The sequence below is a fragment of the Colwellia sp. C1TZA3 genome, assembly GCF_007954265.1.
Classification (GTDB): Bacteria; Pseudomonadota; Gammaproteobacteria; order Enterobacterales; family Alteromonadaceae; genus Cognaticolwellia.
The window spans coordinates 1-93,188 of record NZ_VOLS01000011.1 but is presented as its reverse complement, the minus strand read 5'-3'; the positions used below and the strand labels follow the sequence as shown (position 1 = coordinate 93,188).

The following is a 93,188-nucleotide window of genomic DNA, read 5'->3' as shown; positions in this document are numbered from 1 at the left end:
TTATTTTACTCTTGAGTATGATGGTTCAATTTTACCTCTATTGTGTGGGTAAGGCGGCAGAAACAGCAGGGTATCATCTGCAATTTCAAGCAAACTCTGTAAAAACGAAGCGGGTGTTATCTTATGGGTATTTAGCGTTAAGGGTACTGCAACATAAACGATATTATCTATCGGATAGAATGATACTAAGTGCCATGAAGACACTTATTCAAGATAGTTTATATTGAGTAACTTGTGGGGATTCCTCAGACTTTAGTCCGTCAACGGTTAAGCGGGCGATTAATGTCATGGGTTAACAAACATTTACTGTGAGTATTGTTTTTTTATCGGCATTTGTGACAAAAACGGTTAAATTTCATTTAACTTGATGGACTGAAGTCCAACCTAAATCGAGCCTACGGGTGATAATGTAGCGTTGGACACTTATTTTTTGTAGGTCGGACTTTAGTCCGTCAACGGTTAAGCGGGCGATTAATGTGATGAGCCAGCAAAAACCTGCCGCGATGTATTTTTTATCGCTCTGTAGGTATAAGAAAACGGTTCAATTTCATTTAACTTGATGGACTGAAGTCTAACCTACATCGATCCTACGGGTGATAGTGTAGCGTTGGACACTTATTTTTTGTAGGTCGGACTTTAGTCCGTCAACCGCTAAGCAGGCAATTAACCCGATGAGATAAAACTAAACCGATCACTAAACTTAAAACTGACAGCTATTTCTTCCCTTAAAGCTGACAGCTCAAAACTTAAAAACTTCCCCACCCCTAATTTTATTAACTTACTTTTTGGAGATTATATTTGCGCATTTTTTCCACCAAAGTCGTGCGGCGCATACCTAAAAGTTCAGCTGAACGAGCAACAACCCAATCATTTTTACCTAAGGCTTGGTTAATTAACGAAATTTCTAATTCAGCTAAATACTCTTTTAAGTTCAGACCGCTATTTGGCAAAACATCAACGGTATTGCCACTAACAGCGCTCAAATCTTCTGAGCTAATTTCAGTGCTAGCATCATCTTCGTCGTCATAATCAAAACCTGAAAACATTTCATTAATCACTTCACGTTCTTGCAATTCTTCAGGGTATTCAGGTTGAAAGTCAACCACATCTAAGTGGCGGTATTTTTGTGGTAACTGTCCAACATTAACCACTTGCTCACCATACATGATGATCATCCGTTCAATTAAATTAGAGAGTTCTCTAACATTACCCGCCCAAGTGTGCTCTTTTAGCGAATCAATCGCTTGTTCAGTAAAGCGTACTGACTGCCCTTGCTCGGCAGAAAAGCGCGAAATAAGCTCTTGCAATAACAGTGGAATATCTTCTTTTCGCTCTCTTAGCGCCGGTGTTTCAATAGGAAAAACATTTAAGCGGTAGTAAAGATCTTCACGAAAATGATTAGTTTTAATCATGTCTTCTAAATGCTGATGTGTCGCAGCAACAATTCGCACATTAGCTTTTAAACTTTTAGCGCCACCTACCCGTTCAAAAGTTCGCTCTTGTAACACACGTAATAATTTTACTTGCATTGGTTGTGGCATATCACCAATTTCATCAAGAAATAATGTCCCACCTTCCGCCATTTCAAAGCGACCTTTGCGGGTAGAAATAGCGCCAGTAAATGCCCCTTTCTCATGGCCAAACAACTCACTTTCTAATAATTCAGCGGGAATAGCACCACAATTAACCGGCACAAATGGCCCTTTACTTCGCTCTGACAAGTTATGAATATTACGAGCAACTACCTCTTTACCCGTGCCCGATTCACCTAAGATCAAGACACTAGCCGAGGTAGAGGCAACTTGTTCAATTAAAAATCGTACCTGTTGCATTGCACTACTGGTACCCACCAAAGAGCGAAATAAAGAGTTTGGACGATTAAAACCACGCTTTGACGGCAGGTTATTATGATATTGATGGCTATGATGCACTAACTCGGTTAATTGTGCATAGTTTAGCGGTGTCGCCAGTTCGCCAATGACATTGACATAACCACTCAGTTGTTTTTTATCAATAACATCATGATAAATAAATGGGTAAGTTGGCTGAGATTTAATAATATTTTGTAACTTTTCAGAAACGTCACCACATAAAATAATCGTCAGAACATTGGGGACTTCAGCTAAATATTGCTCAATTTCTTCTTCAGCAAAAACATGAAAATACTCACCAACAAAAGCTAAAACTGTTTCTATTTGATGGCGTCTTGTCGCGTTATTATCGACCACTAAAATATATTTTTGCCCTTGCATTTTTTGCCCTTGTATTTGTTGACTTTGCGTTTATTAACCTTGCGCTTGTGACCTTACGTAGGACCCTAACAAGTCATTTATTATTATAAGCTGTTGCTATTATTCACTTGCTGTAATGATTAATCAACAATAAATTGACGCTAAACTGTCATTTTATTGTCAGTTAAACCTTAGTATCGGCAAAGAAAATATTTATCGATAAAATTAAATTCAGCCCAGTAAATTTATTGGCCATTTAATGGCGTCAAAAAAACAGCAACTAAACACCGCTAGATAACTCAGTAAAATCTATCGTTAAATAGCTAGCTAACTACTTGTATTTATAATACATACTGATCATTATTAAAAATATAAAAAAACTGGCATGAAATAAGCTTATCAAAAAACAATAGGTAAATGTAAAATGTAAAATAAAATTTATAGGAATGATTCAATGTTAATTATTAACGGTACAGCTGAGCTCATGGAAAACAATGGCAGCTTTAATAAGGGTGACAGACACGAATTCAATATGTTCTCAGTGAATATGCCACTAGAGGACCAACTTGCCCAGATAGAAGAATACCTAGTTACCCGCGGTTGGGACAATATTGAAGTTGCCGATAACGGTATCGTTGAAGACCCTAGTGCTATCGAGCACGGCGTGTTACTCGCTGCTTACGAAAAAGCTAAAAGCGAAGGTTTTGCTGTCACCATTAATAACCAGCCTTTACTATAATTTATAACATTTAATTTTTAAATCAAGTATGTTTTAGTATAATAAAGTTATTGTATTAAAACTGGAGATATCTATGATTCACGCGTCATTAAAAAAATATCAACAAGTTAATAAAAGCACCGCGCAACAGGCTTCGCCTTATCAGCTGGTTGCTATGTTATTTCAGAAGTTACTCGATAACATTGCTACCGCCAAAGGCGCTATCGCACAAAAAAATTATGCTAAAAAAGGCACTGAATTATCAAATGCTATCGCCATTATAGGCGTATTAGAAGCCTCGCTTGATTTTAAACAAGGGGGCGAAATATCAAGTAATTTAGCGTCTATCTACGTTTATTGCTCAGAACAATTACTGGCAGCAAGTGTCAGTAATGATATTGATAAACTCAATGAAATTGCTCAGATATTAATCCCTATCAAGTCAGGCTGGGATAATATTCCACTTGATACTCAACAACAAGTAAGCTTCTAGTGACTTTAACCGCTGTTGAAACTCTAGCTGATATTATTGAGGCCTCTAAAACGCTACTTAAGCTTTTAGATGCCTCAGATATTAAGCATGAAAGTGAAAGTCAGAGCGAAATAAAAGGTGGAATAGAAAGTGGAATAGAGAGTGGAATAGAGAGTCTAGTAGAAGGTAAAAAAAAAGAGGTAGAGTCGATAACAAAGTCAAGCCTTCAGGATAATAGCAAGCAAATTAATACCACAAAGCTACTCAAATTAATGAGTCATAGAGAAGAAAAAATTTATCAGTTATTTGAGCATTTTAGCACTGAAGAATTACAATTACACCTTGTACAACTCCAAGCTATGGCGACACTCGACAGCCAACTGATCGAAAAAGTAAATAGCACTCAACAATCAGCCAAGTCTAAAATTTTAACCTTAAAGAAAAACAAAAAAGCGATAAACCTTTATCAAAAACTGTAAAGTTGCTCAGTAGATAACATTACTATTGCCATGCAATTTTCTTAAACTGATTAAATGGAGTTTAACCAGTTTAAGCATAATACTGTTCAACAACATAATACCCGCTGTAGAGCTTTTTTGATCACAGGCTTAATCACCCGTTTAACGCTTGACGGACTGAAGTCCGACCTACAAGTGAACTTAAAACTGCCAGCTCTTTTTAATGACTAACTGACCGCTTAAAGCTATTTATTGCTTAGTACTAAGCGCACTGAAATGTTATTTTGTTAGGTATTATTTTTCAGTGATAATTAATTGTTGTTTCTCACAACACCTGGCAGGTTATCAAGTTGCTGCTTTAAATAACTACTGGTTGCATTCAAGTTAGATACAATCAAATCCATGGCATTGTACTGTGCAAACAATCGTGCTTCTAGTGAATCAATTCGCCTAGTAAAATCGATGCGCTCGTCATCTATTTTTGTTAATTGGTTATTCTTGCTGTTAATTCGTCCCTCAATTAAACCACCTGACTCTGTATAAAAGTCAGTTAAGGTTTTGAGTGACGCAGCAAAACCTGGGGCATCATCGGAGCCAACAAAAAAGTTTTGTACTCCTGAAACATTTAGTGCTATTTGGGCATTCAGATCTTCGCTATCCAACTCTAATTTACCAAAGCGATCGGCACGAATGCCTAATTGGTTTAAGGTTAAATTGTCACTACCACTACTGGCAAATGAACTACTAAGCTCTTGGCGCAATTTGCCCATGACACCACGTAACAGTGAGTCACCGGCAAGTGGACCTACTCCGTTTTCACTTGAGGCACCCAGTTGCTTGCTAAGATCAACCAGTTCATTGTAGCTTTTAACAAAGCCCTCAATACCTGACTTAATATTACTATTATTTTCAGACACGCTAGCCTTGCTGATATCGTCGTCAGCATCATGTACTTTCTTTGCTGTAATAGTGATGCCGTCAATCGCATCAACAAATTCATTGCTACTATTGGTGACTACTAATGAGCCATCAATGGTTATTTTTGCGTCTGTTGCTGCACTAGTTTCCAAAAGGTTGGTTGCAAAGGTAGGTGAGTCTGCATCAGCGTCATATGCTAAACGAGACAAACCAGTATTGTCAGTATTGTCGCCGTCAGAGACATCGTTTACAGTGACCTTAATGGCATTAGCAAGACCAGTTTCTTGACTAGTAAAAACAAGATGTTGGCCATTATCATCAGTAATAATAGTGGCGGTAATTGAGTCGTTATTTAGGCTGTCGTTAACCGAGTCGCGAATGTCATTTAATGTCGCACTATTTGATACGCTAATATCAAAATTATTACTACCAGAGGCAAAAGACAATGTGCCTTCACCCACCGCTTCGCTACTGTCAATGCCAGCAGAAACTAGCTTGTGGGTGCTAGCGAGTTGGTCAACCTGAACAGAATAGCTACCCACTTCGGCGATTTTTGTACTGCTTAATGCCACAAAACTATCAGAACCACTGATATTTCTTTGTTGATACTTATCTGCACTGGCTAAATTTTCGATAGCATCAGCGACACTTTGTAAACCACCTTTTAGCGCACCAACAGCAGAAATATCAGTAGTAATTGCAGCCTGGCGACGATTTAAACGACTTTCAAACGGCGCCCGTTCAGCACCGACAATCGCATCAACAATTTCAGAAACCTGAAGACCTGAGCCTATGCCTGTAAATGCAATATCTACCATAATTTCACCAATTTTTGTTGCAGTAAGTGTTAGCTAAAAGTATACCTGAATAAATAATAGCCATTACAAGAGTAGATAATAAATAGTACATAATAACCACTAATATAAGTATCAATAAACCTTATATTTCGGTATCTATCAAAGTACCGGTCGCATTAGATAATTTAGCAATAATGCTCAACACTTCTTCCGACGGATATTGCTTAACTAAATCACCCGTGCTTTTATCAAGCACTTTAATAACATCGCGCCCCGAGTCTTTATCGACTAAAAATTCTAAACTACGATTCATGTCACCCATAAAGTTCTGCAATTGTTGCGCCACTTTATCTAGCTGATCAAGTGTCATCGCCGGTGTTTTACTTGCTTCATTACTATTAGTGCTACTTTGCTCTTCAGTGCGGGCTGTTTCAACTTCTGCTTTATTTAAAGTGACACGCTCAATTTTATCACTTACTAATTCAACATTCGTTGGGTTGCTTGCACTAACAGCGGTATTGACGGTATTAGTTACATTCATCTCTAACTCCTTTTTATCACCTAAACACATGACTGCACTGTCTATTATTAATGTTACTTTAAGGTGAAAACTTCATTAACCATAAAACGTAAAAAGGAAGGAGTAATAGCCCCTTCCTTCACTTATGCCACTAACATAAAATCTATGCTAGTTAAGTTGGAGACTTAACCTAACAAGCTTAATGCCGCTTGTGGTAATTGGTTAGCTTGTGACAAGATTGACGTACCTGCTTGTTGCAGAATTTGGTTTTTAGTCAAATTCGCTGTTTCTACCGCAAAGTCAGTATCTTGAATACGGCCACGTGACGCGGAGACATTTTCTTGGATATTAGATAAATTGCTGATAGTGTAATCAAAGCGGTTTTGCACCGCACCTAAGTCAGCACGGTCCCCATCAATTGAAGCCAGTGCCGCATCTATAACAGCTAAGGCGCTTTGTGCACCGTCCTGAGTTGACAAATCAACATCTGAAACTTTGCTTAATGCGGAGTTACCATTAGTAGCAAACTCTGCTGCGTTAGCAATAGTGAAGCTTGAACTTGATGTTAAACTTATTGTTGAGTCTTTAATTGCACCAGTACCATCACCAAGTTGACCATCTAATTCTGCTGTACTAGCAGCATCACCAACCAGCGAAATACCCGCTACGCCTGTTGCATTTATAGTCACTTCATTGGTAGTTGAATCAAACGTTGCATCATAGCCAGACTTTCCTAAATCTGACGCCAACTCGGTTAAACTGCCATTGTAAGTAGATAAATCAAAAGTATCAGTACCGACAGTCAACGTACCTGTATCAGCTGAAGTTAACCCGTCTATTTTTGCGGTTATATTAGTTTCCGCTTTAACACCGGTGTTTTGAGCATTAAGAACCTCAGCTAATTGTTGGGCATTATTACCTGACGTATCTACGTCACCAGAACTACCTTTGTTTCCCGATATATTAGTAGTAGTACCTGTTGAATTACTGAACGTTGTTCCAGCTATTGCTCCTGGGTCACCAAAAAGGGTGCCACCAGTAGTTAAAGAATCTTGACCAATAGCGTCTGATGATATATCACCAAGAGAAACCGAAATAGTTTCATTTGCGTTAGAACCTACTTGAAAACTTTTAGTACCAAAATCTCCATTAAGCAATTGCTGACCACCAAAAGAAGTAGTTTCAGCGATACGTGTCAATTCTTCTTGTAAAGATGATACTTCTTTCTGTATAGCTGAACGATCATCAGAAGAGTTTGAGCCGTTAGCTGATTGCAATGACAACTCACGCATACGTTGTAATATATCAGTTGAGGCTGACATCGCCCCTTCAGCCGTTTGTGCCATTGAAATACCGTCATTAGCATTACGTTGTGCAACAGCTAAACCATTAATTTGTGAAGTTAAGCGATTTGAGATTTGTAGACCTGCCGCATCATCTTTAGCGCTATTAATACGCATACCTGATGATAAACGTTCCATTGAGGTGGCTAAATCATTACTAGATTTAGTTAAGTTACGTTGTGCGTTTAATGAAGAAGTATTGGTGATTACTGATATAGCCATGATGGAACCCCTAAGTACAAAATAATATGTGGTTAATTTTAAACTTCGGAGCTTTTATTTTCTTCATTAAGCCCCGTGCTAATTACTTTAACGGCAGGTCTTAAAATAACTTTAATGTTTTTATACAAAAATATGACCGGTTAATAATTAAAAATATATTACTCACCCGATTTTGCAATGGTGATGTCGTGATCTTTTCTTAAGGTAACGTATAGGTCCCTAACATTGTTTATAAGTGAGCTGTAAATCACAACAAAGCAACAATATACCTTTTTTAAATGCAGACAAAAAAAAGCCATCACTAACAAGTGATGGCTTATCTATTAAACTTTATTGTTATGTTTTATTAACCACCAATTAAACTTATTGCTGCCTGGGGTATTTGATTAGCTTGCGCTAAAATTGAGGTACCTGCTTGTTGCAAGATTTGGTTCTTAGTCAAGTTAGCTGTTTCTATCGCAAAATCAGTATCTTGAATACGACCACGTGAAGCTGATACATTCTCTTGGATGTTAGATAAATTACTGATGGTATAATCAAAACGGTTTTGCACCGCACCTAAGTCAGCACGCCCCTCATCAATGGAAGCAAGTGCGGCATCTATAACAGCTAAGGCACTTTGTGAATCCGCCTGAGTTGACAAATCGACGTCTGAAACTTTAGTTAATGCGGAGTTACCCACAGTAGCAAACTCTGCTGTGTTAGCAACCGTGAAGCTTGAACTTGATGTTAAACTTATTGTTGAGTCTTTAATTGCACCAGTAGCATTACCAATTTGACCATCTAATTCTGCTGTGCTAGCAGCATCACCAACCAGCGAAATACCAGCTACGCCTGTTGCATTTATAGTCACTTCATTGGTAGTTGAATCAAACGTTGCATCATAGCCAGACTTTCCTAAATCTGACGCCAACTCGGTTAAACTCCCATTGTAAGTAGATAAATCAAAAGTATCAGTACCGACAGTCAACGTACCTGTATCAGCTGAAGTTAACCCGTCTATTTTTGCGGTTATATTAGTTTCCGCTTTAACACCGGTGTTTTGAGCATTAAGAACCTCAGCTAATTGTTGGGCATTATTACCTGACGTATCTACGTCACCAGAACTACCTTTGTTTCCCGATATATTAGTAGTAGTACCTGTTGAATTACTGAACGTTGTTCCAGCTATTGCTCCTGGGTCACCAAAAAGGGTGCCACCAGTAGTTAAAGAATCTTGACCAATAGCGTCTGATGATATATCACCAAGAGAAACCGAAATAGTTTCATTTGCATTAGAGCCTACTTGAAACTGTTTAGTACCAAAATCTCCATTAAGTAATTGCTGACCACCAAAAGAAGTAGTATCAGCGATACGTGTTAATTCCAACTGTAAAGCTGACACTTCTTTTTGCAGTGCCCCTCTGTCGTCTGCTGAGTTTGAGCCATTCGCAGATTGTAATGCCAATTCACGCATACGCTGTAAAATATCGGTTGAGGCTGACATTGCCCCTTCAGCCGTTTGCGCCATTGAAATACCGTCGTTGGCGTTTCGCTGTGCGACAGCTAAACCATTAATTTGTGTAGTTAGGCGATTTGAGATTTGTAAACCGGCCGCGTCATCTTTAGCACTATTAATACGCATACCTGATGATAAACGTTCCATTGAGGTGGCTAGGTCATTACTAGATTTAGTTAAGTTACGCTGAGCATTCAATGATGCCGTGTTGGTTACTACTGATAAGGCCATGATAGACTCCTAAAAATTAAATTATTTTTAACATTGCTAAGTGTTAGTTGGTTTACGTTATATATTCAAACTGCCAACACTGTATATTTCAGCCGGTTTTTATCATTACTAAAACTTATTAATGCTAAAACAACTTATGCAATGCCTTTGGGCTTCATTGGCCTTAATAGCCATGATTGTTGCGGTTAAGCTTTACAACCTGTAACCGCCAGTTTTTCTTTTATTTTTTGTATTTATGCTCACTACTTTAACTAAAGCAACATCTGTACCAAAATTGAGTAACCTAACCTAAACGCCAAGTTTTATATTCAATAATACTTAAAATCTTGCTTGGAATAGTGCGTAAAAGTGTTATCAAATATAATTGAACAAAGTTAAGCCCTGTACTTGAGTAAAGGTCTGCTGAGCGGCTTGTAGCGCTACTTTTGATTGTTCGAACGTAGAAATAGCCTTGGCAAAGTCTAAATCTTCAATTGATGATCTACCTGAGGTTAAATACAACTCGGTATCTAAATGGTTACTTTTTTGACGGTCAATTACTTGTAAGTTAATACCTGACTCGGCGCGGCTAGAGGTTAAATGATTAATCGAATCACCTAATTGCTGAAGAATTCGATTAAAGTCAACTTGTACTTGTGGGTCTTCCCCGCCACTAGCCTTGTTATTAATCCAGTCAATGGCAGATTTTATGCTGTCAAAAACACCCACATTTTCTTCTGGCGTTAGCGAGAAGTTATCACCCGGCAATGGGTTGCCGCTTAACTTAACCTCAATACCGTTAAAGGCAATGGTTTGCCCTGGAGCATAACCCGCGATATTTGTTACGTTACCGGCACCGTCAGTAATGGTTAAGTCAGTAGCCGTATTAAAGTTAACAGTAAAATCTGCTGGATTTGCGGCACTATTATAATTTCTAGCATCGGCGACAACAGCACTCTCAACCGCTATGCCTGAGCTATTGCTATTATAAGTAGCAGAGAAGTCACCAATAGCATTAGGCACTTTTTCAAAAACCTGTTCGCCACTTTGATTAGTGGCGATGCTCACATTTTTTGCTATTTGCAATTCTCTAACGCCATTATCGCCTATGTAGTTCACCGAATTATCGGCTTGTAAGGCAAACGGCGCATCATCAATTTGATAACCGGCAAAAACATAACTGCCCGATTGATCTTGGGTATTGGCAATAGCGAGTATTTGCTGCAAGCTTTGACTGGCCTGTTGACCGATAGCGGTAAGATCATCTGCTGAATAGGCACCGTTGTTAGCTTGTAGCATTAAATCTTTTAACTCATTCATCGTCCCTTCAGCATTCGCTAGCGTGGTATCGATTAAACTGTTGTGATTTTCTGCTTGGGTAATATTACGTTGGTACTTATCGATATTGGCTAGATCATTTTTATAACCGGCTAAGGTGCCGTAAGCTACGGCATCGTCTTTAGCGGTAATAACCCGCTTACCACTCGAAATATGATTCACTTGCTCGTTAACGCTAGACTGCTGATTAGACATTTTCAAGCCACTTTGAATATAAAATTGTGCTGTGGAAACGCGCATAATAACTCCTATCTAGTGGCCGCTAGTAATGTGTCGAAAATGGTATTTGCCACTGAAATTATCTGTGACGACGCTTGGTAGGCTTGTTGGTATTTCAATAAGTTCGCCGCTTCTTCATCAAGATTAACGCCTGACTTAGATTGATTGCGGTTGTAAGCTTGGGTATAAAGTGCCTGCGCGGTGTCAGCGACAAATTCAGCTGAACTGGCATTTGAGCCCACCTCAGCGGTGGCTGTGGCTAATGCTTGGTTAAATGTTTGTTTACCGCCATTCAAAATTTGTTGCTCTTGCGTTGCTGCCATTATGCTGGCATTACTGGCGTTACCTGAGCCAAAAACGTCTGAGACGGTAAATTTTTCACGCGCAAATGGCCCTTGCCCAACTGGTGAGCCCGCTATTTCAATTTGAAAAGCAGGGCTTGCTGGCGATGGTGGCATATCAATAACTTTTGATGCGCCCGCACTAAAGTTACCACTGGTTAATACTGGCGCCGGTGGCGGGTTTGCTGCGTCGTACACTCGATATTCAAAAGTGCCTACATTAAGTGGGTCTTCATACACATCAACGGTTAATTTTGTATTGCTGCCTTCGGTAAAAGCGCGGGCAGCTTCTGGGTCAGTCACATTAATGATACTCACCGCGCCATTACTGACGTTATTATCACTCGCCGCTACCGCAATGGCAGAGCTTGCGGCAATGCCTTTTGGATCGTTAAGCGTGACATGCATTAAGGCGGCGCTATTTTCGGTTGGGCGCAGAGTAAAACTATCATTGGCATTCGGTGTGCCTGAATTAACGGTAAATTCAAAACCAAAATCAGTTGAGTAAACCCCAGACCCTGGTGAAGATTCCGCTAAAGTCGTTTTGCTACCATTAAGCTCATTGGTCATAATATAATCTGAGCCGTCATGCTTAACGGTAAATTCATTAGTAGGCACCAATGAAACATCAGTGATTTTTATACCGGCTTGTACACTACCTGAGTTTTTTGATGAGGCTAACACGCGTGAGTTTTGTAATGTTGGTGTATTGATGTCGGTAAAAACATCTAAGCCTTGCTTGCCATTTAAATCTAGCCCTTGTGCTTGGGTTTGATTTAAGGTTTGTGACACTGACATGGCTAAGCGATTAAGTTCGCTGTGCGCTTTTGCGACATGCTCATCACGATATTCTATTTTGGCCGCTATAGCACCACCTAACTTAGTGCCGTCAAGTGCGACGGTGCCATTGCGGCTGTTTAATTGTAGTGTGGTTTGTAGTGGGTCGGGATCACCCGCTTGCACACTAACCGTTAAAGGCGTAGTACCGGCAACAAGCGTGGCGCCATTACCGATCATAACGGTCATTACGCCATTAGCATCTTCGATGGTATTAACTGAGGTATATTCACCCAGTTGACTAACAAGTTGGTCGCGTTTATCTAATAAATCATTGGGTTGGCCGGTTTGATTTAAATTTTTATTATCTAATATTTGTTCATTAACTTTGGCCAAATCAAGCGAAATTTGCGAAATTTTAGTCGCCATTTGCTCAATTTCACCATTAGTTGATTTTTTAAGCTGGTCTAAATTATCATTTAAGCTATTAAAATCTTTTGCTAATACATTGGCTTGGCTAAGGGCAATATTACGTAGACCAATATCACTTGGGTTGTCAGCAATACCATTAGCGGCTTGGTAAAATCGATCAATAGAGCCGCTAATTGCTTCGTTTGAAAATGACATGATTTCATTTAATTGGTTAAGGTCACCATTAATTGACTCAGCATTACCCAAGTTACTTTTATTGAGTAATTGTTCTTTATAGGAAAATTGATCGTAGAGCCGAGTAATGTCTTGTACATAAGTACCCGCGCCAATAAAATTATTACCATTAGAATATCCTGCCACTGCAGCTTGTTCAGCACGCTGGCGGGTATAACCTTCGGTATTGACGTTAGCAATGTTATGACCTGTAGTGCCCAACTGTTGCTGCGCGGACAGTAAACCACTCACTCCAGTTTGATACAGATTAACCGACATAACCTAAACTCCTACAGTAACTTTAATTTCAACAGTGAAATTACTGATGAACTTGTACCTATTGCAATAAATAATGGCTCACTGACCTAGCTCAATGGCTTAACTCAATGGCTATTACTTATCTAACAAGCTGGTTACTGTCCGAAGTGTTGCCATTATTTTTTTAGCGTAATTAGGATCGGTGGCATAACCAGCACTTTGTAGGTTATGCAAAAATTGCTCCACATTTGTTGAGTTTTCTAATGCACCTTGATAACGCTCACTTTTGGTTAATAAATTTAAGTAGTCGTCAACACTCTGACCAATAGATTCGTAAACCCTAAACGGTTCACGCTTTTTCACCATAGCGCCATCTTCAAACTCTAAGGTTTCTTTGTGGGTTTTCTCGCCAGGCCAACGGCTATCGGCTTTAATATTAAATAAATTATTTGAACTTTCACCGGCATCAGTTTTGATTATTTTTTGACCCCAACCAGTTTCTAATGCGGCTTGGGCGATCACCACCTCAAAAGGCACATTGATTTTATCTTGCACCCGTTTAGCATCAGCGGTTAAGGCGCTAACAAAGTCTTTTGGCTGTGCAAATGTCGGGCTTTGCATCATGCTTGCCGCTTGGGCGGCAATAGAGCCATTTGTTTGACGATCTTTGTTAGGATCCTGATGCGCTGACGAGTCCTTGACTGTGCTTATATTGCTGAGCAATCCAGGTTCACTGATGCGCAGACTGCCACGACTATCGAGGTTGCCATCACTGCGTAAAATGTTATGTGGAGTAAAATTTTCACTGTCTCCACCTAGCTGGCGCACAATAAGTTCAGAAAGACCTAAGGCACCATTATTAGACAATTCCAACGACATTTGTTGGTCATGCATATCACGATAAAATTTTGTCGATTCTGAATTAAACGGGCTATCAGACTCCAACACTGCTTGCGCCTTACGCATGCTTTTCATCAGCATTTGCATAAATATCGCTTCAAACTGTTTAGCTGCTTGTTCTAATGCATCTTTTTTACTGGCGGTATCACCCGATTTCGCGTCTTGGCGAATCGAGTTTAAACCGTTTACGTCTAAAAAGTTTTGGGCGTCTGCAATACGTGTTGTCATAAGCTTTATTTGCTCATTAAATAATGATCAAATCTCCGCGTAAGGCACCGGCTTGATCTAAAGCTTCTAATATCGCCATAACATCACCAGGGCCAGCGCCTACTTGGTTAATAGCGCGCACCAGTGCATCTAGCGTCACGCCGGGATCAAAAACAAACATCCGTGAGTCATCTTTATCTACATCGATAATCGATTGATTAGTTGCCACCGTTACTCCCTCGGCAAATGCGTTGGGCTGTGCAACGGCTTCAACTTCATTAATGGTAACCGTTATACCGCCATGAGTGATTGCTGCTGGTAATAGACGAACATCAGCACCAATAACAATGGTACCCGTGCGTGAATTAACAATAATTTTTGCCGCTGGTGTACCCGGTTCAAACTCTAAATTTTCTAGTACTGACAAAAAACTCACCCGATCGGCAGCATCTCTAGGTGCATTAACTTGTACCGACGCCGCGTCAATGGCGCGTGCTGAGCCAGAAATCAAGTTGTTAATGGTGTCAGAAAGGCGCTGTGCCGTGGTAAAATCAGCATTATGAAGATTAAAAGTAATATGGTCACCTGAGGCAAAGGGCGATAATACTTCGCGCTCAACCATGGCACCATTGGCAATACGACCTACGGTCGGTGTATTGGCAATCACTTTTGAGCCATCTAAGCCTTCAGCGCCTAAACCACTGACAATTAAGCTGCCTTGGGCAACCGCATAAGCATTGCCGTCTAGTCCCATTAAAATAGTTTGTATTAAGGTACCGCCACGTAAACTTTGTGCGCTACCCATAGACGACACGGTCACGTCAATGGTTTGCCCTGGTTTTGCAAAGGCGGGTAATTCAGCATGTACCGCCACTGCAGCAACATTCTTAATTTTTGGTTTTAAATTCGCTGGCATTTTAATGCCAAAATTACTGAGCATGGTTTTAAAACTTTGCTCAGTAAAAGGGCTTTGCTCACCCGTACCTGGCAAACCTACCACCAAACCATAACCGATTAATTGGTTGCTGCGCACACCAGCAACATCAGCCAAGTCTTTAATGCGTTGGGCATTTGCCTCTGGCAATAAAAGCATTAAGGTTAAACAAGCCAAGCTAACTAAATATTTTTTCATTCTATTATCCTACTAAAGAGGCCACCATGAACTATTGAAAAACTTCGACAACCAGCCTTGCTCTTGCACGTCAGCAAAGGTACCGGTACCGGCATATTCAATACGGGCGTTAGCCACTTTACTTGAAGTAACTGTGTTACCTGAACTAATGTCTTGTGAACGAACAATGCCCGTTAGGCGAATATATTCATCACCATTATTTAATGACATCCATTTTTCACCACGGATCATCAAATTACCGTTGGGTAAAACTCTCAAGACATGAACGGAAATATTACCCGCTAAACTATTACCCTGATTGGCTTTTGAATCACCTTTAAAATCTGAGCTTTGGTCATAACCAAATTGTAATGCCTTGTTGTTGAAATTTATCGCTGCCCCGCCAATGCCGGTAATAGGATTAAGCGTGGCACTATTGGCTTTTTTAAACTCTGTTTTGGCACTTTTTTGCGCTTGGGTACTTTCGCTTAAAATCACTGAAATAATATCGCCAACCCGATGCGCTTTAGAATCTGAATAGATATTATTAACATAATTAATGTTAAAAAGAGAGCCGGTTGGTACTAAGGGCTTATCATCCATTTCTGGTAAAATGGGCGCAAAGTCAGGATCGTTAGGCAATGTTTTTTCCTGTTTAGTACTGGCACAACCCGAAAACAATAGTGTGACCATGCTGACCGTAAACAGTGTGGTTAATAACGAAGCGCGTTTGCCTTTCATGATAGGTTCCTCAACGTTATAATTGCTGATTAATGTAGCTAAGCATTTCGTCAACCGCCGAAATTACTTTCGAGTTCATTTCATAAACTCGTTGGCTTTCAATCAGGTTAACTAGCTCTTCGGTGGTATTAACATTTGAGGTTTCTAACGCACCTTGCACTATCATGCCGTAACCTTCTAAACCCGGAACACCCTCTTGTGGCGCACCACTTACCGCTGTTTCAATATATAAGTTTTGCCCAATCGGTTGTAACCCCGTTGGGTTGACAAAGTTAACGGTATTAATTTGTCCAACCACTGCGGGTTCAGCTTGCCCTTGCAAGGTGACAGAGACTTCACCGTCTTGCGAAACAATAATACTCAAAGCATCTTCTGGTACGGTTATTTGCGGTTGCATTAAATAACCCGCGCCTGGGGTTACTATGCTGCCTTCATCGTTCATGGTAAATTGGCCATTACGCGAATAAGCAGAAGAGCCGTCGGGCATTAAGATTTCAAACATACCTTCACCTTGGATCATCATATCCAACGAATTATCGGTATTAAGCATGTCACCTTGGGTATGAATTTTTTGTGTGGCCACCACTTTGGTACCCGCACCTAACATTAACCCTGACGGCATTTCGGTGTCTTGTGCTGAACGCCCACCGGGCTGGTTAATATTTTGATAAAGTAGGTCTTCAAATACTGCTCGACTCTTTTTAAAACCAATGGTACTGGCGTTGGCCAGGTTGTTAGAAATAACCGCAATCTCTTTAGTTTGCGCGTCTAAGCCTGTTTTACTAATCCATAATGCTGGGTTCATACATCACCTCAAAAAATTTTATTTAAAACGCTTTTAATAATGAAGCGGCACTCGCATCAATTTCTTCTGCGGTTTTCATCATTTTTAACTGCATTTCAAATTGACGCTGCAGCGCGATCATATCGGTCATTTCACTAATAGGGTTTACGTTACTGGACTCTAATGCCCCACTCGCCACTTTTACACTGACATCGGCCGGTTCATTGTTGCCGTCTTGACGACGAAATAAGCCATCACTGCCTTTTTCTAGCAAGCGACTATCTGGGTTAACAAATTTAATTCTACCCACTTCTTCTTGAGCAGAGCTTGGCGCTCCTTCAGGCTGAACCATGATGGTGCCATCAGCCGTGATATTGATATTACTCACCGGCAAAGGTAAGAAAATAGGTCCACGGTCGCCAACCACTATGTCACCTCTTGAGGTTTCAAGTGCCCCGTTATCATTCAATTTCAATTGACCATTACGGGTATAGGCTTCACCACCCTCTTTAGTTTGTACCGTTAGCCAGCCTTGGCCTTGAATGGCAATATCAAGATCACGACCTGTGGTCAATAAAGCACCACTGTCAAAGTTTTGGCCTGCTCGTTCGGTCATTGAAAATACCCGAGAAGGCATGCCTTCACCAAAAGCTTGCATCGATCTAGCATTAGCTAAATCAGCTTTAAAGCCCGTAGTTTTGGCATTAGCGAGGTTGTTAGCATTCACTGATAAGGCTTGCATGTTTTGTTTCGCGCCACTCATGGCGATATACAGCATCTTATCCATAATGAACTTCACTCAATAATATTAATAATAGTGAAACTGTTGCAAATAAAGTGCCAGAAAATTATGAAGCGGTAATAAGGTGCAGACTAATGACATTAGCGTTTTAATCTATAGCTTTTAATTTTACTGTTGATAAGCCATTTTTAATGACATTAATTATAATTTTTTGTCGGTCAGACTTCAGTCCGTCAGCCCTGTAGCGAACAAAAAAGCTGATGTTCGAAGACCAGACAGACACATAAAATAATAGCGGTTTATCTTTAAACTAACTGCTGTATTTAAAACCTGATGGACTAAAGTCCAACTTACATAAAGCCTACAGGGAATAATGTAGCCTTGGGCGATTTTTTGTCGGTCGGACTTCAGTCCGTCAACCCTGCAGCGAAAAAAAAAGCTGATGTTTGAAGACCAGACAGACACATAAAATAATAGCGGTTTATCTTTAATCTAACTGCTGTAGTTAAAACCTGATGGACTAAAGTCCAACTTACATAAAGCCTACACAGAATCAACACCAAGCAACATAAAGCTACATAAAGCTACAAGGAATAGTGTAGCCTTGGGCGATTTTTTTGTCGGTCGGACTTCAGTCCGTCAGCCCTGTAGCGAACAAAAAAGCTGATGTTCGAAGACCAGACAGACACATAAAATAATAGCGGTTTATCTTTAAAATAACTGCTGTAGTTAAAACCTGATGGACTAAAGTCCAACTTACATAAAGCCTACACAGAATCAACACCAAGCTACATAAAGCTACATAAAGCTACAAGGAATAGTGTAGCCTTGGGCGATTTTTTGTAGGTCGGACTTCAGTCCGTCAGCCCTGCAGCGAACAAACAAGCTGATGTTCGAAGACCAGACAGGCACATAAAATAATAGCGGTTTATCTTTAATCTAACTGCTGTAGTTAAAACCTGATGAACTAAAGTCCAACTTACATAAAGCCTAAACAGAATCAACACCAAGCTACATAAAGCTACATAAAGCTACATAAAGCTACAAGGAATAGTGTAGCCTTGGGCGATTTTTTGTCGGTCGGACTTCAGTCCGTCAACCTTGCAGCGAACAAAAAAGCTGATGTTCGAAGACCAGACAGACACATAAAATAATAGCGGTTTATCTTTAAACTAACTGCTGTAGTTAAAACCTGATGGACTAAAGTCCAACTTACATAAAGCCTACACAGAATCAACACCAAGCTACATAAAGCTACAAGGAATAGTTTAGCCTTGGGCGATTTTTTGTAGGTCGGACTTCAGTCCGTCAACCCTGCAGTGAACAAACAAGCTGATGTTCGAAGACCAGACAGGCACATAAAATAATAGCGGTTTATCTTTAAACTAACTGCTGTAGTTAAAACCTGATGGACTAAAGTCCAACTTACATAAAGCCTAAACAGAATCAACACCAAGCTACATAAAGCTACATAAAGCTACAAGGAATAGTGTAGCCTTGGGCGATTTTTTGTCGGTCGGACTTCAGTCCGTCAACCCTGCAGCGAACAAACAAGCTGATGTTCGAAGACCAGACAGGCACATAAAATAATAGCGGTTTATCTTTAATCTAACTGCTGTAGTTAAAACCTGATGAACTAAAGTCCAACTTACATAAAGCCTAAACAGAATCAACACCAAGCTACATAAAGCTACAAGGAATAGTGTAGCCTTGGGCGATTTTTTGTCGGTCGGACTTCAGTCCGTCAACCTTGTAGCGAACAAAAAAGCTGATGTTCGAAGACCAGACAGACACATAAAATAATAGCGGTTTATCTTTAAAATAACTGCTGTAGTTAAAACCTGATGGACTAAAGTCCAACTTACATAAAGCCTACACAGAATCAACACCAAGCTACATAAAGCTACAAGGAATAATGTAGCCTTCGGCGATTTTTTTGTCGGTCGGACTTCAGTCCGTCAACCCTGCAGCGAACTTGGTATAACCTAGTGGAAAAAAAGGTCTGGGCATAAAAAAGCCAGATATTCATTTATGATTATCTGGCTTTTATAACTCATTGGTCGAAATAATTATCGCTTAACCATAATCAATTAATTTATTGGTTAATATTAATTATCCGCTATTGAGGTTAACGAATTTGTAAAATCGTTTGGTTTAACTGATTATCAACTTCAAGTGCTCGAGAGTTAGCTTGGAAGTTTCGTTGAGCCGAAATTAAGTCAATTAACTCAGAGGTTAAATTAACATTAGATTGCTCTAATGCTGAAGAGCTTATCGAACCAAAGGTACCTGCGCCCGCTTCACCCGCTAGCGCTTCTCCAGAGGTAATACTTTCTTTCCAGCCGGTACTGCCAAGTTGCTTTAAGCCCTGTTCGTTAGCAAAATTTACCATTGCAATACGTGATAACGGCTCTGAAGTACCATTACTGTATATTGCTTTTACCAAGCCATCACCGCCGATATCAATGCCGGTTAGTCGACCAACGGCTAGTCCATCTTGTTGTAAAGAGGTTACTTCAAAGTTGGAAGCAAACTGCGTTGGTGTATTTAAATTAGGACCTAAGGTATCTAAATTAAAATTAACACTAATCGCCTGAGTAGGATCTGCGCCATTTGAGAATACCGCGCCCAGTGCACGAGTATTCAGTCCACCCTCAGCTAAGCTTGGCACCAAGCCAGTAAGATCACCTGATGAATTAAATGTTAACCTCGCACCAACAACACCAGTCTCTGTGCCATCATAGGGTGCTGGTAATATGCGCTCGGATAACGGTCCAGACGCTGACCCGGCAATAGGGTTGTTCTGTGCAGCATCAGCCTCTAAATCAACCATTTCACCATCAACAGCGGTAAACATCATCCACTGATTGGGATTTGTAGTTGGGTTATCTTTGACAAAGTAATAAGTCATAATATGACTGTCACCAAATGAATCAAATATCGTTGTTGATGTTGAATGATTAAATGTTGATGGATCACTTGGGTCAAAATTTCCTGGCGCTGATAAAATATAAGGATCACCTGCCGGTAAATTCATTCGCACATCAACCTCTGAGGTTTTCTCTGGCGCACCTGAAGCGGTTGGAATACGAATAGGCTCAGCAGTACTTAAACTTACTGAAGACGATGTACCGTCGGCATTAACCGGAAAGCCTAATAAGTGTCCACCTTGCGAGTTAACAATAAAGTTCTCTTGGTTCAGTTTAAACTGACCCGCTCGGGTATATGAGGTTTCTAAACTACCAACATCGGGTACTGTGGCAAAAAATCCGTTACCCGTAATCGCCAAATCTAAAGCATTATTGGTAAATTTAATGCTACCTTGTGAAAATTGTTGCGCCGCGTCAGCCGTCAAAACACCGTCACCCACTTTAGTTTTACCCGCTGATAAAAGTGAAGCTGCATAAACGTCAACAAACTCTGCACGTGATTCTTTAAAGCCAGTGGTGTTAACATTGGCAATGTTGTTGGATGTAATATCTAAATCTTTCTGAGCTGCGTTTAATCCGCTCAATGCTATATTAAATGACATAATTTGACCTCATACAAAAAACTGTTTAATTAACCTTGAGAAACTTCTACTACGTCGGCAAGTTTCATGGTGCTACCACCGTTAAGGTTTAATAAAATACTTCCGCCGTTGCCAGCCAAAGTGACACTGTCTACTTTACGATAAGTCATCGCTTGTAATTCTGATGCATTACCATCGACTAAGCCGGCAACACGAAAACGATAAGCCCCTTCTGGTGCAGGTTCGCCATTGCTATCTTTGCCGTCCCAAGTAAAGGTGGATTCACCTGCGGCTACGTTACCCACTGGCACGGTTTGAATAACTTCCCCAGCAACATTTTCTACGTAGATATTGACATTACTTGCCGCTTGGTCAGTCACTAGCTTGCCTTTTACCGCTTGACCTTCTTCCATACCAAAGACGTTATCTTCAACTAAAACACTGCGACCAACCAGCGATGATGCTTGCAGGGCTTGACTAGACGACATTGAAGCAGCAAAACTGGAAAATTGATCGTTTAACTTTGTTACGCCATCAGTGGTAGAAAATGCGGTCATCTGAGATATCATCTCATTGTTTTCAACCGGTTTAGTTGGGTCCTGATTTGAAAGCTCTTGGGTGAGCAACGCGAAAAAATCTTCCTGCGTTAGCATACCGCGTGCGTCGTCAGTCTCAGGAGTTGAATTCTCTTGTTGCCAACGAATATTATCTAATGGGCTAGAGCCAGATACTGTTTCCATGATAAGTCCTATTTAACCTTAGCGTTGACCAAGCGTTAACGTTTTATTCAGCATGTTTTTTGCTGACTCCGCTAATTGCACATTGGTTTGGTATGAACGAGAAGCTGAAATCATGTTAGTCATTTCTTCAATAACGTTAACGTTCGGCTTGTAAATGTAACCCTCGCCATCGGCCATGGGATGGTCAGGGGCGTATTCAACATTCAGTGGCTTATTGCTTTCAACAACACCTAGCACTTGCACGCCTACCGACTCATTTTGTCCACCGGCAGCTTTTTGCATCTCAGCGGCAAAAACTGGATGGCGGGCACGATATGTTTTGTCGACACTACTGCTGACACTATCAGCATTAGCAATATTACTAGCAGTGGTATTTAAGCGTACCGATTGTGCGCTCATGCCTGAACCAGAAATAGAAAATACATTAAATAGGCTCATTATTATTGCCCTCCAGTGATTGCTTTTTTCAAGCCTTTAATTTTACTATTAAGAAATTGCAGACTTGCTTGATATTCCATAGAGTTTTCTAGATACAAGTTTCGTTCCACTTGTACATCTACGCTGTTACCGTCACCGGTATCGGCTTGATCAGGTATGCGAAAACCAACACCGTTATTAAGCTGCATACGGACATCAAAATGTTTGTCGTTGGTGCGAGTCATACCGGTTTGTTGTTTTGAGGCGGCTTGTGCTAATGCAGTTTTAAAATCCATACCTTTGGCTTTGTAGCCTGGTGTATCAGCATTGGCAATATTACTGGCAATAAGTTCAGCGCGTTGAGCGCGCAACTGTAAACCTTGCGGGTGAATGCCGAATGCTTTATCAAAACTAATAGCCATAAAAAAATACCTCCAGAAGAATGGAGGTATTTATTCAATATTTATGCCAAAGTGATAAAAAAGGTTATTTTTTTTGGTAAACAATACCAGGATTACAGCGGATCATATTAAAATTTTGGCTAATACCAGATAGGGATTCTGAGGCACCAAGAAATAAATAACCGTCTTTATTCAAGCTGCTGTATATTTGAGAAATTATTTTTGACTTTAGCTCAGGAGCGAAGTAAATCAAGACGTTACGACAGAAAATCAAATCAAAACGTCCCATTAAACTATAACTATTTAACAAGTTAAGTTGGCGAAAATTGACCATTTTTTTAATCACGTCTTTCACCTTTAGCATGCCATTACCACTACTTTCAAAGAACAGTCGTTGCCGCTCTAAAGATAAGCCCCGTGATAAAGCTAAACTGTCATAATGAGCATGCTTGCAATGATCTAACATGGTGTTAGAAATATCAGTGCCAATAATTTGAACACCGCCAGGAAATGCGCCCGGGTTGCTTTGTTGAAACTCATAAACCGCCATAGCAATTGAATACGGCTCTTGTCCTGATGAACTTGCTGCTGACCAAATTTTTAAGGGTGCTCGCTGGCCTTTAAATCTTGGCAGTAAATTTTTTTTCAATAATTCAAAAGGATAACCGTCTCGAAACCAGAGTGTTTCATTTGTGGTCATGGCATCAATTACTGCCGCGCGCAATTGTCGTTTAACCGGGTTGAGTGTTTGCGCGACCAGTTCAGACAAAGACGCAACCTCAAATTTTGCCATCAGGGGTACCAGGCGACTTTTCACCAGGTACTGCTTGCTTTCACCTAAGACAATGCCGCATTGTTGCTCTAGAAACATTCTAAATTGATAATAACTTTTATCATCAAGTTGTTTAGTTAACACTAGCTGTAGTCCACCTTATTGAAACACTGTAAACCAAGATTAAGCAATGTCATCATGCTTCAACCACTTTTTAACCGCCGTTGCTAACTCGTCAGGATGAAATTTAGGAATAAAATCTTCAGCCCCTACTTTCTCCACCATGGCATTATTAAAAACACCACTGAGTGACGTATGCAAAATAACCGGCATAGCTTTCATGCGATCATTTTGCTTAATTTCTGCCGTTAAGGTGTAACCGTCCATTACTGGCATTTCAATATCAGAAATCAACAAAGCGACTTTTTCAGTGATACTATCTTGACACCCTTCAGAAATTTCCTGTAATTGATCCAGAGCTTCTTGACCATTTTTTGCTAACAGCATGGTTAAACCCAAAGGTTCAAGAGCACGTTTAACTTGATTTCGTGCCACAGTTGAGTCATCAGCGATCATAATCACTCGTTCACCAATGCTCTCTCCAACGCTTGCATCAGCGACGCCTTCACTTAATTCTGTTGAAATGGGATTAATTTCATTAAGAATTTTTTCAACATCAAGAATCGATACGAGTTCATCGTCAATTTTGGTCACAGCCGTAAGGTAACTTAACTTTCCCGCACCTTCTGGCGGTGGCATAATGTCTTTCCAGCTCAAGGTTACAATGCGTTCTACACCGGCAACAAGAAAGCCCTGCACAGTTCGGTTGTACTCAGAAATAATGACAAAACTGCTTTCTGTTTGCACAATTGCCGGACCACCCGTGGCTTTACTCAGATCAATAACCGAAATGGTTTGGCCACGAATATGAGCCACACCTTTAACAAATTTATTTTGCTTAGGTAATACCGTCAACCTAGGACATGGCATAACTTCACGCACTTTAAATACGTTGATACCAAAACGCTGTTTACCAATGAGTTTAAATAACAACAACTCCAGTCGGTTCTGGCCCACTAATTGGGTACGCTGATTAACTGTGTCTAATATACTTGCCATGAAAACCTCTTTTCTATGCCGATGAAAATATAACAAAGGCACGATTCTTGATTGTTTTATTGTTTAAACCACGACCATTGCACCGACAACGTAAATATTTTGACGTTATTCGTGCTAAATTGTATTGCGTTAAACTTAATTAAGTTTGGACGTGTATTTTTATTTCCCTAGCAGTCAGATATAACTTATGAACAAATTAAAGATAGTAGTAACAATCACCCTTATTTATTTCGCCAGTATTAGCGCTAGTTCGGCCATGACATTCGATCGTGATTATCTCTATAACTTCATCAAATCCTATGTTGAAGATAATGTCAGTTTACCTGCTCGAGGAAAACTGAGGATTGAAGTTTCTGAGATAGATCCCCGAATTACCTTACAGCCTTGTTTATTGCCATTAGCGGCAAATATACCTGAAAAGCATATCGGTAGAAACGTAAATGTTAAAATTGTTTGTCCTGACAAAGAATCTTGGCAGTTGTATATCCCCGTAAAAATTCACACAATTGTACCGGTATTGGTCACGCAAATGCGAATAAACAAAGGCACTTTGCTCAGTAACACCAATATCGAGATTATCTTTAAAGATAACGCACAGATACGGGGCACAGTGCTTACCGATCCAAAAATTGTGATTGGTGCTCGCACAAAAAGAAACTTGTCCCAAGGTAGTGCTATTACCAATAAAAACACTTGTTTTGTCTGTAAAGGCGAACCGGTGAATATTATTGCTAAGTCAGAAGTTTTTGAAATTAAATCTTTTGGCATTGCCTTAAATGACGGTAGTTTAGGCGAAATAATATCGGTGCGAAATAGGAAGTCTGGTCGCGTAGTGCAAGGGCAAGTTAACGCTATTAACCAAGTAATAATTAATTTATAATAATTGCTTAAGTTTTCCGCTGTTTTGCCGATAAAAGCTTAGAAACCAATAACTGTTGTAAGTAGGATACAATAATGGCTATTAATATCAATAACTTGAATAACACCAATCAAGTAAAACAAAAACTTGAACAGCAAGTTCAGACCAAACAGCAAGTTAGCGAAAGCAGTAATGCCTCGCAACAAGCTAAATTGGCAACGCGTGATTCGGTATCAATTACCCCGCAAGCAAAACAAATGAATGAACTGCAAAAACAAGCCGCTGATTCGCCGGTAATCAATGAGAAAAAAATTGCTGAGTTAAAGAGTGCTATTGCCTCTGGCGATTATAAAATAAATCCAGAAAAACTAGCAGCAAGTATTGCCAATTTTGAGTTTGAACTTGGCTAACTTGCTAATAAAGTGGAGTGTGTAAGTGTCTGAAAAAATAACACCGCAACAATTGGTTTCTCAACAATTATCGCAATTGACGCAATTAGAGGCGTTATTAGACACTGAGAAAGATGTGCTGCAGCAGCAAAATCCTGATGCACTTATTCACCTCACCGCAGAAAAAAATGACTTGCTCTTGGCCATTCAAAAAATTGACAATGCCATTGGTCAAAGCTTTGAATTCAAACAAGAAAAATTAGCGGGTAAGTTCACCACGGCATTATCAGATATTGCAGCGAGCTTAGTACGCTGTAAAAAGCAGAACCAAATTAATGGCCTGATCATTCATCAATCACAATTATCTGTTGAACGTATGAAAACTTCGTTATTGGAAAACCATAATAAGTCATCCATGACCTATAATAGTAAAGGTAAAACCTCTGGCGGACTCAGTAGCTTGGGTATAAAAGCTTAGTTTTCTAGATGTACTTTTACTTTATAATCACTGCCCCTTTACATCCATGTGATCGCAGCGCAATGCAATAGTACTAGTAATATGAGATATGCTTTATTTCTTTGCGATTAGCCGTCGCGTTATAAATTTCATAAACATCTTTAAAGTCTAAACTCAGCTCAGTGGTATAACTGTCACCCACCGGATAACTTTTAACGACTTTCGCGCCACGGATAATACCTCGTACTGATGCCTGTAATTGTTGATTATTAAGCACTAAATTAGCCATGGTGGTGCTAGCATTAATATTTTGACCATAAACTTGTTCAGCTAACTCGGCATAAGCAGCCATTTTTGAAGCTTTCATTGCCATTAGCATACGCTGGGTTTTGTTTTGAGAATTCTGCAAACTAATCGGTGCTTGCCCAATAGCAGTTAATACAGGAAATGTTTCCGGTTTAACGTTTTGCCATTCCACCTGTTTATCAAACACCGAAGAACATGCGCTCAACATTAAAGCACTTAAAAAAAACCCGATACTATTACGTAAAGTATTCATATTCACCTTCGACATTTGTTTAATAACATTACTTTTATATCGCAATTGCACGCGCATCGTCAACTAGCTTGGTGCTGTCACGCAAGATCATACCATCTTTTATTTTAACATTTTTTTGGCGATTAAAGTCATCGCCAACAACCCAGGCGGGAATAAAAGACTGCGCCGTGGCAACCACCACACGAGATTGCATGCCAATCATACGCGCGTTGACTAACACCCCTTCATCTTGTTGCATCATGGTGCCTGTAACAACATAGTCAATTATCTGACGTTCCGGCAATTCTTTCCAATCGCGACTGAAAACATAATCACCGTCGGCCGTTACACGAATATGTCCAGTGGTTTTAAAGTCAATAACAACCAAGCCATGTCGTTGCATTTCATGGATAAAACTTTCTGACAGTTGATTACCTAGCCAGTTAGTTGATTCTAAATTTTTTAAATCTACAAATGACGCAACAGCAATTGGCGTTTTGGGATTAACAAACGTGCTGCTTTCCAACATTTGATACGCGAGGCCTTTAACTAGGTCATTTATCGCATGACGAGGTAACTTAAAACTGTCAATTTCTTGTTTATCGGCATAAGAGGATCGATAAAAGTCGTCCTTGGTTGTCAAAGAACACGACATCACTGCCGGTATTATGATTGCTATAAGCCAATTTTTCATTAAGCTCTCCTCAATTAATGCTAATGTCATAAAATTAATAAAAATACTAAAGCAGGATCCGCGCCAATATTTTATTTCAGCCAACTTGGCGTAATGCAGGTTAGGTTAAAACCATACCAGCAGATTAGCCGCCATCGTATTAACGTAATTATTCTGTTAATTAATATTTTTACTTTTCAGCACTGATTTTTGTCACTATCAACACTAATTTCTCTTCAATAGCTGTTTCGTACTAAGCCATATATATTTTAATGCCCAATAGAGCCAGCTTTATGTGTTCTTATAAGCAAGTTATAGCAAGTTAAAAGCTACGATAGTCGCTTATTGAAACACTTTACTTACCTTGAGTTGAACTTATTTTTTAAATAGGCACAAAACCTGCATATTCAAAATAAGAAATCGATTCTATATTAAAGAGACCTTTATGCGCTTAAGTTTATTTTGCCTTTGCTTTGCTATCTATAGTAGCGCTAGTGTCGGACAATGGTATGAATCACGAGGTGTGGCGAGCATAAAAAATGCTGATAGCAAAACAGCAAAAACGCAGGCTGTGCACAATGCGTTAAAAAAAGCCTTACTGGTTGCCGGTGCCTCAGTATCAAGTGTTCAACAGGTGGTTAATGGTTTACTAACCCAAGACGAAATTAGCATTCGCGCCAGTGGCAGTGTCAATTCATTAGAGCTGATCAGTGAACACTATAGCGACGACTTGGTCACGGTCACCATTCGGGCTGATATTTTTCCACAAGAAAAAAAGTGCTTCGCGGCTGATTATAAAAAATCTATGCTGTTAACGCGCAGCAATATACTACACCGCGAACAAGCTAATATTGGTAGCATCTACGCTATTGATAGCACCTTAATCCAACAACTTGCGAATAAAATACAGCAGCAAGGTATTTATTTGGAGACTAAACTGGCCTTGCAAACTAAAACAGAGTTTTCACGTTATAACCAAAGCTTGCAAAGCCAAAGCTTAAAAAACTTAACCATGTCATTAGCCAATATGACAGATAGCCAATATGTTTTGTTTTCAGAAATTCAGGATCTCTCGCTAGCGAACGACGAAAATAATAACTGGCAGTTTTGGCAAACAAACGTCTATCAACGCCAATTTAATCTTGCACTTTATATTCACGATGGCACCACGGGTGAAAGAGTTTTGACTAAACACTATCAAAGCTCTGCACCTTGGCAATTCGATAAACGCAAACAAGTTGACGTTACTAGCTATAATTTTTGGCAAAGCGAGTACGGCCAAAAAATTAGTTTAACCTTAGACAATATGGTCAGTGATATTGATGAGAACATGATGTGTCAACCGACCCAGGGCAGAATTGTGCAAGTGCAGGGTAACTCACTGACTTTTAATTTAGGGAAAAGACATGGGGTTAAAGTAGGTGATGAATTCTCATTACTGCATTTAAATAATTTTATTAGTGATGATAAGCGCTCTTATCCAGGCTTTAATATCAGCCCTTATAAAGTTATTGTAACTTCTGTCAGTCAAGACAGTGCCCACGCAAGCACCACTGAGCAGCATATATTAGACAACATCCAAATTAACGACTTGGCGGTAAGATATTAAAAAATTTGATAAACCCTAAAAGTTATTGTTATTAATTAAATAGTTAATTATCAGATATAAAGTGTATTTTTTTGAATACTAATTTATAAAATAGCTGTAGCATATGCTAGCTACATAATTATTTGCATTGTGTCCTCATAGTTTAACTGGATAAAACTGCGGCCTCCTAAGCTGCTGCTCCAGGTTCGAGTCCTGGTGGGGACGCCAGCAATTATTTATACCAACTTGTTTGAGCAAGCGCTTTATAACCGCCCATATCAAAATTATATAGCAGGTTATTTGATTTTACCTGAGGTTTAGATAAAGCTCTTATCAATAACAAAACCGCTAATATATTAGCAAGGTCTCAGGTTTACAGGCGCTCCGCACGACACAAGGTAAATTTTATACCCTTGGTTTTGACATCCTATCAGCACAATAATCCATACACCCTTTACTCGTGCTCTTATCCTGCTAGTCTGACATCCTGCTCCATCACACATTATCGTCTTATCGCCGTCACATAATGCCAAGTTGATTAATTGCATGATTATTTTTAATGGTTAAAATGAATAACTACAGCGTTATGAAATTTATAAGGTGAATAACTACTGACTAAATTTTATGCCTTGTATTTATCCCTTTTTCCTCATGAAAAAGGTGGTCACTTAATTAATCAAATTGGTATAACACAATATTCTTTATATAAAAAAACCCCGCAGTTGCGAGGTTTTTATTATTTAGTGAGCTAATTTACTAGTTCAGTATCTGTTTTTTCTCTTACAACGTCCTTGTCGTCGGCTGCTGAGCCGCTGCTCAGCAATGCTGATATGGCTAATACTAATACCGCTAATATTACCGTAGTCAGCTTAATTCCACGTGACGACGAGCTGTTCATTAATTAATCCTATGTCAGGTTGTATGTCTTCTTATGTTAGGTTGCATACCTTTATTAAGTTTTTATTTTTATTTTTACATACAACTATTTAACACTATAGGATCTTAATTTTAATTTCAAGATCTTACTTGCTCAATTCAACTTTTATTGTAGATTTAATCACCAAATATATACTGCAGATTTATTACTCATACTTATAGCTCAGATTAAACTCGTAATAAGGGTAAATACCATGGCAGTTAAAACAGCTAATTAAGCCTTAAGGTATATAAATATAGCTAAGTTGAAAATAATCATAGAAAAATGCTAATAACATTTGCAGTTAAGGGGTAGTCTAGGCGAAAATAAGCACAATTTATATCCCATCAAATCTTACAATAACTGGAGCAAATATGCCGTCGCGTCAACAACTAGCCAATGCAATTCGAGTTTTAAGCATGGATGCCGTGCAAAAAGCTAAATCAGGACACCCTGGAGCCCCAATGGGCATGGCAGATATCGCTGAAGTTTTATGGCGTGACTTTCTAAAGCATAACCCAACTGATCCACAGTGGGCTGATCGTGACCGCTTTGTTTTGTCTAACGGCCACGGTTCAATGTTGATTTATTCGCTATTACACCTAACCGGTTATGACTTGCCGATGAGTGAATTGAAAAACTTCCGCCAACTACACTCTAAAACACCAGGTCACCCTGAATACGGTTACACACCCGGCGTAGAAACTACTACAGGCCCTTTGGGTGCTGGTCTATCTAATGCCGTAGGTATGGCAATAGCTGAAAAAACATTGGCGGCACAGTTTAACCGTGAAGGTCATCAGATTGTCGATCACAACACCTATGTATTTTTAGGTGATGGTTGTTTAATGGAAGGACTTTCGCATGAAGTTTGTTCATTAGCCGGTACCTTAGGCTTAGGCAAATTAGTCGCCTTTTGGGATGATAACGGTATTTCAATTGACGGTCATGTTGAAGGTTGGTTTACTGACGATACCCCAGCACGATTTGAAGCTTACGGTTGGCATGTGATCAGCGATGTTGATGGCCATGATAGCGCAGCTATTACTGCTGCCATTGCCGCAGCAAAAGCAGTAACTGATAAACCTACCATGATTTGTTGTAAAACCGTGATTGGCTTTGGCTCACCAAATAAATCAGGCACGCACGATTGTCATGGCGCTCCATTAGGCGACGACGAAATTGCGGCAACACGTGAGTTTCTTAACTGGCCACATGCGCCATTTGAAATTCCTAGCGATATTTATGCCGAGTGGGATCAAAAAAACAAAGGCTGTGCAGAGCAAGCCAATTGGAATGATAAGTTTGCCGCTTACCAAGCTGCTCACCCAGCCTTAGCAGCAGAATATGAACGTCGTGTCATTAAAGGTGATTTGCCAGCTGAATTTGAAGAAAAAGCCAATGCCTACATTTTAGCTTGTCAGGAAAAAGCTGAGAATGTTGCTTCGCGCAAAGCATCGCAAAATACTATTGAAGTATATGGTGCTATGTTACCTGAATTATTGGGCGGCTCAGCCGATTTAGCCGGCTCAAACTTAACCCTTTGGTCTGGTTCAAAAGGTATTCAAGATGATGCGGCAGGTAACTACATTTACTACGGTGTCCGTGAATTTGGTATGAGCGGTATCATGAACGGTGTTTCATTGCATGGCGGTTTTATAAACTACGGTGCAACTTTCATGATGTTTATGGAGTATGCACGTAACGCGGTACGCATGTCTGCACTGATGGGCATTCAAAATATTTTTGTCTATACCCATGATTCAATTGGTCAAGGTGAAGATGGTCCAACACATCAGCCTATTGAGCAGTTAACTAACTTACGAACCACACCTAACATGGTGACATGGCGTCCAGCCGATGCAACAGAATCAGCCGTGGCATGGAAAAACGCCGTTGAACGCCAGAATGCGCCAACGTCATTAGTTTTTTCTCGCCAAGGTTTACCTGCATTAAGTCGTACCAGTGCGCAAGTCGCTAATATTGCTAAAGGTGGCTACATCTTAAAAGATAGTGTTGGCACACCGGAGGTTATTTTAATTGCTACCGGCTCTGAAATGTCATTAGCATTAAAAGCGGCAGAGAGCTTAGGTGACCATGTTCGTGTGGTTTCTATGCCATCAACCAATATTTTTGATGCCCAAGATAATGACTACAAAGCATCAGTATTACCACCAGCAGTGACTAAACGTGTTGCTATTGAAGCCGCACATACTGACTTTTGGTATAAATACGTCGGTTTAAGTGGCAAAGTTGTTGGCATGACCACCTTTGGTGAGTCAGCACCTGGCAATGTCTTACTTGAATACTTTGGTTTTACTGTAGAAAACCTAGTTAAAACCGTAAACAGCCTAAACTAATCACCTTTTTTGCTACAGCAAAATGGTCATTATAGCCAGTTAGCACATGCCTAACTGGCTATCCTTTTCATCTAGTTCGTTATCAATAAGAGCCTAAAACATGTCAATTAATATCGCTATCAATGGCTTTGGACGAATCGGCAGAAATGTTGTACGTGCGCTATATGAAAACGGCAGCACCAACGAATTTAACTTAGTCGCTATTAATGAACTTGCCGAGCCTGAAGGCATAGCTCACCTATTAAAATACGATTCAACTCATGGCCGTTTTTCATTTTCAGTACAACAAAGTGCTGGAAAATTATTTATTGCTGGTGACGAAATTGCCTTAAGCCATGAAGCTGAGTTAAGTAATCTGCCATGGCAACAGCACAATATCGACATTGTTATTGATTGTACCGGTAAGTTTGGCAGCCAAGCTGATGGCCAATTACATATTCAGCAAGGCGCAAAAAAGGTCTTGTTTTCACATCCTGGCGCGCAAGATTTAGACGCGACCATTATTTATGGTATTAACCATGAACAACTCACCGCTACTGAAAAGGTGGTGTCAAACGGCTCTTGCACCACCAATTGTGTGGTCCCTGTTATTCAGGTGTTAGATAAAGCCTTTGGTGTTGAAAGTGGTGCTATTACTACCATTCACTCTTCGATGCATGATCAACAAGTGATTGACGCTTATCATCCTGATTTGCGCCGTGCTCGTGCCGCTAGCCAATCAATAATACCGGTTGATACTAAACTTGCCGCAGGTATTGAACGCATATTGCCCAAATTTGCTGGCCGCTTTGAAGCAATAGCTGTGCGAGTACCCACTATCAATGTAACCGCGATGGATTTAAGCTTAAACTTATCAAGCGATGCTACTATTGCACAAATTAATCAAGCGATTGTTGACGCGCAAAACAATGGTTTAGCCGGAATTTTAGGTTATACCACTGAACCCTTAGTTTCTATCGACTTTAATCATGACCCACACTCAAGCATTGTTGATGGCAATCAAACACGGGTGAGTCACAAACGTTTAGTTAAATTACTTATTTGGTGTGATAACGAATGGGGTTTTGCTAATCGTTTACTAGACACCGCTTCTGCTATGGCGAAAGTGGGTTAATTGAGCATCAATGTCGATAACAAATACAATAACTTAAAATTTACTTAACCGTTAAACCTCTACCAACAGGGAATAAACATGTCAGTGATCAAAATGACCGACTTAGCCTTAAACAACCAACGTGTGCTCATTCGTGAAGACTTAAATGTACCCGTTAAAGACGGCAAAATCACCTCTGATGCGCGCTTAAGAGCAGCCTTACCGACACTAAGATTAGCCTTAGAAGCGGGTGCAAAAGTGATGGTTATGTCGCACTTAGGTCGTCCAATTGAAGGCGAATATGATGCCGAGTTTTCTTTACAGCCCGTGGCTGATTATCTTAGTGCTGCACTAAACGTACCGGTACGTTTAGTGACCGATTACCTTGATGGTGTCGAGGTTAATATTGGCGAATTAGTGATATTTGAAAACATTCGCTTTAATCTTGGTGAAAAAAGCAATGATGACGCCTTATCGAAAAAATTAGCTGCGCTATGTGACATTTTTGTTATGGACGCCTTTGGCACAGCGCATCGCGCACAGGCCAGTACACATGGCGTGGCAAAATATGCCCCTACTGCCTGTGCCGGTCCACTATTAGCCGGTGAATTAACTGCCTTATCACAAGCACTTGATAACCCAGCCCGGCCATTAGTGGCGATAGTCGGTGGCTCAAAAGTGTCAACTAAACTAACCGTACTAGATTCGTTAGCAAGCATCGTTGACCAACTAGTTGTTGGCGGCGGTATTGCCAATACCTTTATTGCCTCACAAGGCCATAATGTCGGTAAATCGTTATTTGAAGCCGACTTGGTCGATGAAGCAAAACGCTTAACTCAACAAGCCAGCGACAATAATGGCTCAATTCCAGTACCCACCGATGTGGTGGTTGGTGAAGCGTTTTCTGAACAGGCTGTCGCAACACTTAAAAATGTCAGCGACGTAGCCGATGGCGATATGATTTTTGATATTGGCCCAGAAAGCGCTAAAGCCTTGGCAGATATTATCGCTAATGCCGGTACAGTGGTATGGAATGGCCCCGTTGGCGTCTTTGAATTCGACCAATTTGGTAAAGGTACTGAAGTTATCGCCCACGCTATTGCTAATAGTAAGGCATTTTCTATCGCCGGTGGTGGCGACACCTTAGCCGCGGTTGATAAATATGGTATTGCCGATAAAATATCTTATATTTCAACCGGTGGTGGTGCCTTTCTTGAGTTTTTAGAAGGTAAAAAATTGCCTGCAGTAGAAATTTTAGAAGCGCGCGCTAAGCTGTAAACTAGCTCGACAAATAAATCTATTATACTAAAAAGCTGACCATACTTAACTGTGTTGTCAGCTTTTTTTTAATAAAAATTTCATTAAATTATTTATTTTCAGTGACTAATACCAAGTTGATTAATTACCTGCTCATTTTTAATGGTTAAAATGAATAACTACTGCGTTATAAAATTTATAAGTAGAATAACTACTGACTAAATTTTATGCCTTGTATTTGTCCATTTTTCCTCATGAAAAAGTAGATCACTTAATTAATCAAATTGGTATAATACCAGTTCCATTAAGTTTGTGAGCTTGTTGTACGCAGGAAAAATAACTCAAGGTAAGGCGCTCGATTGAGCAATAGCTGGCTATTGGGATTGAGAGCAACACAGCCTTGAGCTATTTTAACTAGTACAAGTGAGCAATAACTTAATGGGATTGGTATAACATCTAGCGTAAAAATATTATTCATTTCTCTGCCCATTTAGTAGTAAAGTTACACCAATATTACAGTTTCCCATGCAAAAATCGGCTTAAATCACCACTACTTACGTAATTAAAATACAGAAACTGTAAATTTAAAAAAAAGTCTCTTTTAAGAGATATTGATCGGTTTTTTCTAGTGCAAATTACTAAATCCATCTGATATACTTACGGTACGAAAGTCCTAAGTTTCACACTGAAACTTTTAAAAAATCAATTTTATCACTATTTACAACCACAGGAGTTAGTTCATGGCTTTAGTTTCTATGCGCCAAATGTTAGATCATGCGGCCGAAAACGGTTACGGTATCCCAGCCTTTAACGTTAACAATTTAGAACAAGTTAGAGCTATCATGCTTGCCGCTAACGACACCAATAGTCCAGTAATTTTGCAGGGTTCAGCAGGCGCTAGAGCGTATGCGGGCGCACCATTTTTACGGCACTTAATTTTAGCTGCAATTGAAGAGTTTCCTCATATACCTGTGGTAATGCACCAAGATCACGGCACCTCACCGGGTGTTTGCCAACGCTCAATTCAATTAGGTTTTTCATCGGTGATGATGGATGGTTCATTAATGTCTGACGGTAAAACGCCTTCAAGCTATGAATACAATGTTGACGTTACCCGCCGTACTGTTGAAATGGCGCACGCCTGTGGTGTTTCAGTTGAAGGTGAATTAGGCTGTTTAGGTTCGCTTGAAACCGGTGAAGCGGGTGAAGAAGATGGCATTGGCGCGGTCGGTAAATTGACCATGGAGCAAATGCTAACAGATCCTGAAGAAGCGGCTGACTTTGTACAAAAAACACAAGTTGACGCTTTAGCTATTGCTTGTGGTACTTCTCACGGTGCTTATAAATTTACCCGCCCACCGACTGGTGATATATTAGCTATTGATCGTATTAAAGCCATTCATAACCGTATTCCTAATACCCATTTAGTCATGCACGGCTCTTCTTCAGTACCACAAGACTGGCTAGCTATTATTAATAAGTTTGGCGGCGAGATACCAGAAACTTACGGTGTGCCAGTTGAGCAAATTCAAGAAGGCATTAAAAATGGTGTGCGCAAGATCAACATCGATACTGATTTACGTTTAGCGTCTACCGGGGCTGTTCGTCGTTTCTTAGCCGAGAACCCAAGCGAATTTGACCCACGTAAATTCTTAAAAGCATCAACACAAGCTATGTACGATATTTGTAAAGCGCGTTACGAAGCCTTTGGCTGCGTTGGCCATGCAGCAACAATTAAGCCTATTTCGCTAGATAATATGTTTATGCAATATTCTACTGGTAAATTGGATGCTTTAATTAAGTAAATAGTTAAGTAAAAAATTAAATAAGCTATATCAGCAGCTTGCTATAGCACTTAACTAAATAGCGGCAGTCAATTAGTCACATTTATCTTAATAAGCTAGCAAAAAATCCGATGGATATTATTCATCGGATTTTTTTTGTCTATATTTTAACGATTATTTTTACATGTAACCGTACATCGAAAAGTTAATCATTTGAAACATATTATTAATAAATCAGTTAATTCATTAACAATGTGATGATATTTCAATTGATGTTTATTATAATTCGCCCTTTATCACAATACTTAGGACACATAATGGACACAATTGAAAACTGGTTTGTCGATAATCAGCCATTGTTGATTGATTTTGCGGTTAAATTACTCGTTGCGTTAGCAATAGTTGTTGTTGGTAAGTTTATTGCCAAAGTGGTTCGTCAAGGCGTTGTCAAAGTCATGCGCCATAAAGGCATGGATGAAGCGATTATTTCATTCATCAGTAGTTTACTTTATGGCATGTTGTTCTTCATTGTTATTGTTGCCGCCATATCACACTTAGGTTTTAACACCACGTCATTAGTGGCTATTGTTGGTGCCGCCGGTTTAGCGATAGGTCTAGCGCTGCAAGGTTCTTTATCAAACTTTGCTTCGGGCGTATTATTGATTGTTTTTAAACCCTTTAAATCTGGTGATTTTATCGAAGTCGCAGGGGTTTCTGGTATTGTTGAACAAATTTTAATATTTTCCACACAATTAAGAACCGGTGATAATAAAACCGTTATCATTCCAAATGGTGCGATCACTAGCGGCACCATTACCAATTACTCAACCAAAGCAACCAGAAGAATAGATTTGATCATCGGGGTGAGCTATGATGCCGACCTCGCAAAAACCAAAGCACTTTTATTCAAGTTAGTCAGTGCCGATGAGCGAGTATTAAAAGATCAAGCCGTGACAGTAGGTGTATCAGCACTTGCTGATAGCAGCGTTAATTTCGTGGTCAGGCCTTGGGTTAATTCTGCAGATTACTGGCCAACTTACTTCGATTTACTAGAAAAAATTAAAACTGAATTGGACAACGAAGGAATCGAAATCCCATTCCCACAATTATCTATTCATATGAATAAAGAGGAAAAACATGAGTCATAAGTTAATCTCAGCCGCGTTGTGTTGTGTATCACTAGCAACGGTAGCAGAAGAAGCAACCACACTAAAAGTAGAGTCACCTTATACTGCTTCGGCAGAGCTAGGTATGCTCTTTAAAACCGGCGATACTAATAGTGCTGATATTAAATCGGGCTTTGATCTTACTCACGAATTAAATGAATGGAAATCAACAGTGACCTTAGGCTTACTGATCAAGAAAAGTGAGCAGGAAGATGAAAACGGTGAGGAGCATTTTATCACCAGTGATCAAAACTGGACTGCTGTTGGCCAAACAAACTACACACTTGATAAAGCGAGCCCAAACTATATCTATGGTAACGTTTCTTATGAAGATAATCGTTTTAGTAATTTCAAAAGCCAAAGTTCCGTTTCAACCGGTTGGGGTCGTCGTTGGTTCGAATCTGAAAAAGCAACATTAGATGCCGATATTGGCCCAGGTTACAAACGTGATGTTATTCGCAAAACCGATACTCAAGTAGAACAAACTAAATCTGCTTTTATCGTTCAAGCTCAGGCTTTATATAAGCGTCAGATAAATGAACACGTTTTATTTAAGCAACTACTTGTGGCAAAGTACGCGCCAAAAGCAGACGAAAATAGCACTTATAAAGCGAGAACATCAATCACCACAAAGTTACTTGAAACCTTACAGCTTAAGTTTAGCTTTACCTTAGATTACAATACTGATGTGGAAGATGGCAAAGAAAATGTTAATACCGAAACCGCTATGACCTTGGTCTACAGTTTCTAACTATTAAATCCTATTAGTAATAACTTTGTTTTATAAAGCCAGCATGTTCAACATGCTGGCTTTGTTCTTTTTATTTGAAGCTAAGCGTCTTAACACATTACTGATTTTTTAAAACGACTTTACTGACTAGCCTAAAAACTACTGCACTTAACGCTAATGTAGCCACAATGGCTGCACCACTAGGTAGATCAAAACTGGCTGATAAACACAAACCGAATAAATAACCCACTAAACCCACGCCATAAGCCCACACTAATACCCGTTTTGTTTGTAACTTATTAATCGCCAATGCCGGTAGTATTAAGGTGCTAAACACAAGATAAACGCCAACAAGCTCCACCGATAATGTTATCACTAACGCGAATATAAGATAGAAAGCTGCACCATCTAATAGCTTAGGCTTATAAAATATTAACGCCAAAATCGCACTATAGGCCACAGTAGGTAATAACAATTGTTGCCAACTTACCCAAAGGATTTGTCCTGACATTAGCTGTTTAAGCAGTTCAGCGCCATGGGGATCATTAGCTAACAATAGCATAGCGGTTACTGCTGATAAGACGTAAAAACAACCTATCATCGCTTCCAGTTCTTCCGCCATATGCTTAGCTAACCAAGCAATAATACCCGCTCCCGCTAAAGCAAATAGCGCAGGCATCCAAACATATGCATAAGCAAGTTCAGCAATATCATGATCCATACGGACAACAATCGCCCCTAAAGCCGCAATTTGTGCGATGGCCAAATCAATAAAAATAATGCCACGTTTTAAGACTTGCTTACCCAACACCACATGGGTTGAAAGCACTAATATGCCGGCAGCAAAAGCCGGTAATAATATGGTTAGTAATTCATAATCCATCAAAGGTACCTCTAACAACTCATGCTATTGTTGTGCGCTATATGCTTGAGTCAATAAATCTAGCGTATTGTCATATAAGCTAAATAAATCATTACTTTGCTTATTACCCCCAACCGACAGTGGCAGCACGACAACCGGTAAATTAGACTTTTCAGCCAACCAATTTGCGCCACGTTGGTTTTGATAAGAAGCAATAACAATGGCTGCTATATCACCTTGACTAGCGCGTTTTAACAAGCTTGCAAGATGGCTACTGGTGGGCGGCAAACCGGGTTTAGGTTCTAAGTCTGCAACTTGTTCAATATTGGCAAAGTCAAACAAATAACGAAAACTTGAATGATAGGCAATAACTTTCATACCTTGCAAACTACGCGCTTTTGCTTGCCACTTGCTCGTCGCTAATTGCCAACGTGCAGTAAAGTGGCTTAGCCGTTGTTGATACCCAGTACTTTGCTTTTCATCCAGTTGCATTAACTTATCGGTTAACGCTTGAGCAATTATTAGCATACGCTGTGGCGAAAAATGTACATGCGGATTACCTAAGCTATGTACGTCGCCCATGCTACGGTCGACGTTGCTCATTTGATCTAAGGTTTTTACATGCTCTGTTGCAAAAAACAAGCCGTTGTCGGTACTACGCACTTGCGCGTTTGCCGCTTTCATTTGCAACATAGGTAGCCAACCAACTTCTAATTCAGCGCCCGCGCAGATCACCAGATCTGCTTGGCGCATTTTAGCAATTAAACTTGGCCGAGCTTGTACTTGATGTGGGTCTTGCATAGCGGTTGTTGCCGAATATATTCGAGCATCTGGTGCAAGTTCTTTTGCTAAAGCGGCATATTCAGGCTCGCAAGCGAAAATATTCATTTGCGCCAAAGCACCGTGACTTAAGGTCAGTAAAGCACTGCCTAATAGACATTTAAAATTGATGCGCACTGTGAGCCCCCATTGCCATAACATATTGTAAGGTAATAACATTGTCATTATTTGCATTTTCAAAGCCAACATCACTTTGATGACTAAACTCTACTCTAACGGTAGAAAAATGACTATTGTGCCAAGCGACACTGAGCTCAGTTTCCTTCAGTGTTTGTTGCTCAAAGTGTGCTTCATGTTGCAACTGACTATCTAATTTGCCATAACGTAATCCTGCTGACCAATTCGGTGAAAATTGATAAACACCACTGACATACCAAGCTTGATGATAGTCTTTACTATTATCCCCTTCGTCATGGTCTACTGCTTCTGCGTGCATATCATCAAGCTCAGGAACTATAAAATCACTGACTCTAAAATATTCAGCACTGAGGGTTAAATGTTGATATTTATAGTTACCATTAGGTGCCCATTTATAAACAAAATCAGTTATAAAAGTATGCTTACCGGTGTAACTTGCACCATGGCTATGCTCATCTTCGTGAACGTCTTCATGTTCTTCTTCGTGTACGCCTTCATGCTCTTCTTCATGTTCATCGGGTGTTAATTGGCCATTTTCATTACGCAAATAACTCACCCCTAACTGCCATGAACTTTCAATGGAGATATCGCCACCCATTTTAGTGAATGCGGTATAAACCCCAGTGCTGTCAAACTCTCGTTCACCATGTTCATCAGCTGCTCGAAGACTATCACCTGAAAAGGCTTCTACGCCCATGGTCCAATACAAATCCGTGGGTGCAATGTAGCTAAATCTCAGGCCATCATCGAAGTAATGTCCTCCTAAAAACGCTCGATAAGCACTGGGTCTGCTGGTAAAAGAATCAGTATGAAGATGTTGGTTATTTAAATAGCCAACATCTGATAGAAACCGACCTGCACGTACGGTAAAGCCATTAGGTAAGGCCATCGTTTGAATAAAGGCTTCCTCAACATTCACTTCACTTTCACCATTATGTGATTCAAAAACTGTGGTCAGTTTGCCAAAGAACATATCATCAATACTGGCACTAAATGCCAGTTCAGTTTCACCTATGCCAAAACCTTTTGCCCGTTCGGTCATCAGGCGATCTTCGCTTTGATAGTAGCCATCTAAAACCGCACTAACGGTTAGGTTAGAAAGTGTGGGTGTTTGCGCTTGTGAAAGCAGAGGGAAAAAACCAGATATAACTAATGCTGCGCTTAATTTTATTGGCAATTTTGCCGATAAACCGGCAGGTAAAAGTTGAAAATTTTTCATTGTTAAAAATCTCTAAAATAAATTAAATACGAATACAGAAATCGCGTGCTAATTAACAGCAAGCGCTTAGTGAAACTTTAAATTGTTTATAAATACCCCATTGATCATCAATTTCATCAACAGGTATAAAGTGTTTTAGAGTGTTATGGGAGGGGCGCGGCTAAGGTAAGTAACACGATGAGTTAGTGCTACTGTCGGTTGAACAGTAGTGGTTTGTTCAAACTGTTGGCTAATGGAGTTAAGCTTGACGTCTTGCTGCGGTAGTACTTGATCAAATTGATGCTGGTGAAAGCACAAAGTACAGTGCGTTTTAGCACCATCATCGATATGTTCAACACTATGCGCAGCAGCAGCCACAGACAAAAATAACAATATAGCACTAAGCCATATTGCAACAAGTCGCCTGTTAATTACTGAAAAGTACATTTGTGCTACCCAATGAGTGAGTGAATCAAGTTCAACATTAGTGTACGCGACTTACAACTTACCTTGCAAGCCACCTATATGCTATTTAACACAGTTAGCGGTGCTTCTATCGTAAACGTTTTTATAAACCTGAAGATTGTTAGAGCAGTAAAATACCAAAATAACTCATCTTTATTATTTGTTTTGCGCAGAGACCAACTCATAGGCCGCTTGAATATCTTGCGCTTTTTGTTTGGCTATTTCCATCATTTCAGGTGGCAAACCTTTCGCAACTAATTTATCAGGATGATGCTGAGACATCAGTTTACGGTAGGCTTTTTTAACCTCACTTGCTGAGCTTTTATCAGTAACGCCTAGCACCTTATAGGCATTTTCAAGTTGCTTTCCTGATTGCGCAAAATTGTGTTTTGAGCCACTTTGGCCTTGTTGATGAAAATTTGCCCCAGCAATAATCATTTCTAATAATTTATCTAACTCTTGCGCTGAGTAGCCTAAACCATTAGCAATTTGGTGTAATGCATCACGTTCATCTTGCTCTAAACTGCCGTCGGCAAAGGCAACTTGAATTTGAATTTCTAGAAACAATAATAATAAATCTCGGCGATTTCCTACCGCAGACTTTAATTTTTTTAATTGTTCGCTCAGTGGAAAACCGGTGGTTTTACCGTCTCTAAACGCTTCTTGAGCTTGTTGACGTAATGCCCCCTTTAGTCCCAACTTATCCATATAAGCGTTAGCAAAGGCAATTTCATGTGGTGAGACCTGACCATCCGCTTTGGCAACATACCCCATGACCGAAAAGCTGCTATAAAAAAATTCCGCTTGACGCTCGGTATCACTTTTAGCGCTACCTAAAGCACTAAAGTCTAGTCCTATGCCTTTATCAAAACGATGTCCAAGCCATACACCTATTAATGCCCCAATAATACTCTTACTCAGCATAAAACCAAACAAGAAACCTAAAACCTTACCCCAAATTCGCATTATACAACTCGATAATTAATTAACTGAAAACTGTTTTAAATAGTTTTTAAATAGTGTTTAGTCTCGCTAAACGTTCAGGTGTGCCAACATCAGTCCACGTGGTGTCTATTACACTCGCTGATATTTTTTGCTGATCAGCTCCAGCTCTTAACATCGGCGCTAAGGGCTGCACTGCCGGTTGTGCCATTAATGCTTGATACCGGGTTGCACTGTCTTGCTCAAAGAAGCTTTTTCTATAAAGCGCCATGCCGCTAAAGGTATAAGTGACTTCTTGCTTACTTTTGGGATTAGCCAACATGCCTTCAACAAGTACAAAATCGCCTTGGCGGTTGTGCTCTGGATTTTCAACTAACAGCAAGTGTGCGCTACATTCAGCGGATAATGACGGTAATTGTTTAAAATCAAAGTCAGAATAAATATCCGCATTAATCACCATAAATACGTCATCTTCATGCTCAGTTAACATCGGCAGCGCTTTAATAATACCACCGGCAGTTTCCAGCGCTATTAGCTCTTCACTGTAGCTAATATTGGCCGAAAATTGCTTACCACAGCCAAGATAATCAACAATTTTTTGACCCAACCAGGCGTGATTAATAACAATATTTTCAATACCCGCCGCAACTAAATTTTTAATGTGATATTCAATCAATGGTATGCCGTTAACTTGCAGTAAAGGCTTAGGGCAATCATCGGTCAGGGGCCGCATACGTTCACCCCGTCCTGCGGCTAAAATCATGGCTTTCATGAAAATATTCCAAAATTAAATGGTAAATTAAGTGAGTTTATTTACTGCTGGAATTACCCGTTTAGTGACTAATTCGTGCAAAAAGCTGAGTTTATCATATTGTGCGCTAACATCTTGTATATAGGTCAAAGTAAGTGGGATATCCGCTAAATACCCTGATTTTTTGTCTCTGTGATGCAAGCGGGCAAAAATGCCACTGGCTTTTATATGGCGTTGTAGCCCGGTTAAGTCAAACCAATATTGCCACTTTTCTTTGCTTAAGTTTTCATCAGGAAAATGGTCTTGTACTTGTTGACGATAATCTTCCATCAATGGCGTTATTAACTGCTTAGGCCAACGTACGTAACAATCTTTAAGTAAGGACACCAAGTCATAAATAACCGGGCCTTTTACCGCATCTTGAAAATCAATAACGCCAAGTTTATCGTTGGCCAACAACATAATATTTCGACTGTGATAATCACGATGCATAAAAACCTTAGGTTGTTCAATAATGGCAGAAACCAGAACGTCAAAACAGGTGCTTAAAGCTATTTTCTCATCAGTGGTTAAATAAATTTTCAAGTGTTTTTCTAACAACCATTCGTTGAATATCGCCAATTCAGTCAGGATAAACTTTTCATTATAATCAGGTAATCCTGCAACTAATGCGCTGTTACACTTAAGCATCTTGTTCAGTTCAATCAGCGCTTTGGTATAATATTGCGCCATGTTTTCATTTGAGAGTTGATCCGCTAATACCGTATCGCCAAAATCACTCAGACAAAGAAAGCCTGCTTTAAGGTCTGCCGCTATAATGTTGGGTACATTGACACCAAGGTCCTGCAAAATTTTCTGTACATCGACAAACGCTTGGTTATTTGATAATTTTACCGGCGCATCAACCGCTATGTAACATTGTTTCTGATGTTGACTATCACTATAAAAGCGAAAGTAACGTCGAAAGCCTGCATCTCCAGTCAAGGGTAGTAGGCTGATATTTTCTGTCGAAAAGTGGCTTTCTAGCCACTGTGATAGATCTCTAGTGCTTAAGTTATTCAATGAAATATCTCTCTAAAAAATAATAATGCCAATATAACTAATTAGCAGACTAATGAAAATTGCTATATTATTGCTATTAGCGGTAAAATGCCGTTCTAAATCTAGGCTTTGTATTTTTCAAGTTAATTACCCGGACCATAAATGCGCTTTCCCTTAAACAAAATTATCTTTGTCTGCCTAATATCGTTTACATTGGGTAGCAAAGCGCAAAACACTGAAATAAATAGCCAGATTGCCAGCCAATGCCCCATTCCATTCTACGCAAATATTGCTGATGAAACCGGTAAGCAGGCCAACGAAAACTTTACTATTATATCGACAACCTCAAGCATCAAAAAAGGTCAATATGCTACCTTTACCGGTGGTGTCACTTTATTAAATCAAGATAAATCGGTTGTTGCCGACCAATTAACCGTTAACCGAGGCACAGCTACGGTCGATGCGAATGGCGACATTCACTTTCAAAATAAAGGCATTGATATATTTGCCGACTCACTTAATATCAATCAGCTGCAACAAACGACCTCGCTAAACGCAGCTTCGTATCAATTAAATGGCTCTGCTGGTCATGGTAGTGCGAAAAAAATCAACATTAATGGTAATGGTAAAACCTTAAGCTTTCTCGATTCAAGCTTTACCACTTGTTACGATGCTGTACCTGATTGGCAAATGCGGGCTAGTGAAATTACTATTTCATCAGATAAAAAATCGCTTGAAGCCTATCATGCGCGTTTTAGTCTTTTCGATATCCCCGTTTTATATATTCCCTATTTAACCATGCCACTCACTAATGACCGAATGTCAGGCTTTTTATACCCAACAATTAGTACCTCTAATAATTTAGGTTTAGAAGTTGAAACCCCCTATTATGTCAATATTGCAGAAAACATCGATGCGACCATCACACCACGTTATATGTCAGAAAGAGGCACACAATTAATTACTCAATTTAGGTATTTACAAGACTTACAATCAGGACAGATTGATATTGAATACCTCAATAAAGACCAAAAGCTAGTTAATGGTGATAACGCGCGATATTTAGCACGACTTCAGCACATTGGCACATTTTCCGAGCGATTTAGAGCCCATATTGATTACACCACCATCAGTGATGATAATTACCTGGTTGATTTAGGCAGTGATCAATTTAGCGCCAATGACGCTTATCTTTATCAAATAGGTGAGCTTGCCTACTTTGCCGATAACTGGCAAAGCACAATAAAGATGCAAGATTTTGAGCTTTTGGGCAACCATCAACTAAGTTATAAAACCTTACCGCAAATAGAATTTAGCCTTCAGCAATCGTTAGCTGATTTTGATGGTATTTTTGATCTTTATTCTGAATTTTCAAGTTTTGATAGCGCGGATAAAACCAAACCTACCGCGCAAAGATACCATGTAGAAGCGGGCTTATTATATCCTGTGGTGACCCCTGCCTGGTTTTTAAATTCAGAATTTAAAGTACTTCAAACCAATTACAGCCAAAAAAACATCAGTAGTGGCAGTCTATTAGAAAAAAACATTAGCAGAACTTTGCCAAAAATACGTCTACATGGTGGGGTGAATTTCGACCGCAACCTAACCTTATTTAATCAAGGTTATAACCACACATTAGAGCCACAACTACAATATCTTTATATTCCGGATAAAGATCAAAGCAATATTGGTTTTTACGATACCACCACCTTACAAGATGATTACAACGGCTTATTCCGCGACCGTCGTTTTAGCGGCATTGATCGCATAGCACAAGCCAATCAAATATCTTGGGGGGTAACAAGTCGACTATTAACCGAAGATAATACTGAAGTGCTGCGCCTTAGCTTAGGCCGTATCGTTTATTTAGACGAAAACAACCTTGACGATGGCGACCAAGAGGCTTTAGTCGATAAGTCAGCACTTGCTGCCGATATTTTTGTCCACTTAAATCGCCAGTGGCAATTTAGCTCTGACATTCAATACAATACCGATTTAGGCGTGACTAATAAAAGCCAAACCTCATTTGATTATTTATTTTCTGATAATCAAACAATTCAATTGAACCATCGATATGCGCGTGATGTCTCAGGAGAGTCATTAGAGCAAATGTCATTAGCCACTAATATTAAGATTGCACAGAGCTGGCAACTTGTTGGCCGATTCAGCCAAGACTTACAAGGAAAGCGCAGTATCGAAAGTTATGCTGGCCTTGAATATAGTAGCTGCTGTTGGGGTATTCGCTTTACTTACCATCGCAATATTAATTCAACCATTGACGACACGGGTAACATAAACGAAAATCGAGATGCATTTGATAGCAGTTTTAATATTCAGTTTGTCTATAATGGTATCAATAGCAATAAATCGTCCAACAGTGTTGGAGATATGTTTAACTCAAGTATATTCGGCTATAAACGCCCTTACTTCCTCAATAACTAATTAAAAGAAACCTACGTTACATGAAAAATTCATTGAAATTATTACTGCTTAGCTCGGTGTTTATTTTAAGCTCACTTGGGAAATGTATGGCCATCGAGGTTGAACTAGACCGAGTAGCGGCGGTAGTTAATAGTGGTGTGGTATTAGAGTCTGAAGTTAAAGACCTGATCGCCTCTGTTACTTTACAAGCAAAAAAGAATAACCAAACCTTACCATCAGATCGCGCTTTACGTGTGCAAGTAATGGAAAAGTTAATTAATGACGCGATAATCTCGCAACTGGGTGAGCGCATGGGCGTGCAGATCAGTGATGCCCAACTTGATGAAACCTTATCAAATATGGCAAAAGAGAATAAGCAATCACTAGCAGCATTTCGCCAGTCGCTTGTTACCGATGGCTTAGATTATGAAAAATATCGTGAAAATGTTCGCAACGAGTTAATTTCAGGTGAAGTTCGACGCGCTAGTTTACGTCGTCGCATTTATATCTCACCACAAGAAGTTGCTAACCTACTGTCAGTGATGAAAGCACAAACGAATGCGGATATAGAGTATCGCTTAGGTCATATATTAATTGAGTTCCCCAATAATCCAAAGCAAGTAGATATCAGCGCGGCTAAAGTGCGTGCTGAAAAAGTACTTGAGCTGTTAAATAACGGTAGCGACTTTACTAATATTGCCATGACTTCATCTGGCGGCGGTAACGCACTTGAAGGCGGTGATTTAGGTTGGAAAACAATTAATGAAATGCCGACCTTATTTTCTGAAATAGTCGATGGTCAAGAAAAAGGCAGCATTTTTGGCCCAATCCGTACTGGACTAGGTTTTAGTATTGTCAAATTAGTCGATATTCGTGGTCGTAAAACCATGGAAATCGAAGAAGTAAAAGCAAGTCACATCTTAATTAAGCCCTCGATTATTCTCAGTGAAGCCAAAGCTGAAGCCTTATTACAAGGTTTTGTCGAGCAACTAAATGCTGGTGAAGCTGACTTTGCAGAGCTTGCAAAAGCACACTCTGAGGGTCCAACCTCTGTTCGTGGTGGTGACTTAGGTTGGTCAGAGCCAAATAAATATGATCCCGCCTTTGCCGAAGCATTGGCAAGCCTAGATATTGATGAAGTGCATCAACCTTTTCGTTCATCGTTTGGTTGGCACATCGCTAAATTAACTGGCCGTAGAACCTTAGATGCCACTGCGCAAATGAATGAGAATCGCGTCTACCAACTACTTTATAACCGTAAATTCGGTATGGAAGGTGCACGTTGGATCAAAGAGTTACGTGATGAAGCATACATAGAAGTTTTACAAGTAGGTAAAAAATAGTGTTAAAACGAATTGCAATAACACCAGGAGAGCCAGCAGGTATTGGCCCAGACCTGATGATAAAAGTCGCGCAGCAAGATTGGCCAATGCAAATGGTTGCGGTCGTCTCGCCTGAGTTATTAATAGCAAGGGCGAAATTATTAAACTTGCCACTGATCATTAAGCCCTATAACGCCGATGATGAAATAACCGCCCACCAAGCCGGAACGCTAATTGTGTTACCGGTAGCATTGGACGATATTTGTGAGCCTGGTGTTCTTAACGCTAACAATGGTCGCTACGTAGTTGAAACATTACGCATTGCCAGTGAAAAAAATATTTCTGGCGAATTCGATGCGGTCGTTACTGGCCCAGTTCATAAAGGTTTAATCAATAAAGCCGGTATCGCATTTAGCGGTCATACCGAATATTTTGCTAATCAAGCAAACTGTTCTGATGTGGTAATGATGTTAGCGACAGAAGGCTTAAGAGTTGCGCTTGTCACCACCCATATTCCTTTAGCTTATGTCTCTAAAGCCATCACACACGAAAGGCTGCAAAAAGTTACTCGTATATTACATCGAGACTTGATTGACAAATTTGGCATTGATGATCCTAAAATTTATGTTTGTGGCATCAACCCGCATGCCGGTGAAGACGGCCATCTGGGCCGTGAAGAAATCGATGTAATGATCCCCGCTTTAGACGAGTTGCGCTTAGAAGGTATGAACCTGATCGGCCCGTTGCCTGCTGATACCATCTTCCAGGCTAAATACTTAGATGACGCTGATGCTATTTTAACTATGTTTCATGACCAGGGTTTACCGGTACTTAAATATAAAGGTTTTGGCTCTTCAGTCAATATTACTTTAGGACTGCCCTTCATCAGAACATCTGTCGATCACGGTACTGCCTTAGATTTGGCTGGCACCGATAAAGCCGATGTCGGCAGCTTCAAAGAAGCTTTAAACACGGCAATAACATTAGCTAATAACCATGCAGAAGATTAATTCGAGCAAAAATACACTATGAGTAAAAATTCCCATTTAGGTCATCAAGCCAAAAAACGCTTTGGACAAAACTTTTTACATAATGACGCCATCATTAGCAATATTGTTGACGTCATCAACCCCGAGCCTAATGAAAACTTAGTTGAAATTGGCCCTGGCTTAGGCGCCCTTACCGAGCCTGTTATAGAACGTGCGGGTCAACTTAGTGTCATAGAGTTAGACCGGGATTTAGCGCATAGATTGCGCCATCATCCTTTTTTGGCCACTAAATTAACTATTTATGAAGAAGATGCCCTAAAATTTGATTTTGCCCAGTTAGCCAGTGATGAGAAACCGTTGCGTATTTTTGGTAATTTGCCTTATAACATTTCAACACCACTGATCTTTCACTTACTGACCTTTAAAGACAAAGTAAAAGATATGCACTTTATGCTGCAAAAAGAGGTTGTACAACGCATGGCTTCCGGTGAAAACTGTAAAGCTTATGGCCGTTTGTCGATCATGACACAATACCAATGCCAAGTTATTCCGGTGATGGAAATAGGTCCAGAAGCCTTCAAACCAGCACCTAAAGTAGACTCAGCTATTGTTAGGTTAATACCGCATAAAACCATTAAAAATCCAGTTAAGGATATTAACTCACTGAACAAAGTCTGTTTAGCGGCCTTTAATCAGCGCCGAAAAACCATTCGTAACAGCTTTAAAAAACTGATTTCTGCCGAGCAATTAACGTCATTAGGTATTGATCCAGGACTGCGTGCTGAAAATTTATCCTTAGCCGATTTTGTTATGTTAGCTAATTTTGTTACTGACAACCCGATAGAGCTTAACGATGAATGATAACCAAGTAGCAACCGTTACTGATATTGAGGTCAGTGTCATTAGTGACTATTTAGCACAACAGTCTGTCGAAGCTGAAGAACAGTTTGTTTTTAGTTACACAGTTACTGTAATAAACAATAGTGATGAAACGGTGCAACTACTCAGTCGCTACTGGTTGATTACCGACGCTAACGGTGACTCTAACACCGTATCAGGTGAAGGCGTTATTGGTCAGCAACCTTTTATTAAAGCTGGCCAAAAATTTACTTATACCAGTGGCTGTATATTAAAATCTCCTTTGGGGAATATGCAAGGGCACTACCAAATGCAAAGGAAATCAGCCAAGTTGGTTCAGGTTGAAATACCACTGTTTCGCTTAGCAAAGCCCAATATATTAAACTAGAGAGCAATAATGGCTATTTATTTCGTCGGTGACATTCAAGGCTGCTACAGCGAACTGAAAGCTTTATTAACTCAGGTGAGCTTTTCCACGACTAGCGACCAACTTTATGTTGCAGGTGATTTAGTGGCCCGTGGGCCTAATTCTCTTGAAACATTGCGCTTTATTAAGTCACTTGGGCAAAGTGCTAAAGTAGTTTTAGGTAATCATGACTTACATTTACTGGCCGTTTATCACGGTATTAAAAAAGTCAAAAAACAAGATCATCTAGCGCCATTATTATCAGCGCCAGATGTAGCAGAACTGATGCACTGGTTAAGTCAACAGCCACTTATTCAAAAACTGCCTAATGAAGAAACCTATATGAGCCACGCGGGACTTTCCCCGCAGTGGACACCTCAACAAGCACTTAAACAGGCAGAAATAGCACAACAGCATTTAACCTCTTCAGCAAGCCACGCCTGGTTGAGCAAGATGTATGGTGAACAGCCTAGCAGTTGGCTAGAGGCAGACGATGAGCTTAGCCGCTTTAGGTTTACTATCAACTCGCTAACCCGTATGCGCTATTGCTTCGCTGATGGTAGTTTAGAGTTTAGCTGTAAAGAAAGCCCGAGCAGCGCGCCAAAAGAATTATTGCCTTGGTTTGCATTTGGCCATGTTAACGGCAATACCCAATGGATATTCGGCCATTGGGCTGCTTTGATGGGTCATTGCCCAGCTAATAATATATACGCACTTGATACTGGCTGTGTTTGGGGACAACATCTAACTATGCTGAGATGGCATGATAAAAAAGTATTTATTGAACAAGCACATATAAAATTAAACTAATGCATAGCAGTAGTTTAAAAAGTAATTGAGCTTGTTATACTAGCAAAAAGAAATATGCATATTCCTTTGTAGTCTAATAATAATGAATGATCACGTGGATAAGTAATAACGCTTATTATTTTTTCTGTGATTAAAGTATGATTTAATTTATATATTGGTGGAATCTATGAACTTAACCGTAGCAATGAAAATAATTGGTGGTTTCACCATTATTTCGCTTTTACTCGTTTTAACCAGCGTAATATCATGGAATAGTTTAAATACTATTGGCGATGCTACCAAGCAGCAAAATGAACTAGCAATACCCACTTTAAAAGCAAGCAATAAGTTAGTTAACGATCTAACCGGTATTGGCAACCTAACGCTGCGCGCATATCACCAAACAGCGCTGGCACCACTGGCACAAAACTATAATACTTTTGATGCTGAAAAAAGTGAATTTAGAACTCAGCTAAAACGCTTAAAAGATATTGTTAAAAACAAAGAAATTTTAATCAAAAACTTACGTGAAGTTGACCCTGTTTACAATAGTCTAGAGCAGGAAATTGACAATGTGCTTCGTAATCGAAAATTTGCTATTGAGCAAAATCTTGCTCTAGCAGACAAGATATATATTATTGAAGAAAAAGCAGACGATACCACCACTATCTTATTAGATCTTGGTGATCATAAACTCGCCTCCACAAAGTTACAACGCGCGGTTAGTTTAGCAGAGCGTTTAGAAACCTTACTCAATAACATGGTCAATACCTCTTTTAATTATCGTGAAATAAAAGATCAACAATCTGCATCACTGGTTGCTAGCCAAATAGAAAACGCATTTAATGATATTGAACGCTCAGTGGCTGATGTGGTTAATGAATTAAACCAACAAGGCGTGAGCAATATTGCTGATAAGTTAAACGATAGCTTTTCAGCATTACAAAGCTATATTACTGGCAGCGATAAAATTTTCACTCATAAAAATAATCAACTAAGCGCGATTGCAGCAGCAAAGATGAGTTTACAATTAGCAGAAAATGGCATCAGTAATGCTAATGCAATATTAGCCACACAAGTAAATTTAGCCAATGAAACAGCGATTGCAACAGGCAACTTGGTAAAGGCGTCAGTATCTGACGGTACAGTTAATACCCTAATTATCACCTTAGTGTCTATCGTGCTGGCTATCGCCATCGCGTGGGTGACGTTAACAAGTATTATTCGTCCATTAAGCCGAGTAAATGCAATGCTCAATATTGTTGCATCTGGTGACTTATCTCACAAGCTAGATGAAAGTGGCAATGATGAATTCGCTCAGCTTTCTGCTAACTGCAACTTATTAATCGATAGTTTACGTAACTTAATTCAAAGCATTGTTAGTCGCTCGACCCAGCTAGCAACAGCGGCTGAACAAACATCAACTGTGACCGCACAAAGTACCAAAGCCATCGAAGAGCAACGCACACAAGTAGAACAAGCCGCGTCTGCTACCACTGAAATGAGCAGTACTGCGCAAAGCATGCTCTCAAGTGCAAATGATGCCTTAGGCGAAATCAAACAAGCTGATGACGAAGCTGAGCGCGTTAAAGTTATTTCTAGTCATAACCGTCAAACGATTGAACTATTAGCTAATGAAGTCGAGTCTGCTTCACAAGTTATTAATAAATTACAACAAGATAGTGCCTCAATTGGTGGCATTCTTGATGTGATCAGAGGTATTGCAGAGCAAACCAACTTATTAGCACTAAACGCGGCAATAGAAGCCGCTCGTGCGGGTGAGCAAGGTAGAGGCTTTGCTGTGGTCGCTGATGAAGTGAGAACCTTGGCAAGTCGAACTCAAGTATCCACCCAAGAAATTCAAAATATGATTGAAGTGCTACAAAATGGTGCAGAAAAAGCGGTTTTAGTGATGAATACAGGTAAAAAGCAAGCAACAAACTGTGTTGAGCAAGGTATCCAAGCAGAGCAAGCACTTGATACCATTACACACGCAGTTCATGAAGCCTTTGACCGTAGCTCACAAATAGCAACAGCCGCTGGAGAGCAGAGTGTTGTTGCTCATGAAATAAGCGAAAACCTTGAATCAATTGTCACCATTGCTGAACAAACAACAGCAGGCTCAAAGCAAACAGCAGAAGCGAGTAGTGAAGTTGCCCGCTTAGCTGAAGAGTTACAACAATCAGTACAAGAATTTAAGCTTTAGTTTTGCTTAAGCTCAAAGCTTATACCAGTTCCATTAAGTTTGTGATCTTGTTGTGCGCAGGAAAAATAACTCAAGGTAAGGCGCTCGATTGAGCAATAGCTGGCTATTGGGATTGAGAGCAACACAGCCTTGAGCTATTTTAACTAGTACAAATGAGCAATAACTTAATGGGATTGGTATTAAATAAAAAAGAGCGCTTAAGCGCTCTTTTTTATGTTCACGACTACTTATATCAATAGGTCTGGTTTATTGAGCGCTTAGCTATCACGCCAACCTTATCTTTAAACTTTTTCATAAACTGAAAAGTCTAACTGATAGAGATTTTTCTCATCACTGGGACGAATATCGCTAGCAATTTTTTTCCACACGGTTAAATCATATTCAGGGAAATAAGTATCGCCATCAATATCGGCATTAATATGGGTAATATAAAGTCGTTGCGCCGCGGCTAAGCAATGTTGGTAAATAGCGCCTCCACCAATAACCATGGCTTCAGCGTTATCAACAACTAAAGCTAAAGCGGCATCAACAGAATGAACCACCTCAACGCCCTCTGCTTGAAAGTTATCATCACGCGAAATAACAATATTTTTCCGCCCAGGCAAAGGCCGACCAATAGATTGAAAAGTTTTTCGCCCCATAATAATGGGTTTACCTAAGGTAGTCTTTTTAAAATAGGCCAAATCGGCTGGCAAGTGCCAAGGCATATCATTGTTTTTACCGATTACACGATTATTGGCGTGCGCCACTATCATTGAAAGTATGGTCATAAGATTTTTTACTTAATCGACAGCTAAATTTTAAAATATTATACGTTATTAACGACAACAAAAAAGGGGCAATTGTATCGCTACGAATGCACCTTTGATAAAACTCATAGAAAAATAATAATAAAACTAATGGAAAGAATTTTTTGGGATATTCAACTACTGCAGGTTATTAATTAAAGCTTATCCCAATGACTAATGTGCGTTCTCAAAATTTTTATCAAGTAATAACTCGCCATGCCAAATGAAAAAACGCTGAACTGTGTTTATACCAATTAGTTTTTGCTATTTAAACAACCCCATACTTCGATCGGTCAGGGCTTCTCGCCAACCACCAAGCCATTCCGACTTAACATCGGTATTGTGATACGGACAATGTCCCTTGGTTCTACCACAAAGGCCAGCTTGGTAGCCATTTGAATGTGCTCTGCCTAATTTGTCTCTTTTCTGCCTTTTCATAAATAACACCTCATCTCATAATAATTTTATAACTGGCTGATATTTAAATAATAAATAAGGATGAATTTCAAACCTTAAAACTTAGAACTTAAATCTTCACTTCAATCAACAGTTAATTTAAGAACAACAATGTGATGAATGCAAGTTGATGCCATGGTGAATTGAGCAATTTTCATCGCTGTTATTGGGCGAAATAGTCTAGTTTAAAACACGGTTATGAACTATCTATTGCAAAACAATTCGTTACCAAAATCACATATAGCAAACAGATCTTAAAATAATAAATTAGATAACAAATTAATTTAAATAGGGGTAAAAGTGTCTTAATAATATTAGCCCCTTAACAAAGGCCTTAACATATCTTCCAAACCATTAAGTTTAACTTCATAAATTAGCGCTAATTGTTCACCGAGTTTTCCTTCTGGAAAGCCCTTACCGTGAAACCAAACTAAATAAGGTTCAGGTAATTGCAGCAACTTTCTGCCGCTATATTTGCCGAAGGGCATTATCTGATTTATCGCAGCAATTAACTCTGCATTGTTGTCTATCGACATAAATTCCCCGTGCTCAATTGAGCCTCTAAATGTTATTCATTATTATTAATGCACTTATGTTTTGACATAAAAATGTCACACCTACTGCTTATACCAATCCCATTAAGTTATTGCTCACTTGTACTAGTTAAAATATCGTCAATCACTTACGCGATAATCGACTTAACGCTTGATCATAGGCTCTCTGGGTTGGTTGATATAGATCCCGCTGCAACGGCCACTTTATACTTATTTAACTGACACCTTCTCATTAGTAGCAAAGCATTTTAACTTAAATAATGGTGCACTTATCGCCAATGGTTTAGTCCCCATTGTGAGACATAGTTTGCATGACTTATACCAATCCCATTAAGTTATTGCTCACTTGTACTAGTTAAAATAGCTCAAGGCTGTGTTGCTCTCACTCCCAATAGCCAGCTATTGCTCAATCGAGCGCCTTACCTTGAGTTATTTTTCCTGCGCACAACAAGATCACAAACTTAATGGAACTGGTATTAGTATCAAAAGTGGGAGAATTGCAAATGTTAGGCTACAACTCAAAGCAAAGCCCCTGTGGTATTGTCAGCTAGTGGTAGAGAAGAAGATTCAAAAGTTTTTAAATGAGTTTTCATACTTATTGAAAGATGAAAACTTAATGGCTGTAGCGATATAATAACAAAAAATTTAATGACTGTTTTCTTAACATTGATAAAAATTCGCTAATAAAAAACGCATAACGATTGACTCGCTATGCGTTTAGATAAGTTGCTTTTACATCAGTGCCGGATTAACCAAAAGCTTTAATACATTAAGGTATAAAGCTTACGTCTATATTTGCTCGCTAGTGCATCACCCTCAGGTAACGATTTAAGCACATCAAGTAATAAGTCTTTACTCGTGATGTCTGCACCATCTTTTTGCACTAACAGAAACAGAATCGCTAATGCGTCGTCATGGCGATTAACTTGGCTATATTGCGCAGCTAGTTTTTGTTGTAGTTCAACATTATCAAGATCATTGGCTAACTGTTGCTCAAGTGCTTGAATTTCAGGAGAGTCTGCGGCCTGAGTGGCTAATTCTAATTTTGCCATTAATGATTGATAAGCACTGTCTTGATCGATCATTTTAATACTTTTTAGTATTGCCTCTGCTTCGGTAATTTTACCGGTTTGAATATAAACATCTGATAAAACCAACTTAATATCAGCACGTTCATTGTCCAGTTGATAAGCTTGATTAATAATAGGAAATGCTTCAGCCACTTTATTTTCTGCTAATAGTACTTTTGCCTCGGCTAATAAAACATCTTGTTGTTTCGGTAAATATTTATCCAAAAACTCATTAATTGTTGCATCGGTTTGTGGCCCCGTTAGGCCGTCAAGTGGTTGACCATCTTGCACTAAAATTACCGTTGGCAAACTTTGAATACCAAACTGTTGAGCAATTTGTCCCTGGCTTTCGCAATCAACAGTGGTAAACAAAAGTGTGTCGCTACAATTAGCTAATGCCTTCGCCAACTTGTCGCGTAATTCAACACTTTCTGGAATTTGCTGAGCCCAAAAATTGACCAGTACCAGTTTAGTTTTTGATGCTTCGATAATAACTTGTTGAAAGTTTTCTAAGTTGATCGCAAGAGAATTTGTCATCAATGCCGTTCCAATAATAAAGATATATATTTTAAATTGGGGCCAAACACCTAAGATACAAGCAACGGGGCTAAATATTTCTAAGCACTTAGCAAAGACCTAGTCACAAACAGCACCATTGATGATGAAAGCATGTCGAAAGAACAATTATCTTGAGTTATTTTTCCTACGCACAACAAGATCACAAACTTAATGGAACGGGTATAACGCTGCGCTAGCTGCAATAGCAAAAGTTAAATAACCTTAGCCTGGCTTTGCACATCATGGTTTAATCTGCGTCATGCTCATATAAAAGAAGCATAAAAAAACGGACATCAGCAAAGCTCATCTCCGTTTCAAATTACCATTGTTTTTACTTACACTTTTTGCAATAATTCTCGAGCAATAATCACTTTTTGAATCTCACTAGTGCCTTCATATATTGATGTTACACGCACATCGCGCGCCATACGCTCCAGTGGGTATTCTCTAATATAACCTGCACCGCCCATAAGCTGTAAGGCGTCATAACAAGCTTTATTAGCCTTTTCAGCGGCAAATAACTTAGCCATTGAAGCGGCCATGCCAAATGGTTGGCCTTGATCTTTAGTGTAGGCCGCTTGCATTAGCAGTAACCGTGCCGCTTCCATCTCAGTATAGCGTTCTGCTAACGTCCACTGTAATCCTTGAAAGTTCGACAGTGATTGACCAAACTGTTTACGCTCAACAATATGAGCTTTAGCATAATCAAGCGCAGCAAGACCAATACCTAATGCTAACGAACCGATACCGATACGACCACCAGCCAATTCACCGACCGCAACACCAAAACCTTTATTTTCAGCGCCCATCATTGCCGATGCTGGCACACGACAGTTGTCAAAATGCACTTCATTGGTCGGTGACGCTTTTTGACCCATTTTTTCTTCTGACTTGCCAATCGTCATGCCGGCAGTACCAGCTTCAACAATAAAGCACGAAATACCTTTGCCTTTTTTTGCTGCTGGGTCGGTAACGGCCCAAACCACAAATACATCAGCAAACGAGCCACTAGTGATATAAACTTTACTACCGCTAATAAGATAGTCATCACCGTCTTTAACGGCTTGCGTTTTCATTCCAGCGGGATCTGAGCCTGCAACCGTTTCACTTAAACAAAAGCCACCCGCACGAAACTCACCACTACAAATTTTTGGCAAATATTTACTTTTTTGTTCATCGTTGCCTACCGCTTGAATAACTTCTGCAACCATATTAGTCACTGAAGTTGTCACCGCTGTTGATGCACAAGCGCGGGCTAATTCGGTAATCGCTAAGCTAAAAGCGACACTACCCGCTTCGACACCACCATATTCAGCTTTAATATTTAAGCCCATAAAGCCGAGTTCATTAAGTTGTGCTAAGTTCTTTAAAAATAAACTTTGATCCCTTGTTTCATCAAGCTGTGCCGCGACAGGTGCTAATTCACTATCGGCAAATTTTCGTGCCATATCTTGAATCATTATTTGTTCTTCAGTTAAAGACAAATCCATTAAACTTCTCACTTTTTATTAGCTAAATATCTATCACTGTCACTAACGCCATCGCTAAAGCTGCTCAGCAAGGTTAAAACATTAGTACGACTAAGGTGATAAAGTAATACCAAGTGCGGTAGCAAACTACCCTTTTGGTATTGGTATGTGTATCTATTTTATATATAACAAAAACGCGCCAGAGCGCGTTTATTTATAAACTGGTGGTATTATAACCATTATCCGGCAACAAACCAAAGCAGACCAGCACCCAGCACTAAGCGATAAATCACAAATGGCATCATACCCACCTTGCCCACTAAGATAAGAAAATAGTGAATACAGGCATAAGCACTAACAAAGGCTAATATACTGCCTAAGCCCATTGCTGACCAATCTACAGCTTTGGCTTCCAAAATTAACTTTAAGGTTAAGTAACTGCCCGCCATGGCAATAGCCGGAATCGACAGTAAAAAGGAAAAACGCGCAGCATTTTCTCTGCTTAACCCCAACATCAAGCCAATAGTCATGGTAATACCAGAACGCGATGTGCCCGGTATTAACGCGATAGCCTGTGCTAAGCCAATTAACATCGCACCTTTGAAACCTAAATTTTCAATGCTTTTATTTTGTTTAGCTTTAATATCAGCAAAGCCAAGCAAAAAACCAAATAATAACGTTGTCGCGGCAATAACAAGTGCACTGCGTAAATGCTCTTCGATAAAGTCTTTACCTAGCAAACCAAATAAACCAGCGGGGATGGTGGCAAAAATAATCCACCAAGCCAATTTACCATCAAAATTATTTCGCTCACCTTTTAAGGTGCCAAACCAAGCCACAGCCATACAGCCCACTTCTTTGCGAAAATAAAGCACGACCGCCAGTAAAGTACCAACGTGAACAGCAACATCAAACGCTAAACCTTGATCTTTCCAGCCCAAAACAGCCGACGGTAAAATTAAATGTGCTGAACTAGAAATCGGCAAAAACTCAGTTAAACCTTGAATTAACGCTAAAATAAAAACTTCAATTGTGCTCATGGGGCTTATATTTCCTTATTTTTCTTATTTTTTTGGCCAAATAAAAGCCACTATTTTTAATTTTTGTTGGCTTTTATCATATTGTTGCCATAACTCGTCATAGCGTTGGGCAATAATCGGGTGAGCCAAATGTCCCGCAACTTCAGCTAACGGGCACAATACAAAAGCATTTTTGCTAATTTCATCGCGCGGTATTTGTGCTGGCGAGTCAGCAATAACCTCATCATAAAGTAGTAAGTCTAAATCTAAGGTCCGCGGACTAAATTTCTTAGCATCTTGGCTTCTACCATGGGCAAACTCTATTTCGCGCAGTGTTACCGCCACGTCAGCCAAGGTAAGCTCAGTACTGACTCCAACCACCATATTGTAAAAGGCCTTACCTGCAAAGCCGACAGCTTCACTTTCAAATAATGAAGATAAAGTAAGCGAGCCAAATGCCTCTGTTAAAGCATTTAATCCCTGTTCAATATAATGTTGACGATTGATGTTACTACCCAGCGAAATATAAATTTCAGCCATTATGATGCTTGGTCTGACAGCTGTCGGCCACGTTCTATTTCAACAGCTACCGTAGTGGCATTATGCACCGCAGTAGGTTTCATTACCTTTAGGCGCAGCCAAGGAATTTGATATTCAGCGATAAGAAAGCCAGCAATACGTTCGGCAAGCGTTTCAATTAAATCTACAGGATTAACGTTGGCAAACTCAACAATCGCTTCAGAAATTTTTGCGTAGTCTAATGTTTTAGCTAATTCGTCATTTTCTGCCGCTTGCGCCGTATTCCAACCCATCGCTAAATCAATAACCAGAGTTTGCTTTATTTCTTTTTCCCATTGGAAAAAACCGATGGTTGTTTGAAAGGTTAACCCTTCAATATAGACTTTATCCACACTAAAACCCTTACATGGTTTGGCAGTATTTAACCATTGCATTAATCGAGATAAAACCCGCAATCGCTAAAACTTACTTTAAAAAATAAATGGCGAGTTTACCTGTGCAGGTCTAGAAAAACTAGTAAACATCGCGCTACAATGTCAAAAAGCTAAAAAGAATAAATTTTTTTATAACTTTTGCTAACGCCTGTTTAAGAAGAAGCTTAGTATCAGTACCTTACTTGTAACATTTTTAATGGTTGTGATGGCTTACTTAGTAGGTTCAATTTCGAGTGCCATTTTACTTTGCAAATTACTTAACTTACCCGATCCCCGCTCAACAGGTTCAAAAAATCCAGGTGCGACAAATGTCTTACGTATAAGTAATAAGTTTGTTGCGGCAACTGTACTACTTTTTGACATACTCAAAGGCACATTACCGGTATGGGGTGGCTATTTTTTAGGCTTAGATCCCGTCTACTTAGGTATTATTGCTGTCGCCGCTTGTTTAGGCCACATGTACCCAATATTTTTTAATTTCAAGGGTGGAAAAGCCGTTGCTACTACTTTTGGTGTGTTGTTACCTATTGGCTTAGATTTAGGTGGGCTACTTATTTTAACCTGGTTGCTAGTCGCTAAAGTTAGCCGCTATTCCAGTTTGGCGGCTATTGTTACGGTATCAATAGCCCCCTTATATACTTGGTTATTAAAGCCTATTTATGTCTACCCAGTATTAATGTTATCAGCACTGATTATATTTAGGCATAAAGACAATATTGTCAGATTATTACAGGGCAAAGAAACCAAAATATCTTTTATCAAAAAGTAGCCTTTATTACCGGTTTTAATCACAAAACCTGAGTACTTAAATAGGCTGCAAGGTATCTAGGGGCCAACGTGGTGTGGCCTTAAAGGTTAAGTCGGTATCAACACCGGCTTTTAAGCGTTGTAAGCCCGCGTAGGCGATCATAGCACCGTTGTCCGTACAAAATTCAGGCCTAGGATAAAAAACTTCCCCACCTAATTTTTTGGTGATTTCTGCTAATTTTTCTCTTAACGCCGTATTGGCACTAACACCACCAGCAATAACTAAACGATTTAAATCACATTGTTTTAATGCCCGTTTACATTTAATGACTAGCGTATCAACGACTGCCTCTTGAAAGGCATAAGCAATATCAGCTTGCATTTGCGCTTTTTGCTCAGGTGTTAATAGTGCTTTTTCTTCTTTTCGAATAGTAACAGCGGCTGAGGTTTTTAAACCGCTAAAGCTAAAGTTTAGCCCAGGTTTATCCGTCATAGGCCTTGGAAACTTATAACGACCTTTTCGACCACTTTCTGCCATTTTCGCTAATACCGGTCCACCAGGGTAGTCAAGCCCTAATAATTTTGCGGTTTTATCAAAAGCTTCACCTGCGGCATCATCAACGGATTCACCCAATAATTCATAGTGGCCAATGCCATCAACACGCACCAACATGGTATGGCCACCAGACACTAATAAAGCAACGAATGGAAAGTCAGGTACATTTTCTTCTAGCATAGGTGCTAACAAATGCCCTTCCATATGATGCACTGGCACGGCAGGCAAGTTCCAGCCATAAGCTAAACTACGGCCAATTGAACAGCCAACCAATAAGGCGCCCACTAACCCCGGTCCAGCGGTATAAGCCACACCGTCTAAATCAGCAGGCGTTAAATTAGCTTCAGCAAGGACTTCTTTTATTAAGGGTATCGTTTTACGGACATGATCACGTGATGCCAACTCTGGCACTACTCCACCATAATCGGCATGAACGGCAATTTGACTATATAACTTATGGGCAACGATACCCGCAGGTAGATCCCCTTGCCCATCATCATAAATCGCAATACCGGTTTCATCACAAGAGGTTTCAATACCTAAAATTCGCATAGTTTTTTTACCTAGCCGTGTTACATCAATAGTGAGGTCGACTATTCACTCGTATTAAGCTGCAGCCGTCATTTGGTTGCTGATTTTACCTATGCCCTAAGCAACTTTCAATTTATAGCGCATAAAGATAGCCAAAATATTTTCAAAGCTACCACTTGGCTTTAGTAATGCACGGTAAATAAAGTGAATAGGCATTATGTCAATATAACAGCTACTATTTATACAACGACTATTATTGTGCTATTTGGGCAACTACTCAGGCAATAAAAGCAGTGAAAAGGTTAATTCCACTTTACATTGCTATAGCCTTCGCATTAGAATACGTCACCAATTTTTAATAGAGTGGGTGAAGATGAGGCTATTTAGCTGAAATCAGACACCGATTTATATAGATTCCTAAACTAAGGTAAAATAGTACATGCCAGTAATTAAAGTAAGAGAAAACGAACCATTTGACGTTGCATTACGTCGTTTTAAACGTTCATGTGAAAAAGCAGGTATCCTTTCAGAAGTTCGCCGTCGCGAATCTTATGAAAAGCCGACTTGGGAACGTAAGCGTAAAAAAGCAGCCGCAGTAAAACGCGCAGCTAAAAAAGTTTCTCGTGAGAACGCTCGTCGCGTTCGCATGTACTAAGATACCTTAGTAAATCCTAAGTCAACTGAGTTAACTTAAGCGTAAATTAAATTATGAGTCTACTTAGTCAACTGCAAGATGAAATGAAAAATGCCATGCGTGCCAAAGACAAACTTCGTCTTGGCGTAATTCGTATGGCACTTTCTGCGATAAAACTGGCAGAAATAGATCACAAAACAGAAGCAACTGATGAAAATATCATTGCCTTGTTAACCAAAATGGTTAAACAACGCAAAGAATCTATCAAGATGTTTACTGAAGGTGGTCGTGATGAACTAGCAGCTAAAGAAGCTGCAGAAGTTATCGCTATAGAATATTTTCTGCCTCAACCCTTATCTGCAGATGAAATTAACCAACTGATTACCACAACGATTGCCGATACCGGTGCAGCCTCAATGGCTGATATGGGTAAAGTAATGGCGGTATTAAAACCGCTAATGCAAGGTAAAGCTGATTTGGGCGCAGTAAGCGGCCAAGTCAGAGTCATTTTAAACAGTTAGTTAAGCTTCTTTTTGAACTTCAATGTTCAAGCCAAATATAAACCGCGATAGCCTAGGCCTCGCGGTTTTATTTTAACTAGAATATAAGAACCTACTATTTTCCAAGCCTGATTGGTGTAAAATAGAATTTTATCTGGATGTAATAGTATTTATGGCTGGTATGATCCCTCGACAGTTTATTGATGACTTATTGGCTCGAGCCGATATTGTCGAATTAATAGATTCTCGCGTACCATTAAAAAAAGCCGGTAAAAATTACCAAGCTTGTTGCCCTTTTCATACCGAAAAATCACCTTCTTTTAGTGTTAGCCAAGATAAACAATTTTATCACTGCTTCGGTTGTGGTGAACATGGCAATGCCATTTCGTTTTTAATGGAATTTGACCGTTTAGAGTTTCCTGATGCCGTTGAAGAGTTAGCTTCCCATTACAATATGGACGTGCCACGCGAACAAAACACCCGTTCACCTATACAACAAAAACAAGATCAAAAAGCTTACATACAAAAACAAGATGACTATGAATTAATGGCGCAAATTGGCCGTTTTTTTCAACAGCAATTAAAAGTAGCCACCGACAAAAATGTCGCGATTGATTATTTAAAAGGCCGAGGTTTAAGCGGCGAAATAGTTAAGCGCTTTGGCATAGGTTATATCAGTGATGCTTGGGACGGCATGATGAAAGTCTTTGGCCGCAGCGGCCAAATAAATCAACAGCTTGTTGACTTAGGCATGGCCGTTCAAGGCGATAAGAACAAACCTTATGACCGATTTAGAGGCCGCATTCAATTTCCTATTCGCGATAAACGCGGTCGCGTTGTCGGTTTTGGTGGCCGAGTATTAAGTGATGGTACGCCCAAGTACCTTAACTCGCCAGAAACACGAATTTACCATAAAGGCCAAGAATTATATGGCCTTTATGAAGCAAAACAAGCCATTAAACAACTGAAACGTTTAGTGGTGGTTGAAGGCTATATGGATGTAGTTGCACTCGCACAACACGGTGTTGACTATGCGGTTGCCTCACTAGGTACAGCAACAACGCCCGAACAACTACAAACCCTGTTTCGCACCGTCAAAGAAGTTATTTGTTGTTACGATGGTGACCGAGCTGGCCGCGATGCTGCATGGCGAGCGCTAGATAATGCCTTACCGTTAATTCAAGATGGTTGCAGCCTCAAATTTGTTTTTTTACCTGACGGCGAAGACCCTGACTCAATGATCCGAGAACAAGGCCAAGCGGTTTTTGAAACCATATTAGATAATGCCACGCCATTGTCACAATTTTTATTTGAGCACTTACTAAGCCAAATCGATATGAGCTCCCCCGAAGGAAAAGGTGCTGCTGTCAGTGCTTTTCAGCCTTATTTAGCCAAATTACCTGAAAGTAATCTAAAAGACGCCATTGTCACTAAGCTAGCAAATCAGTTTGGTGCAAGTAACGAAATGCAATTAAAAAAATTGCATAAAAACTTTGCTAACGTCACTGAAAATAAAGCCAAAGCTAAGCGACCTAAAATTACCCCAGTAAGACTCGCTATTGCATTACTACTTGAGCATCCCCATATAGTAAAGATACTACCAGACTCAGCCATTTTAAATGAATTAAATATGCCAGGTATACCTTTGCTAAATACGTTATTAGCATTGTGTAAGCAAAACCCAAAGGTAAATAGTGCACAATTAATTGAGCATTTTAGAGGCCAGGAAGCCGGAAAACAGTTAACAAAACTGCTGTGCTTAGAGCATCATGTTGAAGCAGAAAATGCTGAAAGTATGTTTTTAGATCTAATTGAAAACTTTTTAAATATTTTTATTGAACAACGCACAGAGCAATTATTAGAAAAAGAACGTAGCACCGGCTTAACGTTAATCGAAAAGCAAGAATTGCACGGTTTACTAAGCGCATAGAACAATATCGTTTAAGTTATATTTAGAATAAACAGAAGAACAGTTTATCGCTGGTAATTTAGTAAATATTTCGCTATAATTTCCTGCTAACTGTTGTAATTTTGATAGCCATAAATAGGTGGACACTCGTCAATGGATCAAGCCCCTCAATCTAGACTTAAAGAGTTAATAATAAAAGGTAAAGAGCAAGGTTATTTAACTTTTGCACAAGTTAACGATCATCTACCTCAGGATATTATCGACTCAGATCAAGTTGAAGACATCATTCGAATGATTAACGACATGGGTATTCAGGTGTTTGAAAACGCTCCTGATAACGATACGTTAATGATGAGTGAAGCAAATACTGATGAAGATGCTGCTGAAGCTGCTGCGCAAGCACTTGCGACCGTTGAAAGTGAAATTGGTCGTACTACTGATCCCGTTCGCATGTACATGCGTGAAATGGGTACGGTAGAGCTACTGACGCGTAAAGGCGAAATTGTTATCGCCAAACGCATCGAAGAAGGTATCAAAGAAGTACAACGTTCTGTTTCTGAATACCCGCCGGCAATTAATTATTTGCTTGATCAGTGGGATAACTTTGAAGCTGAAGAAGTGCGCTTAAGCGACATTATCGTTGGCTTTTTAGACCCTGATGCCCAAGATGAAGAAATTCCAGCGGCAGCAACTCATATCGGATCAGAGCTTTCTAAAGAAGAATTAGCTAGCGAAGATAAAGCTGATGAAGACGAGGAAGAAGAAGATACTGGCCCTTGTCCTGAAGAAGCCCGTGAAAAATTCACTGCTTTGCGAACTGCCTACGAATTTGCTAATAAAGTCATCAAAGCTAAAGGCCGTGGCCATGCTGATGCACAATTGGCAATCGATGCATTAGCTGAAGTATTTAAAGAATTTAGAATCGTACCCAAAGTATTTGACCGCCTAGTGAAAAACATGCGCAGTGTTATGGACCGTTTACGTGTTCAAGAACGCTTGATCATGAAACACTGTGTGGTGGGTGCTGGTATGCCAAAAATTACCTTCATCAAAATATTTCCTGGTAACGAAACCTCGAAAAATTGGTTTGAAGAACAAAAAGCAGCCGGCCTACCTTACTCAAAGAAAATGGCTGACATCGAATTAGATGTTGAACGCTGTATTTATAAACTGAACATGTTAGAAGAAGAGACTTATCTCAATGTTCACGGCATTAAAGACATTAACCGTCGTATGTCGATCGGTGAAGCGAAAGCTCGTCGTGCGAAAAAAGAAATGGTCGAAGCTAACTTACGTTTAGTTATCTCAATTGCGAAAAAATACACTAACCGTGGCTTACAATTCTTGGATTTAATTCAAGAAGGTAACATTGGTTTAATGAAAGCAGTTGATAAGTTTGAATATCGTCGTGGTTATAAGTTCTCAACTTATGCAACATGGTGGATCCGTCAAGCGATTACTCGTTCAATTGCCGATCAGGCACGTACTATCCGTATTCCAGTACATATGATTGAAACGATTAATAAACTTAACCGTATTTCACGCCAAATGTTACAAGAAATGGGTCGCGAACCAACACCTGAAGAATTAGCTGAACGCATGATTATGCCGGAAGATAAAATTCGCAAAGTGTTGAAAATCGCTAAAGAGCCAATTTCAATGGAAACGCCGATTGGTGATGATGAAGACTCCCACTTAGGTGACTTCATCGAAGATGGTAGCGGAGAATTGCCGGTTGATTCTGCCACCTCTGAAAACTTAAAGCATGCGACACATGAAGTATTAGCGGGTCTAACTGCTCGTGAAGCAAAAGTGTTAAGAATGCGCTTTGGTATCGATATGAACACTGATCATACCCTTGAAGAAGTCGGTAAACAATTTGATGTCACACGTGAGCGTATTCGTCAAATTGAAGCAAAAGCATTACGCAAATTGCGCCACCCTTCACGCTCTGAGCAATTGAAAAGTTTCTTAGACGGTGAGTAATTAATTTTACTAAATTAATGCCAATATAAAATCCAGCTGATAGCTGGATTTTTTTTGACTCCATTTAATGTAGACCCACCTGCGCTGCGTTAGATTCTCTCAACGCAGTGGTTTTGTGATTATATATACCAAACTGATTAAAGGTAAGTATTAGCCTGCTAATAGCCCTTCATTGTAAGGTATCAGTGAGGTATGAAACGTATAATTTGCTATTTGCTATTTGCTAAATTGTTATACCAGTTCCATTAAGTTTGTGATCTTGTTGTGCGCAGGAAAAATAATTCAAGGTAAGGCGCTCGATTGAGCAATAGCTGGCTATTGGGATTGAGAGCAACACAGCCTTGAGCTATTTTAACTAGTACAAGTGAGTAATAACTTAATGGGATTGGTATTACCCCGTAGAACAATACAGCGTGTATTTTTGAGCAATAGCTAGCTTAAAGTGATTGCCCGAAACGAGGAAGTTTATTATCTCGGGTATTGGTAGGTAATTAATTAGTCTACTTGTTATAAAGTAACCAATAAATTTCATCAAGTGATTGACAAAACCACAAATCGCTCAACTATTGAACTATCAGACTTATTTATCATATTTTTAACTTTATAAGGGTGACAACAAAATAAAAAATGCTTATACTTCTCGCCGCTTTCAATGAACCTTTCGTGTTTATCAAAGCAAAGTAAAATTATGGCCCCTTAGCTCAGTTGGTTAGAGCGTCCGACTCATAATCGGCAGGTCCCCTGTTCAAGTCAGGGAGGGGCCACCACTTTTAACGATACCCTCCAAGTTAACACCTACTAACAAAATAAATACCTATAAAAATTAACTGTAGTTATTACTGTAGTAGTGCTTTTTTATCATTAGTAAATGTATTATGAATTATGAATTATTTTATTATCCCAGTGACTCCAATAAAATCATGTGTGATAACATTCCGTTACGGTGTATGAAATCTGTGCGACTACTTTCTTCCTTATGATGCCCGAAAACTGTACGGTTAGTAGAATACTCACTTTTTAAGAGATATTTTTATGAAAAAAAAATTAATCGCGTCACTAGCTTTATTAATAAGCGCATGTAGTTCTGTTAAATACAATTACATTCCAAATTCTTCTGTATTTAGTATCCCTAGTTTAAATGTAGAAATATCTTCAGGTTTAGGTGAGCCATTGCTTGATCAAGGGAAAGCGACTAAGAGAGAAGTTATTTATATTACTCAAGAAACAAGTCTTGCTGCTTATAAAATAAAACCTGGTAAATTATTTAAGATAGGCTCAGATCAAGATTTTGATTACTTCTCTCAAGACATTCTTTCGGGTTATTCAATTTATGAGGGACTAATTGTATCGACCCCCTCTGTTACTTCAACTCTAAGACACAATAAAACTAATGGCGAGGTTTGCATCCTACGACCTATTGATATTGATATCTGTGGTCAGATAATGATTCGTAAAGATACCGAGAATGTTATTACAAATGACAGTTTTAGACGTACATTAATCTATAGTGGCCGAGTTGGTAATAAACTGAAAATTAGTTACCGCGAATTCAGTAATAATATGGCTCGCTCTGCTTTTAGTTCAGAAGTTGAATACGACCTTGGTGAAAGTGATCTAATTGGTTATGCTGGTGCCCGTATTAAAGTTATTTCGGCTACGAATACCGAGATAAAATATAAAGTGATTAGTAACTTCAATTTGCATAATTAAAAATATCGCTCAAACTACTTAAATCGACTACGGAAATACTTCTAGTTTCGTTTAAATAGCTCAAATAATTAGTTTGCGCGTCACAAATTCGAGTATGAATATTAGCCATTGTGTCATGCTTTAATTTCAGGTCGTAAAATGTTCTTCTACCGATACCCAACAACTTAACTAAAGTACAAATTGTTGGGTATTGTTTTTTAGACTCGCAAAGCTTCAAGTATTCATCAGCTTTTATTAAAAGCTCAGTATTATATTTTGTTGGTCTAGCCAAGTTATATTCTCCTTTAGGTGTCCGACTTATTAAACCCAATTACCATTCATGATATTAATAGCCTGTTCTATTTACTGCTAAAAGTGGATAGGAGTGTATTAGAGTTTTCTGTTCCACCTTGCTACAACCTCTATTTTTAATGGGTTTAGGTGGGATGGTGGATGAGGTGGGTTACTTTCACTACTTAGCGGCACAGTATATAGTTAACAACAAGTGCCCTATTCAATATGACCACACCATACTAATTATTATCATATAAATATAAAGTATAGAAAACTCATCCACTAATACACCATGTATACCTACAACCCTTGATAGTTTTGGCCTGTAGCTATGGTGGATCAAATTTATTAACCCACCATTAATCCACCATGCAAAAAGAACAGGCTAAAATCCATCCTTCTTGCTCAAAGGTGAAAAACTATCGCCATAACTGTTACAGCTAAATAAAGAATACTGATTATAACCACCTCTACTTCTTACGGTTATTTCTGGATACTCCTTTACTAATTGAGTTAACGCTTTACCGATTAATCTTGTTTGATGTGATTGTAAATTATGGTCATCACCAACTAATTCACCTGCCGTTTTCCATTCTACTTTTTGGTAGTCATGTTTTTTTGTATAGTTATCCCTTAAATAGTCATAGAGCGAACCTTTATCTCTATGCTGTTCGTTTACAACTGAGGTTAGTTTTAATTCGATATCGTCAAGCATCCAAGTATCACCATTATCATATAACATTTTAACTTCAAGCCAGAATTGTAATAGCTGCTGTGGATCTTGATGTTTACACCTGCCACCATCATATCGCCAGCCTAACAAACTATTAAGCTTTTCAATATCTGCTGATTTATTCATCTTAATTACACCATAGCGGCTATTACCTGTATCATCTTTTAAAAAGTCATCACCGTTAACGGTAGCTATAAAGTGAGTTTGCCTTGGCTTTTTTATATCACTTCTGCCGTATGGGGGCCTAATGGTGTCTTCTTCTTTAGTGATAAATGCTTTTAAAGAACCTTGGCTATTACGGCTTGTTCTTTCAAGTTCACCAAGTTCAACAATCCAAGATTTAATACAACTCAAAACACTATCTTTTTGATCAGGGTTAAGCTCTGCACCTTCTAAAAATGAATACTCTGTTACTTGGGCTATACGTTCAATAAAAGCGGTTTTTTTGAATGATTGCCCGCCCTGTAAAATAGGTACTAACTTACTTTTAAACTTTGGTTCATATAAGGACGCGACACAACCGATTAACCACTTACTAAATATAGAATAAGCTAGTTGCTCATTTTCAGCATTTAAGCAGCTTACCACCTCTTTTAGGCGGCTTTTACCGTCCCACTTACTAGTATTCAAATAATCCTTTACAGGGTGGAAATGATTATATTTAGCGCAAGCGGCAAGATGATCATCAATAGCAATTTTAGGTAATTTAGTTATAGATGCAGCACTGATTAACCTACTTCTAATTGTGTCGAGGTCTGTTTCTTTCACTTGAACATCAGTATAAGGATTAATTGAAGTAATCTCTGGCTCTAATGTCATCATGTTATAGCGAATAGAATAGGCTAAATACGTTATTAACGTGCTTAAATTATCTGAGGTGTTACCGATAACCGCATTGCCTTTTTCTGATACTGTTATATCAGGAAATTTAACGCGGTCTTTTTCTGTTGGCTCAGGCAACGATAAATCATTAAGGTCAATATTTAAATCTAATAAATCACCCATGTTTTACCCCTTTCAATTTATTAAACTGCTCATTGACCAGGTGTGTGCGCCATTCATTCTTGTTATGTTCGTCTATGTTCTTGAAGTACAGTTTAGCCAGTTCTTTTACTGCCACCTTTGAGTCATTCTTATAATCTCTAATAGTTATAAAGTCGAATTTATCTATCGGTCTATTGCTGGCGCAAGGATCGTTCTCATGGTGCGAGTAATAGCGCTCTTTACCATCATTACCCGTTAATAAGTAAACGCCAGCTCTGTTACTTTTAGCCTCGGGCGGTAACCATGCTTTGCCTTGTTTTATGTAACCATATTGATTAAGTATGCTGTCCCAATCAAAGTAATTATTTACCGCATCAACTATTGAAACTTGTTTACCTATTAACTGCTGAGTGAATTGCGGTTTAAATTGGCCTTTGTTAAGTTGTTGCTTTGCTTCTAATTCGACTTGTTGCTGGCGTTTAAACTCAATAGCATCATCGAGAAATTTTGAACCATCAGGTGAATACGCTTTACCGCTAGCAATTGAAAAATTGTAATTATCACCTTTAAACCTACAAGGTAAATACATTATTTGTTGTGGTCTGCTTGCACAATCATCGGCACTTAGTACATAACTAAAATAGGTGGTTAAGGTAGACCATAATTCAAAATCAATAGAATAGGCTAACTCTATAAATATTCTAAATCGGTTGCCGTTATCACCCTGCAAATGATTACTAGTTGTATAAATAATATGTGAATCAAAACCCATATTATTTAAGGTATTTTTTAAGGAACTAATATCCAACTTGGTCTTATCTAAATCAGCTCTTAACATGGTAAAATTATTATGTAATAAAACAGTATCTTTAGTTTTATTGGGTGCGTCATTGGCGGCTATAACTGCCGACTTCAGTTTAGCCGTAGTAGGTTTTACATTACCTAACTTTGGCGGCTCCTCGATGAGTTTTACGACTTCTTGCCAAGTGATATAATCAAAGCTATCTGTTACATGGTGTGATTTTGCGTGTAAATATTTCATAAGTGTATTACTCTAATTAATAGCTAGTGGCTGTAGTTTGCGACCGCACCACTAGCTAATTTATAGAAAGCTGCTTTGATTATCTCTTAGCGGCTTTTGTTTTTTTATAATGAGAAATTTGCTCGGTAGTCATTGAAACAATGTCTACGTGCTGAGGGGGAGATTCACCTGTGAACGGGCATTTAACTCGACCATGCTCAAGGGTGAATTTATAACCTTTTCTTTGAAGTGTTGACGCTATGCTGTGTAAATTGTGTATACCAATAAAACGAGCTTTCCTTGTATTTAGCTTAATACCTGCACTAATAACTTTAATAACGTATGTTACTTGGTTATCAAAACTCGATGCTGTTGGTAAGCCTAATTCTAGGCACTTATCATTATGTATAATCATGATAAAATCCCCTCAACTAAAGGCACTTCACCTGATTCAAAGGACAATAAGTCTTCCTCTAACCAACCAAGTAGCTTTCCACCTCGAGCTTTTTTAGGGGGAATTAGTACTCCTTCTTTTGCCCACCATCGCCAAATTGACTTCCTGCTGCAGTTATATCTTTTTTCTAAATCGGAGTAATTGTGATATTTAGTCATTTTTTGAACTCTTATCTCTATGAATGAGAATAAACAATAAATGATTACTACAAATTTTTACCCCGTACAAAAAGGAACGATTGTCTAAAGCTCTACATGAATTATTTTAGAGGGGTTAAAAACAAGTTTTACATGGCTCCCCCCTTCGTTAGTTTTTATTTTATAATCTAATAATTCAGTAGATAGTTTCAATCTCCCTTCAGTGACAGCTTTCTCAAGCCACTCTGGATTTTCGATTAAAGCCCTGTAATGGGTAAGTTGCCCCATCTCATTAATTCCTATATTTAACAACCTGAGGCTATACACTAAGCCATCTATTAAGTGGATTACAGAAACATATCTTTTATGCACTTTTAATAAGTTTTTAATTCTTGTTTTTGAATCACCATCTTTTCCTGTGGCCTTTCCGCTCATTTTTGATATTTTAGACTCGTAAGCGGTGGATATATGACTAAAAACATCTTCAAAAGAAGTTTTTTTTCCATCCGTTATTGATTTTTCATAAGACTTATACCCATGGTAAGCATGAAAGCTACTTTCTAATCTTCCCACTCCTCCTGATATAGTTTGATTTATTCTTTTTCAAGGCTTCAAAGGCTTTAAATGCCAAGCAACAGTCACTTCTTCTGGTAATTTAGTTTTATCAAAATCAGTTCGTGTTCGACAATAGGCATTCATAGTTGCGCTATAGAAATCATTTCTACGTTTTACGTTGTCAGGAAAAGCAATAATGGCTAGGAACTGTGCGGCTCCCATAAAACCTTCACAAATAAGATTACACTCTAAAAACTTATTGTTTTTAATATAATCAACAACTAACGATTCAGCATAGCTAAGAATTTTTTCACTATTAGTTTTTAAATAATCATCTTCCATTATTCTACCCTCTCAAATTAACGACATTTTTAACGGCTACTTCATTTAATCTTGATTCCCAAGATTCTAAGGCATGACGTTTTTCAGGGAGATAATCAAAGCGATCATAATGACGTGAACTCACATCACTAAAAGCATGATTCTGTAGCCTGTCACGTATTTCTTTAGATACGCCTAACTCACCCATTAGCGTTTTACAGGTACGTCTAATATCACGAGGAATGAAAGATTTAAACTCGGGGTTAGCTTTACGGTAATAGCCAATAGACTGGCTAAATGAGTCAAGCCTTGCGTGTTCGTATGGCGCTCTATGCTTAGGGAATATAAATGGGCTGTCTTTGTTTTGTTCTTTTAGTATTTTAAGAATATGTAAGGCGGTATCGGTTAAGGGGATCATGTGTTCACGCTTATTCTTTGAAATGTCTTTAGTGATTAGCCAAGTCTTTTCATCCCAATCAATGGCTGACCATTCACTAGCGGCTAATTCATAAGGTCTTTGTCCGCCAGTATAAAAAGTTAACTTAAGTAGGTTCGCGAATAACTCTCCTACTTTATGCGCTTGCTGAAAAGTAACTAAGAGCGCTTTAACTTCGGGTAATAACAAATAGTTTTCACCTACATTTTCAGCATCTTTTTGGCGCGGAATAATAGCAACGGGGTTTGATGTTAAACCAAATAAAACATTTTCATTTAAACTGGCAGGATCATTATCATGTCTTAAGCCATTGTTGAAGGCTGCAAGTAAATAACTTCTCACGCGATTAGATTGAGTTGGCGCACCTCTTTTTATCATTGCCGCTAGTATTAGCTTAATTTCATCAGTTTTAACTTCTTTGGCTTTGGTGATGGGTGAAATAAATGGATAAGTTTCTTTTTCTAAGCTCTTAAATACGGTGGCATAAGTTCGCTTACCCTCGCGTTTCATTTGATCAGAATACGCTTGAAATAATTGTTTGATACTACCCTTTAAAGATTCTTCTTTTTCAACCGTTGCTTGTTGCTTTTTATCTTTCTCTAATTCAACTTTTGGATCTAACCCTTGGCTAATAACACTTGAATAACCCTCGGCAATATCAGCCGCTTTGAGCATAGTGAATTTCTCACTAACAGTACCAATCGAAATAAACTTAGGTTTAGAGTCAATAAAATATCTAAACATCCAAGTTTTACTACCTTTAGCAGAAACACGAACACCTAAACGACCAGTACCACGTTCGCTAGTGTCCCTGTAAGCCTCGTATGGCTTACCTGTTATTGGTAAACGGATTGCTTGATCATGCGTTTTAAACTGAGTATTCGACTTCTTAGCCATGCCTATCCTTAATAGCTAACTACAGTGAATTGTTTTTAACTGTAGTTATCACTGTAGTAGTGATTAGTTTTAATAAGATATGATAAGACAATACAAGATAGTGTGAATACGTGAAAGCATTGAAAACAAAGGGGATTAATGACTTATTAGTTTTATTTATGTCTCATAACATCTTGCTATTATTACGACTCATAATCGGCAGGTCCCCTGTTCAAGTCAGGGAGGGACACCATTTTATCTTTTAAGTATCAGTTACTTACAGCTATTCTTTGATGTAAAAATAATTATATGCATTTCCTGAAACGCTCATTGGACGTCTAAGCCTCAAGGCAACTCAAAATTTAACCTGTGCTCTCCTATTGACCTGATAATTTCCTACTCACTATAATCTTATGAGTTAATTGAACTTGTTTTACAGGGAGTTTCCAAATGAAAAAAGTAATGATGCTGATCTTAACCCTCGCTCTTTCATCTTGCTACAGTGAGCAACCAGACTCATACAGTTCGTGTATGTTTGTTGCTATGAAGAATCAAAGCGATAGTAAACGCATTTGGGCCCATGAGTTCTGTGATGAAAAATTCACAGGAGCTACAACTAACACTTTGAATTCATCTAATAAATACAAGCGCGCAAAAGGATCACCCACATCTTTACCGCCAACTAGTAATTTAAATATAAAATTCGATTGGTGGATAGAGGGAGAAAAACTAAAAGTTCATATAATCGACAATAAAACTAATTATACTATCACCTCAATCACCTTCACTATGGCTGAATCATCTTGTAACTCTCAACAAATGATCGATAGGATGCCAGGTGATTCTAACAACCCATTTAAAGGAATGCTTGGTCTTGATTTTTATGAGAGCAGTAAAGGTGAAAAAATTATCGACACTAATTGGAAATGTATGAAAGAGTATAATTTCTATGGTGTACCAAATGAAGAGTACAAGTTCTATCAGGCGCACTATTAAAGTGCTAAATTTTTGTATGTCATTCAGGTTGGCAAAAATACGAATAGATAGGGTATATTGATGGACTCAAGTAAGAAAACGAGTATTAACAATACTGAGGAACTTGAATACAAAAAGGTACCGAGGTTCGTTACGCGTGCTAGCCCAAGAAACCGAAACTATAAACCTGAGTCAATGGCAGGTAAGTACTGGCGAATATATTCAATTAAAGCATGGGTGTTTGCTAAAAAAATAAAGCGGACAACGCTTAAGCGGTTCTGTTAGCCAAGAAGTCGACTCTCACTTCTTGCCATCTGAATTATAGGTGTATCCCCTTGCTATCGACAATTTTCTAAGCTGCCTGTGCGGCAGTGAACATTTAAAGAAAAACGCAAAGATGGAGATATTCTTTCTAAGCTGCCTGTGCGGCAGTGAACACGATGGCATTGAAGCGGTACGCAACATACTTTTTCTAAGCTGCCTGTGCGGCAGTGAACCCTTTATTGGTAAAGCTTGTGGCTACCCTAAATTTCTAAGCTGCCTGTGTGGCAGTGAACCATGCCACCGGGCTTGCTACAGTTAGCAAAGCTTTCTAAGCTGCCTGTGCGGCAGTGAACGCAAGGGGTGTTGATGGCTCTGTCATGTATATTTTCTAAGCTGCCTGTGCGGCAGTGAACTTTTTGTATCTGCTTGGCAGTGAAAGCTGCCATTTCTAAGCTGCCTGTGCGGCAGTGAACAACAGCATAAATACATATCTATCAACGCTAAATTTCTAAGCTGCCTGTGCGGCAGTGAACATGAGCGTACTGACGTATAACACAAGCTTTACTTTCTAAGCTGCCTGTGCGGCAGTGAACTGTCGGATACAAGTGTTCTTGCGGTTATGAATTTTCTAAGCTGCCTGTGCGGCAGTGAACTCTGTAACGAGTTGATGCCGTCGGGTTGCGGTTTTCTAAACTGCCTGTGCGGCAGTGAACCGTTTTTTATCTCTGTACTGATTAATGTTATATTTCTAAGCTGCCTGTGCGGCAGTGAACCTGTTAATTGCTTGGTGTTGATTGTGCCAAGTTTTCTAAGCTGCCTGTGCGGCAGTGAACTTTTTACCTCTGCTATTTCGATTTTGATAAATTTTCTAAGCTGCCTGTGCGGCAGTGAACCGTGCTAATGAACTAGCTATTCAAATGCATTCTTTCTAAGCTGCCTGTGCGGCAGTGAACGAGTATTAAAGAACAAAAACACCATTATTAGCTTTCTAAGCTGCCTGTGCGGCAGTGAACCAGACCAAAAGCGTGACGTATGGACAGTTGCCTTTCTAAGCTGCCTGTGCGGCAGTGAACTACGCAATAAAACACCATTGATTGAGCTGCCTTTTCTAAGCTGCCTGTGCGGCAGTGAACCAGGTATAGACTACGCCGCTGTATCAATGAACTTTCTAAGCTGCCTGTGCGGCAGTGAACCTCACTAGAATCAAAAAATCACATGACTTAACTTTCTAAGCTGCCTGTGCGGCAGTGAACAAAAGTACATTATCTTTATAGCGAAGCGGGTGTTTCTAAGCTGCCTGTGCGGCAGTGAACCAAGATGGTTAAGTAATGATAAGCAGCTTAACTTTCTAAGCTGCCTGTGCGGCAGTGAACTAGTCAAGCTTTTTGTAAAGCCATTCAATAAATTTCTAAGCTGCCTGTGCGGCAGTGAACACCATGGCGACACAATAGCTTTTACATTTCAATTTCTAAGCTGCCTGTGCGGCAGTGAACGTAGCGACATTGATATGCCTCGCGCACTCACATTTCTAAGCTGCCTGTGCGGCAGTGAACAATTCTTATAGAAAAGCACCACTTATTTGCAATTTCTAAGCTGCCTGTGCGGCAGTGAACTTGGTTTTGTGCGCTGTAACTCTTTAGCTATTTTTCTAAGCTGCCTGTGCGGCAGTGAACCTGATGTTAACGTCACTGCGAGGGGTGTCGATTTTCTAAGCTGCCTGTGCGGCAGTGAACGGATAAACCCTAGCGCTGTGCAAGTGTATGTCTTTCTAAGCTGCCTGTGCGGCAGTGAACAGTTCCAGACGGAAACACCTAAGTCATCATCATTTCTAAGCTGCCTGTGCGGCAGTGAACTAGTACGCTCAAGCTTAGAGTTAACAGTTTCATTTCTAAGCTGCCTGTGCGGCAGTGAACTATTGATATAACTATCAAGAGCGCAGAATATATTTCTAAGCTGCCTGTGCGGCAGTGAACTGACCGCAGCAGCTTAAATGCACACAGCTTACTTTCTAAGCTGCCTGTGCGGCAGTGAACTGCTCTGTATTAGATGATATTGACGACATGATTTTCTAAGCTGCCTGTGCGGCAGTGAACGTACCTGTAACCACACCATTACCATCGGATGTTTTCTAAGCTGCCTGTGCGGCAGTGAACGCGATTAAAGGTTATTTTATCAGCACACTAGGTTTCTAAGCTGCCTGTGCGGCAGTGAACAATGAAATACTAGTAAAGAAACAAGTTAAAACAAGCTAAAACAAGCTAAAACAAGCTGTTAAATAATAAATCATCTTTTGACCTTTATTTTCATGCTAGTTATAACTTATTGTTTATAGTTACTAATTTTTAAAGATAAAATTTTAGGTGGTTTTTTCTCTAAACGAACTAACTATTAACAAACTTTGTACGTATTTTATTAAATAGATTTATTACGTTTAAAACCAAGGTACTGTCGCTGTTTTACTTAAACCAAAGTAATCAAATTTACCCTGTTGTGGCTTATCTATTAAATTTGAAAAATTAATGTATCGCCTATGTTTATTACCGTTAGATTCACTTTCGAGTTCGAGGAAAGGTTCATCTAAACCACAAGTAAACATCTTAGCTTTATAGGCTTTAATTTCATTTTCTGTAATTGAACCTCTTTTAATTAAGCGATTCAATTTGGCTTGTGTCATATTACTTTGTTTTCGCGACACTATGCGATTTTTGGAATCTTTAGGAACTAGACTAACGTCACTACTATCACAATATCCACTTAATCTACCCAGCCAACTCATACCTTGCAAATCATTCAACATTGTCGAATTACTATGAATTCTTAAGGTACGCCCTAGCGTTACTTTGTATTGAGGGAAACTTACCCCTATTGCATCTGATTTTAATGTAAATAGGGCTTTATGAAGCTTAGTGTAAACTTTATTCAGTAATAAATTTTCACGCATTTCTGCATCAGGTTTTAACTTTACATCAATGTAATGATCCATTAGTTTTCCTCCCTAGTGTTTATTGTACTCACATAAGCAAGGCCTTTCTTTCCTAAATAGAAACTAGAAACACCCGCGTTATCTATCATTAACTTTATTTCTTTCGCTTTTTCTCGACTAATGTTTAAAGTCATTTCCAAGGTGCCGCTAGCTTTAGTCATTAGGTGTTTTGTTTTTCCTTCACCTTTAACAAATTCTTCATGAATATATGGATTCCCCCAAACCTTCTTTTTCTCCCCTGTGGTAAACCTATCCATAAAGTCTTTTTTAGTGAAACCATTATTTGATATACCACCGATTCCACCCGCTTTTTTTTTTGCAGTACTCATATCGTACTTTTTAACTACAGATAACAAATCTAGTTGTAAATAGAGGGCTGAGCAATATAAGGCAATGGGATAAATTAAGCCTTTATTATTTAGCCCGTTAAACTTATCAAATTTACTTTGTAATAATTCAAAAGACTTATTAGCCAAATCTATATTTTCAATGGGTTTTAATTTATTTAGTTCCTCTAACCTTGCAATAATACTTAATGGGTCAACAGCTATTTTTGCATTTACTGTTCCCTTAGACGTAATGAACTGACAAAGTTCGTCAACATTTAAAGCCAATACTCCCCAGAACTCATTGGAATAATCAGATAAGAACATAGGATCATTTACTTTGATCATACCTGTATAAGAGTTTTGGTCAGTACTCCCTGTAATATTACGAATGTAGGTCATTTCATTATTAATATACGCAGGTTTATCATTAAAGCTTACTAATGGTTCAAGCTCTTCAAAAAAATAATTACTACCATTACGTGCCTGATACAACTTTCGTTGATCACCGATTAAACGATTTAAGACCCCCATAACTGTATTAATGGTGACATCACGCTTGATGAAATTTTCTGGCTTCTTTAAACTAGACATAGAGCCTATAAACTTTCGTCCCGTATTAGGTAGCGACTCATTGTTATTTCCGTCCAAAAATGAATTCCGCCATGACGATTCATATTCAATGATTATTTTCATCAGTTACCTCTCTATTTTGCGTAAAAATAGCTGGCATATTCGCCTTCTGGTGTTTCTGATATGCTGCCTTCATCTGGTTTAATGCGCATCATTTTATTACTCTCGTTATAATCGACAGTAATATTGTCAACATACATATAAGATTTAGCTTGGCGAATTGAAAGTTCTGACACTATGGCTAAGGTATATTCAACTAATGCTTGAATCGCATCATTATTAAGTAAAATTCCATTTTCACCTTCTTCAAAAATAGTGCCACCGCGTACATAGTTTGCATGAAAAACGGCTATAGGTTTTAACTCTGTATTTAATGACTGAATAAAGTCTTGGACTTCTTTAGCCACAACTTCACCTTGACCTTCTTTAATTTGCATCGCTTCACGATCAAACTTTTTATCTAAAGAGATAAATTGTAATTGTTCAATACTGATCGAACCATAAGAAGTATATTGAGTGTCACCAAAGGTTGTTTTTGAGAAAATAGAATTTTCACCCCTTTTATAACTTGTTGTGCCATCAACATTGGTTACTTCTTCAACAGAGCTAGAGTTTGATAATTGTTCGTAATTACCATTACCTAGCTGATCAACAAAGTCTTCAATTAGCAATGGGCTGGTACGCTTATTTTGGCTCGCAGGTACAACATAACCACGAATCAATCCTGTTTCTGAAGCGAGTATTTTAGTCAAGTTTTCCATCTTATTCTTGTTTGCATAATGCACATCAAACGCTTGATTTTTAAATAGATGATGACGAATACAATTTTGACTGATATATAAAGGATTCTTTTTAAAATCAACATCTGTCACATCTTTTTTGTATTTAAAACCTTTATCACTTATGGCACCTGTAAGGTTAGTATATCCCCTCAATTTAGGTAGGCTATGATTATCCAAGTTTTTTCCATTAGAACTAAGAGCAGTTGGCCCATTCCAGTTCACTACACCATGACCTAATGCTGTAATTTTAAAGTCTACACTTTTAATACCTATTACTTTTTCCATTTCGTTCATCCTTTTTGGTCTTGTAGTTGTTTTATTGATATTGAACCTACGGCTTGTTTTTCACAAATAGCATAGTAAATTGCTGAACTGTGCCTTGCGCTTTCACCACCTACTGCGAGTAAATCATTTGGCGTATAACTTAAATAAACCGGAAATTCAGAATCTTTAGCCTCATTAAGTAAAATAAAATTTTTAAATGCCTTTTGCCCTCCCATTATGTGGTGATGTTTTTTCATCATGTGGATAAGTAAGCTTTTTGAACTATCGCCATATCCTTCGATTTCATTACAGGAAGCGCTTAAACCATCAATTTTGTCTGATTCATTCACAGGGATTGTATAAGCATATTCTTCTATAAATTTAATCTCATCAGGATCATCCAAATCACACACTGCCATTTGTACAAAACGACTATCACCTCGTAATGAGTTTTTACTGATTTTAGCTCGTTGCTTACTGTCCTTTTTCGGTTTTACCATCGTTTGAGGTTCAGCTACTTTTGCTGCGATTAATACTGTACTTTTCTTCATGCTGGCTAACAAATCACTTTCTATCAATTCGAGTGAAGCTGGGTTAGCGTAAAACTGTTTATAAATGGCATATATATTTAGTAATGTTACTATTTTTTCACCATCATTCGTCGCTTCACGTAAAAACTCATACCATGCTTTTGTTGTTGCTAATGTATTGGTTGATGACAGGAATCTTTCAACGGAGCCGCTACCCTTTCTTTCATGTAACGTTTGTGGAATAACGATAGTATATTGGTTGATACCTGTACTATTTAAACCAAAACGATCTAAACGTCCAAGTCGTTGTAAACAGTTTTCTGCATGAGTAATTTCAGAAATCATATATTCACAACTGATATTTAAAGAGGCTTGCACAATAGGCCCACTTCTTAAAAGATCAAATCGGTTATCACCATCTCGCTTAAATGATTCAAATACGCTTGAAAATAACTGCTGCTTATCGCTCTTTTTATATTTAGAGTGCAATAAAATTGCGTTTTCTTGATGTTGGTTTTTTATAAAACTTTTTTGTGCTGTTGTAGCAGTGTTACTAATAACAAAGGTGGTAGATTGCTGAGGTTTGTATAGGGGATTGCTATCATCAAATGCATTTTCGTCATAAGGTAAAAAATCAAACTGATAACGGCTTTTATTAAAGGCTGGCATTTCAATTATATCATTTTTATCTAAATCAAGAATTTGATCTAAATAGCAGTAATGTGGTGTTGCTGAAACTAATAAAGTATTAGCGCCGCCATTAATCTCCTTTTTTGACGCAATTAATTCCGCGAATAAAAGATTAAATGCTGGCATATTTATGTATTCATGAAATTCATCAAAAACAATATGAGCCGATAAGTAATTAAGCAATCGATCTGCTTTGGTATGACTTATGATACTACTAAGCAACTGATCTATAGTAGTTATCACCACATCCCCCGTAAAGTAGTTATTTTCTGCGGTGATATTTTCGTATGTATTAATACACTTAAACTCACCTGTATGTAATTCTATAGTTGCATCAGGTAAATAGGGTTTTGCTGATAACTCAGTAAAAATTCCTTGGCAAATCTGTACACGAGGACAGATCCAAATAATTTGTTGTGCGTGTCGTAATTTAGCCCATTCAAGCGCAATTTTTGTTTTACCACAGCCAGCAGCACCTGCGAGTACACCTACATCTTCCATATTTTCTGCTAGTTTATTTGCAACATCAGCCTGCTTTTTGGTGCGTTCACTTTTAGGGAAATAATTAAGACTATCAGTGATATGAGAGACTAAATTACTTTCTATTGTTATTTGGCTAGCTTCAAGTTTTTCCCTTATAAATTTTATCAGCGTTTTATGCTTAATAGCTGAAGCTAACTCGTGTGCTGACATAGAAGAAACCCATCTATCCGCAGTAATTAAACAGGCTCTTATTTCGTTATTACTGGCATTAATAGCAATATCACTACCAAAGCTAGTTAATTGGTCTTTGGGATCGTAAATTTTATATTTGGGTAAATTTGAATCAATATAATTTAACCCATCAACATCTGGTTCATTGATGTAACATTTTGACAAAAAACTTTCATTAATATTGTTATATTCTTTCTCTATTTCACTGACTTTATTGAGAATTTCAACAGATTTCAGTACGAGTAAATCCCAAGCATTTCCTTTCGATACAGCATCTACTTTTTTATAAATATCACTAAGGGTTTCAAAACCACCTTTCGGTCTAAACGGTTTTGCATGATGCCAATAAACCGCATGTTTAACTGCATTTTTATTACAACCATTTAATGATTTTAGACTTTTATCATCAAGTAATTGATAAAGTAAAACAGATATTTCATTATGTCTTGGGTGATTTTCAAAACTGAATTTTTTCAATCCATCTATATGTTGTCCATCTTCTGGTATATAAGATTTACTCTTATCTTTTATTACCCATTCTTGAAAGCTAGGGTCTATTTTACCTATATCATGCAAACATCCTGCGACAAATACAGCTTTTGCTTGAGCACTTTTGTTAGAATAAAAATGTAAATAAAGCTGCTGTGCAACAAAGCCAACAGAAAACAAGTGCTGTTCAAGCCTCTGTAATTGCGTATTGGCATAAATACAGCCTTTAATAGGCTTATTTTGATGTATATCCATTGGAACTTCCTTTTCTGTAGTATTCACCGGAACCACACCTTCGACATTAAACTTATCTTTACTCCCCACTACCCACAAAAACTGACTACGGGCGCGAGTACGTATCCAATGACAACTCACTGCCGTGCTTTTACTAGCCGTTTGTCTGAGCATTTTTTTAACGGTTAATAAGCCATTTTCAGTGATTAATGTTTGCCAGGTGTTATCGCCAATACGATTGGCAAAAGCGTCGAGTACTCGGCGAGTTTTCTTAAGAGCATTTTTCTCGCATTGGCTTACAAAGGTAACCATCATAATTAATATTGCTTTTTGGTTATTTGACGCGCTAAAGCAGTATCTACAAGAAAATCAGGCATCTTTGTTGACCTCATTTTTATTAAGCTTATCGTTATTTGACAAGGCAATGCTTTTAACTGTTTCAAACATATAATCTAGAACTTTATGATCAGTAAAAGCCTGCAGTACTTGTTGGCGAAATTCTTGCTCTGTGGCGTTTTCTTTAGCGCAGATAAACGCCCAAGGTAGCACTAGCGCGTCTTTAATAATGTCGGCTACATCAAAAACCAAAGCACCTCTGCGCGTTTTTCCATGCATAACGGCAAAGCCATGCGGAATACCTAGCACCCATAAACAGCTAGCCGCTAATCCATAGGCTAAGTAGTTGCCATGATTTAGAAAGTCGTTCGCTTTATCTGTTGATTGATGTTGTCGGGTAAAGTCTTTAGTTTGGGTGTTATTAGCTGCGTACTTGTAAAGCACTTTGGTTAGTTGCGCTTCAGTTAATAATAAGTCGGACTGTTTTTTTGCTTGATCAGTACGAGTATAAAATGTGTCTAGTGCGCTTTGTATGGGGGTATCGTCAAAATTAAACCCTTCAGTTTTCAAGTCTTTATCTTTTTGCCAAACCTGCTTTAAAAATGTAATACGTGCCTGCTGGAGCTGCTTGGCCGCTGCTAAACGTTTTTCATCATCAAACCAAAACGTCATCCAGCCCTGTAAGTATTCTGTAGGCCGGTATTCACTTTGTGGCGTAAACCACTCTATCGGCTGCTCTGCGTCATTAGCCATATATAAAGGTGTTCCGCCGCCGCCACTAAAACCAACGAGTACACCTGCTTGTGCCAGCATACGCATTGCAGCTTGGGTAACAGATGTGCCATTTCCTAACAGTAAAACGGTAGTATTAGCGATGGGTATATTGAAATACTGACTTTCTTGGCTTTTATTAGATAAGGCTTCGGTGAGATACAAAACACGGCCATCTTTTTGCATAACTCGACAATATTCGAGGTAATACATATTGGCGCGTTTTGAGTGTAAAATACTTTTAAGATTTGACGGACTAAAATCATCCATAGTATGCGAGCGCTTTATTCATCCTTGTTTAACTATACGTTAAAGAGACTTACAATAATTGTCAATAAATTCATATAACTAATCAGTACTTTAAGCTTTAAATTAACCACCTTAGTTGATGTTTAATCCTTCACTCTGATAAGCAAGAGAATAAAATAAACTTTGAAACTTTTAATCACTAAATAGTTAATAAACCCGCCTCGTAGCATTAACAGACATTATTAGCCGTAAACAGTGTGTTAATGCTTATTTTAAGAGATAATGCAGCCCTGAACACTTGCAATTTTATTGCATCAATAATTATGACGAAGAGCTAATAAAAAAATATATTATGAAAACACTGACTAAATTATTGACACTATGTGCATTAACTCTAAGCCTTTTTGTCGGTGCCAACACAAACGCCGCCACCTTTACTTTTACGGCTATTCCCGATGCAGACGAGTCTCAGTTGAGAACCCGTTTTGAAAAAGTAGCGCTTTATTTATCCGAGCAACTTGGGATTGAAGTAAAGTATGTGCCCGTTAAGTCTTACTCCGCCGCAGTAACCGCCTTTAGAAATAATCAGGTGCAGCTCGCTTGGTTTGGTGGTTTATCTGGCGTACAAGCCAGACGATTAGTGCCAGGCTCGCAAGCGATTGCACAAGGTTATGAAGATCAGTTTTTTAAAAGCTACTTTATTGCCCACTACAGTACAGGCTTAGAACTAAGCGACAGTTTTCCTGCTATTACCGATAAAACCTTCACCTTTGGCTCAAAAGGTTCAACCTCAGGTCGATTAATGCCGCAATATTATATTGAGCAGCACTTAAAGCAAAAGCCACAACAAGCCTTTAAACGCGTTGGGTTTTCAGGCGACCATAACCGCACTATTGTGCAAGTTCAATCGGGTACTTACCAAGTGGGGGCGGTAAATTATAAAGTGTGGGACAGTGCCCTCGCCGCCGGTAAAATAGACACGAATAAAGTCAAGGTTATTTGGCAAAGCCCGACCTACCCTGATTATCAATGGACCATACGCGCTGATGTTGAAGCCAATTTTGGTGTTGGCTTTGCTGACAAAGTTCAAGCCGCATTGCTCAATATGAATAGTCCTGAGCTGTTAAAAAGTTTTCCACGTTCTGCTTTTATCAAAGCTGAAAACAAGGATTTTCAACCGGTGGAAGACGTGGCTAAACAAATAGGACTTATCGATTAATGCTCACCCTTGCTAACCTAAACCTTCATTATGATAAAACTGCTGGCGCTAATACGCGTAATAAAATCAGCGAAAAAGATAGCTCTACCCAGGTGATTTTTGATCTGAGCCTGACTATTAATGAAGGTGAAAAAGTTGCGATTATTGGCCCCTCGGGTGCCGGTAAATCTAGTCTGCTACACCATATTTATCAAGAGTTAACAACCCGTGCTGCGCTGTGCTCACAGCGCCAAGGTTTGGTTGATAATTTAAGCATCTATCACAATATATTTATGGGTGCTTTAGCCAGGCATCACTGGTTGTTCAACTTAGTGAATTTAATTAGACCTTTTAAGCAAGATTTACACGATATTGCTGCACTTTGTCAGCAGTTAGAATTAGACCAGCCCTTGGCAAAGAAAGTGGATCAACTCTCTGGTGGGCAAAGACAACGAGTAGCCTTAGCCAGAGCTTTGTATCAACAACAAGCTATTTTTATTGGCGATGAGCCTTTTTCAGCGCTAGATCCCTTGATGACATCAAGACTACTTGATACCGTATTAGCGCGGCACAACAGTGTTATTATGGTGCTGCATGACAGAGCATTGGCCATGAGCGCTTTTGACCGTGTTATTGCGTTAGATAAAGGTCGCTTGATACTGGATAGCCAACAGCAGAGTATTGACCAAGCGCAAATTACTGCGCTATATCAAACTAGCGCAATCGCGTAAGCTGCTTTTATGTCACAACCCAAGCAGCCTCAACAAGTACTACAATTAAAAAAACCACAATATGCTTTGGGTTATTGGCAGAAAGTCAGCTTATCAATCTGGCTTATTGCACTGGTTATTCTCCCTTTTGCTGATATAGAAATTGTTAATTTCGACCCTTTCCTTGAGTTAACTCGGATGGTGAATGGCTTAGTAACACCTGATTTTTTCGCCACTGAATACTTATTGCAAGCCATTATGCAAACCGTTAACTTTGCCATTATCGGTGTCTGTTTAGGCTTAGTACTTGGTGCTCCCCTTGCGCTAATTTACCAACACCCGTTAGTATCGAGCTGCTGTGCTTTCTTGCGAGCCATTCATGAGATTTTTTGGGCACTGCTATTTTTACAAGTTTTTGGGCTGTCTCCCCTGACCGGAATTTTGGCTATTAGCATCCCATTTGCTGCCACTTTTGCTCGCGTGTTTCACGATATTATCAATCAATCGTCAGATAGCCCTTTAGAAATTATTGATCGCCGCGCTGATATAATTAGCCGTTTCACTTATGGCAAAATTGCCCAAGTTATGCCGCAATTAATAAACTACACTCGCTACCGTTTTGAATGCGCCCTGCGCAGCAGCGCTGTACTCGGTTTTATTGGTATGCCAACACTAGGTTTTTATATGGAAACAGCTTTTAGGCAAGGAAACTATAGCGAAGGAGCCGCGTTGCTCATCATATTTATTGCTCTTATCGGTACTATTCGTTACTGGTGCCCACCTAAGTTACTCGGGGTTTATTTGGTCATTGCATGTGTGACACTGGTAGATATTCCTAAGGTAGATAGTAGCTTACTGGTACGCTTTATCACCCAAGATATTTTGCCTCCTGCAATAGCAAATGCGGCGACATTGGCAGAGGTGCAATGGTCATCACTTATGACTTGGTTTAGCGCTTTGTTGTCAGAGCAAGCTATTCCTGGTGCAATAGCGACCATTACCTTGGCGCTACTGGCCTTAGCAGCTACCCACTTTATTAGCTTAAGCACCCATATGATAGCCAGTAAGCACCTATGGCCTGCACCACTGACTTGGCTTGGCCAATTTATTTTGTTAGTTGGCCGTTCAGTACCTGAATATATTTTAGCGTTTATCTTTTTAATGCTGCTTGGCCCGTCAATGCTACCTGCTATTGTTGCTTTAGCTATACATAATGGCTGTGTTATCGCTTACTTGGCGGTGAAACAAAGTAACGCTATTGCGCCCCAACAAATACAAATAAGTAAGCTAAATCAATTTAATTACCACATCATGCCAACTATCTATCCCAGTATGATGGCTTTGCTGTTTTATCGCTTTGAGATCATCGTGCGAGAAACCGCTGTCTTTGGCATTTTGGGCATTATGACTTTGGGGTTTTATATCGACAGTAGTTTCAGCGAAATTCGTTATAGTAATGCACTCGTTCTTATTACTTGTACAGCCCTACTTAATGTCGCCATTGATATTATTTCAAGACGACTACTCAAGTTTGAGCAAACCAGCCAGACAAGCTGTTAATTATTGCTACTTTGCTAGTCAACTTATACCAATCTCATTAATTATCTGATCATTTCCACTGGTTAAAACAACCCACTGCTGCGTTATTTATTCAATTATCAGCACAACGAGTTATTGAAATAAATCAACACGTAAGCTATTCCTAGCATTATTATTGCAGGCACAAAAAAGCACGCGTTTGCTGTTTGCAATGCGTGCTTTTATATCAACTGATGTGGAGTATTAAATTATTGAAAGTTCCACTTCAATGTTGCCACGAGTAGCATTTGAGTAAGGACATACTTGATGCGCTTTATCTACCATGATTTGTGCTTGTGCTTTATCCATATCGCCTAGTGATATTGCTAGTTTAACCGCGATACCAAAACCACCGTCAATAGCACCAATCGATACTGCTGAATTAATGTAAGTCTCGTTTGGTAAACTAGTTTTTTCTTCACCAGCCACAAATTTAAGTGCACCAATAAAACAAGCCGCATAACCTGCAGCAAATAGTTGCTCAGGGTTTGTACCTTGTCCGTCATCACCACCTAAACCTTTAGGCGTAGATAATGCAAGCTCTAAACGGCCATCGTCAGATTTTGCTATACCTTCACGACCACCGGTTGCCGTTGCTTTTGCTGTGTAAGCAATTTCTTTTAATACGTTCATAATTAACTCCAAGTGATAATAATTTAGTTTGTGTGCAAAATAATATACCAAACAAATACTGATTGCAAATACTTTGCATGCAAATTAAAATAACAATTAAAGTATAACGATAAAGAACAACTTATGTCATTTGAACAATTAACGCTCAAAAATCAGCTGTGTCACCGTTTATATATGGCATCAAATAGCATTGTTCGTGCTTATCGTGAGCCACTAATGAAGCTTAATATTACCTATCCACAATATGTGGTTATGATGGCATTGTGGGAACAAGACAAAGTAACCATTGCAGCGCTAGTCGAAACAACCATGATTGATGGGGGTGCCATGACACAGATTTTAAAAAAAATGGCTGACAAAGGCTTGTTGGAAATAATTAAAGACCAGTACGACAAGCGCAAGCGCCTTGTTGATTTAACGCCACAAGGCCAAGCCTTAAAAATAAAGGCGGTAAACATTCCTAATGAAATAAGCTGCCAGTTCAGTAGTATCAACAGCGTGCAAGCGGGTCAGCTCATGCAATTACTTGATTTAGTGGTGAATGACCTAGCCGATAAGACCTAAACCGAGCGGTTTAATCTTTGAGTGTTAAACTTAAAACTGATACCAAATTGACAAAATTAGTCGGCTCATAAAATTAACTAAAAATAATCAGTTAGAAAATAACACCAATTTCATTAATTAGGTGGTCTACTTTATACACAGGAAAAATAACTCAAGGTAAGGCGCTCGATTGAGCAATAGCTGGCTATTGGGATTGAGAGCAACACAGCCTTGAGCTATTTTAACTAGTACAAGTGAGCAATAACTTAATGGGATTGGTATAAGTACTACTGCAAAAGTTAACCTTAATGCTGTAACCAATAAGTCGCTACTTATTAATTGATACTGTCAATACAACACCAGCGTTGGTTGATAAATTTTCTCTGCTCATAATATCAAACACCTACAGATCAAGCTTTCAGTGCTGCTTGAAACTTAGTGTGGATAAGCTATATTAAAATACAATACGCCTAATTTTCATTAAGTTCTTGAGGTTTGATAGAAATGAATCCTGACTATAGTGTTATAACTGTTGAATCGCTGACTACAGCTTATGACCCTATACTAGTCGTTCTCTCTATCCTTATTGCTATCTTGTCATCATTCAGTGCTTTTGGCATGGTTGAGCGAAATATTGCCCCCCGCCAAAGCAATCAAAAAATAATCTGGAATTTATTCGCTGCTTTAGTGATGGCCACTGGTATTTGGGCTATGAGCTTTATTGGCATGTTAGCGTTAAAGTTACCAATACCGGTTAGCTATCATGTACCAACAATAATTTTTTCTGTTCTGCCAGTAATGTGTGCCTGTAGCATTGTTATGTGGTTAATAACAATGGAAGCATTTAGCTATTTCCGACGGTTAGTGGCTGGAGTGTTGTTGGGTTCAGCTATTGGTCTTATGCACTATATAAACATAGCTACCATAAAATCAAATGCTGTGATGGTTCACGGTACTACTTTAGTTTATTTCGCCAGCTTTATTGCTCTGACATTGGCATTAGCATTAGCCATGGCCGCACTGCAAATACAGTATCAAGCTATTAATCAAAGCCAATACAAATTTATCACTAAAAAACATATATTTAGTGCGGTAATTATGGGCTTAGCTGTCTCTGGCATGCACTATAGCGCGATGACAGCGTTTCACTTTATTCCACAAACTACAAATGAAGTGATTGATGGCATTGCTCCAACCACATTAGCCTTAATAGTCACTGTGGTGATATTGGTACTATTACTGCCCGCTATTATCATTCCTTACTTACTACGATATCAGCAGCTAATTAATACAGTACACGAAGATGCAGGACGTCTCCATGCCATGATGGATACATCACAGGATGCATTAATTCAGATGAATGCCAAAGGCGATATCATTGGTTGGAGTTCTCAAGCGCAGCATGTATTTGGTTGGACAAATAAGCAAGCTTTAGGACAAGAACTGGCAAATTTAATCATTCCACTACAATTTCGTGCTGCACATGAAAAGGGCTTAGAGCATTTTATTGCCACAGGTGAAGGTCCTATTTTAAATAAAATAATTGAAGTCGAGGCCTTGCATCAAGACGGACATAATCTTCCGATAGAATTGACTATTTCTTTTATTAAGCTAGCGGATGGTTTCGAATTTAATGCGCTGGTTCGAGATATCAGCCAACGCAAACAAGCCGAAAAAGCACTACTCGTTGCTAACGAAGAAATGGCTTTTCAAAACCAAGAGAAAGATAAGCATACAGCTCAATTAACGCTTGCCGCAAGTGTATTCACTCACGCCCTAGAAGGTATTGTTATTGCCGATGCGGCAAATATTGTTATCGATGTTAACAACGCATTTACTAACATTACCGGTTACTCCCACGAGGAAGCTGTTGGCCAAGCCCCACGTTTTTTCCAAGCAAATATTCATCCACCTGAGTTTTATGACGCTATGTGGCAAATCATTAACACTACTGGTCAATGGGTTGGTGAAGTATTGAGTCGACGCAAAAATGGTGAAAAATATGTTGCTGGCATCACCATCAGTGCAGTGAAAGACACCGTAGGCAAAGTCAGCCATTATGTCGCACTCTTTAGTGATATTACTCAGCAAAGAGACCATCAGTCTCAACTAGAGAAAATGGCCCATTATGATGCCTTAACTAAGCTACCTAATCGTGCGTTATTTGCTGATCGACTAAACCAAGCGATGCGACAATGCCAACGCCATCATAACTCACTCGCGGTTATTTTTATGGATTTAGATGGTTTTAAATATATCAATGATACCTATGGCCACGCGGTTGGTGATGATCTACTCATTGTTGTTTCTCAACGAATGAGCGATGTCTTACGTGAGATGGACACGCTCGCCCGTATTGGTGGTGATGAATTTGTCGCGGTATTAAGTGATTTAGTCAACACTGAAGATTACAAAATGTCATTAAAACGCCTACTGCTTGCTGCATCAGAGCCCATCACTGTTGGTGACTTGCTATTAAAAGTATCAGTTAGCATAGGTGTTGCGATCTATCCTCAAGATGATGCTGATGCAGACATACTTATTCGTCATGCTGACCAAGCGATGTATATGGCGAAAAAAGCGGGTAAAAATTGTTATCACTTGTTTGATAGCGCCCTCGATGACGCCGTAAACCTTAAACATGAAAACATCAGTAATATCCGTGCAGCACTTAATAAACATGAGTTCGTTTTGTACTATCAACCGAAAGTAAATATGTCTACGGGTGAAGCCGTGGGCGTAGAAGCATTGATCCGCTGGCAACATCCGATACGTGGTTTAGTGCCGCCATTAGATTTTTTACCGCTAATAGAAAACCACACTATTAGCCTAGATATAGGTGAATGGGTTATCGATACGGCGCTGAGCCAAATCAGCCAATGGCAAAGTATCGGTATTACATTACCGATTAGTGTCAACATCAGCGCTTATCAACTCCAACAAACTGATTTTGTTGTACGCTTAGACACATTATTGACCGCACATCCTGATGTGTCAGCCCACTTATTAGAATTAGAAGTATTAGAAACCAGTGCATTAAGTGACATCAACTATATTATAGCCACCATGGATGCTTGCATTGGTCTGGGGGTGCAGTTTGCCCTAGATGATTTTGGTACCGGATATTCCTCGCTAACTTACCTCAGACGCCTACCCGCCAGCCAGATTAAAATAGACCAAAGTTTTATACAAGATATGCTTACTGATACGGATGACTTAGCCATTGTTTTGGGCGTTATTGGCTTGGCAAAAGCTTTCCAGATTGAGGTAATTGCCGAAGGGGTAGAAACTATTGAGCATGGTACGGCTTTATTAGAACTGGGGTGTAATAAAGCCCAAGGTTACGGCATTGCAAGGCCGATGCCCGCCAATGACATTCCAATTTGGCTGGGCAGTTGGAGGCCTTATCAAGCTTGGCTACCCTAAATAATACCATGCAACTATTATACCAATTACATTAAGTTATTGCTCACTTGTACTGGTTAAAATAGCTCAAGGCTGTGTTGCTCTCACTCCCAATAGCCAGCTATTGCTCAATCGAGCGCCTTACCTTGAGTTATTTTTCCTGCGCACAACAAGATCACAAACTTAATGGAACTGGTATTATA

84 protein-coding genes, 2 tRNA genes, 1 pseudogene and 1 CRISPR repeat array are annotated in these 93,188 nt (G+C 39.1%); of the genes and pseudogenes, 36 read left to right on the top strand and 51 right to left on the bottom strand.

Going from position 1 to position 93,188, the window contains the following annotated elements:
* Positions 1-227, top strand: a pseudogene (locus ESZ39_RS17950) (IS4 family transposase); the annotation flags it as partial.
* Between the two features lie 546 nt (positions 228-773).
* Here the strand turns inward: ESZ39_RS17950 and ESZ39_RS05450 are convergent.
* Positions 774-2,252 carry a sigma-54 dependent transcriptional regulator gene (locus ESZ39_RS05450; RefSeq protein WP_146878790.1) on the bottom strand — a complete coding sequence of 493 codons (1,479 nt, stop codon included), beginning with the start codon at positions 2,250-2,252 and terminating at the stop codon, positions 774-776.
* A 433-nt stretch (positions 2,253-2,685) separates the two neighbouring features.
* Here ESZ39_RS05450 and ESZ39_RS05445 point away from each other — a divergent pair, with 433 nt between their 5' ends.
* The 3 genes from ESZ39_RS05445 to ESZ39_RS05435 all read left to right on the top strand — a co-directional run bounded on the left by ESZ39_RS05445 (position 2,686) and on the right by ESZ39_RS05435 (position 3,900).
* Complete coding sequence (locus ESZ39_RS05445) at positions 2,686-2,970, top strand: hypothetical protein (RefSeq protein ID WP_146878789.1); 285 nt, start codon at positions 2,686-2,688, stop codon at positions 2,968-2,970.
* Between the two features lie 73 nt (positions 2,971-3,043).
* Complete coding sequence (gene fliS / locus ESZ39_RS05440) at positions 3,044-3,442, top strand: flagellar export chaperone FliS (RefSeq protein ID WP_146878787.1); 399 nt, start codon at positions 3,044-3,046, stop codon at positions 3,440-3,442.
* Entirely contained in the window at positions 3,442-3,900 is a 459-nt protein-coding gene (locus tag ESZ39_RS05435; protein WP_146878786.1) for a hypothetical protein, read from the top strand. The genes fliS and ESZ39_RS05435 overlap by 1 nt, the downstream gene beginning before the upstream one ends.
* Before the next feature lie 290 nt (positions 3,901-4,190).
* On the opposite strand, the gene fliD is transcribed toward ESZ39_RS05435, so the two are convergent.
* The 17 genes from fliD to ESZ39_RS05350 all read right to left on the bottom strand — a co-directional run bounded on the left by fliD (position 4,191) and on the right by ESZ39_RS05350 (position 24,410).
* On the bottom strand, positions 4,191-5,615 hold the full coding sequence (gene fliD / locus ESZ39_RS05430; protein WP_146878784.1) for a flagellar filament capping protein FliD: 1,425 nt from the start codon (positions 5,613-5,615) through the stop codon (positions 4,191-4,193).
* 121 nt (positions 5,616-5,736) lie between these two features.
* Positions 5,737-6,135, bottom strand: coding sequence for a flagellar protein FlaG (locus ESZ39_RS05425; RefSeq protein ID WP_146878782.1), 399 nt, complete (start codon positions 6,133-6,135; stop codon positions 5,737-5,739).
* Positions 6,136-6,299: 164 nt separating this feature from the next.
* Entirely contained in the window at positions 6,300-7,679 is a 1,380-nt protein-coding gene (locus tag ESZ39_RS05420) for a flagellin (protein ID WP_146878780.1), read from the bottom strand.
* 346 nt (positions 7,680-8,025) lie between these two features.
* Positions 8,026-9,408, bottom strand: coding sequence for a flagellin (locus ESZ39_RS05415; RefSeq protein WP_146878779.1), 1,383 nt, complete (start codon positions 9,406-9,408; stop codon positions 8,026-8,028).
* Positions 9,409-9,762: 354 nt separating this feature from the next.
* Positions 9,763-10,965 carry a flagellar hook-associated protein FlgL gene (gene flgL / locus ESZ39_RS05410; RefSeq protein WP_146878777.1) on the bottom strand — a complete coding sequence of 401 codons (1,203 nt, stop codon included), beginning with the start codon at positions 10,963-10,965 and terminating at the stop codon, positions 9,763-9,765.
* 8 nt (positions 10,966-10,973) lie between these two features.
* Entirely contained in the window at positions 10,974-12,986 is a 2,013-nt protein-coding gene (gene flgK, locus ESZ39_RS05405) for a flagellar hook-associated protein FlgK (RefSeq protein WP_146878775.1), read from the bottom strand.
* Between the two features lie 114 nt (positions 12,987-13,100).
* On the bottom strand, positions 13,101-14,093 hold the full coding sequence (flgJ, locus tag ESZ39_RS05400) for a flagellar assembly peptidoglycan hydrolase FlgJ (RefSeq protein ID WP_146878773.1): 993 nt from the start codon (positions 14,091-14,093) through the stop codon (positions 13,101-13,103).
* A gap of 16 nt (positions 14,094-14,109) precedes the next feature.
* A complete protein-coding gene (locus ESZ39_RS05395; RefSeq protein WP_146878772.1) occupies positions 14,110-15,204 on the bottom strand; it encodes a flagellar basal body P-ring protein FlgI in 1,095 nt (364 codons plus the stop codon).
* 12 nt (positions 15,205-15,216) lie between these two features.
* Complete coding sequence (gene flgH / locus ESZ39_RS05390; protein ID WP_411266857.1) at positions 15,217-15,876, bottom strand: flagellar basal body L-ring protein FlgH; 660 nt, start codon at positions 15,874-15,876, stop codon at positions 15,217-15,219.
* Positions 15,877-15,940: 64 nt separating this feature from the next.
* Complete coding sequence (gene flgG, locus ESZ39_RS05385; protein ID WP_146878768.1) at positions 15,941-16,729, bottom strand: flagellar basal-body rod protein FlgG; 789 nt, start codon at positions 16,727-16,729, stop codon at positions 15,941-15,943.
* 22 nt (positions 16,730-16,751) lie between these two features.
* Positions 16,752-17,495 carry a flagellar basal-body rod protein FlgF gene (gene flgF / locus ESZ39_RS05380; protein ID WP_146878766.1) on the bottom strand — a complete coding sequence of 248 codons (744 nt, stop codon included), beginning with the start codon at positions 17,493-17,495 and terminating at the stop codon, positions 16,752-16,754.
* A gap of 2,083 nt (positions 17,496-19,578) precedes the next feature.
* Complete coding sequence (flgE, locus tag ESZ39_RS05375) at positions 19,579-20,982, bottom strand: flagellar hook protein FlgE (RefSeq protein ID WP_146878764.1); 1,404 nt, start codon at positions 20,980-20,982, stop codon at positions 19,579-19,581.
* Between the two features lie 29 nt (positions 20,983-21,011).
* Positions 21,012-21,701 (bottom strand): flagellar hook assembly protein FlgD, encoded by a 690-nt coding sequence (locus ESZ39_RS05370; RefSeq protein ID WP_146878762.1) that lies wholly within the window; start codon positions 21,699-21,701, stop codon positions 21,012-21,014.
* An 18-nt stretch (positions 21,702-21,719) separates the two neighbouring features.
* A complete protein-coding gene (gene flgC / locus ESZ39_RS05365) occupies positions 21,720-22,139 on the bottom strand; it encodes a flagellar basal body rod protein FlgC (RefSeq protein ID WP_146878761.1) in 420 nt (139 codons plus the stop codon).
* A 2-nt stretch (positions 22,140-22,141) separates the two neighbouring features.
* Positions 22,142-22,540: a flagellar basal body rod protein FlgB gene (flgB, locus tag ESZ39_RS05360; RefSeq protein WP_146878759.1), complete on the bottom strand. Its 399-nt coding sequence runs from the start codon at positions 22,538-22,540 to the stop codon at positions 22,142-22,144.
* A 64-nt stretch (positions 22,541-22,604) separates the two neighbouring features.
* Complete coding sequence (locus ESZ39_RS05355) at positions 22,605-23,435, bottom strand: CheR family methyltransferase (RefSeq protein WP_262984481.1); 831 nt, start codon at positions 23,433-23,435, stop codon at positions 22,605-22,607.
* A 39-nt stretch (positions 23,436-23,474) separates the two neighbouring features.
* Positions 23,475-24,410 (bottom strand): chemotaxis protein, encoded by a 936-nt coding sequence (locus tag ESZ39_RS05350; RefSeq protein WP_146878757.1) that lies wholly within the window; start codon positions 24,408-24,410, stop codon positions 23,475-23,477.
* Positions 24,411-24,597: 187 nt separating this feature from the next.
* Here ESZ39_RS05350 and flgA point away from each other — a divergent pair, with 187 nt between their 5' ends.
* The 3 genes from flgA (at position 24,598) to ESZ39_RS05335 (ending at position 26,136) form a co-directional block, all read left to right on the top strand.
* Positions 24,598-25,290, top strand: a complete 693-nt coding sequence (gene flgA / locus ESZ39_RS05345) for a flagellar basal body P-ring formation chaperone FlgA (RefSeq protein ID WP_146878756.1) — start codon at positions 24,598-24,600, stop codon at positions 25,288-25,290.
* A gap of 74 nt (positions 25,291-25,364) precedes the next feature.
* Positions 25,365-25,679: a flagellar biosynthesis anti-sigma factor FlgM gene (gene flgM, locus ESZ39_RS05340; RefSeq protein WP_146878754.1), complete on the top strand. Its 315-nt coding sequence runs from the start codon at positions 25,365-25,367 to the stop codon at positions 25,677-25,679.
* Between the two features lie 25 nt (positions 25,680-25,704).
* The gene (locus ESZ39_RS05335; RefSeq protein WP_146878752.1) at positions 25,705-26,136 is read left to right on the top strand and encodes a flagella synthesis protein FlgN; all 432 of its coding nucleotides are present in this window, start codon (positions 25,705-25,707) and stop codon (positions 26,134-26,136) included.
* 73 nt (positions 26,137-26,209) lie between these two features.
* On the opposite strand, the gene ESZ39_RS05330 is transcribed toward ESZ39_RS05335, so the two are convergent.
* Positions 26,210-26,674, bottom strand: coding sequence for an LPP20 family lipoprotein (locus tag ESZ39_RS05330; protein WP_223270245.1), 465 nt, complete (start codon positions 26,672-26,674; stop codon positions 26,210-26,212).
* A gap of 34 nt (positions 26,675-26,708) precedes the next feature.
* Positions 26,709-27,347, bottom strand: a complete 639-nt coding sequence (locus ESZ39_RS05325) for a FlgO family outer membrane protein (protein ID WP_146878748.1) — start codon at positions 27,345-27,347, stop codon at positions 26,709-26,711.
* A gap of 424 nt (positions 27,348-27,771) precedes the next feature.
* On the opposite strand from ESZ39_RS05325, the gene ESZ39_RS05320 reads away from it, so the two are divergent.
* Entirely contained in the window at positions 27,772-28,935 is a 1,164-nt protein-coding gene (locus ESZ39_RS05320) for a flagella assembly protein FlgT (protein WP_146878746.1), read from the top strand.
* Between the two features lie 131 nt (positions 28,936-29,066).
* Positions 29,067-29,142 (top strand) — tRNA-Arg (locus ESZ39_RS05315).
* Between the two features lie 520 nt (positions 29,143-29,662).
* Here ESZ39_RS05315 and ESZ39_RS17730 read toward each other — a convergent pair.
* Positions 29,663-29,812 carry a hypothetical protein gene (locus tag ESZ39_RS17730; protein WP_191321708.1) on the bottom strand — a complete coding sequence of 50 codons (150 nt, stop codon included), beginning with the start codon at positions 29,810-29,812 and terminating at the stop codon, positions 29,663-29,665.
* Between the two features lie 392 nt (positions 29,813-30,204).
* Here ESZ39_RS17730 and tkt point away from each other — a divergent pair, with 392 nt between their 5' ends.
* The 3 genes from tkt (at position 30,205) to ESZ39_RS05300 (ending at position 34,561) form a co-directional block, all read left to right on the top strand.
* Positions 30,205-32,190 carry a transketolase gene (gene tkt, locus ESZ39_RS05310; RefSeq protein WP_146878744.1) on the top strand — a complete coding sequence of 662 codons (1,986 nt, stop codon included), beginning with the start codon at positions 30,205-30,207 and terminating at the stop codon, positions 32,188-32,190.
* A 100-nt stretch (positions 32,191-32,290) separates the two neighbouring features.
* Positions 32,291-33,304, top strand: coding sequence for an erythrose-4-phosphate dehydrogenase (gene epd / locus ESZ39_RS05305; RefSeq protein ID WP_146878743.1), 1,014 nt, complete (start codon positions 32,291-32,293; stop codon positions 33,302-33,304).
* Between the two features lie 78 nt (positions 33,305-33,382).
* The gene (locus ESZ39_RS05300; RefSeq protein ID WP_146878742.1) at positions 33,383-34,561 is read left to right on the top strand and encodes a phosphoglycerate kinase; all 1,179 of its coding nucleotides are present in this window, start codon (positions 33,383-33,385) and stop codon (positions 34,559-34,561) included.
* A 283-nt stretch (positions 34,562-34,844) separates the two neighbouring features.
* Here ESZ39_RS05300 and ESZ39_RS17725 read toward each other — a convergent pair whose 3' ends face one another.
* Entirely contained in the window at positions 34,845-35,018 is a 174-nt protein-coding gene (locus ESZ39_RS17725; protein WP_191321707.1) for a hypothetical protein, read from the bottom strand.
* Between the two features lie 262 nt (positions 35,019-35,280).
* Here ESZ39_RS17725 and fba point away from each other — a divergent pair, with 262 nt between their 5' ends.
* From fba to ESZ39_RS05285, 3 genes are all read left to right on the top strand, one after another.
* Positions 35,281-36,345 carry a class II fructose-bisphosphate aldolase gene (fba, locus tag ESZ39_RS05295; protein ID WP_146878741.1) on the top strand — a complete coding sequence of 355 codons (1,065 nt, stop codon included), beginning with the start codon at positions 35,281-35,283 and terminating at the stop codon, positions 36,343-36,345.
* Between the two features lie 296 nt (positions 36,346-36,641).
* The gene (locus ESZ39_RS05290) at positions 36,642-37,472 is read left to right on the top strand and encodes a mechanosensitive ion channel domain-containing protein (RefSeq protein WP_223270244.1); all 831 of its coding nucleotides are present in this window, start codon (positions 36,642-36,644) and stop codon (positions 37,470-37,472) included.
* Complete coding sequence (locus ESZ39_RS05285) at positions 37,462-38,241, top strand: YdiY family protein (protein WP_146878739.1); 780 nt, start codon at positions 37,462-37,464, stop codon at positions 38,239-38,241. Before ESZ39_RS05290 ends, ESZ39_RS05285 begins: the two co-directional genes overlap by 11 nt.
* A gap of 97 nt (positions 38,242-38,338) precedes the next feature.
* Here ESZ39_RS05285 and ESZ39_RS05280 read toward each other — a convergent pair whose 3' ends face one another.
* From ESZ39_RS05280 to ESZ39_RS05250, 7 genes are all read right to left on the bottom strand, one after another.
* Positions 38,339-39,106, bottom strand: a complete 768-nt coding sequence (locus tag ESZ39_RS05280) for a metal ABC transporter permease (RefSeq protein WP_146878738.1) — start codon at positions 39,104-39,106, stop codon at positions 38,339-38,341.
* 21 nt (positions 39,107-39,127) lie between these two features.
* Positions 39,128-40,039 carry a metal ABC transporter solute-binding protein, Zn/Mn family gene (locus ESZ39_RS05275; protein WP_411266855.1) on the bottom strand — a complete coding sequence of 304 codons (912 nt, stop codon included), beginning with the start codon at positions 40,037-40,039 and terminating at the stop codon, positions 39,128-39,130.
* Positions 40,023-41,279 carry a hypothetical protein gene (locus ESZ39_RS05270; RefSeq protein ID WP_223270243.1) on the bottom strand — a complete coding sequence of 419 codons (1,257 nt, stop codon included), beginning with the start codon at positions 41,277-41,279 and terminating at the stop codon, positions 40,023-40,025. The genes ESZ39_RS05275 and ESZ39_RS05270 overlap by 17 nt, the downstream gene beginning before the upstream one ends.
* Positions 41,280-41,414: 135 nt before the next feature.
* Positions 41,415-41,705: a DUF2607 family protein gene (locus ESZ39_RS05265; protein WP_146878737.1), complete on the bottom strand. Its 291-nt coding sequence runs from the start codon at positions 41,703-41,705 to the stop codon at positions 41,415-41,417.
* Positions 41,706-41,879: 174 nt separating this feature from the next.
* The gene (djlA, locus tag ESZ39_RS05260) at positions 41,880-42,689 is read right to left on the bottom strand and encodes a co-chaperone DjlA (protein ID WP_146878736.1); all 810 of its coding nucleotides are present in this window, start codon (positions 42,687-42,689) and stop codon (positions 41,880-41,882) included.
* 46 nt (positions 42,690-42,735) lie between these two features.
* Positions 42,736-43,437, bottom strand: coding sequence for an N-acetylmuramate alpha-1-phosphate uridylyltransferase MurU (murU, locus tag ESZ39_RS05255; protein WP_146878735.1), 702 nt, complete (start codon positions 43,435-43,437; stop codon positions 42,736-42,738).
* A gap of 27 nt (positions 43,438-43,464) precedes the next feature.
* The gene (locus ESZ39_RS05250; protein ID WP_191321706.1) at positions 43,465-44,478 is read right to left on the bottom strand and encodes an aminoglycoside phosphotransferase family protein; all 1,014 of its coding nucleotides are present in this window, start codon (positions 44,476-44,478) and stop codon (positions 43,465-43,467) included.
* Positions 44,479-44,619: 141 nt separating this feature from the next.
* Between ESZ39_RS05250 and ESZ39_RS05245 the strand changes: the two genes are divergently transcribed.
* The 7 genes from ESZ39_RS05245 to ESZ39_RS05215 all read left to right on the top strand — a co-directional run bounded on the left by ESZ39_RS05245 (position 44,620) and on the right by ESZ39_RS05215 (position 53,448).
* Entirely contained in the window at positions 44,620-46,899 is a 2,280-nt protein-coding gene (locus ESZ39_RS05245) for an LPS-assembly protein LptD (protein WP_146878733.1), read from the top strand.
* Entirely contained in the window at positions 46,899-48,221 is a 1,323-nt protein-coding gene (surA, locus tag ESZ39_RS05240; protein ID WP_411266856.1) for a peptidylprolyl isomerase SurA, read from the top strand. Before ESZ39_RS05245 ends, surA begins: the two co-directional genes overlap by 1 nt.
* Positions 48,218-49,210, top strand: a complete 993-nt coding sequence (pdxA, locus tag ESZ39_RS05235; RefSeq protein WP_146878731.1) for a 4-hydroxythreonine-4-phosphate dehydrogenase PdxA — start codon at positions 48,218-48,220, stop codon at positions 49,208-49,210. The genes surA and pdxA overlap by 4 nt, the downstream gene beginning before the upstream one ends.
* 18 nt (positions 49,211-49,228) lie before the next feature.
* The gene (rsmA, locus tag ESZ39_RS05230; RefSeq protein WP_146878730.1) at positions 49,229-50,050 is read left to right on the top strand and encodes a 16S rRNA (adenine(1518)-N(6)/adenine(1519)-N(6))-dimethyltransferase RsmA; all 822 of its coding nucleotides are present in this window, start codon (positions 49,229-49,231) and stop codon (positions 50,048-50,050) included.
* Positions 50,043-50,435, top strand: coding sequence for a Co2+/Mg2+ efflux protein ApaG (gene apaG, locus ESZ39_RS05225; protein ID WP_146878729.1), 393 nt, complete (start codon positions 50,043-50,045; stop codon positions 50,433-50,435). The genes rsmA and apaG overlap by 8 nt, the downstream gene beginning before the upstream one ends.
* A gap of 9 nt (positions 50,436-50,444) precedes the next feature.
* Positions 50,445-51,263, top strand: a complete 819-nt coding sequence (locus ESZ39_RS05220; RefSeq protein ID WP_146878728.1) for a symmetrical bis(5'-nucleosyl)-tetraphosphatase — start codon at positions 50,445-50,447, stop codon at positions 51,261-51,263.
* A gap of 166 nt (positions 51,264-51,429) precedes the next feature.
* Positions 51,430-53,448 (top strand): methyl-accepting chemotaxis protein, encoded by a 2,019-nt coding sequence (locus tag ESZ39_RS05215; RefSeq protein WP_146878727.1) that lies wholly within the window; start codon positions 51,430-51,432, stop codon positions 53,446-53,448.
* Between the two features lie 281 nt (positions 53,449-53,729).
* Here the strand turns inward: ESZ39_RS05215 and folA are convergent, their stop codons facing one another.
* From folA to ESZ39_RS05200, 3 genes are all read right to left on the bottom strand, one after another.
* Positions 53,730-54,218 carry a type 3 dihydrofolate reductase gene (gene folA, locus ESZ39_RS05210; protein WP_146878726.1) on the bottom strand — a complete coding sequence of 163 codons (489 nt, stop codon included), beginning with the start codon at positions 54,216-54,218 and terminating at the stop codon, positions 53,730-53,732.
* Between the two features lie 282 nt (positions 54,219-54,500).
* Positions 54,501-54,674 (bottom strand): ribosome modulation factor, encoded by a 174-nt coding sequence (rmf, locus tag ESZ39_RS05205; RefSeq protein WP_146878725.1) that lies wholly within the window; start codon positions 54,672-54,674, stop codon positions 54,501-54,503.
* A 332-nt stretch (positions 54,675-55,006) separates the two neighbouring features.
* Positions 55,007-55,228 (bottom strand): DUF3820 family protein, encoded by a 222-nt coding sequence (locus ESZ39_RS05200; RefSeq protein ID WP_146878724.1) that lies wholly within the window; start codon positions 55,226-55,228, stop codon positions 55,007-55,009.
* Between the two features lie 202 nt (positions 55,229-55,430).
* Here ESZ39_RS05200 and ESZ39_RS18355 point away from each other — a divergent pair, with 202 nt between their 5' ends.
* Complete coding sequence (locus ESZ39_RS18355) at positions 55,431-55,580, top strand: DUF3083 family protein (RefSeq protein WP_146878794.1); 150 nt, start codon at positions 55,431-55,433, stop codon at positions 55,578-55,580.
* Positions 55,581-56,007: 427 nt separating this feature from the next.
* On the opposite strand, the gene ESZ39_RS05190 is transcribed toward ESZ39_RS18355, so the two are convergent.
* From ESZ39_RS05190 to folB, 5 genes are all read right to left on the bottom strand, one after another.
* The gene (locus tag ESZ39_RS05190; RefSeq protein ID WP_146878723.1) at positions 56,008-56,853 is read right to left on the bottom strand and encodes a tetratricopeptide repeat protein; all 846 of its coding nucleotides are present in this window, start codon (positions 56,851-56,853) and stop codon (positions 56,008-56,010) included.
* Between the two features lie 356 nt (positions 56,854-57,209).
* The gene (locus ESZ39_RS05185; protein WP_146878722.1) at positions 57,210-58,364 is read right to left on the bottom strand and encodes an acyl-CoA dehydrogenase family protein; all 1,155 of its coding nucleotides are present in this window, start codon (positions 58,362-58,364) and stop codon (positions 57,210-57,212) included.
* 218 nt (positions 58,365-58,582) lie between these two features.
* On the bottom strand, positions 58,583-59,383 hold the full coding sequence (locus ESZ39_RS05180; protein WP_146878721.1) for an undecaprenyl-diphosphate phosphatase: 801 nt from the start codon (positions 59,381-59,383) through the stop codon (positions 58,583-58,585).
* A 24-nt stretch (positions 59,384-59,407) separates the two neighbouring features.
* Positions 59,408-59,902: a 2-amino-4-hydroxy-6-hydroxymethyldihydropteridine diphosphokinase gene (gene folK, locus ESZ39_RS05175; protein ID WP_146878720.1), complete on the bottom strand. Its 495-nt coding sequence runs from the start codon at positions 59,900-59,902 to the stop codon at positions 59,408-59,410.
* Positions 59,902-60,273 carry a dihydroneopterin aldolase gene (gene folB, locus ESZ39_RS05170; protein ID WP_146878719.1) on the bottom strand — a complete coding sequence of 124 codons (372 nt, stop codon included), beginning with the start codon at positions 60,271-60,273 and terminating at the stop codon, positions 59,902-59,904. Before folB ends, folK begins: the two co-directional genes overlap by 1 nt.
* Positions 60,274-60,484: 211 nt before the next feature.
* Here folB and plsY point away from each other — a divergent pair, with 211 nt between their 5' ends.
* Positions 60,485-61,084 carry a glycerol-3-phosphate 1-O-acyltransferase PlsY gene (gene plsY / locus ESZ39_RS05165; RefSeq protein ID WP_262984482.1) on the top strand — a complete coding sequence of 200 codons (600 nt, stop codon included), beginning with the start codon at positions 60,485-60,487 and terminating at the stop codon, positions 61,082-61,084.
* A gap of 36 nt (positions 61,085-61,120) precedes the next feature.
* Here the strand turns inward: plsY and tsaD are convergent, their stop codons facing one another.
* On the bottom strand, positions 61,121-62,170 hold the full coding sequence (tsaD, locus tag ESZ39_RS05160) for a tRNA (adenosine(37)-N6)-threonylcarbamoyltransferase complex transferase subunit TsaD (RefSeq protein ID WP_146878717.1): 1,050 nt from the start codon (positions 62,168-62,170) through the stop codon (positions 61,121-61,123).
* A 418-nt stretch (positions 62,171-62,588) separates the two neighbouring features.
* On the opposite strand from tsaD, the gene rpsU reads away from it, so the two are divergent.
* The 6 genes from rpsU (at position 62,589) to ESZ39_RS05130 (ending at position 68,888) form a co-directional block, all read left to right on the top strand.
* Complete coding sequence (gene rpsU, locus ESZ39_RS05155; RefSeq protein WP_011045067.1) at positions 62,589-62,804, top strand: 30S ribosomal protein S21; 216 nt, start codon at positions 62,589-62,591, stop codon at positions 62,802-62,804.
* A gap of 53 nt (positions 62,805-62,857) precedes the next feature.
* Positions 62,858-63,304 carry a GatB/YqeY domain-containing protein gene (locus ESZ39_RS05150; RefSeq protein WP_146878716.1) on the top strand — a complete coding sequence of 149 codons (447 nt, stop codon included), beginning with the start codon at positions 62,858-62,860 and terminating at the stop codon, positions 63,302-63,304.
* Positions 63,305-63,455: 151 nt separating this feature from the next.
* Positions 63,456-65,213, top strand: coding sequence for a DNA primase (dnaG, locus tag ESZ39_RS05145; protein ID WP_146878715.1), 1,758 nt, complete (start codon positions 63,456-63,458; stop codon positions 65,211-65,213).
* Positions 65,214-65,345: 132 nt separating this feature from the next.
* On the top strand, positions 65,346-67,178 hold the full coding sequence (gene rpoD, locus ESZ39_RS05140; protein ID WP_146878714.1) for an RNA polymerase sigma factor RpoD: 1,833 nt from the start codon (positions 65,346-65,348) through the stop codon (positions 67,176-67,178).
* A gap of 690 nt (positions 67,179-67,868) precedes the next feature.
* Positions 67,869-67,945: transfer RNA gene (locus ESZ39_RS05135), tRNA-Ile, on the top strand.
* Positions 67,946-68,210: 265 nt separating this feature from the next.
* On the top strand, positions 68,211-68,888 hold the full coding sequence (locus tag ESZ39_RS05130; RefSeq protein WP_146878713.1) for a hypothetical protein: 678 nt from the start codon (positions 68,211-68,213) through the stop codon (positions 68,886-68,888).
* Here the strand turns inward: ESZ39_RS05130 and ESZ39_RS05125 are convergent.
* The 7 genes from ESZ39_RS05125 to ESZ39_RS05095 all read right to left on the bottom strand — a co-directional run bounded on the left by ESZ39_RS05125 (position 68,872) and on the right by ESZ39_RS05095 (position 74,699).
* Positions 68,872-69,159, bottom strand: coding sequence for a terminase small subunit (locus tag ESZ39_RS05125; RefSeq protein WP_146878712.1), 288 nt, complete (start codon positions 69,157-69,159; stop codon positions 68,872-68,874). The two genes, ESZ39_RS05130 and ESZ39_RS05125, sit on opposite strands and share 17 nt — an antisense overlap.
* 387 nt (positions 69,160-69,546) lie before the next feature.
* A complete protein-coding gene (locus ESZ39_RS05120) occupies positions 69,547-70,899 on the bottom strand; it encodes a virulence-associated E family protein (RefSeq protein ID WP_223270242.1) in 1,353 nt (450 codons plus the stop codon).
* Complete coding sequence (locus tag ESZ39_RS05115; RefSeq protein ID WP_146878711.1) at positions 70,892-71,920, bottom strand: hypothetical protein; 1,029 nt, start codon at positions 71,918-71,920, stop codon at positions 70,892-70,894. Before ESZ39_RS05115 ends, ESZ39_RS05120 begins: the two co-directional genes overlap by 8 nt.
* Positions 71,921-71,999: 79 nt before the next feature.
* A complete protein-coding gene (locus ESZ39_RS05110; protein WP_146878710.1) occupies positions 72,000-72,314 on the bottom strand; it encodes a hypothetical protein in 315 nt (104 codons plus the stop codon).
* 281 nt (positions 72,315-72,595) lie between these two features.
* On the bottom strand, positions 72,596-73,063 hold the full coding sequence (locus tag ESZ39_RS05105; RefSeq protein WP_146878709.1) for a hypothetical protein: 468 nt from the start codon (positions 73,061-73,063) through the stop codon (positions 72,596-72,598).
* A 30-nt stretch (positions 73,064-73,093) separates the two neighbouring features.
* Positions 73,094-73,387: a hypothetical protein gene (locus ESZ39_RS05100; RefSeq protein ID WP_146878708.1), complete on the bottom strand. Its 294-nt coding sequence runs from the start codon at positions 73,385-73,387 to the stop codon at positions 73,094-73,096.
* Between the two features lie 4 nt (positions 73,388-73,391).
* On the bottom strand, positions 73,392-74,699 hold the full coding sequence (locus tag ESZ39_RS05095; RefSeq protein ID WP_146878707.1) for a tyrosine-type recombinase/integrase: 1,308 nt from the start codon (positions 74,697-74,699) through the stop codon (positions 73,392-73,394).
* 429 nt (positions 74,700-75,128) lie between these two features.
* On the opposite strand from ESZ39_RS05095, the gene ESZ39_RS05090 reads away from it, so the two are divergent.
* Positions 75,129-75,674, top strand: coding sequence for a hypothetical protein (locus tag ESZ39_RS05090; protein ID WP_146878706.1), 546 nt, complete (start codon positions 75,129-75,131; stop codon positions 75,672-75,674).
* Between the two features lie 328 nt (positions 75,675-76,002).
* Positions 76,003-78,130: direct repeats of the CRISPR family, unit length 28 nt; unit sequence TTTCTAAGCTGCCTGTGCGGCAGTGAAC.
* A 218-nt stretch (positions 78,131-78,348) separates the two neighbouring features.
* On the opposite strand, the gene cas6f is transcribed toward ESZ39_RS05090, so the two are convergent.
* From cas6f to cas1f, 5 genes are read right to left on the bottom strand one after another with little or no spacing between them, the layout of a single operon-like run.
* Positions 78,349-78,900: a type I-F CRISPR-associated endoribonuclease Cas6/Csy4 gene (cas6f, locus tag ESZ39_RS05085; RefSeq protein ID WP_146878705.1), complete on the bottom strand. Its 552-nt coding sequence runs from the start codon at positions 78,898-78,900 to the stop codon at positions 78,349-78,351.
* Positions 78,900-79,922 (bottom strand): type I-Fv CRISPR-associated protein Cas5fv, encoded by a 1,023-nt coding sequence (gene cas5fv / locus ESZ39_RS05080; protein ID WP_146878704.1) that lies wholly within the window; start codon positions 79,920-79,922, stop codon positions 78,900-78,902. The genes cas6f and cas5fv overlap by 1 nt, the downstream gene beginning before the upstream one ends.
* Before the next feature lie 11 nt (positions 79,923-79,933).
* Complete coding sequence (gene cas7fv / locus ESZ39_RS05075) at positions 79,934-80,926, bottom strand: type I-Fv CRISPR-associated protein Cas7fv (RefSeq protein WP_146878703.1); 993 nt, start codon at positions 80,924-80,926, stop codon at positions 79,934-79,936.
* A 5-nt stretch (positions 80,927-80,931) separates the two neighbouring features.
* Positions 80,932-83,877 (bottom strand): CRISPR-associated endonuclease Cas3'', encoded by a 2,946-nt coding sequence (locus tag ESZ39_RS05070; RefSeq protein WP_146878702.1) that lies wholly within the window; start codon positions 83,875-83,877, stop codon positions 80,932-80,934.
* Positions 83,878-83,931: 54 nt separating this feature from the next.
* Complete coding sequence (gene cas1f, locus ESZ39_RS05065) at positions 83,932-84,939, bottom strand: type I-F CRISPR-associated endonuclease Cas1f (protein WP_146878701.1); 1,008 nt, start codon at positions 84,937-84,939, stop codon at positions 83,932-83,934.
* 331 nt (positions 84,940-85,270) lie between these two features.
* Here cas1f and ESZ39_RS05060 point away from each other — a divergent pair, with 331 nt between their 5' ends.
* From ESZ39_RS05060 to ESZ39_RS05050, 3 genes are read left to right on the top strand one after another with little or no spacing between them, the layout of a single operon-like run.
* Positions 85,271-86,137 carry a putative selenate ABC transporter substrate-binding protein gene (locus ESZ39_RS05060; protein ID WP_146878700.1) on the top strand — a complete coding sequence of 289 codons (867 nt, stop codon included), beginning with the start codon at positions 85,271-85,273 and terminating at the stop codon, positions 86,135-86,137.
* The gene (locus ESZ39_RS05055; RefSeq protein WP_146878699.1) at positions 86,137-86,847 is read left to right on the top strand and encodes an ATP-binding cassette domain-containing protein; all 711 of its coding nucleotides are present in this window, start codon (positions 86,137-86,139) and stop codon (positions 86,845-86,847) included. Before ESZ39_RS05060 ends, ESZ39_RS05055 begins: the two co-directional genes overlap by 1 nt.
* 9 nt (positions 86,848-86,856) lie before the next feature.
* Entirely contained in the window at positions 86,857-88,386 is a 1,530-nt protein-coding gene (locus tag ESZ39_RS05050; RefSeq protein ID WP_146878698.1) for a PhnE/PtxC family ABC transporter permease, read from the top strand.
* Between the two features lie 222 nt (positions 88,387-88,608).
* Here the strand turns inward: ESZ39_RS05050 and ESZ39_RS05045 are convergent, their stop codons facing one another.
* Positions 88,609-89,037, bottom strand: a complete 429-nt coding sequence (locus tag ESZ39_RS05045; RefSeq protein WP_146878697.1) for an organic hydroperoxide resistance protein — start codon at positions 89,035-89,037, stop codon at positions 88,609-88,611.
* A gap of 123 nt (positions 89,038-89,160) precedes the next feature.
* Between ESZ39_RS05045 and ESZ39_RS05040 the strand changes: the two genes are divergently transcribed.
* Complete coding sequence (locus ESZ39_RS05040; protein WP_146878696.1) at positions 89,161-89,601, top strand: MarR family winged helix-turn-helix transcriptional regulator; 441 nt, start codon at positions 89,161-89,163, stop codon at positions 89,599-89,601.
* A gap of 483 nt (positions 89,602-90,084) precedes the next feature.
* Positions 90,085-93,006: an EAL domain-containing protein gene (locus ESZ39_RS05035; RefSeq protein WP_146878695.1), complete on the top strand. Its 2,922-nt coding sequence runs from the start codon at positions 90,085-90,087 to the stop codon at positions 93,004-93,006.
* The last annotated feature ends 182 nt before the right edge of the window (positions 93,007-93,188 follow it).

Bases quoted from the DNA above. Each gene is read 5' to 3' on its own strand.
- flgC (WP_146878761.1), bottom strand. From the start codon at position 22,139: ATGAGCCTATTTAATGTATTTTCTATTTCTGGTTCAGGCATGAGCGCA.
- flgB (WP_146878759.1), bottom strand. From the start codon at position 22,540: ATGGCTATTAGTTTTGATAAAGCATTCGGCATTCACCCGCAAGGTTTA.
- rpoD (WP_146878714.1), top strand. From the start codon at position 65,346: ATGGATCAAGCCCCTCAATCTAGACTTAAAGAGTTAATAATAAAAGGT.
- ESZ39_RS05130 (WP_146878713.1), top strand. From the start codon at position 68,211: ATGAAAAAAAAATTAATCGCGTCACTAGCTTTATTAATAAGCGCATGT.
- fba (WP_146878741.1), top strand. From the start codon at position 35,281: ATGGCTTTAGTTTCTATGCGCCAAATGTTAGATCATGCGGCCGAAAAC.
- ESZ39_RS05445 (WP_146878789.1), top strand. From the start codon at position 2,686: ATGTTAATTATTAACGGTACAGCTGAGCTCATGGAAAACAATGGCAGC.
- ESZ39_RS05110 (WP_146878710.1), bottom strand. From the start codon at position 72,314: ATGATTATACATAATGATAAGTGCCTAGAATTAGGCTTACCAACAGCA.
- djlA (WP_146878736.1), bottom strand. From the start codon at position 42,689: ATGCGAATTTGGGGTAAGGTTTTAGGTTTCTTGTTTGGTTTTATGCTG.
- ESZ39_RS05050 (WP_146878698.1), top strand. From the start codon at position 86,857: ATGTCACAACCCAAGCAGCCTCAACAAGTACTACAATTAAAAAAACCA.
- flgG (WP_146878768.1), bottom strand. From the start codon at position 16,729: ATGAACCCAGCATTATGGATTAGTAAAACAGGCTTAGACGCGCAAACT.
- ESZ39_RS05415 (WP_146878779.1), bottom strand. From the start codon at position 9,408: ATGGCCTTATCAGTAGTAACCAACACGGCATCATTGAATGCTCAGCGT.
- ESZ39_RS05370 (WP_146878762.1), bottom strand. From the start codon at position 21,701: ATGGAAACAGTATCTGGCTCTAGCCCATTAGATAATATTCGTTGGCAA.
- cas1f (WP_146878701.1), bottom strand. From the start codon at position 84,939: ATGGATGATTTTAGTCCGTCAAATCTTAAAAGTATTTTACACTCAAAA.
- ESZ39_RS05450 (WP_146878790.1), bottom strand. From the start codon at position 2,252: ATGCAAGGGCAAAAATATATTTTAGTGGTCGATAATAACGCGACAAGA.
- ESZ39_RS05185 (WP_146878722.1), bottom strand. From the start codon at position 58,364: ATGGATTTGTCTTTAACTGAAGAACAAATAATGATTCAAGATATGGCA.
- ESZ39_RS05100 (WP_146878708.1), bottom strand. From the start codon at position 73,387: ATGGAAGATGATTATTTAAAAACTAATAGTGAAAAAATTCTTAGCTAT.
- ESZ39_RS05350 (WP_146878757.1), bottom strand. From the start codon at position 24,410: ATGGCAAGTATATTAGACACAGTTAATCAGCGTACCCAATTAGTGGGC.
- ESZ39_RS05330 (WP_223270245.1), bottom strand. From the start codon at position 26,674: ATGAATACTTTACGTAATAGTATCGGGTTTTTTTTAAGTGCTTTAATG.
- ESZ39_RS05300 (WP_146878742.1), top strand. From the start codon at position 33,383: ATGTCAGTGATCAAAATGACCGACTTAGCCTTAAACAACCAACGTGTG.
- ESZ39_RS05120 (WP_223270242.1), bottom strand. From the start codon at position 70,899: ATGGGTGATTTATTAGATTTAAATATTGACCTTAATGATTTATCGTTG.
- ESZ39_RS05035 (WP_146878695.1), top strand. From the start codon at position 90,085: ATGAATCCTGACTATAGTGTTATAACTGTTGAATCGCTGACTACAGCT.
- dnaG (WP_146878715.1), top strand. From the start codon at position 63,456: ATGGCTGGTATGATCCCTCGACAGTTTATTGATGACTTATTGGCTCGA.
- ESZ39_RS05290 (WP_223270244.1), top strand. From the start codon at position 36,642: ATGGACACAATTGAAAACTGGTTTGTCGATAATCAGCCATTGTTGATT.
- ESZ39_RS05285 (WP_146878739.1), top strand. From the start codon at position 37,462: ATGAGTCATAAGTTAATCTCAGCCGCGTTGTGTTGTGTATCACTAGCA.
- ESZ39_RS05180 (WP_146878721.1), bottom strand. From the start codon at position 59,383: ATGAGCACAATTGAAGTTTTTATTTTAGCGTTAATTCAAGGTTTAACT.
- flgH (WP_411266857.1), bottom strand. From the start codon at position 15,876: ATGGTCACACTATTGTTTTCGGGTTGTGCCAGTACTAAACAGGAAAAA.
- ESZ39_RS05045 (WP_146878697.1), bottom strand. From the start codon at position 89,037: ATGAACGTATTAAAAGAAATTGCTTACACAGCAAAAGCAACGGCAACC.
- rpsU (WP_011045067.1), top strand. From the start codon at position 62,589: ATGCCAGTAATTAAAGTAAGAGAAAACGAACCATTTGACGTTGCATTA.
- tkt (WP_146878744.1), top strand. From the start codon at position 30,205: ATGCCGTCGCGTCAACAACTAGCCAATGCAATTCGAGTTTTAAGCATG.
- flgE (WP_146878764.1), bottom strand. From the start codon at position 20,982: ATGTCATTTAATATAGCATTGAGCGGATTAAACGCAGCTCAGAAAGAT.
- ESZ39_RS05425 (WP_146878782.1), bottom strand. From the start codon at position 6,135: ATGAATGTAACTAATACCGTCAATACCGCTGTTAGTGCAAGCAACCCA.
- ESZ39_RS05190 (WP_146878723.1), bottom strand. From the start codon at position 56,853: ATGACAAATTCTCTTGCGATCAACTTAGAAAACTTTCAACAAGTTATT.
- ESZ39_RS05270 (WP_223270243.1), bottom strand. From the start codon at position 41,279: ATGAAAAATTTTCAACTTTTACCTGCCGGTTTATCGGCAAAATTGCCA.
- flgJ (WP_146878773.1), bottom strand. From the start codon at position 14,093: ATGACAACACGTATTGCAGACGCCCAAAACTTTTTAGACGTAAACGGT.
- rmf (WP_146878725.1), bottom strand. From the start codon at position 54,674: ATGAAAAGGCAGAAAAGAGACAAATTAGGCAGAGCACATTCAAATGGC.
- ESZ39_RS05215 (WP_146878727.1), top strand. From the start codon at position 51,430: ATGAACTTAACCGTAGCAATGAAAATAATTGGTGGTTTCACCATTATT.
- ESZ39_RS05420 (WP_146878780.1), bottom strand. From the start codon at position 7,679: ATGGCTATATCAGTAATCACCAATACTTCTTCATTAAACGCACAACGT.
- ESZ39_RS05200 (WP_146878724.1), bottom strand. From the start codon at position 55,228: ATGTCGATAGACAACAATGCAGAGTTAATTGCTGCGATAAATCAGATA.
- ESZ39_RS05055 (WP_146878699.1), top strand. From the start codon at position 86,137: ATGCTCACCCTTGCTAACCTAAACCTTCATTATGATAAAACTGCTGGC.
- ESZ39_RS05320 (WP_146878746.1), top strand. From the start codon at position 27,772: ATGCGCTTAAGTTTATTTTGCCTTTGCTTTGCTATCTATAGTAGCGCT.
- folA (WP_146878726.1), bottom strand. From the start codon at position 54,218: ATGACCATACTTTCAATGATAGTGGCGCACGCCAATAATCGTGTAATC.
- ESZ39_RS17725 (WP_191321707.1), bottom strand. From the start codon at position 35,018: ATGAATAATATTTTTACGCTAGATGTTATACCAATCCCATTAAGTTAT.
- tsaD (WP_146878717.1), bottom strand. From the start codon at position 62,170: ATGCGAATTTTAGGTATTGAAACCTCTTGTGATGAAACCGGTATTGCG.
- ESZ39_RS05325 (WP_146878748.1), bottom strand. From the start codon at position 27,347: ATGAAAAATTGGCTTATAGCAATCATAATACCGGCAGTGATGTCGTGT.
- flgK (WP_146878775.1), bottom strand. From the start codon at position 12,986: ATGTCGGTTAATCTGTATCAAACTGGAGTGAGTGGTTTACTGTCCGCG.
- ESZ39_RS05395 (WP_146878772.1), bottom strand. From the start codon at position 15,204: ATGAAAAAATATTTAGTTAGCTTGGCTTGTTTAACCTTAATGCTTTTA.
- epd (WP_146878743.1), top strand. From the start codon at position 32,291: ATGTCAATTAATATCGCTATCAATGGCTTTGGACGAATCGGCAGAAAT.
- ESZ39_RS05040 (WP_146878696.1), top strand. From the start codon at position 89,161: ATGTCATTTGAACAATTAACGCTCAAAAATCAGCTGTGTCACCGTTTA.
- cas6f (WP_146878705.1), bottom strand. From the start codon at position 78,900: ATGGATCATTACATTGATGTAAAGTTAAAACCTGATGCAGAAATGCGT.
- flgL (WP_146878777.1), bottom strand. From the start codon at position 10,965: ATGCGCGTTTCCACAGCACAATTTTATATTCAAAGTGGCTTGAAAATG.
- murU (WP_146878735.1), bottom strand. From the start codon at position 43,437: ATGAAAGCCATGATTTTAGCCGCAGGACGGGGTGAACGTATGCGGCCC.
- apaG (WP_146878729.1), top strand. From the start codon at position 50,043: ATGAATGATAACCAAGTAGCAACCGTTACTGATATTGAGGTCAGTGTC.
- ESZ39_RS05115 (WP_146878711.1), bottom strand. From the start codon at position 71,920: ATGAAATATTTACACGCAAAATCACACCATGTAACAGATAGCTTTGAT.
- cas7fv (WP_146878703.1), bottom strand. From the start codon at position 80,926: ATGGAAAAAGTAATAGGTATTAAAAGTGTAGACTTTAAAATTACAGCA.
- ESZ39_RS05090 (WP_146878706.1), top strand. From the start codon at position 75,129: ATGAAAAAAGTAATGATGCTGATCTTAACCCTCGCTCTTTCATCTTGC.
- ESZ39_RS05060 (WP_146878700.1), top strand. From the start codon at position 85,271: ATGAAAACACTGACTAAATTATTGACACTATGTGCATTAACTCTAAGC.
- ESZ39_RS05070 (WP_146878702.1), bottom strand. From the start codon at position 83,877: ATGATGGTTACCTTTGTAAGCCAATGCGAGAAAAATGCTCTTAAGAAA.
- fliS (WP_146878787.1), top strand. From the start codon at position 3,044: ATGATTCACGCGTCATTAAAAAAATATCAACAAGTTAATAAAAGCACC.
- ESZ39_RS05265 (WP_146878737.1), bottom strand. From the start codon at position 41,705: ATGTACTTTTCAGTAATTAACAGGCGACTTGTTGCAATATGGCTTAGT.
- flgF (WP_146878766.1), bottom strand. From the start codon at position 17,495: ATGGATAAGATGCTGTATATCGCCATGAGTGGCGCGAAACAAAACATG.
- ESZ39_RS05245 (WP_146878733.1), top strand. From the start codon at position 44,620: ATGCGCTTTCCCTTAAACAAAATTATCTTTGTCTGCCTAATATCGTTT.
- ESZ39_RS05220 (WP_146878728.1), top strand. From the start codon at position 50,445: ATGGCTATTTATTTCGTCGGTGACATTCAAGGCTGCTACAGCGAACTG.
- ESZ39_RS05150 (WP_146878716.1), top strand. From the start codon at position 62,858: ATGAGTCTACTTAGTCAACTGCAAGATGAAATGAAAAATGCCATGCGT.
- rsmA (WP_146878730.1), top strand. From the start codon at position 49,229: ATGAGTAAAAATTCCCATTTAGGTCATCAAGCCAAAAAACGCTTTGGA.
- flgA (WP_146878756.1), top strand. From the start codon at position 24,598: ATGAACAAATTAAAGATAGTAGTAACAATCACCCTTATTTATTTCGCC.
- folK (WP_146878720.1), bottom strand. From the start codon at position 59,902: ATGGCTGAAATTTATATTTCGCTGGGTAGTAACATCAATCGTCAACAT.
- fliD (WP_146878784.1), bottom strand. From the start codon at position 5,615: ATGGTAGATATTGCATTTACAGGCATAGGCTCAGGTCTTCAGGTTTCT.
- ESZ39_RS17730 (WP_191321708.1), bottom strand. From the start codon at position 29,812: ATGAACAGCTCGTCGTCACGTGGAATTAAGCTGACTACGGTAATATTA.
- cas5fv (WP_146878704.1), bottom strand. From the start codon at position 79,922: ATGAAAATAATCATTGAATATGAATCGTCATGGCGGAATTCATTTTTG.
- flgM (WP_146878754.1), top strand. From the start codon at position 25,365: ATGGCTATTAATATCAATAACTTGAATAACACCAATCAAGTAAAACAA.
- ESZ39_RS05095 (WP_146878707.1), bottom strand. From the start codon at position 74,699: ATGGCTAAGAAGTCGAATACTCAGTTTAAAACGCATGATCAAGCAATC.